The following is a 112,787-nucleotide window of genomic DNA, read 5'->3' on the forward strand; positions in this document are numbered from 1 at the left end:
ATGCGTGGCGTCGATCATAACGGTCGTTTCCTCACCGTGCTCGGCCGCCAGACCCGCCATGATCCGGGCGAAGACGCCCCGATCGCTCCACCGCTTCCACCGGTTGTAGAGTGTCTTGTGGGGGCCGTACTCCCTTGGGGCGTCGCGCCACCGCAAACCGTTGCGATTGATGAAGATAATCCCGCTCAAGACACGCCGGTCGTCGACGCGGGGCTTGCCGTGCGACTTCGGAAAGTAAGGCTCCAGACGCGCCATCTGTGCGTCGCTCAACCAGAAAAGATCAGACATGATCACCGCTCGTTTTCGAACCGTGAATCATGCCAGTCAGACCAAATCAATGGGTCCTGACCCTAGGGACCCTTTGGCTGCGAGCCTGTATTAAAGGGCGGTTCACGCCTCCTCCCGGCGCCATCTCGCATCAGGTGCGCGTGTCTTTGTGACACGCACCTGACGCGAGACGGCGCTGCCGGATTGGGTGGGTTCGTGTCGGTTTATCAACATCGACACGGAGGATCGCATGCTCGATCTCACCAACTCTACCTCGGTGGCCGCCCTGGCCCCGGGCGACATCACTCTTTTCCGCTTCCCGGTTGCCGAGGGCACCGACGATCCCAAGACGAAGGTCCGCCCCTGCCTCGTGTTTGACCGTCGCACTTTCGGCGGCGACGAGTTCATCGACCTCGCCTACGGCGCCACCAGCCGCTCGCGAGCCAATGCTGGCTATGAACTGCACGTCACGCGCCGCCACGATATCGACGCCGCAGGGCTCAACTCGGCCACGCGCTTCATCTGCGCACGCAGGGTGCTGGTCCATCCCCACCACCCTGGATTCCGCCTCCCAGAAGGGCGCGATCCCTTCGTCGGGCGCATCTCGCCGGACCTGATGCGTCGCCTTCAGGATCTGCAATGCAAGGTCAGGCAGGCGCTGATCGAAGGATGGCGTAGCCGCCCCAAGCTCACCGTCCTCGATACCCCCAGCAACCGCTGACCGCGGAACCGATCCGGCCCTTCCCAACGGGGGCCGGACACGGTGCCCCGCTCATCTCTCAGATCATCATCACAAAGGAACCCATGATGACCATTGCCCCGACCAAGCTCCGCATCTCCCACGACCGTTCCGACGAACCGCTCGAAAAAGGCATCGCGCAGGTCGCAGCGATCTTCCCGATCCTCAGGGCGGCGACGCAGCAGCTGATGACGCTGCCGCCCCAGTTGCTGGCGTCGGCCATGCCCTATTTCAGCGTCGTGACCAACTTCGTCCTGCATGAGGATGTGTCCGAGACGGAGCTCCATGAGAACATCGAGTTCCTTGCCGACGAGATCCGCTCTGCGGACATGCCCGAGGAGTATCAGGAGACGCAGGAGGGGGCCGTAGAGGCCCTGATGCGTGCCCATGCTGCCTTGGAGCAGGTGTTGGACCAGGTGCATGCGCGACGCATCGTGTTGTTGGCTCTGGCGCGCTACGAGTGAGCCATGGCGGGCCTGTTCGGATTCCCGGGCAGGCTCACATCGTCCAGCCCCGTGACGGCCGATTTCAACGGAAATCGGCTGTTCCTCTGGCTCTGGCCTGCAAATTTTTCACGCGAGTTTGAGGGGGAATGTGGCACAAAAGGTGGCGCATTTTGTGGCGCAAAACGCCGCTTTGCAAGCTAACCAGTTGAAAAACAATGGGATTATGGCGGAGAGGAAGGGATTCGAACCCTCGAGACGGTTTCCCGCCTACACACTTTCCAGGCGTGCGCCTTCGACCACTCGGCCACCTCTCCGTCGACCCGTTTAGCAAGGACTGTGCGTCGGCTGCAAGAGGCATTCGGACCTTGATTTCCTGTCCTCGGTTTTGACGGCGGATAGCGCTGTTGCGTCAGACTTGCATCTCCAAGGCCGCGCGCCGCACTCTGTGGCACGAGAGGCAAGGAGGGCAGAGATGTTTGCGCGGAAGCAGTTGAAATACGAGGCGGTGGATCTGCCCGACCGGGTTTCCATGCCGGATGAGGAGATGGTCCGGGCGGCAGCGGAGTTTCACGACCGGATGAAGCAACGGCACTCGGTGCGGGAGTTCTCTGACCGTTCGGTGCCAAAAGAGGTCATCGAGGACTGTATTCGTGCCGCCGGAACGGCGCCGTCCGGGGCCAACCACCAACCCTGGCATTTCGTGGCGATCTCGAGCCCGGGGATCAAATCGCGCATCCGAGCCGCCGCCGAGGAAGAAGAGCGCCGCTTCTATGATGGGGCGGCGGGGGATGAATGGTTGCGGGCGCTGGAGCCGATCGGCACAGGGCCGGAGAAACCGCATCTTGAGATCGCGCCGTGGCTGATCGTGGTTTTTGCGCAGCGTTATGGGCAGTTCGACGATGGTACGCGGTTCAAGAACTACTACGTTCCCGAAAGCGTCGGTATCGCCACCGGTTTTCTGCTGGCGGCGTTGCACCATGCCGGGCTGGTGTCCTTGACGCATACACCCAACCCGATGCGGTTCCTGAACGACCTTCTGGGGCGGCCCGATTCCGAAAAGCCGGTGATGATCCTCGCCACGGGCCACCCCGCGCCGGACGCCAAAGTGCCCGCCGTGGCCAAGATCAAGAAACCGCTGGACGAGATCCTGACCCTGGCCGAGTAGTCGCCAGGTGTCTTAGCTGGCGACCTGTTCGCGCAGGATCGAGGCGGTCAGCGAGATCATCAGGTAGATGCCGCCGAAGATCAGGAAGGCCAGCATCGTATTCTCGAACTTGCGGGGATAGCTGGGGTCTTCCGAGGGAACGGGCACCACGGATGTGGTCAGGTAGCGGGCCTGGCTGTCGGCGTCGCGGCGCGCCTGTTCCAGGCGTTCCAGTGCCGTCTGCAACATCAGGTCTCGGGTCGAAAGATCGGCCTCTGCCAGCTTGATCTGTACCGCCACCTCGGCCAGGGAATCCTTGCCCGTGGTCGCCGTCGTCATTTCGCGGTTCAGTCGGTCCAGCAGAGCCTCAAGCCGTCGGATGTCGCCCTGCGCGCCTTCGACCTTGGCCTGGTTCGGGCGGCTGTTGTCCAGCAAGGCCTGCAGTTGCAGTTGTTTTTCCTGCAGCTGCAGCTCGTAGGTGTTGATCTGCGAGCGCAGCGCTGCAATCCGGCCTTCGGGGTCGACGACATTGCCTTCCTGTTGCATGCGGACCAGCTTTTCCTGCGCTTCGCGGCGGGCGGATTCGGCATCTATCAAGCCTTCCTCGGCGTCCTTGACCGCGTTGGACCGCTTGCGCAGCGAGAGATTGTCCACCCGCTCCTCGGCGTAACCGATCAACGCGCTGGAGAAATTGGCGGCGATCTGTGGGTCGGCGGCCATGACCTCCATCTTGATGACGCCCTCTGTCGGATCATAGCCAATCTGGACGTGACGCTTGTAAAGCGAATAGGCCTCTTCGTTTGTCGGCTCCGGGTCCAGCCGCTGGATCGGGTCGATGAAGCCTTGGGTGAAATGCGACTTGAACCCCTCGTCCCGGTCCAGGCGCAGCATGGCATCCTTGGAGGTCAGGTAGGATTGCACTGCGATGGCATCCTGGTTGGTGGCAAATTGCGTGCCCGAGAACAGCGATCCCATCGCACCGCCCGAGCTTTCTGCCTTGAGGATCAGGAATTCCGACTTGGTCGAATACATCGGTGTCGCCACGGCATAGAAATAATACCCGGCGATAAGGGTCGGCAGCAGGACGAATGCCGCCAGCCGCACCATCAGCAGCATCATCTTCTTGCGGCGCCGCGCGGCCAGTTCGCGCTGGATCTTGAGGATTTCGGCGGCGCGTCGTTCGGCCGGGCTGACGGTTTCGGTCGAGGGCAACTGTGCCTTTTCCAGCTTCACGGTCTGGGGCAGTTGCACCTTGGGTTCGGGTTTCGATTGCGGCGGTGAAGCGGGCTTGTCACCGGGTTCGGCCTGAACCAGTTCCAGCATGTTGGTGCGCTGGAACGGGTCGATCCCGCGTTCACGCAGCAACCGCACGGCATCGAAATCCGATGTTGCCTCAAGCCCGTGCTTGTTCGCGACGCGGCGGGCCATGCGCAGCTGGCGCCCGGTCAACCCTTCGGCGCGGATCGAGTCGATATCCGTCTCTCCGGCGACCTGGCGGGGCGAGGCCACCTCTCCACTGCGGGCCTTGGACGCGGTCCCGGCGTTCGAGAACTGCGGTCGCCCCGCCGGGGGCGTTGGGGGCGGCGCCACTGCCGGGTCGGAACGCTCGGTCTCGGCACCCTCGCCGGACAGGGCGGCAGCGGCCGGTGAACGCCGAATGCGGAACTTCTTAGCCTTCGGTTTCATAGTCATAGAGCCGTTTCGCTTCTTCCAGGGTGTCGAACATATGCATCTTGCCATCCATCAGGACAGCCGCCTTTCGGGCGAATTTTTCCAGCACCTTGGGCTGGTGGCTGACGATGATGATCGTCGTCGTGCGCAGCCTTTCGGCCAGGATGTCCCCGGCGCGCTTGTTGAAGGCGGCATCGGTGGAGTTGGGCATGCCCTCGTCGATCAGGTACATGTCGAAATCCAGCGCCAGCATCAGGGCAAAGGTGAACCGGGCCCGCATGCCAGAGGAGTAGGTGCCGATGGGCTGGTCGAAATATTCCTTCAGGTCGCAAAGCCAGCGGCAGAAGGATTCGACGTAATCCGGATCGAGTCCATAGAGCTTGGCGATGAAGCGGGCGTTTTCCTTGGCCGAGATCTTGGACACGACGCCGCCCATGAAGCCCAGCGGAAAGGAGACGCGGCAATTGCGCCTGATCTCGCCCTCGTCCGGTTTTTCCAGCCCAGCCATCATCTTGATGACGGTGGATTTTCCGGTGCCGTTCGGGGCCAGGATGCCAAGGGACTCGCCAAGGTCGACACGAAAGGAAACCCGGTCAAGGATCACCTTGCGCTGGGCGCCTGTCCAAAAGGACTTGCTGACCATGTCGAACTCTAACATCTGGGTGCCCTGACTATACCCGGTTCCCTTGTAAATTGGTGTATGCGTCAAGTTGGTAGATAATTTGTTCACATTATGGCGCTGTCGCGAAACAAAAACAAACCGGGCCCCGCGGAGAGGCCCGGCAAGTCAACAATTCATCATGAATCTCAGGCGATGAGGCCCCAGGTCATGCCCGCAATCAACGATCCCAGTAGGGCGTAGCCAAGATAGGCGATGAACACCCGCGGCTTGACCAACGCCCAGACCGCGATGGCGGCGGGGATGCAACTGACACCCCCGGCAAGGACAAAGCTCATCGCCGCGCCCGGTGCCATGCCCTGCGCCAACAGCGCATCGACCAGCGGCACGGCGGCATAGCCATTCAGGTAGGCCGGCGCCCCGACCAGCGCGCCCAGCAGGACCGGCATGAACCCGGTGCCACCCAGCACACCCGCGATCATGTCGGCGGGGATGTAGTGGATCATCAGCGCCTCGATGACATAGGCCAGAGTCAGCCATTTCAGCAGGAACAGGGCGTTCTCCAGCGCCGTGTCGCGGAAGGTCGCGGTGCGCTCACTCTCTTGCCAAAAGGTCCAGACGGGTTTGCCGCTGAACGGTTTCTTGACGCCGCAGCAGCCGCCCACCTGCGGTTTCTCGCGCAGCGGATCACGGAAGACGGGGCTATTGGCCAGGGCCTTGGTCCCGAAGCCGCCCAGCAGGCCCAGCCCAACGGCGGCGACGGTCTTGGCCACGGCAAAGCCCCAGCCCAGCGTGCCCGCGGTGATGAGGAACATGGCCGGGTCCATCAGCGGCGAGGCCAGCCAGAAGGCCATGACCGCCGACAAGGGCGCGCCCACGGCCAGCAGGGCGGCGATAAAGGGGATCACCTCGCAGGAACAGAAGGGCGCCATGCCCCCCAGCAGCGCGGCCAGGAAGATCATCCGCACCTCGCGCCCCTCAAAGGCCCTGGCCAGCAGTTTTTCGGCCCCGGTGGCCTTGAGATAGGCCACCGCCAGCACGGCAAAGAGGATGAACGGAGCGGTATGACCAATGGCCCCTGCGGTGAACGTGACCGTCGGCCAGAACTGCGGCCAGTCGAACAGCGCGACAAGGGCCAGAAGCACGGCACTGGCCAGCCATGCCTTCGGAACCGGCGGCAGGCGGCGGGTTGCCGTCGTGGAGGTGTCAGCCATTCTGGATATCCTTGTGACAGATTGAGGCATCTGCGCAGCACTGGCGCAGCAAGTATTCGGACAGCGCCTCGACTTCCGAGTAATCGGCGGCGGCACAAATGATGGACCGTCCCTGCCGCGCCTGGGTGACAAGACCGGCGGCAGAGAGGATTTTCAGGTGATGGGTGAGGGTCGACCCGGTGATCCCGGTACGCTCACCCAATGCGCCGATGCTGAGTCCGTCGTGGCCGGCCCGCACCAGCGTGTGCAGGACCTGAAGGCGCTGCTCGGACCCAAGCGCGGCGAACTTCGAGGCCGCCTTTTCGACGGTCAGAGGTTGGGAATCGATCATTTTCATATTTCTAATATTGTCGAAATGAAACCCGGGAGGCAACCTTTATTTCGAAAAGTGTCGAAGTGAATTGGCGGGACGCCCGCGATGCCCCGCTTTGAGCGCGCGTTCCCCTCGCCGGAAGACCGGCCCAGGGCAGGCAACCCAACTTCCGCCCTGTCGTGTTTCTTTGGGCCGAAAATACCTCCGGGGGTGAGGCCGAAGGCCGAGGGGGCAGCGCCCCCTCCCGGCGTGACCTCGACGCACTGGCGGACTAGACTTGCGCAATGCACCAACTGCTTGCCGACATTCGCGCCTGCCGTCTCTGCGCCGACCGTTTCGCCGCCACCGAGACGGAACATGCGCCGCGCCCCGTCCTGCGGGCCCAGCCTTCGGCCCGGCTGCTCATCGCCGGGCAGGCCCCGGGAATGAAAGTGCACCATTCGGGCCTGCCCTTCACTGACCCGTCCGGAGACCGCCTGCGCGACTGGCTGGGGCTGAACAGCGAGACCTTCTATGACGAGAGCCGCGTCGCCATCGTGCCGATGGCCTTCTGCTTTCCCGGCTATCGCAAGGGATCGGACCTGCCGCCGCCGCCGATCTGCGCCCGCACCTGGCGAAGCCAGGTCATCGAGGCATTGCCCGAGGTCCGACTGACCGTGCTGGTCGGCGGCTACGCGCAGAAATGGCATCTGGGCGTCAAGACAGGCGTGACAGAGACCGTCACCCGCTGGCGCGACTTTTCGCCCGCGGCGCTGCCCTTGCCGCATCCCTCGTGGCGCAATACCGCATGGTTGAAACGCAATCCCTGGTTCGAGGCCGAGCTGCTGCCCGTCCTGCGGACCCGTGTCGCGGAGGTGCTGGCATGAGCGACGAGACCCTGACCGAACTGGACCGCGCCCATGCGGCGATGGAGGCCGCGCCCGAGGATGATGCCCTGCGCCTGCGCTATTACGACCGGCTGGCCACGACCGAGTTGTACCTGATGCTCACCGCCGAACCGCAGGGGCAGGAGATTTCTCCCGAGGTCTTCGAACTGGGCGACGCGCGTTTCGTCCTAGGGTTCGACCGCGAGGAACGGCTGGCCGGATTTGCCGGACGGGCCGTCCCCTATGCTGCGCTGTCCGGCCGGGCGCTGGCCTCGATGCTGGCGGGGCAGGGGATCGGACTGGCCCTGAATCTCGAAGTCGCGCCCTCGCAATACCTGCTGCCCCCCGAAGCGCTGGCCTGGCTGGCGGAAACGCTGGGCCACGGCCCGCAACAGGCCGAGGCGCGCCCGGCCGAGTTCCGCGCCCCTCGCGTGCCAGAGGCGCTGGTGACGGCGCTGGATGCGCGGCTGGCCATCGGTGCCGGGCTGGCGCGCAAGGCCTACCTGGCCGAGGTGATCTATGACGATGGGTCTCGCGGGCATCTGTTGGGCATCACCGGTGCCGTCGCGGGCGCCGAAGCCGCGCTGGCCGGGGCCATCAACGAGGCACTGGTCTTCTCGGGATTGGAGGCAGGGGCGCTGGACGTCACCTTCCTGTCGGACAGCGACCGCCTGACCGCCGATCTGGCCCGTGTCGCGTTGCGCTTTGACCTGCCGGAACCCCAGGCGCCTGAGCGCGTCGAACGCCTGGCCCCCGGGACCGATCCGGACAAGCCGCCGATCCTGCGCTGATCCCCGCCATAGGATGGGTCGTCGCGACCCATCGCCGCCTTACCCCAGTTCAGATCGCAAGGTCGGCAGTGTATCCCCTTGACGTGGCTCGGCTTCCCAGATTGCACGGGCGATGGCGCGGGACAGGCACAGGCTGGCTGCATGGCCGATCATGGCCACCTGCCTGCCGGGGTCATCCAGCACCCGCGCGCCTGTCGCGGCGGCAAAGACAAGGTCCCCGTCCATCGGTGAATGCGCCGGCAGGATTGCCCGCGCGATGCCGTCATGGGCCGCAACCGCGACGCGGTGGCACTGCGCCTTGGTCAGCGCGGCATCGGTTGCGACGATGGCGATCGTGGTGTTGCCCTGGGCGGCCATTGCGCCGAGCTTGCGGCTGGGGGGGAGGGCGATGCCTGGGGACGGGTCCACGCCCAGGCCGCCGAACTCCGCCCCGAGTTCGAAGGGCGCGGCCCAGAAGTGGCGGCCCGACGGGGTGGTCACGCTGCCCATCGGGTTGGCGGCGACCAGCGCGCCAACGGTGATGCCATCGTCCAGCACGAGGCTGGCCGAGCCCAGCCCGCCCTTGTGCTGTGCGGTCTGTGCGCCGGTGCCCGCGCCGGCGGTGCCAAGGGCGAAATCCGCGGTGGCCGAGGCCAGCGCCTGCCGCCCCAGCGCGGGATAGGGATTGTCGCCCCATGCCTTGTCGCCGCCGTTCAGGAGGTCGAACAGGATGGCCGCCGGAACGATTGGCACTCGGGCCGAGAAGATGCTGAAGCCCTTGCCTTTTTCATGCAATGCATCCATCACGCCCTGGGCCGCCGCAAGGCCGAAGGCACTGCCGCCGGACAGCACCAGCGCATGCACGGCCTCGACCGATTTGTCCGGCGCCAGCAGGTCGGTTTCGCGTGTTCCGGGCGCCCCGCCCATGACCGAGACCGAGGCGGTGAGCGGTTTGTCCGAGGTCAGGACAGTGGTGCCCGAATTCAGCCTGTCGTTTTGGGCATTGCCGACCAGAAGGCCGGGCACATCGGTGATCAGGTTTCGGTTTCCGGGTCGCATGGCGGGCCTTGGGATCAGGGATTTGCCCGCAGCATCCGGGGCCGCCCGGAGAATCGCAAGGGGCCTTGGCCGCAACGGATGAAGATCCGGTGCCAGTGGCGGGCGAGGGGGTTAACGTGGTGCAGATGACACAACATGGCGCAAGATGTTGTGGTCATGCCCGGCCCGGACAGGGCCGTAGACGGAGCTGCAAGGGGCCTTTCTCCGTACGTTTTGTACAAAACGTACGGCGATTTCCGCAAAACGTACAAAACCGTTCCCGCTTTGGTCCCGGTCAGGAAGGTGACGTTGCGTCGGCAAAGGTTAAGGCCCGAAAGGCGGCGGCCGAAAGGGCTATTGCCGTCCGGCCAGACCGGCGATTTGCGCCCGCATGACAGAGGCAAAATCCCCGCTGGCGGGCCGCGTCGCAAGCGGCGCAAAGATGACGGAGACAAGCCCCAGTTCGGCGGCCCGGTCCCGGGCCTCGCGGGGCGGTTCCGCCTCCCAGATCAGGACGGAGGCGCCGGTTTCCGCCATCATGTCCTTCAGGTCCTGCCATTGCGCCTCGTCCGGCATGGCGCCTGCCTCCCATTCGAGCGCGGCGATATCGAGCCCGTAGGCCCGGGCGAAATACTGGTAGCGGGGATGGGTGGCGATGATCGTCGTGCCTTGCAGCGTCGCAAGGGCCTCGCGCGCCTGGGTGTCGAGGGCGTCCAGATCGGCCAGCAGCGCGGGCATCGTTTCCGCCACCTGATCGCTCAGGTCGGGCATCCGGCGTTGCATGGCCGCTGCCAGCGCCCTGGCCTGTCCCGCAGCCAGGTCGAAATCGAGCCATGTGTAGCTGGCGGTGCCGGTGTGCGAATGGGCGCCATCCTCGCCGTGGCTGTGGGTCACGGACTGCGTCGCGATGAAGGCATCGGAGAGTTTGGCGGAGGTATCGACCAGCCGAGAGCGGGGCAGCGAGGCGCGCGTCGTCCAGGCCGCGAAACCGGCCCCGTTGAGCGCGATCAGGTCCGCCTGCTGGATCGCCGCGATGTCGGACAGGCCGGGCCGCCAGAAGGACGGGTCGCGCCCCTCCGGAACCGGGAACAGCACCTCGACCGCATCGCCGCCCAGGCGTTCCGCCATCCAGGCCAGCGGATAGTTCACGGTGGCCACCACGGGCCGGTCCTGCGCGCTGGCGGCGCCGGCCAGGAGGGCCAGCGCGAAGGCAAGAGGTTTGAGCATCAGTTCGTTCCCTGGCCGTAGGCGATGTCGTCCGGTGTCAGCATCCAGTAGTCGGAATGGCCCTCGTTGACCTCGACCTCGATCATCAGGCCGGTCTTCGCCGTGCCCTCGGGCAGGGGGAACCGTGTCTTGCCCTCGGCGCCGATGTCCAGCGTCATCAGCAGGACGTTCCCGGCATCCAGCACGCGGACCGTGCCCCCGGTCGGAACCCGACCGGACGAGAAGGTGGATTCCACCGTGACGGTCTGACCCGAGACGGAGGCAAAGACCCTGAGGTCATGCGCCGCCACGGGAAGGGCGGCGACAACCAGGGCAAAGGCAAGGGCGCGGATCATTGCGCGCCCCAGGGTTCGAAGTGGACCCAGATCACCGCGCCCAGTTCGTGGGCCTTGTCCTCGCCGTCATGCTGCATCGGCTCTGCGGCGGTGTTCAGCGCGGCGAAGCCCCACCAACCGGCGGTCGGCACGGCGTAGCTGAAGACCCCATCGGCGTCGGCCTTGATCGTCTGGGTGATCATCAGGTCCGAGGGCGCGACGGCGCTGCCGCCCTCGTTGTAGTATTCGACCTCGACCTCGGCGTAGGGCACGGGTTCGCCGTCGAGCTTGACGATGCCCTGGAACAGGTTGCCTTCCCACAGGGCAAAGGGCTTGGACAGGGGCACGATCTCTGTCTTCAGGCCAAGTTCCGCGTCCCAGCCTTCGTCGTCGCCGTAGGCGGAAACGTAGGTCTTGGTGAAATGGGTGATGAAGGCGTCTTCCTCGGGTTCCCAGTAGGGTTTGGGCGTCAGGGCAAAGACATGCGTGCCCGGGCGTTCCAGCCGGTATTCGGCGGCAAAGCCTGCGTGGTCCATGACCTGCGTGTCCTGCAGCCTGTCCAGCAGGTCGGTCGTCTTGCCGCCATGCGTCACGGTAAAGGCCTCGGGCCGTTCCAGCACCATGCCGATGCCCTCGAACGGATGCGAGAAGGAGAGCGTCAGGTCGATGCTGCGCCCGTCTTCCTGGCTGACCATGTTGTCGGAGGGGATGATCATGCCGTAGTGGGCCGTGGCCGTCGTGGCGAGGGCGGCAAGGGCCGCGGCGGTCATCAGGGTCTTCATCGGGGTGTCTCCGTTAACGGGCATTTGCAATGGTTACTCAAAGTGCAAGGATCCAGGCGACCAGGCTGTCGCCGTTCATCGTGACGACCGTGACAAGCCCGGTGGCAAGCCCTGCCGACAGGATCAACAGTAGGGCAATTTCCGCGAAGGCCAATCGCAGGATCATGAAGCGGCCCGCGCCCAGGCGCCGGGCGGTTTCGATCTCGGGGGCGCGCAGGCTCCACGCCAGGAAAAGCGACAGGCCGATGGCGCCAAGCGCCGCGATCCCGATCACCAGGGTGACCGCGTCCAGGAGCGCCGCGATCCGGAAGATCCGGTCGACCAGCCCCGCGACCACCTCTGCCGGGACGGTCATCTGCAGCGGGTTCTCCGGGTCCAGGTAGCGCCCGCGCAGGATCGTCCCCGAACGGGTGTCATAGGGGGCGACCAGAACGGCGGACAGCGGGTAGTCACTCGCCGCGCCGTGGAAATGAAAGCTGTCGATGTTCTCGGGCGTGATGCGCTGGAACTGGGTGATGGCGGCATTGGCGGTGACATTGCCCGCGTCATCCGGCGTCACCACGTCGTCATGGCCGTGCCCGATGCCGGCGATGATCCAGGTGGTCTTGACGTCGGTAAAGACGGCCTCGTCATCGGGGGTGCCGGTGGCCGCCAGCACGCCGGTGATCTTCAGTTCCAGCGGGTAGACCCCGTCGAGGTCGAAGAGGTTTTCCGGCGAGGAGACCACCGTGTCGCCGGGGCCGAGGCCCAGCCGGTCCGCCACCTGCGCGCCCAGCACCGCCTCTCCCAGGAGGGCCATCTGGCGCCCTTCGGCCACCTGAAGGCCGCGAAAGTCGAAATAGTCGAGCGAGGTGCCCACGATCCGCGCGCCATTCGTCTGGAAGGCGGTGTGCAGCGGGATCGGCAATGCCAGCCCGCTGTCCCAGACCGCGTCCTCGGCGGCGCGGGTGACGGGCTGGGCGCGGTCCTGCGAGAAATAGACCGCACTCATCACCAGGTCGAGCTGGCTGCCGCGTGCGCCCAGCACCAGCGGCGTGACCTCGGCCCGGCGGGTCAGCGCCTCTTCGGAGCCGCGCAACAGGACCTGTGTCACCAGCGGGACGGAGAGGATCAGCGCGCCGACCACGACGAGCAGGAGACTGCGCGCCCATGTCCAGCGCAGGTGGGCGAAGGCCAGGAAAAGCGCGTTCATGCGGGCTGTCTCAGGGTGGCAAAGTCGATTACCCGGTCGAAACGGGGCAAGAGGTCGTGGTCATGGGTCACCGCAAGCACGGTTGCCTGCATGTCAGAGGCCCGGTCGAAGAGCAGGTCGAGGATGGCTTCCTTGGTTTCGGGATCGAGGTTGCCGGTGGCCTCGTCCGCGAGGATCAGTTTCGGCCGTGTGACCAGCGCCCGGCAGATGGCCACGCGCTGCTGTTCGCCCCCCGACAGCGCGGCGGGATGGCTTTTCAGGCGATGCGCGATGCCGCAGGCCTCTGCCAGGGCGCGGGCCCGGTCCCTGACCTGCGCATCCAGGCGCAGCCCGAGGCCGACGCGATAGGGATAGAGGATGTTCTCGTAGGCGTTCAGGTAATCGACCAGCGCGAAGTTCTGAAAGATGAAACCCACATGCGTTGCCCGGAACCGCCGCCGCGCGGCGTCGTCCAGCGTGGCCAGGTCGCTTCCGGCGACGGTCAGCGCGCCGGCATCCGCCCGCACCATCCCGGCCACCAGGTTCAGCAAGGTCGTCTTGCCGGTGCCGCTGGGGCCGATCACGCCGACACGTTCGGACGGGGCCACGTCCAGCGCGGGCACCTTGAGGGCAAAGCCTCCGCCGGGATAGGCAAAGGACAGGTCGCGGGCCGCGATCAACTACCGTCTCCTGCGGGCGGTGCGTCGGCATTGCGTTCCAGCGTGCCCGCGTCGCTGCGGTCGACCTCTGTCAGCGAGAAGCCGGTGATTTTCCATGCCCCCTGGTCGGCGGCCATCGTGAGATCGGCGGCATAGGCATTGCCCCGCATGTGCATGTGTTCGGCATGGCCGACCACGCCCAGGACGCGCCACCTTGCGGTGATGTCGACAAGGTCGCCGTTTCGGCGCGCGCTCATGCCCAATAGCGAGACCTCGTGGATTTCCTGATCCGGGTTCAGGCCGCCCCCGGCCATCGCCCCGACCCGTTCGAGGTAGAGCTGTTCCAGCGCGGGGCCCGTGGCCACCTTTGCCAGCCGGTCGTAGATCTCTGCCTCTTCGGTTTGACTGAAAGCCTCGTAGATCGTGGCGAGGATGCCGGGCAGCAACAAGGGGCTTTCGCGTGAGAATTCCTGCGGGGACATGCCGTCCGCAGAGACCGGGCCGGTCCGGTCAGGCGCGATGAAGCTCCAGGCGCCGATCGCGATGCCGGCCGCCGCCAGCGCCGCGGCCAAGATGTTTCTGAGCATGATACGACTGCACCGCCTTCCGAACTGTCGCCAAGAGCATAGTGCAGACCGGTTTGCGTGCAAGGCGGGCCGGGATGGTTCGTCTTGCATCCGGGGCCATGTCTGAGTTTGCGGGCGCCCTCAGATACACCGCCCGCCGTCCACCTCCATGCAGACGCCGGTGATCATGTCGGCCTCGTCCGAGCAGAGGAACAGCGCGGCGTTGGCCAGGTCGCGGGGGGTGGAAAACCGGCCCAGCGGGATGGTGGAGAGGAATTTCGCCCGCATCTCGGGGGTGTCCTCGCCCATGAAGCTGGCGAGCAGGGGCGTTTCGCCCGCCACCGGGTTCAGTGCGTTGACGCGGATGCCCGCGGGCGCCAGTTCCACCGCCATTGCCCGCGTCGCGGTGTTCATCCAGCCTTTGGAGGCGTTGTACCAGTTCAGGTTCGGCCGGGGAGAGACGCCGGCGGTGGAGGCCACGTTGAGGATCGCGCCTGATCCCTGTGCCTTGAGCGCGGGGACAAGCGCGCGGGCGGTGAGGTAGACGGACTTGCAGTTGACGGCAAAGACGCGGTCGAAGTCCTCTTCGCTGACCTCTTCCATCGGCGCGGGCAGATGGGTGATGCCGGCGTTGTTCACCAGGATGTCGATGCCGCCCATGTGCTCGGTCGCCAGCGCCATGAGGGCGCGGACGCTGGACCCGTCCGAGACATCGGTGTGCAGGGGATGGGCGCCGGTCGCCTCGGCCACCTTGCGGGCGTTTTCATAGTTGATGTCGGCCACGACCACCTGCGCGCCCTCGGCGGCGAAACGGGTGACGATCCCCTCGCCAAAGCCGGAGCCGCCGCCGGTGACGATGGCGCGTTTGCCTTCCAGTCTCATGCCGGGTCTCCCTAGTAGGTGGCGCGGCCGCCGGACTGGTCGAAGACCGCCCCGGTGGTGAAGCTTGCCTCGGACGAGGCGAGCCAGCAGGCCATTGCCGCGATTTCGTCGACGGTGCCGAAGCGGCCCATCGGGATCTTGCTTTCCATGTAGGCGATGAATTCATCCGTCATCTGGTCGAAGATCGCGGTGCGCACGGCGGCGGGGGCGATGGCGTTGACGGTGATTTGGGTGTCGGCCAGTTCCTTGCCCAGCGATTTGGTCAGCCCGATGACAGCGGCCTTGGAGGCGGAATAGGCCGAGGCGTTGGGGTTGCCCTCTTTCCCTGCGACCGAGGCCATGTTGACGATCCGGCCAAAGCCCCCGGGCCGCATCAGCGCGGCGGCGGCGCGGTTGCAGTAGAACAGCCCATGCGTGTTGAGTTCGAACACCTGTTTCCAGGCCTCGGTCGGGTATTCGATGACGGTGGTGTTGGGGCCGGTGATCCCGGCAGAGCAGACCAGCGTGTCCAGCCCGCCCATCGCGGTCTGGTCCTCTGCCATCGCGCGGGTGACGGCCTGTGGATCGGTGACGTCGATGGCGCGGGTGCGGATGTTGGCCTCGCCCTCGATCGAGTCGAGATTGTCGGCGGAAATGTCCCAGACGGTGACCGTGGCGCCCTCGGCGGCAAGGCGGCGCGAAATCGCCGCGCCGATGCCCGAGGCGCCGCCGGTCACCACCGCGTGGCGGTTTTCGAAGCGCATTGATGATCCTCCCTTTTGCCCGGCATGTTGGGGTGTCGCAGGGAGAAGGTCCAGAGGCTTGCGTGTGGTCGGCGGGGCGACTCTGTTTGCGGCTGGCGCCGCAAAGACGCCCGCCCGCCGACCCTTGGGGAAACGCTGTGCGTGTCAGGTCCTTCGAGGAGCAGGCTGGGCACCGGGAGCTGCCGTCGGTCGGGCGTCAGGGGACGAGATCTGGCAGCCGCGGGGCGGCATCGAGCAGCGTTCGGGTATAGGGATGATCCGGCGCGGAGAGGATCCTGTCGGTCGGCCCAGCCTCGACGATGCGGCCCTTTTGCATGACCATGACCCGGTCGGTGATCCCCCGCACAACCGAAAGATCGTGGCTGATGAAGAGATAGGCCAGCCCGTAACTGGCGCTGAGATCCGCGATCAGGTCGAGGATCTGCGCCCGCACGCGCACGTCGAGCGCCGAGACCGCCTCGTCGAAGACGATCAGCTCGGGCCGGATGATGAGCGCGCGGGCGATGGCCAGGCGCTGGCGCTGGCCGCCGGAAAAGGCGTGGATATGTTTCTGCGCGTCATCGGGTGAGAGGCCGACAGCCGTGAGCGCCTCGGCGATGGCCTCGGCGCGCGCGGCGCCGCGCGGCGGGTCGGGCAGCAGGTGAAAGGGTTCCGAGATCAGCCGCGCGACCCGGTGGCGGGGGTTGAAGCTGCCGTAGGGGTCCTGGAAGACCACCTGGACCTTGCGCCGGACCTGCGGGTTGGGGCGGTGATGCGTGAAGACCGGCGTGCCGTCGAGCGTGATCCCCCCGGCGGCGATGGGGGTCAGGCCCAGCAGGGCGCGGGTGAGGGTGGACTTGCCGCAGCCGGATTCCCCCACGAGGCCGACGCGTTCGCCGCGACCGATGGCAAAGCTGACATCGTCAACGGCGGTGAAGCGGGGGTGGGCGGCAAAGGGATGCGGACGGGGCAGCGGGTAGGTGCAGGTCACGCCCTGCGCCTGCAGCAGGGCGCCGCTGTCGGGCCGGGGGGGCAGGTGCGGCTGGTGGCCCGAGGCCTCGAAGAGGGCGCGGGTATAGGGGTGGTCGCGTCTTGCGATGAGCTGCCCGGTGGGCGCGCTTTCGACGATGCGGCCCTTTTGCATGACGGCGATGCGATGGGCCATGCCGGCGACCACGGCGAGGTCATGGGTGATCATCATCAGCGCCATGCCCTCGGTTCGCGTGAGGTCCTGCAGCAACCCGAGGATCTGCGCCTGGGTGGTGACGTCGAGCGCGGTCGTGGGTTCGTCGGCGATCAGCAGCCGGGGGCGCAGCGCGATGGCCATCGCGATGACCACGCGCTGGCGCTGGCCGCCGGACAGCTCATGCGGGTAGCGCGAGAGCGGCAGGTCGAGGCCGCAGCGGTGCAGGGCCTCCCTTGCCCTTGCGCGCGCCTCGGCCCGCGGGGTGCGGGGGGCGTGTTGCAGGATGGTTTCCGAGACCTGCGCGCCGATGCTTTGCACCGGGTTGAGCGCGGTCATCGGTTCCTGGAAGACCATGCCGATGTCGCGGCCCCGGATGTCGCAGAGCCTGCGCTCCGGGAGCGACAGGAGATCGGTGCCGTCCAGCGTGATCCGCCCCGAGGCGACCGCGCCCTGCGGCAGGAGACCCATCGCCGCCAGCGCCGTCATGGACTTGCCGGAGCCGGATTCGCCGGTCAGGGCGAGGATTTCACCGGGGGCGATCGTCAGCGATACGGAGTCGAGGATGCGCGTGCCCTGGATTTCGACGGTGAGGGCGTCGATGTCGAGAAGAGGGGGCTCTGCCCCCGGCCTGCGGCCTCCCCCGGGGGATTTTTGCCAAGAAGAAGCCCTCATGTGCGCAGGACCTTCAGCCGCGGGTCCAGCGCGTCGCGCAGCCCGTCGCCCAGCAGGTTCAGGCCCAGCACCATGAAGACGATCGCGAGGCCCGGGATCACGGCGACATGCGGCGCCAGCGAGACCAGCGTCTGGGCATCGGCGAGCATCCGCCCCCAGGACGGCACGGGCGGCTGGGCGCCGAGGCCGACATAGCTGAGGCCGGCCTCTGCGAGGATGCCCAGGGAGAACTGGATGGTGCTTTGCACGATCAGCAGGTTGGCGATGTTGGGCAGGATGTGTTCGGCGCTGATCCGGAGCGTGGACTTGCCGGCGACGCGGGCGGCGAGGATGAACTCGCGCGTCCAGAGCGACAGCGCCGCGCCGCGTGCGAGGCGGGCGAAGACGGGGATGTTGAAGATGCCGATGGCGAGGATGGCGTTGATGGCGCCGGGGCCGAAGACGGCGGTGATCAGGATGGCGATCACGAGGCTGGGAAAGGCGAAGATGAGGTCGGAGGTACGCGAGATGAGCTCGTCCAGCCAGCCGCCGCGGTAAGCGGCGGCGGTGAGGCCAAGGGGGACGCCGAGCGTCAGGCCGATGCCAACGGCGACCAGCGCCACGGCGATGGAGGTGCGCGCGCCGACCATCAGCATGCTGAGGATGTCGCGGCCGAAGTGATCGGTCCCCAGCAGGTGATCGCTGCCCGGCGGCAGGAGGCGACCGGGGATGTTCATGGCGGTGACGTCGTCCGGCGTCCAGGCAAAGGACAGGGCCGCGGCGCCCAGGAAGAGCGCGGTGAGCAAACCGCCGAGGATCAGGCTGCGGCTCATGTCCGGCGCAGCCTGGGGTCGGCCAGCGCATAGGCGAGGTCGGTGAGGAAGTTCACGAGGATCACGGCGAAGACCAGCAGCATGACCGTGCTTTCCACCACGATCAGGTCCCGTTGCGAGATGGCCTGGAAGATCAGCCGCCCGAGGCCGGGCAGGTAGAAGACCTGTTCGATGATGATGCCCCCGGCGATGAGAAAGGAGAATTGTAGCCCGATGATTGTCAGCACCGGGATCAGCGCGTTGCGCACCCCGTGCCGCCAGAGCGTCTGGGTGCGGGTCAGCCCTTTGGCGCGGGCGGTTCGGATATAGTCCTCTCCCAGCGCGTCGATGAGCGAGGAGCGCAGGACGCGGGCGAGGATGGCGGCCTGCGGCAGGGCCAGCGCCACGGCGGGCAGGGTCAGGGCACGGAGGGCCAGTAGCGGGTCCTGCCAGCCGGGAAAGCCGCCGGAGGGGAAGATCCGCCAGGAGATGGCAAAGCCCAGCACCAGCAACATGGCGAACCAGAAGTTGGGGATCGCGACGCCCAGTTGCGAGAAGGCCATGACGCCCAGGTCCGGTGCGCGGCCTCGCGTGGCGGCGGCGATCAGCCCCGCCGGGAAGGCCAGCAGCACCGCCAGCGTCAGCGCGAAAAGCGCCAGCGGCAGCGAGATCCAGAGCCTTTCGCCGATGATCTCTGCCACCGGCGCGCGGTAGGTGTAGGAGGTGCCGAAATCGCCGGTCAGCATGCCGGTCGTCCAGGCGAGGTAGCGTTGCCATTTCGGCAGGTCGAGGCCCAGCTCCTGGCGCAGGGCGGCCAGGGTTTCGGGCTGGGCGTTGATGCCCAGCATGTAGCTGGCCGGATCGCCCGGGGCCACCTCGACCACCAGGAAGATCACCGCCGAGGCGACGGCAAGGCTGAGAACCAGCGAGATCAGGCGTCGGGTGAGATAGGCCAGCATGCGGGCACCGTATGGGCGGCCCGGGGCGGCGTCCAGAGGGTTGAGGGCCGCCTAGTCCAGCGAGGACAGGAAGGTCTGCAGCGCCTCTGTCGTCTCGGCCGGGGACTGGTCGATGAAGAAATGCCCGCCGGGGATCGTGCGGGCGGCCACGTTCTCCAGCCGGGTGGCCCATGTGGCGGGCACGTCGTAGGCCCGCGCCATTGCCCCCTCGGCGCCATAGAGCACCAGCGCCGGGCAGGTCACGCGGCGGTCGAGGTCCTCGGCGTCGTCGTGCAGGTCGATCTCGATCGCGGCACGGTAGTCGTCGTTCATGGCGCGGCGGCACTGCGGATCGGCCCAGGCGGTGCGATAGGCGTCCAGCTGGGCAGGAGCGAAATCCGACAGGTCGGCCTTGCCGAAGCCCAGCAGGCAGCGGGTGTAGAATCCTTCGGGGTCGGCGGCGATCATGGTTTCCGGAAAGGGCTCTGGCTGGGCCAGGAAGAACCAGTGGTAATAGCCCTTGGCGACCTCGTGCGTCAGTTCGGTCAGCAAATGGTGGGTGGGTACGATGTCCATGACCGTCAGCGAGCGCACCGCCCCGGGCGCGTCGAGCGCGAGGCGATGCGCGGTGCGTGCGCCGCGATCGTGCCCGACCAAGTGAAAGCTCTCATGGCCGAGGTGGCGCATCAGGGCCAGCTGGTCGCGCGCCATGTTGCGAAAGCTGTAGCTGGCGACGCCTGCGGGCTTGTCGCTTTCGCCGTAGCCGCGCAGATCGGGGCAGATGACGGTGAAATCGCAGGCGAGGGCGGGGGCGACTTCGGCCCACATGGCGCGGGTCTGGGGAAACCCGTGCAGCATCAGCAGCGGTGGTCCGCTGCCGCCGCGTTCATAGGCGATTCGCGTGCCGTCAAGCGCGGCGCTGTCTGCGGTGAAACCGGGGATGTCGTTGCGGAGCATGGCGCCTAGCCCCCGGTCACGCAGAGGATCTCTGCCCGGCCGGGGATCAGCAGGCAGGTGTTGTCGTCGCCATAGGGTTCGGCCAGCGCGCCGTCGACACGGTAGATGTCCAGCCCGTCCTCGTAGACCTGGTGCACCGCGATCTCGACCCGGGTGGGGGCGCCGCCGGGCCAGTAGAGCCGGTGCAGGCTGGTGTCGCGGTCGGGGTTGTCGACCAGGTCGACGGCCTGGGTGCAGGGTGCGTTCCGCAGCACGGCGCCCGAGGTGTCGCGCAGCGTGCAGCGGGCGCTGCGCAGGGCGTCTGCCTGCAGCCCGCTGGTGCTGATCGCCTTGATCTCGCTCACCGGGTGATAGCGGGCGTAGGGGGGCAGGGTGACAAAGATGTCATCCTCGCAGTCGCCGACGGTGATGCGATAGTTGCTGTCATAGCCGCAGACCTCGACCCGGTCCCCGTCGATGCGGACCCGGCATTCCATCGGCAGGGCGCTGTAGCGAAAGCCGTAGACGGTGTCCTGGCCATCGGCGGCGTCGTAGTCCCACAGGATGCGGTCCGTGTCCGTGTCGGGCAGCGGCGCGAGGTCGAAGACGGTTTCCGACATGACCTTGACGCTGCCGCCGCCGTGGCCGTCGTAGATTCGGCTGGGCTGGCGGAAGCCGCGCAGCAGGCCGGTTTCGCAGGCCATCTGCCGTTGCACGGCCAGTTGCGGCAGGGGGCCGTCCAGCCCTTCCAGCCCGATGTCCCAGATCAGCGCCTGTTCGATGGTGCGCAGGTGGAACAGCTCGGTTCCCGGCGTGGCCAACAGGTTGCCGATCAGGTCCGGGTGCATCATGGCGCCGGCCTCGAAGACGCGCGGGGAATTGGCCAGTTCGACAAGGCTCAGGATGCTTTCGATGCCCAGCGTGTAGGCGCGCTTGATCTGGTCCGAGCTGTATTGCCCGCCGTCGTCGATGGTGATGGAAGGGCTGTGAAAGGCCAGGTCGCCGCCGACATGCAGGATGCGGTTTTCCTCGATCGAGGTGGGGCCGGCGTGTTTGTTGCCCATCATGAAGATGATCGCGCAGATGGAATAGCAGCGCGCGCCGTCGCCGATCCGCGTCTGGACGCCCTGGTCATAGACGAACCGGGCGACTTTTATGCCCTCGGTCAGGCTGCCGCCCTCGCTGTTCAGGCAGAGCACGGGGTCGATGTCGAACCCCGCGGCGAGCCAGCTGTATTCCTCGCCGCGAAACTCCACGAGGGTTTCGTACTCGCCGCCGGTGATCTGCCCGTCGAGGGTGAAGGTGCAGGGTGTGCTGCCCACGGCGACCGTGGCGGCACGGGCGGCGGGGGACAGGGAGATGGCCAGCAGGGCAAGGGCCAAAAGGGCCGTGAGGCGGAGGAAATGGCGGGTGGCGGGCATTGGCAATGGGTCCGGATGCAGGGAAATCGGTTCAGCCTAACATGCGGCACGGCGGGCTGCGAACCAGGCTGTTGCAGATCAGTCGCGGTAGGTCGGTCCGCGATCCGGCGTGATCGTTGTGGCAAACGCGGGTTGGGCAAGCAGGAGCAGGCAGAGAAACCTGAAAATCGGCATCGGGGAAATCCATCGTCGGAAAGGCCGGAACCTTGCCGTTTCACGATGCCCCGAAGGCGCGCGCCCTGTCCACCGTCAAGGCGCGCCCCGGGGTCACTGCGTCCAGCGCACCTGCGCCAGTGGGTTGGCCTGGGTCGGCTGGTTGGTCCACAGGCCTTCGATCCGGGCATCGGCCACGGTGGGGAAGGCCAGCTGGAACAGAAAACCGTTGACGTAGTCCCGGGCGATCAGCGTCTGCGCCTCGGCCAGCATGTCTGACCGTGCCGACGGGTCGGTGGTGGCGTTCAGCGTCGTCATCAGGGCCTGGAACTCTTCGCTGTCATACTGGAAGTAATAGTCGGGCCGGGCGTAGATGCCGATGTCGAGCGGTTCGGTATGGCTGACGATGGTCAGTCCGAAGCCCTTGCCCTTGAACACTTCCTCCAGCCATTGCGCCCATTCCAGGTTGGTGATCTCGGCCTCGATCCCGACATTGCGCAGCTGCGCGGCGATGATCTCTCCGCCGCGGCGCGCGTAGGAGGGCGGCGGCAGTTTCAGCGTGGTCTTGAACCCCTCGGCATAGCCCGCGTCCACCAGCAACATGCGCGCGCGGTCGGGGTCGTGCGGCGACAGGCCGGTGAGGTCGACATAGTCGGGGTTGTGCGGCGCGAAATGCGTGCCGATGGGCGTGCCCAGGCCGAACATGGCGCCGTCAATGATCGCCTGCCGGTCGATGGCATGGGCCACCGCCTCGCGCACCTTCGGATTGTCGAAGGGCGGCTGCTTGTTGTTCATTGCCAGGATGGTTTCGCCCTCGGACGAGCCCAGCAGGACCTGGAAGCGCGGGTCGGCCTGGAACTGGGGCAGGTTCTCGGGCGCGGGGTAGCCGGAAAACACGTCGATGTCCTGCGCCATCATGGCGGCGAAGGCAGCGGTCGGGTCCGAGATGAACTTGAACGTGGCCTCTGTCAGATAGGGGGCATCCCCCCAGTAGTCGGCATTCTGGACCAGGCGCACGCTGTCGCCCTTGCGCCATTCCGCGAACTTGAACGGGCCGGTGCCGATGGGGGTTTGCTGGATGTCCTCGATGCTTTCGGGGGCCACCATGACCGCGTCGCCCCAGGCCAGGTTGAACAGCAGGTTGCCGTTGGGCGCGTTCAGCGACAGCTCGACCGTCGCCGGGTCGATCACCGTGACCTGGGCAATGTCGGAGAACAGGGCCTTTTGCGCATTGGTGCTGTCCTCGGCCCGGGCGCGGTCGAGGCTGAACTTGACGTCCTCGGCGTCAAAGGTGGTGCCGTCGTGAAAGACGACACCCTCGGCGAGGTGGAAGGTATAGGTCAGCCCGTCGTCCGAAATCTCCCATGAGCGGGCCAGCGCCGGCACGATGGCGCCATCGCCGGTGAACCGGGTCAGACCTTCGAAGACATTGGAATAGAGCACGCTGTCGATCGCCCCGGCCGCGGCAGAGGTCGGGTCAAGGTGCGGCGGTTCCAGCTGGATCGCGATGGTCAGGTCGGTCTGCTGGGCGAGCGCCGCGGTCCCGCCCAGAAGGGCGGCGGCGAGGGTGAGGCGGAAGGTCATGTCGTTTCCCCTGTTGCTTTGGACCCGAGTGTTGCGCTTTGCCGGGCGCGGTTCAAGCACGGGCTGCAAATGGCCTCTGGTTCTGCGTTGCAGCAAATGATAGGTGGGTGCGCAACTTTGTTGCGCGAGGGGCGCCGGGCCTTGCCCGGTCCTTGCGCCACGCTCAGGGAGGAGGCCCAGGCGATGAGTGCAACCGCGAAGAAGAAAGCGCCGATGGCGGAGGATATCCGCGCCCGCAAAGGCGGCGAACCGCTGGTCAGCCTGACGGCCTATACCACGCCGATGGCGCAGATGATGGACGCGCATTGCGATTTCGTGCTGGTGGGCGACAGCGTCGGCATGGTGCTGCACGGGCTGCCCTCGACCCTGGGCGTGACGATGGAGATGATGATCCTGCACGGCCAGGCGGTGGCGCGGGGCCTGTCGAGCGCCATGATGGTGATCGACATGCCCTTTGGATCCTACGAGGAAAGCCCCCAGCAGGCGTTCCGCAACGCCGCGCGGCTGATGGCCGAAACCGGCGCGGGCGCGGTCAAGCTGGAAGGCGGGGTCGAGATGGCGCCGACAATTGCCTTCCTGGTGAAACGGGGCATCCCGGTCATGGCCCACGTCGGGCTGACGCCGCAGTCGATCAACACGCTGGGCGGCTACAAGGTGCAGGGGCGCGGCACAGCGGGCGAGGCCCTGATGGCCGACGCGCGTGCGGTGGCCGAGGCGGGGGCCTTTTCGGTGGTTTTGGAAAAGGTGCCGGCCTCGCTGGCCGATGCGGTGACGCAGGCGGTGCCGATCCCGACCATCGGCATCGGTGCGGGCGCCGGCTGTGACGGGCAGATCCTCGTGGTGGACGACATGCTGGGGCTGTTCACGGCCTTCAAGGCGAAATTCGTGAAACGCTATGCGACCCTGGGCGCGGACGGCGAGGCGGCGATTGCCGACTATGCGCGCGAGGTGCGCGCGCGGAGCTTCCCCGCGCCGGAACATGTCTTTGGCGACGACGCGCCGGAGGGCAAGGCATGATCGCGCCGATCATCCGCAGCGTCGCCGAGCTGCGACAGCTGACCGACGGCTGGCATCGCGCGGGCGACACCATCGGCGCGGTGCCGACGATGGGCGCGCTGCACGACGGCCACCTGAGCCTTGTCGCGGCGGCCAAGGAACGCTGCGAACGGGTGATCGTGACGATTTTCGTCAATCCACGGCAGTTCAACAGCCGCGAGGATTACGAGAAATATCCCCGTACCGAACATGACGATGCCCGCAAGCTGGAGCGCTTTGCCGTCGATGCGATCTTTGTGCCTGACGGGGGCGAGATGTACCCGCAGGGGTTTGCGACGGGTGTTTCCGTGTCCGGCCTGACCGACGTGTTGTGCGGCGCGCACCGGCCCGGGCATTTCGACGGGGTGGCGACCGTTGTGACCAAGCTGTTGTTGCAGACCGCCGCCGACCGGGCCTTTTTCGGCGAGAAGGACTGGCAGCAATTGCAGGTGGTGCGGCGGCTGGTGGCGGACCTGAACATCCCGGCCGAGATCGTGGGTTGCCCGACGATCCGCGAGATCGACGGGCTGGCCATGTCCTCGCGCAACCTGCTGTTGTCGGACAGGGCACGGGCGCGGGCGGCGGCCCTGAACGAGGCTTTGGAAGAGATGGCCGAGGGGCTGCGTGGTGGGCGTGCGGCACAGGATCTGCGCCCGGCGGCCGAGGCGCGGCTGTCGGCGGCGGGCTTCACGGAGGTGGAATACCTGGACCTGCGGGCCAATGACGACCTGTCGCTGCTGGAGCGTCCCGAGCGGCCCGCGCGCCTGCTGGTCGCGGCCTGGTTGGCCGGGGTGCGTCTGATCGACAATATCGCGGTGTGACCGGCGGGCGGACGCTGTTTCGCGCTTTGCGCGAAAGACGCCCCGCCCACCGTCCCATTCGCGTTGCGCCTCAGGGCAACAGCAGTTTTTCCAGCGTGCGGCCCATGACCTTGGCACTGTCCAGCATATCCGTGACGCCGACCCATTCATCGGGTTTGTGCGCCAGTTCCAGCACCCCCGGCCCGTAGGCGATGCAGTTCTGCAAGCGCCCGATCCGGTCGATGTGCTTCTGGTCGTAGGACCCGGGCGAGGCGACGTAATCCGGCGCCTGCCCCAGCACGTCGGCGATGGCCTCGGCCACCGTTGTCACCACCGGCGCGTCCTGAGCCGTCATCGAGGGGTCGATGCGGTTGATGTCGCGGATCGCGTAATCAAACCGGGGGCGGCGGGCCTTGAGATCGTCCAGCAGGGCAATGACCTCGCCGCGCACCTCGTCATAGGCCTCTTCGACCAAGAACCGGCGGTCGATCACCATGCGGCAGCTGTCGGGGACGTTGGGCGCGGGCAGGCCGGTGAAATCTTCCAACTCCGGCTCGCCCCCGTGGACCGAGTTGATGTTGAGCGTCGACTGCCGCGCGGCCTCTGGCGTGACGGGCATGGCGGTTTCGCGCGTGGTCAGGGCGGGGAACAGCCGGTCCTCGAAGGCCTGCATCACCGCGCCCATGTGGCGCACGGCGCAATCGCCGAGAAAGGGCATCGAGCCATGCGCGATCTCTCCCCTGGTCTCGATCTCGGCCCACCAGGCGCCGCGATGGCCGAGGCAGATGCGGTCCTTGTTCAGCGGTTCGGGGATGATGACGTGCTGCACCCGGTCGGGCGAGAAATATCCAAGCTGGGCCAGGTGCGCGACGCCGCCGTAGCCGCCGGTTTCCTCGTCCGCGGTGCCGGAAATCTCGATGGCGCCGGCATATTCGGGATGTTCGACGATGAAGCATTCGGCGGCGATGATCGAGGCGGCCAGCCCGCCCTTCATGTCGCAGGTGCCCCGGCCATAGATCCGGTCGCCGTCCAGTTCGGCGCCAAAGGGATCGCGGGTCCAGCCGTTGCCGACCTCGACCACGTCGATATGGCTGTTGAAATGCACGCATTGGCCGGGGCGCGTTCCCTCGCGGCGGGCGATCACGTTCCAGCGCGGGTAGCGGTCGCTGTCGCCGGGCGCGCCCTCTGCCCGGATCAGCTCGCAGGTGAACCCCGATGGCGCAAGGCGTTGTTGCAAGAGCTCGCAGATCTCGCGGTAGTGCCGGCCTGGCGGGTTCAGCGTGGGCAGGCGGACAAGGGCCTGGGTCAGCGCGATCAGGTCGTCGCGTGCGGCGTCGATCCGCGCGAAAAGGGAATCTGTCATGCGCGAAGTCTCTGTCGCTTGGCGCGGCGGCGCAAGGGGGTGCGACGCGCGCTCAGGGCAGGTGCAGGCGGGGTGCCTTGCCCAAGGGGGTATCCCCCAGCGTGACCTGACCCGCGTCGAAGACCAGGGGCAGGTCGCGACGGCCTTCGCTGGCGTGCTCAAGTGTGTCCGCCAGCGTGGCGGGGATGAGGCCGGACCGGCGGACGCTGTCCACCAGGGCGGGCCACTGTGTTGCGGTGAGCGCCAGTTCGCCCTTGGCGCGTCCCTGCGCGTCGATCTCCAGCAGGCCGGTGGCGTCCAGCTGGGCCCCGCCGGTCGTATAGCTGCCCTGGCGCAGGTCGATCCTTGCCGGTTTCGGCATGGCACCGGCAAGACTGTTGAGCTGCCAATCCCGGACAAAGGTGATCTCGGCCCTCAGGGCCAGCCCGTTGTCCGCCGGCGTTCCCGCGAATCCGGCGCTCATTCCCAGGCGGTAGAGACCCGGCGTGCCCGCCACGTCCAGCAGCCCAACGCGCAGGTCGGCCAGCGAGATGTTGCCCTGCCGAAACGTGTCCGCCTCGAGGTTGGCGCGCAGGATCACGCCCTCGGCATCGTGGATCAGCGAGGCGCGCAGGCCGGTGCTTTGCACCGTGACCGGGCCGGAGGGCAGGGTCACGGTCTGGCTGTCGGGCCAGACCAGGATGCGGTGTCCGGGCCGGTAGGTCAGCCCCAGCACCTGAAAGAAGTCCCCCTGCCAGCCGATGCCGCCTGCGGTGTCCATCAGCACGACATCGTTCAGCGTGGCGTCCAGCCGGCTGGGAAAGCCGCGCACGGTCAGCGAGGAATACTCTGCCTGCCAGCCCTCGGCACGCCGTGCCTCGAACCAGTCGGCAATGTCCGCTTTCAGGGCCCGGGAGGAGGTCAGCCAGAGCCCGGACCAGGCCAGCCCCAGCGCCAAGGTCACGGCAAAGATCCAACGTGCCACGCGTGCCCCCCTTTTCCTGCCGCACCCGATCGTGTTTACAGGCCCCCAGCGGGAAGGACCAGAATGATGACGCTTTGGGTGTTCGGATACGCCTCACTTCTTTGGAACCCGGGGTTTCCGGTGGCGGAACGGGTGCAGGCGCGGCTCTATGGCTATGCGCGCAGTTTCTGCATGTATTCGATCCACCATCGCGGCACCGAGGAAAAGCCGGGGCTGGTGCTGGCCCTGGACGAGCAGGACGGCGCCAGTTGCGACGGGCTGGCCCTGCGCGCCGCACCGGGCAGCGAGGAAGAGACGCTGGCCTACCTGCGCGAACGCGAGCTTGTGTCCTCGGCCTACCTGGAAAAACGGCTGGAACTCAGCCTGACCGACGGGCGACATGTCGAGGCGGTGGCCTATGTGATCGACCCGCATCACGTCCAGTATTGCCACCTGCCGCTGGAAGAACAGGCGCGGCTGATCGCGCGGGCGCATGGCGGGCGCGGGCCGAACACGGAATACCTGTACAATACCGCCGCCCACCTGGACGAGATCGGCGTCCCGGACGCCGATCTGCACTGGCTGGTGCGCGAGGTGAAGGCGCTGTCGCGGGACAACTAGCGGAGGCAGGCGGTCACTTGGTCGGGCCGCTGTGAACGCAGCTTTGACGGCCTCGGGACAACTGTTGCGCAAAGCGCCGCTTTTCCCGGCGCGACGGCGGAATTGTTCATAACTTCTTGGCTCTGTGGCCTTAAACCCCTAGGTATAGCACGAGAGAACAAGTGTCAGGTGTCCGATGGACCAGCCCGACCGCGAGGCCGAGCCACATTTCAGCCAGCCCTTCCGCCAGGTGGTCCTCATGCTGGCGGTGTTGGGCCTGTCGGGCTTTGGCGGCTTCCTGGCCCTGCCGCGCGTTCTGCCGGTGTTCCAGTCGAACCCCTATCTCAACGGTTTCATCCTGATCGTTTTTGTGGTCGGTGTGCTGGCCTGTTTCTGGCAGGTGGCGCAGCTGATGGTCTCGGTCCAGTGGATCGAGCGGTTCACCGCGCGGGGCGACCAGGGCGTGCGGGCGACGCCGCCGCGCCTGCTGGCGCCGCTGGCCGCGCTCTTGCGGTCGCGCCGGGACAAGCGGATGCAGATCACGGCGACCTCGACCCGGTCGATCCTCGACTCCGTGGCGCAGCGGATCGACGAGGCGCGCGAGATCACGCGGTACATCGTGTCCCTGCTGATTTTCCTGGGCCTGCTGGGCACCTTCTACGGGCTGGCCACCGTGGTGCCCGCGCTGGTCGAAACCATCCAGAGCCTTGCCCCGCAGGAGGGCGAAACCGGAACCGCCGCCTTTGCCCGCCTGATGTCGGGGCTGGAGGGGCAGCTGGGTGGCATGGGCGTGGCCTTTGCCAGCTCGCTGCTGGGCCTGGCCTGTTCGCTGGTCGTCGGCCTGCTGGAGCTTTTCGCGGGCCACGGGCAGAACCGCTTTTACCGCGAGCTTGAGGAATGGCTGTCGTCGATCACCCGGCTGGGCTTTTCCCACGATGGCGAGGGGCCGGACCTTGGCCCGGCGGGGCTGGTGCTGGACCAGATGGCCGAGCAGATGGACCGCCTTCAGTACCTCTTCGCCGAGGCGGAACAGGGCCGGTCCGAAGTGGACACGCGGCTGGCGCAACTGGCCGACAGCGTCGAGCGCCTGACCGAGCGGATCGAGGCGACATCGCCTTCTGCCTCGTCGCTGGCGCGGATCGCCGAGGGGCAGGAGCTGCTGGCGCAGGCGATCCGGGAAAAGGAAAGTGACGAGGGCCTGGATGCCGAAAGCCGGATGCGGCTGAGGTCCATCGACGTGCAGATGCTGCGCATCCTCGAGGAAATCAGCGCGGGCCGGCAGGAAAGCATGGCCGAACTGCGGACGGACCTTGCGGCGCTGTCGCGGTCGCTGGGCACGACGCGCAACAGCCGGCCCCGCGGGGACGGGTGACGCATGGCCCTGTCGCGACGCACAGGTGCGCGCTTTCAGGCCTCGATCTGGCCGGGCTTCGTGGATGCGATGACCGGCCTTCTGCTAGTGCTGACCTTTGTCCTGTCGATCTTCATGGTCATGCAGTTCGTGCTGAACGAGACGATCTCGGGGCAAGAAAGCGAACTGGACACGCTCAGCGCCGAGATCACCGCCCTGTCCAAGGCGCTGGGCGTGGAACGCACCCGCGCAACGCGGCTGGAAACAGAGCTGGGCCGCATGACCTCGACGCTGAGCGACCGGGACCTGCAACTGGCCGAACAGCAGACCATCATCGACAGCCTGACCGCCACCCGCGACAGGCAGGCGGATCAGCTTGCCGCCGCCGCCGCCCGCATCGCGACCTTCGAAGAGCGCGTGGCCACCTTGTTGCTGGAGCGGGACACGGCGCGCGACGAGGTTCAGGACCTGACCGTCGCCCGCGACGCCCTGGCCGAAGAACGCGACGAACTGACCGACGAACGCAATGCGCTGACCGCCGCGCTTGCCACGGCCCGGAGCGAGATCGACGAACAGGCCGAAGCCGCCAGGCTGGCCGCCGCCCGGCGCGAGGCGATGGAGGCGCTGATCACCGATCTGCGCGCCCGCAACGCGGACCGTGACGCGCGCATCGCCGCGCTGTCCGCCGATCTCGACGAGGCCGAAAAGGCCCTGACCGAAGAGGAACAGGCCAAGCTGGCCGAGGCAGAGGCGGCCGCAGCGCTGCGCAAGCGGCTGGAAGAGGCGGATGCGGAACTGACCGCCATGACGCTGGCCCTGGAACAGGAGCGCGCCCGGGCCGAGGAGACGCTGACCCTGCTGGCGGCGGCCCGAGAGGCGGAAAAGGACCTGAACGCGCAACTGGCGGCGGCGTTGCTTGCCCGGCAACAGCAAGGTGACGACCTGCAAGCGCGCATCGACGCGCTGGAGGCGCAATTGGCCGAGGCGCGGCGGAACGAAACCCGCCTGACCGCGCAACTGGCCGACCTGCGGGATGAAAGCGCGCTGGAGGCGCAGCGGCTCAAGGCGCGGATCGACGACGCGACGGCGCGCATTGCCCGGCTGGAGGCCGACCTGGACGAGGCCGCAAAGGCCGGTGAGAAACTGACCGCCGGGCTTGGGCCCACCGAGGCACCGCCCGCAACGCTGCAGACGCAGGTGGATGCGGCGCTGGCCCGCATCACCGAGCTGGAGGCGGCCCTGTCGCGGGCACGGCAGGACGAGGCCAGGCTGAACGAGGAACTGGCCGTGGCGCTTGCCGATGGCGAGCGCGAGGCGCGCGCCCTGCAGAGCCGCATCGACGCGGCGCTGGCCCGGATCTCGGAGCTTGAGGAAACGCTGGCCGATGCACGGGCACAGGGGGCGCAGACAGACAGCCGCCTTGCGGGGCTGCGCGGCGACCTGACCGAGGCCCTGAAGGCGCAGCGCGACGCCGAACAGGCGCTGGCGCGGGAAACGGCGGCACGCACCCTGGCCGAACGTGCCCTGAAGGACGTGCAGGCCGAGGCCGCGGCGCGCGCCTCGCGGCTGACGGATCTTTCCGCGCAACTGGCCCAGGCGCTGGCCCGGCTGGCCGAGGCAGAGGCGCTCCGGACCGAGTTGGAGGCGCTGCGGGCGCGCAACGAAGCGCTGGTCTCGGACCTGTCGGCGGCCGAGGGGCAGGCTGATGATCGCGCCGCGGCGCTGGCCGAACTGCAGGCAGAACGGGACCGGCTGGAGGCCGCGCTGACGCGCGCGCGGGGGGACGTGGGCGATGCGCGCGGCGCCGTGGCCTCGTTGCAAGACCAGGTGGCCGCGCTGGAGGCGCAACTGGCCCAGGCTCAGGAACGTGTGACCGAGCGGACAGAGCTGATCGAAGGCCTGCGCGGGCAGGTGGCCCAGGTCCAGGCGCAGCTGGATTCGGCCCTGAAACGGGTCGAGGATCGCGGCGACCGGATCGACCGTCTGCAAAGCGAGAATGCCGATCTGTCGGCGCGCCTGGCCCGGCTGGGCGGTGAGGCGGCGCAGCAGGATGCCGCGGTTGCTGCGCTGCGGGCGACGAACACGCGCTTGTCGGCGGACCTCGATGCGGCCCGCGCCCGCGCGGGCGAGCGCGACGCCCAGATGGCCCGCCTGCAGCAGGAGTTGGCGCAGGCCGAGGCCCGGGCCGAGGACCGCACCGCCGAGGCCGCCGAGCTGGAGGTGCTTCGCGGTGAACTGGCGCAGCTGCGCACCCGGCTCGAGGCCTCGCAGGCGCGCGCGGCACAGGGCCTGACCCGTGTCATCTCGTTGGAAGCCGAGAACGCCGACCTTGGCCGCCGGCTGGCCGAGGCGGATGGCCGGGGGGCGGCCAAGGACGCGGAACTGGACCTGCTCAAGGCCCGGATCGACCGGATTGCCTCTGAGCTGGATGCCTTGCGGTCCCGTGATGCGCGGCGCGATGCGGTGATCGCCGAGTTGCGCCAGCAATTGGCCGAGGCCGAGGCCCGGGCCGCCGAACAGAGCGACGACACCCGCACGCTGGAGGAAAAGCTGGCCGCCGCACTGGCCGCGCGCATGGCCGCGGAGACGACGGTTGATGAAACACGCGACCGGCTTGCCGCAGCCCTTGCCGCGCAGGAGGCGGCGGAACTGAAACTGGACGCGCGGCTGGACGAGGTCGAGGAGCGGCAGATCCTGCTCAACACGGCGCGTGAAAAGCTGGCCCTGACGGAGGAACGCGCGACCAAGGCCGAACTGCAGGTCGAGGCGCTGAACCAGAACGTGGCCGAGTTGCGCCGGCAACTGAGCGAGTTGCAGGCGCTGCTGGATGATTCCAAGGCCCGCGACGCGGCGGCCGAGGTCCGGCTGCAGAACCTCGGGTCGGAACTGAACGCGGCGATCGCGCGTGTGGCGCAGGAAGAACGGCGCCGCCGCCTGGCCGAAGAGGCGCGCCGCAAGGCTGAAGAGGAAAAGCGCAAGCTTGAGGAAGAAAGGGCCAAACGGCTGGAGGCCGAGAAGAAGGACCTGGAAAGCTATCGCTCCGAGTTCTTTGGCAAGCTGCGCGCGGTCGTGGGCGACCGCGAAGGCATCCGGATCGAGGGTGACCGTTTCGTGTTCTCGTCAGAGGTGCTGTTCGAGGTGGGGTCGGCCGATCTTTCGGCGGCAGGTCGGCGCGAGATCGAGAAGGTCTCGCAGATCCTGCGCGACATTTCCGGGGACATTCCTCAGGGCATCGACTGGGTGATCCGGGTGGACGGTCATACCGACAGCCAGAAGATTCGTCCGGGGGGAGATTTTGCCGACAACTGGGAGCTCAGCCAGGCGCGGGCATTGTCCGTGGTGCGCGATATGATCGACAACTACGACATTCCGCCCAACCGGCTGTCCGCCAACGGGTTTGGCGAGTTCCAGCCGATCGACCCTGCGGACACGCCGGAGGCGCGGGCGCGGAACCGGCGCATCGAGTTGAAACTGACGGAACGCTGATCTCCGGGCGGCAAGTGCGTTGCAACGCGCTTTCGTCGCGCTCAGTTCGAGACGGTCACATGTGCGAAGCGATGGGCGATGACCTTGCCGTCGCGGGTCAGCTTGGCACGGCCCAGGTATTCCCCGGCAGGCCAGCCCGAGGAAGGGGCCTTGCGACCCAGGGCGCGCATCTGGCTGGCCTGGTCGCTGTCCAGCGTGATGGCGCGGCGAAACAGGTCGGTCCCGGCAGGGCTTTCCGCTGAAAGCGTCAGGACGTCGCCGGGCTGGGCGTAACCCAGGTGGGCATAGACGACCATCGCCTCGTCCGGGCCCAGGGTTGGACGCCGGGCAGAGCCGTCGCCCACCGCCTGCAGTGTCGGCACCGCATCCGAGAACCCGGCGGTGACGAGGCCCGTCCTTGTGTAGGCGGGCGGTTCGGTCCAGAGAGACGGGCCGGGATCGCCGCAGGTGCCCGTGGCCTCGGGGCGGAAAGGGTCGACCACCTGGCCGTTGCGCAGGAGCGTCAGGTGCACATGGGGGTGGTTTGTCTGACCCGAGAGGCCGACAAGGCCCAGCGGATCACCGGGTTGAACCAGGTCGCCAGGTGCGACCGAGACAGAGCCGAGCCGCAAGTGGCAATAGAGCGTCTGCCAGCCCCCGCCGTGATCGATCAGCACCGCGTTTCCGCAGGCATTTTCCGAGGTGACGCCCCGCATCAACCGGTCATCGGGCATCGAATCCCGGGTGCGTTTGACCACGCCGGGCGCGGCGGCCAGAACCGACACACCCTCACCGATGGCACCAAAGTCGAGCAGGGCAAAATCCGTGCCCTTGTGCCCGTCGCGGGAATTGATGCCGCAGGCGAAATCCCTGTGGCGGCCCTGCGTGGGGTCGTTGTCGACGTAATCCTCGATGAAACAGGTCTCGCCCAGGGTGCAATCCAGCGGCACCGAAAGGCGAAAATCCTCCGCCCCGGCAGGCGGGACGGAGGATATCAGGGCCAGCGCGGCCGCAAAGGCGGCGCGCGCGTGCGTCATTCCGCGGTCAGAAGCGGCGGCTTCTTGGAGCCGAGGCGCGGATTGTCCGGGCCGCTGAGGTCGAGGAACAGCTCGCCGTCGCGGACCGAGACCTTGACCACACCGCCCTTGGCCAGCTTTCCGAAGAGCAGTTCCTCGGCCAGCGGCTTCTTGATGTGTTCCTGGATCACGCGCCCCAGCGGGCGGGCGCCCATCTTGTCGTCGTAGCCCTTGTCCGCCAGCCATTCGGCGGCGGGCTTGGTCAACTCGATGGTCACGTTGCGATCCATGAGCTGCGCTTCAAGCTGCAGCACGAACTTCTCGACCACCTGCAGGATGGTCTCCTTGGGCAGCGGCGCAAAGCTGATGACCGCGTCCAGGCGGTTGCGGAACTCCGGCGTGAAGGTCCGCTCGATGGCCGCCGTGTCCTCGCCCTCGCGGCGGTCGCGGCCAAAGCCGATGGCCGACTTGGCCTGTTCGGTCGCCCCGGCGTTCGAGGTCATGATCAGGATTACGTTGCGGAAGTCCACCGTGCGACCGTTGTGATCGGTCAGCGAGCCGTGGTCCATGACCTGCAGCAGGATGTTGTAGACATCCGGGTGCGCCTTCTCGATCTCGTCCAGCAGCAGCACGCAGTGCGGGTGCTGGTCGACGCCGTCGGTCAACTGGCCGCCCTGGTCAAAGCCGACATATCCCGGAGGCGCGCCGATCAGGCGAGAGACCGCGTGTTTCTCCATGTACTCGGACATGTCGAAGCGCAGCAGTTCCACGCCAAGGCTGTCCGCCAATTGCTTGGCAACCTCGGTCTTGCCGACGCCGGTCGGGCCCGCGAACAGATAGTTGCCGATGGGCTTTTCCGGTTCGCGCAGGCCGGCCCGGGCCAGCTTGATCGCCGAGCTGAGGGCCTCGATCGCCTTGTCCTGGCCAAAGACCACGCGCTTGAGCGTGTTTTCCAGGTCCTTGAGCACCTCTGCGTCGTCCTTGGAGACGTTTTTCGGGGGGATGCGGGCGATCTTGGCCACGACCTCCTCGATCTCCTTGGTGCCGATTGACTTGCGCCGCTTGGAGGCGACCACAAGGTGCTGCGCCGCGCCGGCCTCGTCGATCACGTCGATGGCCTTGTCGGGCAGCTTGCGATCATTGATGTAGCGCGCCGAAAGCTCCACGGCGGTCTTGATGGCGTCGCCGGTGTATTTGACGCTGTGGTGCTCCTCGAAATAGGGCTTCAGGCCCTTGAGGATCTTCACGGTGTCCTCGACCGACGGCTCGTTCACGTCGATCTTCTGGAACCGGCGGGACAGGGCGCGATCCTTTTCGAAGTGCTGGCGGAATTCCTTGTAGGTGGTCGACCCCATCGTGCGCAGCTTGCCGCCCTGCAGCGCGGGCTTCAGCAGGTTGGAGGCATCCATTGCCCCGCCAGAGGTGGCCCCGGCGCCGATCACGGTGTGGATCTCGTCGATGAAGAGCACCGCGTCGGGGTGTTCCTCAAGCTCCTGCACCACGGCCTTGAGCCGCTCCTCGAAGTCGCCGCGATAGCGCGTGCCGGCCAGCAGAGCCCCCATGTCGAGCGAGTAGATGGTGGTGTTCGCCAGCACCTCGGGGGTTTCGCCAGCGACGATCTTGCGTGCCAGCCCTTCGGCGATGGCGGTCTTGCCCACGCCGGGATCACCCACCAGAAGCGGGTTGTTCTTGCGGCGGCGGCAGAGCACCTGGATGCAGCGCTCGACCTCGGCATTGCGGCCGATCAGCGGATCGACGTCGCCGTCACGCGACTTGGCGTTGAGATCGACGCAGTATTTCGCCAGTGCCGATTCCTTGTCCGAACCGGGGGCGGCGGCCTCGGCCTGCTGCGCCTCTTCCTCGGCCTCGGTTGCGCCCTGGACGGGCCGCGCCTCGCCATAGGCGGGGTTCTTGGCGACGCCATGCGCGATGAAATTCACCGCGTCGTAGCGCGTCATGTCCTGTTCCTGCAGGAAGTAGGCGGCATTCGATTCGCGTTCGGCGAAGATGGCGACCAGGACGTTTGCGCCCGTCACCTCGGTCCGGCCCGAGGACTGGACGTGGATCGCCGCGCGCTGGATCACGCGTTGGAACGCAGCGGTCGGCACCGCCTCGGACCCTTCGACATCGGTCACGAGGTTCGACAGATCGTCGTCGATGAATTCGACCAGCGTGGTGCGCAACTCCTCGGTGTCGACCGAGCAGGCTTTCATCACGCGGGAGGCATCCGGTTCGTCGATCAGCGCAAGAAGAAGGTGTTCAAGCGTGGCGAATTCATGGCTGCGAGAGTTCGCCAACGCCAGCGCCGAATGAATTGCCTGCTCAAGTGTGTTCGAGAATGAAGGCACGGGAGTGCTCCTCTTGTCTGCGCCGATCCGTGAGGATCAGCATTGCCTCATAGTATTAAAGTTTGGTCGATTGCGGCCACTCTTCAAGTTTTTTCTCAAGGTTCCTGCATCACTTTTGGACAAACTGGCGAAACCTGCCGTGTGCGTGATCAGAACCGGTCCTTGCGCGCGCGCACCTCTGCAAAGACCTCTGCATCCGTTCCGCCCGGCAGGCCGACGGCCCGTTTCACGCTGTCGGTGGTGGCTCGGAGGAAGGGATTTGTTTCAAGTTCGACCGAAAGCGGCACCTGTGCGGTGGGCCGCCCCTCGGCGCGGGCTGCGTCGATCTCCCGCTTGCGAGAGATAAGCGCTTGGTTCTCCGGTTCAATGGTCAGGGCAAATGCGGCATTCGCCGTTGTGTATTCATGTCCCGAGTATACCACGGTTTCCGGGGGCAGAGAGGCCAGCTTTTCCAGACTATCCCACATCATCTGAGGCGTGCCCTCGAAGATGCGCCCGCATCCCAGGGCCATCAGGCTGTCGGCGGTAAAGACAGCGCCGCCGCGGGGGTAGTAATACGCGATATGGCCCAGCGTATGGCCCGGAACGGCGATCACCTCGCAGAGGCCGTCCCCGGTGCCGCCGGAAAACCCCGGGTCCAGCGCCATGTCCAGTTTCGGCAGCTTGTCCACTTCGGCCTTCGGTCCCATGACAGGGCAGCCGTATTTCTCGCGCAGCTCGGCGACACCGCCGACGTGGTCGTGATGGTGGTGCGTGATCATGATGACGCCCAGCGACCAGCCACGGGCCTCCAGCGCCTCGATGATCGGCCCGGCCTCGGGGGCGTCGATCAGCGCCACGCCGTCGGGGCCGTGGACAAGGTAGGCGTAGTTGTCCGAGAGGCAGGGGACGGTCACGATCTCGAGGGGCATGGTCTTTCCTTCGCGGCTTTGTCAGGATGCGCACATCGTCAGAGTGGCGCATCGGGGCTGGGGTATCAATGCATCTGGATGTGCAGGTGTTGCGCGATTTCTACTACCGCAGTGCGCTGGGGCGCGCGGCGCAAAAGATCCTGCGCACTCAGGTTCAGCGTTTCTGGCCCGAGACGAAGGGCCAGACGGTGGTGGGCTATGGCTTTGCCGTGCCCATGCTGCGCCCCTACCTGAAAGAGGCGCGCAGGGTTGTTGCCCTGATGCCCGCGCCGCAGGGGGTCATGACCTGGCCCGCCGGTATGCCCAATGTCTCGGTGCTCAGCGAAGAAACGCTCTGGCCGCTGGAGACGGGCCATACCGACCGCTTGATTCTGATGCACGGGCTGGAAACCTCGGAACGGCCGTCGGACCTGCTGGACGAGGCGTACCGCGTGCTGGGGCCGGGGGGCAGGGCGCTGTTCATCCTGCCGAACCGGGCGGGGATCTGGGCGCGGGCGGATCACACGCCTTTCGGCTATGGGCGGCCCTATTCGCTGGGCCAGCTCGAGGCGCAACTGAAACGGCATGACTTCGTCCCCGAGGCGCATGTCTCGGTGCTGTACCAGCCGCCATCGACCCGCCGGTTCTGGATGAAGACCGGCCCGGTCTGGGAACGCATGGGCCGCGCGGTGCCCGTGACGGCGGGCGGTGTCATGATGGTCGAGGCCTCCAAGCGGCACCCGCCGTCGCGCCGCGGGGTGGGCGAGGCCGCCAAGGTTCTCAATCCGCTGGAGGTGCTCAGTCCGGCAGGCAAGGCCAAGCCGATCTGAACCCGCCCCGGAGGCGCCAAGGGACCGGATTCTGCCCTGTGCAGGCAAATTCGGGGCCAAAAGGCTCTGTGACCTGCGGCAAATGCGGTCAGAGGCGCCCGAAACTGCCCGGGAATCGTGCATTTGCAGCAAAAACTGTGGCTTTGAGGCACCTTGGCAGAGCACGAAAGGTCGCACTAAAAGGGGCGTTTTTGCCAAGCCATTGAAAACAATACATTTAGCGCAAGCGTTTATCTTTCCTAAGCATGTTGCGAGGTGGGGGAGGCTCTGCTACATCCGCCACGATTTGATTGCTTTGACGCAGGTCAAGGTATGGAAACGCTGCCAGACGCCGCCCCGGACCCGGGGCGCGCGTAACATGGCGGCTTACTATCGGAAGGGTGGACGTGTCTGACTCAGCATCGATTTCCTCCGGCATCGCAGAGCGCTATGCCACCGCCGTCTTCGAGATCGTGAAGGAGGCCGGCGAGCTTCCCACGCTCGAAGGCAACCTGGATGATCTCTCTGCCGCGCTGGATGAAAGCGCTGACCTGCGGGATCTCCTGGTGAACCCCGTCTACTCGCGCGATGCGCAGGGCGCCGCCATCAAGGCCGTCGCCTCGAAGATGGGCCTGATGCCGGCCATGACCAACGTGCTGGGGCTGATGGCCTCCAAGCGCCGCCTCTTCGTGGTCCCGCAGATGGTCACGCTCCTGCGCGAGATGATCGCAAAGGAAAAAGGCGAAGTCACCGCAGAAGTGACCTCTGCCCAGGCCCTGACCGATGCCCAGGCGGCCCAGCTGGCGGACGCGCTGAAGGCAAAGGTCGGCAAGGATGTAAAGATCAATGCGACCGTCGATGAAAGCCTCATCGGCGGTCTTGTCGTCAAGGTGGGCTCGAAGATGATCGACACGTCGATCCGTGCGAAGCTCAACTCCCTCCAGAATGCAATGAAAGAGGTCGGATAAATGGGTATCCAAGCTGCAGAGATTTCTGCGATCCTGAAGGACCAGATCAAGAACTTCGGCCAGGACGCCGAAGTTGCCGAGATCGGTCGCGTGCTCTCGGTCGGTGACGGTATCGCCCGTGTCTACGGCCTCGACAACATCCAGGCGGGTGAAATGGTCGAGTTCCCCGGCGGCATCATGGGCATGGCGCTGAACCTGGAAACCGACAACGTCGGTATCGTGATCTTCGGCTCCGACCGGGACATCAAGGAAGGCGACACCGTCAAGCGCACCAACTCCATCGTGGACGTGCCCGCCGGCGAGGCCCTGCTGGGCCGCGTTGTCGACGGTCTGGGCAACCCGCTGGACGGCAAGGGCCCGATCGAGGCCTCCGAGCGCCGCGTCGCGGACGTCAAGGCGCCGGGCATCATCCCGCGTAAATCGGTGCACGAACCGATGGCAACCGGCCTCAAGGCCGTCGACGCCATGATCCCGATCGGCCGCGGCCAGCGCGAGCTGATCATCGGCGACCGTCAGACCGGCAAGACCGCCGTCGCCCTGGATGCGATCCTGAACCAGAAGTCGTACAACGACGCGGCCAAGGACGACTCGGAAAAGCTGTACTGCGTCTACGTCGCCGTCGGGCAGAAGCGCTCGACCGTGGCCCAGCTGGTGAAGAAGCTGGAAGAGACCGGCGCTATCGACTACTCGATCGTCGTGGCCGCCACCGCCTCCGACCCGGCCCCGATGCAGTTCCTGGCGCCCTACGCCGCGACCGCGATGGCCGAGTACTTCCGCGACAACGGCAAGCACGCGCTGATCATCTACGATGACCTCTCCAAGCAGGCCGTGTCCTACCGCCAGATGTCCCTGCTGCTGCGCCGCCCGCCGGGCCGCGAAGCTTACCCGGGCGACGTTTTCTACCTCCACTCGCGCCTGCTGGAGCGTTCGGCAAAGCTGAACGAGGACAACGGTGCCGGCTCGCTGACCGCGCTGCCGATCATCGAAACCCAGGGCGGCGACGTGTCGGCCTTTATCCCGACCAACGTGATCTCGATCACCGACGGCCAGATCTTCCTGGAAACCGAGCTGTTCTACCAGGGCATCCGCCCCGCCGTGAACACCGGTCTGTCGGTCTCGCGCGTCGGCTCCTCGGCTCAGACCAACGCGATGAAATCGGTTGCCGGCCCGATCAAGCTGTCGCTCGCCCAGTACCGCGAGATGGCCGCCTTCGCGCAGTTCGGTTCCGACCTCGACGCCGCCACCCAGCAGCTGCTGAACCGTGGTTCGCGCCTGACCGAGCTGATGAAGCAGCCGCAGTACTCGCCGCTGACCAACGCCGAGATCGTCGTCGTGATCTGCGCCGGTACGCTGGGTTATCTCGACAAGGTCAAGGTCTCTGACGTGGGCCGTTTCGAGAAGGGCCTGCTGGCCCATGTCCGTGGCAAGCACCAGGATCTGCTGGATTGGATCACCAACGAAGATCCCAAGATCAAGGGTGACAACGAAGCCAAGATCAAAGCGGTTCTCGACGAATACGCCGCCGACTTCTCGTAAGGGGATCATCAGATGCCCAGCCTGAAGGACCTAAAAAACAGGATCGAGAGCGTCAAGTCGACGCGCAAGATCACCAAGGCCATGCAGATGGTCGCGGCAGCAAAACTGCGCCGCGCCCAGGACGCGGCCGAGGCGGCCCGCCCCTACGCGGAACGCTTCAATGGTGTGATGGCGTCGCTTGCGGCCTCGGTCGGTGACAGTGATGCAGCTCCCCGCCTTCTGGCGGGGACCGGCAAGTCGGACGTGCAACTGCTGGTGGTCATGACCTCCGAGCGGGGGCTCTGCGGCGGCTTCAACACCAATATCGTGAAGCTGGCAAAGACCCATGCCGAAAAGCTCCAGGCCGAAGGCAAGACGGTCAAGATCCTGACCGTCGGCAAGAAGGGCCGCGAGCAGCTGAAGCGTGACTACGGCAATCTCTTCGTGGGACACGTTGACCTCTCCGAGGTCAAGCGCATCGGCTACGGCAATGCCCAGGACATCGCCCGCGATGTGCTGGCCCGGTTCGACGGTGGCGAATTCGACGTGGCGACGATCTTCTACGCGCAGTTCCGGTCTGTCATCGCGCAGATCCCGACCGCCCAGCAGATCATCCCCGCGGCCTATGAAAGCGAAGGGTCGGACGATGTGGGCGAGAGCACGCTCTACGACTACGAGCCCGACGAAGAGGCGATCCTCGCCGACCTGCTGCCGCGTGGTGTCGCGACGCAGATCTTCGCGGCTCTGCTGGAAAACGGCGCGTCGGAACAGGGTGCACGGATGTCCGCAATGGACAACGCGACCCGCAACGCAGGCGAGATGATCGACAAGCTGACCATCGAATACAACCGCTCGCGTCAGGCCGTCATCACCAACGAACTGATCGAAATCATCTCGGGCGCCGAGGCGCTCTAAAGACACCCGGAGACGAAACATGGCAAACGCACAAGGCAAGGTCACCCAGGTGATTGGCGCCGTGGTCGACGTTCAGTTCGACGACCACCTGCCGGCAATCCTGAACGCGCTGACCACCGACAACAACGGCAAGAAGCTGGTGCTGGAAGTGGCCCAGCACCTTGGTGAAAACACCGTCCGCACCATCGCGATGGACGCAACCGAAGGTCTGGTTCGCGGCCAGATCGTGACCGACACGGACGCGCCGATCTCGGTGCCGGTCGGCAACGCAACCCTCGGCCGCATCCTGAACGTCATCGGCGAGCCGGTCGACGAAGGCGAGCCGATCAACGCCGACGAATACCGCCCGATCCACGCCGAGGCCCCGGCCTTCCAGGAACAGTCGACGGAATCGGAAATCCTCGTCACCGGCATCAAGGTCATCGACCTGCTGGCGCCCTACTCGAAGGGCGGCAAGATCGGCCTCTTCGGCGGCGCCGGCGTGGGCAAGACCGTTCTCATCATGGAACTGATCAACAACATCGCAAAGGTGCACTCGGGCTTCTCCGTGTTCGCCGGTGTTGGTGAACGGACCCGTGAGGGCAACGACCTCTACCACGAGATGATCGAATCCAACGTCATCAAGCCCGACAACCTGTCGGAATCGCAGGTGGCCCTGGTTTACGGTCAGATGAACGAGCCTCCGGGTGCCCGTGCCCGCGTCGCCCTGACCGGCCTGACGCTGGCGGAACAGTTCCGCGACCAGTCCGGGACCGACGTTCTGTTCTTCGTGGACAACATCTTCCGCTTCACGCAGGCGGGTTCCGAGGTGTCGGCTCTGCTCGGCCGTATCCCCTCGGCCGTGGGCTACCAGCCGACGCTGGCCACCGACATGGGCGCCATGCAGGAACGCATCACCTCGACCAAGTCGGGTTCGATCACCTCGATCCAGGCCGTCTACGTTCCCGCGGACGACCTCACCGACCCCGCACCTGCCACCACCTTTGCGCACCTCGACGCGACCACGGTTCTCAACCGTGCGATCTCGGAACTCGGCATCTACCCCGCCGTGGACCCGCTCGACTCGAACTCGCGCCTGATGGACCCGCAGATCGTGGGCGAAGAGCACTACCAGGTGGCGCGTGACGTTCAGGGAATCCTGCAGCGCTACAAGTCGCTCCAGGACATCATCGCCATCCTCGGGATGGACGAACTGTCCGAAGAGGACAAGCTGACCGTGGCACGTGCCCGCAAGATCCAGCGCTTCCTGTCGCAGCCCTTCGACGTGGCCAAGGTCTTTACCGGCTCGGACGGCGTGCAGGTTCCGCTGGAAGACACGATCAAGTCGTTCAAGGCGGTTGTTGCCGGTGAATACGACCACCTGCCCGAGGCGGCCTTCTACATGGTTGGCGGCATCGACGAGGTGCTCGCCAAGGCCGAGAAACTGGCCGCCGAGGCTGCCTGATCCAATCCACCGCTCGGGGGCGCCTGCCGCGCCCCCGGCCTGAACGGAGGACAACATGGCAGATACGATGCAATTCGACCTGGTGTCGCCCGAGCGCCGCCTGCTGTCGACCGAGGCGACCTCGGTTCAGATCCCGGGCGCCGACGGCGACCTGACCGCCATGCCGAACCACGCGCCGCTGATCACCACGCTGCGCCCCGGCATCCTGACGGTCGAGACCGCCAAGGGCACCGAGCAGTTCGTCGTGACCGGCGGGTTCGCCGAGATCGGCGAGAGCCTTTCGGTGCTGGCCGAAAAGGCCCTGCCGCGCGCGGACGTCGACCAGGCCACCTACGAGGCCCTGGTGGACGAGGCTCACCGCATCTACCAGCAGACCAAGGAAACCGCCGAGCATCCGGGTCTGGTGGACGACGCGGTCAAGCTGCTGCAGGACATGGTGGCTGTCGGCACGCATATCGGTCTGGACCCGAAACAGCCCTCGATCTGAGGCACCGGACAGACTATTCTGACAAGGCCCTGCCACCCGGCGGGGCCTTTCATTTTTTGTGACCCGCCGGTTTTGTGCGGCGACTCCGGGACTGACGACATGGAAACGAAACGCGGCGCCGTCTGGTTCATCCTCGCCACGATCCTGCTCGATGCCATCGGCATCGGGCTGATCTTTCCCATCATGCCGGACCTGATGGCACGCGTCGGCGCCGGAGACACGGCCACCGGGGCTTTCTGGGGCGGTGTCCTGCTGGCGACCTATGCTGGCGCGCAGTTCATCTTCTCGCCCGCAATGGGGGGCATTTCCGATGCCCTGGGGCGCAAGCCGGTGCTTCTGGTCACGCTGGCGGCGCTGGCAGTGGACTATGTCATCATGGCGCTGGCGGGGACGTTCTGGCTGTTGCTGGTGGGCCGTTTCCTGGCCGGGATCGCTGGCGCCACCTACATCACCGCCTCGGCTTACCTGGCCGATATCTCGGCGCCCAAGGACAGGGCTGCGAACTTTGGCCTGATCGGGGCGGCTTTTGGTGTCGGGTTCATCTTTGGTCCCGCCCTGGGCGGCCTGCTGGCCGGTATCCATGTCACCGCGCCCTTCTGGGCAGCGGCGGGACTGGCGGCTGCGAATTTCCTGTTTGGCCTCTTTGTCCTGCCCGAAAGCCTTGCGGTCGAGAAACGCCGCGGGTTCGACCGCAAGGATCTCAACCCCTTCGGCAGTATCCTGGCGGCCGCGCGACTGCCGGGGCTTGGCCTGCCGCTGTTCGGCCTGTTCCTCTTCGAGTTCGCCAACATGGTCTATCCGGTGCTCTGGGCCTTCTGGACGCGCGAGGCCTTTGGCTGGCCCTCGCATCTGATCGGCCTGTCGCTGGCGGCCTATGGCATAGGGGTTGTCATCACCCAGGGCGGGTTGATGCGGGTCATGATCCCCCGCATCGGCGAATGGCGCACGCTGATGGTGGCGGTGGCTGCCGGCGTCATTGCCTCTGTCGCCTACGGGTTCATCTCGGCGGCCTGGCTGGTCTGGGCCTTCCTGCCGTTTGCGTGCCTGTCCGACATGGCACCGCCGAATGCCACCGGCATCGCCTCGAACCTCGTGGACGAGGACCGGCAGGGGGTGTTGCAGGGTGTCATTGCCAGCCTCAGCGCCGTTGCGGCCATCACCGCGCCGCTGATCGTGACCCCTCTGTTCCGGACCTTTGCCACGCCGGACGCCGGGGTCTACCTGCCCGGGGCGCCTTTCCTGATGACGGCGCTCTTGCTCCTTCTCAGTGCGCTTGTCTTCTGGCCTCTGCGCCCGGGACGGCAGCAGGCGCCCGCCGCCTGACCGCCAAAAAAGGCCTGTCGCCTTGCATGAAAGGGCGCGATCTGACAGGAGGCCCATGACCGGCCCGCCTGTGGGACGGCGCGCGCGGAAATTTCTGTCATGTTGTACGACCCCAGCGCCTTGTTGCGCGAATTCATCACGTTGCTGGTGGTGATCGACCCGATCGGTTCGCTCCCGGTGTTCTATTTCGCCACGGCTGCCGTGCCGGCGGCGCTGCATTGGCGTTTCGCCCTGCGCGCGGTGCTGGTGGCCTGGATCGTCCTGATGGCCTTCCTCGTCGTCGGGCAACTCCTGCTGGAGGGCCTGGGGCTGCGGTTCGGTTCCTTCCAGATCGCGGGCGGGATCGTCCTGTTCCTTTTTGCGCTGACCATGATCTTTGGCGAATCCAAACCGGAGCGGGAGATCGAGGAGGCCGGGCGCAGTGACCTGTCCGGCGCGATCTTTCCGCTGGCGATGCCTTCCATCGCCTCGCCCGGCGCGATGCTGGCGGTTGTCGTGCTGACTGACAATCATCAGAACTCGATCCCCGATCAGATCGCCACGGCGGTCCTGTTGACGGTTGTCCTGCTCCTGACGCTGCTTTTGCTTCTGTTGGGGACGCTGCTGAAAAAGCTGCTCGGCAATTCCGGCGCGCTGGTGATTTCCCGTGTCATGGGGATCATCCTGGCGACCGTGGCGGTGGATGCCGTGCTGGGTGGCCTGGCAGAGGTTGGCGTTCTGGACCTGCAAGGTGGGACGGGTCCGCTGTAAGCGGATGATCGGCCTTCACAATTCCGCCCGATTGCAGAACTATCTTCGCAGGGATGGAGAAGGGCCGAACATGAAGAAACTGACCGGCAGCCGGGTCGGAATCGACCAGGGAGACGAGGAAGTCTTTTCCGAGTTTGCCACCGGCGGCGACATGTGGACGGGAGAGGGCAGCCGCGAGCGCCGCAAGGCCGTCAGCTTCTCGGAACCTTTCCGGACACCGCCAACGGTTCAGGTGGCCATGTCGCTCTGGGATATCGACCAGCGCGCAAACATTCGGGCCGATGTCACCGCCGAAAACGTCACGCGCAGCGGCTGCGATCTTGTCTTTCGCACCTGGGGCGATACGCGTGTCGCCCGCGTGCGCATGAGCTGGCTCGCCATCGGCGAGGTCAAGAGCGAGGACGACTGGGACCTGTGAGCGTGCGGTCCGGCGTTACTTGAGTTGCGCGCTCAGCCGGTCCAGCATCAGCGGCACCTCGTCGGGCGTCAAGCGGCCGTGCTCGACCAGAAAGCTCTCGATATCGCGGCCCGTGTAGCGGCCCACAAGGCGCCCGTCCTGTTCGATCAGTTTCAACCGCGACAGGACGACGGCGCGCTGGTGGCAGACATAGCATTTGCGCTGGAACAGGCGCCCGCCTTCGTGGATGGCGATGAACTGCGCGGCCAGCGCCTCGGCTTCCTCGGCGGTCAGCCTGCCGTGCCCTGCGGACAGCATGGCGGCGACAGGCATCCCGGTCTTCTTGCCGACCAGGCCCTCGCCGCTGGCGATCAGGCTTTCAAAGACGAAATCGCCCGCATGTGCGGAATGGCAACCGGCGCAGGCACGTTCGTAGACCGCATGTGCGTCGATCTCCTGCGCTTGTCCCGGCGCGCCCGACAGCACACCGAGAAAGGCAAACGCAGTGAGCCAGTGTTGTCTTGCCATTGCCGCCTCCTGACGGTCAGAGGATGCCTTCGTAGATCGGGCCAAGGGTTTCGGTCTCGAACAGGGACGAGACAGAAGTGCCGTTCCAGATGTTCAGAATCGACTGCGCAAACATCGGGGCGGTCGGCAGGATGCGAATGTTCGGAGCCCCGGCAACGGCGGCGGTCGGCTGGATCGAGTCGGTCAGAACCAGCGATTTCATCACCGATTTGGTGACGCGCTCGACAGCCGGGCCGGACATGACGCCGTGGCTGATATAGGCGTGGACCTCGGTCGCGCCGTGTTCCATCAGCACCTCGGCGGCCTTGCAGAGCGTTCCGGCGGTGTCGCACATGTCATCGACGATGATGCAGCGCTTGCCCGTGACGTTGCCGATCACCGTCATCTCGGCGACTTCGCCGGGTTTCTCGCGGCGCTTGTCCACGATCGACAGCGGCGCCTCGATCCGCTTGGCCAGTTCCCGCGCGCGGGCCACGCCGCCGACGTCCGGCGAGATCACCATCACGTCGCTCAGGTCGTCGAACTGTTTCTTGATGTCCAGCGCGAAGATCGGCGAGGCATAGAGGTTGTCCACCGGGATGTCGAAAAAGCCCTGGATCTGCGCGGCGTGCAGGTCCATCGTCAGCACCCGCTCGATCCCGGCCTCGGCGATCATGTTGGCCACCAGCTTGGCGGTGATCGGCGTGCGGGCCTTGGTGCGGCGGTCCTGGCGGGCATAGCCGAAATAGGGGATCACGGCGGTGATGCGTGCCGCTGACGACCGGCGCAGCGCGTCCGACATGATCAGCAGTTCCATCAGGTTGTCGTTGGCCGGGTTCGAGGTGCTCTGCAGGATGAACATGTCCTCGCCGCGGACGTTCTCGAAGACCTCGACAAAGATCTCCTGGTCGTTGAACCGCTCGACGCGGGCATCCACGAGGCCGACGGTCATGCCGCGGTACAGAGACATGCGGCGGGCGATGGCCTGTGCCAGCGGCTTGTTGGCGTTGCCGGCGATCAGTTTGGGTTCGATGACGGTGGGCATGTGATGCGTCCTCGGCGGATGACGGATTCGTGACGATGTTGCGGTCCCGTTAGCATGGGCCTACGGTCGGCGCCAGCACAGGCACCGGAAGGCGACAGCATGGCTCATATCGACTACTTCTTCTCCACGATTTCGCCCTTTTCCTATTTTGCGGGCACGCGATTGGAAGAGATCGCTGCGAAACATGGCGCCAGTATCGCCTACAAGCCCTTCGATATCATCGCCCTCTTTGGTCGCACCGGGGGCGTACCGCCGGGGCAGCGTCATCCCAACCGGCAGGCCTATCGCCTGCAGGAGATAGAGCGCGCCGCGAAGAAGACCGGCCTGCCGGTGAACATCAAGCCGGCGCATTTCCCGACCAACCCGGCGCCCTCCTCCTATGCGGTGATCGCCGCCCAGAAGGCGGGCGGCGGCGACATGGGCAGGCTGGTGCACGGGCTGCTGGCGGCCTGCTGGGCGCAGGACAAGGACATCGCCGAGGACGCGGTGATCAAGGCCTGTCTCTCCGAAGCCGGTTTCGACCCGTCTCTGGCGGACACCGGCCTGCTGGCCGGGGCCGAGACCTATCCCGCCAACCTCGAAGAGGCAGTGGAAAAGGGCGTCTTTGGCGCGCCGACCTATGTCGTCGACAGCGGTCAGGTCTTCTGGGGCAATGACCGGCTGGACGACCTGGACGCGCATCTGGCGGGCAAGCTCTGATGCGCGACGCGGGCCCCGAGACGGGGCTGCATTGGCGGGACTGGGGGCAGGGGCCGGCAGAGGTGCTGGCCCTGCACTGCGGTCTTGGACAGGGCGGCATGTGGAAAGCGGTGGCGCAGGCGCTGGAGGGCCGGTGCCATTTCCGCGCCCCGGATCTGCCAGGCCACGGACGCAGCCCGTCCTTTCCCGAGGGGGAAGACGTTCATGATGCCGCCTGCGCCGCGCTCCGCCCGCATCTGACCGACGGCATTCATCTCGCGGGCCACAGCTTTGGCGCCACGCTTGCTCTGCGGCTGGCGCTGGAGGCGCCCGCGCGCATTGCCTCGCTCCTGCTGATCGAGCCGGTTTTCTTTGCCGCGGCCCCTGACAGCGCGCTGAAGCGTGACCACAAATCCGCCGAGGATGCGCTATACGCCGACGTCGACACCGGGAATCTTCTGGAGGCCGCGCGCGGTTTCAACCGGTTGTGGGGCGGGGGTGTGCCCTGGGCCAGTTTCCCCGAAAAAGTGCAGAGGGGCATGGCCGCCCAGATGCCCTTTGTCCGCGCGACAGAGCCGGCTCTCTGGCAGGACCGCGCCGGGATGCTGGCGCCCGGCGGGCTGGAAAAGCTGAACTTTCCGGTCACGCTGTTGCGGGGGGCGGATACCGTTCCGGTCATTGCCCAGGTGCATCGCGGCCTGATGGCGCGCCTGCCGATGGCCTCGGAAATGGTGGTCGGCGGGGCCGCTCACATGGTCCTGATGTCGCATCCGCAGGCCGTGACGCAGGCGCTGTCAGAGCAGCTTGGCGCGCTGCCCTGACCTGCCGCCCGGTCAGGTGCGGATGCGCCAGCCGGTCTTGAAGATCCACCAGACCGCAGCAAGGCAGATCGCGGTGAACCCCGCGATCGCCAGCAGGCTGACGGCGATCGGCACATCGGCAAGGCCAAAGAAGGACCACCGGAACCCCGAGACCAGGTAGACCACCGGGTTGAAATAGGCGACGGTCTGCCAGGCCGGGGGCAGCATCGAGATCGAGTAGAAACTGCCGCCCAGGAAGACCAGAGGCGTCACCACCAGCAGGGGCACCAGCTGCAGCTGTTCAAAATTCCTGGCCCAGATCCCGATGATGAACCCCAAGAGTGAAAAGCTCATGCAGGTCAGCAGCAGGAAGATGACCATCGCCACCGGATGCATGATCTGCAGGTCGACGAAAAACGCCGCCGTGCCCAGGATCACCACGCCGATGAACAGCGCCTTGGTCGCCGCCGCCCCTACAAAGCCCAGCACAATTTCCAGGAAGTTCACCGGGGCGGACAGCAGCTCGTAGATGGTGCCGATGAATTTCGGGAAGTAGATGCCGAAACTGGCGTTGGAAATCGCCTGTGTCATGACTGACAGCATGATCAACCCCGGCACGATGAAGGCGCCATAGCTGACGCCCTCCACCTGGTCGATGCGTGACCCGATGGCCGCGCCGAAGACCACGAAATACAGCGAGGTCGAGATAACGGGCGAGACGAAGCTTTGCAGGATGCTGCGAAAGAAACGGGCCATCTCGAACTTGTAGATGGCCCAGATCGCGGGAAGGTTCATGCTGCGGTCTCCTCTTCCTGCCGGGCCACCAGCCCGACGAAGATATCTTCGAGCGAGTTCTGCGCCGTGTGCACGTCGCGCACCTGGCATCCTGCCTCGGCCAGAAGCCCCATCAGCCGCCCGATGCCGGTGCGGTCTGCCCCGGTGTCGTAGCGGTAGGTCAGGCTGCCGCCGTCCTCGCTCAGCCGCAGGTCGTAATCCGACAGGGCAGGGGGCACGCTGTCGACCGGGTCGGTCAACTCGATGGTCAGCTCCTTCTGGCCCATGCGGGTCATCAGGCTGGCCTTGTCCTCGACCAGCAGGATCTCGCCCTTGTTGATGACGCCCACCCGGTCGGCAATGGCCTCGGCCTCTTCGATGTAGTGGGTGGTCAGGATGATGGTCACGCCGTCGCGCTTCAGCTCGGCCACCGTGTCCCACATGTCCCGGCGCAGTTCCACGTCCACACCCGCCGTCGGCTCGTCCAGGAACAGAACGCGCGGTTCATGTGCCAGCGCCTTGGCGATCAGCACCCGGCGTTTCATGCCGCCGGACAGTTCCATCACCTTGGCGTTGCGCTTGTCCCAGAGCGACAGCCGCCGCAGGATGCGTTCGATCAGCGCCTCGTCTGGCCGCTTGCCGAACAGCCCGCGCGAAAACCGCACCCCTGCGATGACCGTCTGAAAGGGTTCCAGGTTCATTTCCTGCGGCACCAGCCCGACAAGGCTTCGCGCCGCGCGGAACTCTGTCACAACGTCATGTCCGCCGACCCGAATGCTGCCATCGGTGATGCGGGTGATCCCGCAGATCGCCGAGATCAGCGTGGTCTTGCCCGCGCCGTTGGGGCCGAGCAGGGCCAGGATTTCGCCTTCCTCGATGTCGAGCGAGACGCCCTTGAGCGCCTCGAACCCGCCATCGTACCGTTTCCGCACGTCGCGGATTTCTACCGTGGGCATGGTCCGCCCTCCTTGTTCGCACGCCTGCAACCTAAACGTCATGACGTGATGCGCAATTGAGCAGAAATGCATAGGGCACATGCATGTCGCAAACAGACTGGCACCCCCGGTCCCCGCGTTCTAAGCCCTTTGCATGACCTCCATCACGACCGCCGCGATCAACCGCCCCGCGCTGGGCATCTTCTATATCTGTCTCGGAATCCTCGCGATTTCCGTCAACGACATGCTGATCAAGGTCCTGTCGGGCGGCTATCCGCTGCACCAGATGGTCTTTACCCGCTCTGCCATCGGGTTGGTCTTTACCTTCGGGTTCGTCTTTGCCGAGGGCGGGCTGGGCCTGCTCCGGACCGCGACGCCGGGCCTGCACCTCTTGCGCGGGTTGCTCGTGGTTGCTGCGAACATGACCTATTTCTGCGCGCTGGCGGTGCTGCCGCTGGGGCAGGCGACGGCGCTGTTCTTTGTCGCGCCGCTGATGATCACGCTGCTGTCGATCCCGATCCTGGGGGAAAAGGTGGGGCCGCTGCGGATCGGCGCGGTCGTGGTGGGCTTTGCCGGGGTGATCATCATGCAGGAACCGTGGAAGGCCGACCTGTCGGTGTCACGCCTTGTCATGCTGCTGCCGGTGATCGCGGCGGGTTTCTACGCACTGATGCAGGTGCTGACCCGGCGGCTGGGGATGACGACGCGGGCCTCGGCGCTGGCGGTCTATATCCAGGGCACCTTCCTGATGGTCTCGGCGGTGTTCTACCTTGTCGCGGGCGACGGGCGCTATGCAGAGGGCGTGACAAACGAAAGCCTCATCTTCCTGTTGCGGGCCTGGGTCTGGCCCTCGCCGGACGATTGGCTGGTGTTCCTGGGGCTGGGGATCTGTTCGGGCGTGGTGGGCTATTGCCTCAGCGCGGCCTACCGGCTTGCCGACGCGGCGACCATCGCGCCCTTCGAATACATCGGCCTGCCGCTGGCGATCCTCTGGGGATGGATGATCTTCGGGGAATGGCCGGTCGCGGCAACCTGGGCCGGTTGCGTGCTGATCATCGGCGCCGGTGTCTTCGTCTTCCTGCGCGAACAGGCCAAGGCCCGACCCACGCCGGGGCGCCGCGCCCGCTGGGGGCGCCGCTGACAACCGTTCAGAGCGCCCGCAGCCGTACCGCGATGCTGGCCTGTCTCCCGGCGAGCGATCCCAGCGGATCAAGCTCGGGGTGGGTGTCCAGCACCTGTGTCATCGCCACCTGGGCGCGCTCCAGCTGGGCCTTGCCGCCCTGCCGGTCGCCCTGTGCCAGTGCCGCCAGCCCCAGTTCGTGCCGGGCCGTGGCCGCGACCGCCAGCGCCGCGGCACTGGCCGCGCCCTCGCTGCTCATGGCCATGCCCTCGGCCAGATCGGCGGCCTGGGCATAGTCTCCGGCACGCAAGAGGCTGTGCGCGTATTCCAGCTGAATCCGCGGCAGGAAGGGCCCCGCGCTGCTCATCAGCCTGGCATACTGTCGGTTGGCCTGGCCGTAGTCGCCCTCTTCAAGCGCCGAGCGCGCCACGAAATAATTCTTGCGAAAGCCCGAAGCGTTGCCCTCTGCGGTGTCACAAGCCGCCAGCGGCAACATCACGCCAAGCGCCATCAGCGCCGGCATCACCCGTCCCATCATCATCTGCTCTGTCCTCAACGTCGCCAAGGTTTGCCTTGATCGACGGTCATGATACCACCTGACCGGGGGCGGCGTCCACGAAAACCCAAGCCCGCCCGTGGGATGGATGGAAAACCGTGATGCGCTGGCTGGCCTGGCTCCTGACTCCGCTGACCCTGGCCGCCGCGATCTGGGCCGGGAACACCCTGTACAGCACGCTGCAGGACCCGCTGCCCGCGCCCCGCGCGGCGCCCTCGGCCACGCCGGACACGGGGCTGGCGCTGGACCTGCCCCAACCGCAGCCGCCGATGCGCTGGCCCTCGCTGTTTGGCAGCTACAAGCCACCGGAACCGCAGCCGCCGAAGCCGCCCTCACCGCCCGTCGTGGACGAACCGCAGCCGCCCGCGCCCCCCATCGACAGCCTCGGCTTTGCGCTGAAAGGCGTGGTCAGCAACGGCGACAGCAGCTGGGCCATCGTCTCGCATCCCACCGGAGAGCGGCTGATGCGCGTGGGCGATACCCTGGCCGACGGCATCACCGTCACCGCCATCGAGGCGGGGGGCATAAGGCTGGACAATCACGGCGCGCCCGCCTTCCTGGCCTTCACCGACTGAGCCCGCCACCCGGGGGGAGACAAGCCGCGTGTTTCGCGGTATGTTGCCCGAAATGACCGCGAAACACGCGGCAAGAACATAATCGAGAGGGCACGAAAGTGCGGGCAGGAACTTCGGTCGACAGGGCCGGCCCCGGGTGGGTCCGGTCGTGGTGCGTGGCGCTACTCCTAGCAATCCTGGTGACGGTCCCCGGGCTGACCCGCGCACAGGGCGCGCTGGACCTGCGGGATGCAGACCTGCGCAGTTTCGTGGAAATCGTGTCCGAGGCCACGAACCGGAATTTCGTCATCGACCCCGGCGTGCGCGGCACCGTGACCGTGCTGGCGCCGGAAAACGTCACCCCCGCCGCCCTGTATGAGATCTTTCTCAACGTGCTCGAGGTCAACCGCCTGACCATCGTCAAGGGTGTCGATGCAGACCGTATCGTCCCGCTGACCACCGCGCGCGAGCTGTCGCCCGGTGTCGCCGGGTCCGGTGTCTATGAAACCCGGGTGATCCGGGTCAATCACATCCCGGTGTCAGAGGTGGTGGACGTGGTGCGCCCCCTGCTACCTTCCGAGGCGGTGATTTCCACCGTGCCCGACGCGCGGTTGATCATCCTGTCCGACCGTGCTGGCAACCATCGCCGCATCCAGGCACTGATCTCGGAACTCGACCAGCCCCGCTCGGAGCCGATCGAGATGATACGGCTGCGCAATGCCGACGCGCGCGAGGTGTTGCAGGTGATCCAGTCGATGGGCATCGTCCCCGATGGCGCCAGCGTCAGCGTCGATGCGCGGTCCAACGCGCTTCTGGTGCTGGGGCCGCAATCGCTGCGCGAACAGGTGCGGGTGCTGGCCGGACGGCTGGACGCGCAGCGCAACAGCCAGCAAAGCCGGGTGGTGCAGGTCAACTATGCCCAGGCGGCCAGCTTGGCCGATGTCGTGTTGCGCAGTTTCCAGGGCGACGGCTCCGGCGGGCAGATCCGCATCGTGCCGGAACCGGGCACCAACTCTCTGCTGATTTCCGCCCCTGCCGACCGGATGCATGAAATCGTCGCGATGGTGCAGCACCTCGATCGCCGCCCGACCCAGGTGCTGGTCGAGGCGGTGATCTTTGAAATGTCGGTCGATGGCTTTGCCGACCTTTCGGTCCAGTTCGGCGCGATCCTGAACGACGCCATCGTCGGCGGCGTTCAATTCGCGCTGGAAGGCCGGCCCAGCCTGACCAGCCTCGTGTCCACGGTCCTGAACGGCGACGCGCCCAATCCGGGCAACGGCGGCGTGATCGGTGGCCGGGCCGGGGATTCCCGCACCGGCATCGCGGGACTGCTGACCGCCATCGCCGAAACCCGCAGTACGCGGCTGCTCTCCACCCCCTCGATCCTGACCCTGAACGGGCAGGAGGCCGAGATCGTGGTGGCCCAGAACGTGCCCTTTGTCACCGGCCAGTTCACCCAGGTGGGGCAGGGCGCCGTTCAGGAGCCGTTCCAGACCATCGAACGCCAGGACGTGGGCCTGACCCTGAACGTGACCCCGCAGATCAACGCCGACGGCACCGTGCGGCTGGTGATCAAGCAGGAGGTGTCGAACCTGACCAATGCTACCTCCTCGGCGGGCGGAGAGATCACAGCCAAACGCGCGCTGTCCACCACCGTCCTGGTGCGCGACGGCAACGTGATCATGCTGGGCGGGCTGTTGGAAAACGGCTTTGGCTCCAACGCGCAGCGGGTGCCGGGCGTGTCCAAGCTGCCCATCGTGGGTGGGCTGTTCCGGGGCAAGTCCGGGTCCAAGAACCAGCGTGTCCTGCTGGTCATGCTGCGGCCCCGGATCGTCAGTTCCGACCGCGAGGCGACGCGCCTGACCCGTGAACTGGCGCGCGAGGCGCAACGGGCCAGCCTGGCGATCCAGCCCGAGGACAGCACGCGCTTTCCCCAGACCCCGCTGGGCGCGCTGCCCTTTGACGGCGCCGACCTGAACCAGCCCTTCGACGAGACCTTCATCGACAAGGCAGCGCGGAGCAAGAACTATCCGCCGCTGCCCAGCCGACTGAAATTCAACGGAAAATATTAGGTTCTCTCTCGTAGGTGTGCCTCGGAAACCTGTCGCCGCTCTCAGGCGGCGGCGGGTTTCGTCAGCACCTCGATACGGCGCCCAAGCCTGACACGCAGGTGGTCGGGCAGCAGGCGGGCGGCGCTGATCCGTGGCATGGCCATCTCGGGGATGGCGCTTTCTTCACCATAAAGCGCCCGGTATTCGGCGTGGTTGTCAAAGCGGCTGCGGGCGGCGTAATCGACGAAGGTTTCCGTTGCCGCGCCATTGGCCAGGATGACGTCATGCGCCTCGGTTTCGACATGGTAGACCGTGAACTGCGCGGGCAGTTCCGCCAGGGGCACCTGGCAGATCGAATGACCGTTCACCAGGGCCGAGGCATTCACAACATATCCGTCCAGCACCATCCCGTGATCGCCGGTCACGGTCAGGTCGCTGTGTGGCAGCCCCTCGGCCAGGGCGCCCTTGCGAATTCGGATCATCCGGGCGCGGTCGCCCCTGAACCGTGTCAGGATCGTCTGGCATCCGATCCACTTGACGGGAACCTGTCGGCCGTCCGCCGTGGTGATCTTGTCCCCGATGCGCAGCGTTTCGACCGGCCGATCCCCAAGGGCGGTTGCAATCCCCGTGCCCGCGGCAAAGCAGGTCACGAAATCGCTGGTGTCCAGAGTGTCGAGATCGATACTGTCGGGCAAGGTTACATATGCAGGCGGGACCCCTTCCGGCAGGATCAACACGCGCTGGCTGCTGCTCACGGAACTGAAGTCCGCGACCATCGCCTCGACCGTGCCGCCGCCGTTCAACGGTACGGTCAAGGTTCCCAGGAAGGTGGTGACGATGGCATTGTCGTTGATGTCGTCACCGACCTCAAAGGTGTTGTCCGCCTCCGTGTCATCGTAGGTATACGGACTTGAGAAGTTCTGTTCGAGGAAATCGTAGGTCGTTCCTGAATCCAACTGGTAAATGAAGTATGTTCCCGCGTCATATGTGGCCATAATATTCCTCGTTACTGATACCTGCCGGGGGCCGCATCGCGGCGTTCTGGCTGAACGGGAGCCAGAGCCGGCATTTCACTACCGGTCCGGCATACAGTAAAACATGTATGTCCGTTAACCTTTTTCTGTCGCGTTCTCGGATATGGGCGCCAGCGGGAAAGGACGTTGCGAGGGGGACGGTCTTGAGGGCACAAAGGGACGGACCCTTGCCACGCCGAAAGAAAGGCCCGACCGGGATGCCAGAAGATCACCCGCCTTCCGTCGCTGCTGTCCCGCTGCCCTACGCCTTTGCGCGCGATCATGGCGTGGCGCTGGAGGGCGGGCGCGTGGTTGCGGGGCCGGGGGCCTCGGTGATGGGCTTGCGCGAGGCTCAGCGCCGCGCGGGACTGAACGCGCCGCTTGACCGAGAGGATGCAACGGGCTTCGAGGCGGTGCTGGCGCGGCTCTACCATTCCGGCGCCCGCGAGGGCGAGGTGCAAGGCGTGACCTTCGATCTTGTCGATACCGCCACCGATAAGCGCGGCCGCGACCTTCTGGAGGATGCCGAGGAAGCGCCTGTGATCCAGTTGGTAAACCAGCTCTTGCGGCAGGCGGTTCTGGACGGCGCTTCCGACCTGCATATCGAACCGCACGAGGGCGGGTTGCGGGCGCGGATGCGCCTGGACGGGTTCCTGAAAACCGTGATGGACCGCGCCGACGTGCCTGTGAAACGCGTGGTTTCGCGGCTCAAGGTCATGGCAGGGCTGGACATCGCCGAAACCCGCCTGCCGCAGGACGGGCGCATCCCGCTGCGCCTGGGCGGGCGGATGATCGACACGCGGGTCAGTTCACTGCCCGGCAACTACGGCGAACGCATCGTTCTGCGGATCCTCGACCGGGCGGCGGGGCTGATGCCGCTGGACCGATTAGGGCTGGACGCGGGTCAGATCGCCTTGCTGGAACGGCTGGCCGCCACGCCCAACGGGATCATCCTGGCCACCGGGCCGACGGGCGCGGGCAAGACGACAACGCTTTATTCCCTGCTGAAACTGGCCGACCGCGAGGAACGCAATATCGTCACGGTCGAGGACCCGATCGAATACGACCTGACCGGCATCAGCCAGACCCAGATCAACGCCGAAATCGGCATGAGCTTTGCCGCCGGGCTGCGCGCCACGCTGCGGCAGGACCCGGACGTGATCCTGGTGGGCGAGATCCGCGACACCGAAACCGCCAGCACGGCCGCGCAGGCGGCGCTGACCGGGCACCTGGTGTTTTCATCGCTGCACGCCAACAGTTCCGTGGCCGCCGTGGTGCGGCTGCGCGACCTGGGGCTGGAAAACTTCCTGATCGCCGCCACCCTGCGCGGGGTCATTGCGCAGCGGCTCTTGCGCCGGCTCTGCCCCGACTGCCGCAGGTCGCACGCGCCGTCCTCCAGCGAGGCGGCACAGTTCGACCGCGCGGACCTGCCCCTGCCCACGGCTTTGCACGATGCGCAGGGCTGCGACGCCTGCAACGGCACCGGCTATGCCGGGCGCCTTGGCATCTTCGAAATCCTCGAAGTGGGCGAGGACCTGCGCGAGGCGATCAATCACGGCGCGGGGGAAGGCGCACTCTGGCAACAGGCACTGCCTCCGCGTGACAGATTGATTGGTCAGGCTTTGCGGGCCGTATCCGCCGGGCAAACCAGCCTGGCAGAGGCGCTGCGCGTGGTCGGGGACGGCGTGTGAGGGCCTTTGCCTATACCGCCTACACGGCCGAGGGGCGGCGCAAGTCCGGCACGCTGGTGGCAGAGACAGAGGCTCATGCCTCAGACCAGCTCAAGGCGCAGGGGCTTTATGTTTCCGAACTGACGGCGCGGACACGCGGTGCGCGGGGGCCGTTGCTGGGCCGGGCGCGGCTGTCGCGCGACCTGCAGGCGGTGTTCACCCGCCAGATGGCGGTTCTGCTTGGGGCCGAAATGGCCGTGGACGCGGCGCTGGGCACGCTGAAAAGCGCCGGCAGCACGGCGGCGCTGGACCTGGTGGTGGCGCGCGCGCAGGCCGCCCTGCTGGAAGGAGAGCCGCTGTCGCGGGCGCTGGAGCACAGCGGCGCGGGCTTTCCCCGCTATTACCTCGCCGCCGTGCAGGCAGGTGAAAGGGCAGGGGAATTGTCCAGCGTCTTCAACAGCCTGGCCGACCACCTTGAGACCGCCCGCAGCGACCGGGCGCAGCTGGGATCGGCCCTTGTCTACCCGGCCTTCGTGGCTGTCGTCTCCGTTTTGGTGGCCGGGGTGCTTTTCGTGACCGTCGCGCCCGAGATCGTGGCGCTCTTTGAAACCTCGGGCCGCCCCTTGCCCGACCTGACGCGTGTCATGATGGGCTTTGCCCGCTGGGTCGAAGGGCAGTGGCCGCTGCTGACCGCCGTTGCGCTGGGGATTTTGGGGCTGGCGCTGATGAGTGGGCGCATCGCCGCCCTGCGAGAGAGGCGGGACAGGTTGTTGCTGCGCCTGCCGCTGGTGGGCGGGCTGATCCGGCAGGCGGCGGCGGTGCAATACCTGCGCACGCTGGCGCTGGTGTTGGAGGCACGCCACACGGTGCCCATCGCGGTGGACAGCGCCGGATCGGTCCTGACCATCACCCGGTTCCGCATCGAGGCGGACCAGGTCGCCACGGCGGTCCGTGCCGGGGAATCCCTGTCCGATGCGCTTGCGGCGCTCAGTTTCGTGCCACCCGTTGCACGCCAGCTGATCGGCGCCGGAGAGGTCTCGGCCCGGCTGGCGCGGATGGCGGGGCGTGCGGCGGCCTTGGTCGAAAACGGCCTGTCGACCCGGCGCAAGAGGATCGCGGCGCTGATGGAACCGGCGCTGATGATGGTGGTGGGGGCAATGGTGCTGGTGATCGTCCTGTCGGTTCTCCTGCCGATCTTCGATCTGCAGACCCTGGTCGCCCCGTGAGCCCGGATCCACGGTTGTTGCTGAAATGCCCTTTGGGTGATGCCTAAACTCTTCGGCACAACAGGCTGGTGTGGTTAACCTTTTGATCATCGGTTGTCGGGGCTGGGGTGGATTCGCCTCTGCTTGTGTCGCCAGAAAGTCGCACATCGCGCCTCGCTTGCCGGAATCCACCCGGTCGCCAGTACGGCAGCCTTTCCCGACGTAATCCGCTCGGCTACGCAAGTGTCAGAACAGATCGGTCAGCCGTGATCCAAGCTGCGCCCTGCTCCGGGCGCCTGGCACTGGCAAGGCCGATACGAGACGAGGGGAAACACGGTATGTCGGCGATTCAGCGGGTTCTTGGGGTTGGTCTGCTCTGGCTCATGGCGGCCCTGGCGCCAGCGGCGGCGCAGGCACAACCGACATTCGACACCGAGTTTTCGCCCTCGACCATCGGTCCCGGCGGTGTTTCGGACCTGACATTCACGATCACCAACGGCGGCGCAACGCCGGTGACCGACCTCGCCTTCACCGCCGTTCTTCCGGCCTCGGTGACGCTTGTCGGCTCTGCCTCTGACGATGGCACCTGTGCCATCGGAACTCTGAGCGCGCCGGACGGAGGCGGGACGGTCTCGCTTTCGGATACCTCCATCGGCACCTTTGCCAGCTGCACGATCACCGTCAGCGTCACGTCCAGCGTCCCGGGCGCACACACGCTTCCGGCCATCACCCTGTCCTCCTCGGTTGGCAGCTCGATGTCGCTGGCGACCGACCTGACGGTCGACAGCGCGCGCCCCGGCTTCAGCAAAAGCCTGTCGCCCAGCACGGTGGACATCGGCCAGACCACGACTGTCACCTATACGATCGACAACAGCTTGAACGCCGCCGCGCTGTCGTTCATGGCTTTCAACGAGACGCTTCCGTCGGGACTTGAGGTCGCCTACCCGGCCAATGCAACATCGACCTGCAACGCCGCCAGCCCCCCATTGGTCACGGCATCGTCGGGGAGCGGCAGCATCGCCCTGAGCACGGGCAGCGTGGGAGCGAATTCCACCTGTACCGTGACCGTAGATCTGCTGGCAACCGGCGCCGGCGAATTCGAACTGAGGTCAAGCGAACTGACCTACTCTAGCGGTTTCAGCTCCTTCAGCGCGGGTTTCAGCCACGATATCCTGACAGTGACCGCGCCTGCGGGCGTGGGTGTGGTCAAGTCCTTCGCCGTCGACCCGGTGGCCCCCGGCGGCAGCACCACCCTGGACTTCACGCTGACCAACTATGACCGCTTCGACACCGCCACCGGCATCACCTTCACCGATGACCTCGACGCGATGCTGAGCGGCGCGGTCGCCTCCGGCCTGCCCTCGGCGCCCTGTGGCGCCGGGTCTTCGTTCAGCGGCAGTGGCCTGCTGACCCTCACCGGCGGCACGCTGGCCCCCGGTGCCTCCTGCAGTTTCAGTGTCACGGTGGACGTGCCGGGCGGGGCGGCGCCGGGCACCTATGTGAACACCACCAGCGCAGCGACCGCGTCGATCGGCGGCGTCCCCAGCGTCGGCACGGCGCTCGGCGAGGACACGCTGACGGTCGAGGCGCTCCCTGCGGTGCTGCCCCCGGTCCTGACCAAGGTTTTCCAGAGCGACCCGCTGCTGCCGAATTCCACGGTCGATGTGGTCTACACCTTGACCAACCCCAACGGCGGCAGCGCGCTCAGCGGCCTGGGATTCACGGATGACAACAGCAACCTGCTGAACTCGGAGCCGGCACAGGCCATCGGCCTGGGCAACGCGGTCGGGATTCTGGGCGCCGGACTCGCGGTTCCGGGCGATTGCACCGGACAGCTCAGCTCGATCCCGAATTCGACCCTGCCTTCGCCGCCGTTTCCGGCTCTGCCCTCTGCGGGTTTCGTCTACACCGGCGGCAGCCTTGCCGCCGGGGCAAGCTGTTCCTTCACGATCACCTACAACACCGGCTCCGCGCTGAGCAATGGCACCTATTCCGCGCCGAGCATGGAGATCCTGTCGAACGAGGCAGCCGCTGGCGACCCGGCGCTGGCCTCCTTTACCTGGGGCGCGGGTGACGTGCAGCTTTCGCTCTCCAAGGTGTTCCAGGACGACACCGCCGTGACCGGCGCGGTCGTCAACATCGACTTCACCCTGACCAACGGTGAACAGACCGCCACCGACATCAGCTTTTCCGACGACCTCGACGCCTTCCTGAGCGGCACCACCCCTGCCTTGGTGGTCAGCAACGGATGCGGGTTCAGCTCGATCGCCGGCACATCCACTGTCACATTCACCGGCGGGTCCGTTGCGATCAACGACAGCTGTACCACCACCATCGCCGTGACGCTGGGGGCCGGGGCGGACGGCACCTATACCAACACCACCAGCGACCTGACCGCGAACATCGACGGCGCCGGTGCGGCCCTTCTGCTGAACACCCCGGCTTCGGACAGCATCGACGTGACCGGCGCGGACAGCCAGCTGCCGCTCTTCGAGGTCGCCTTTCCGGACGGTCCGGCCATCGCGGGTGAAACCGTCACCTTGCGGTACACGATCACCAACCCCAACGTCACCAGCCCGGCAGGCGATGTCACCTCCATCGCCTTCGGCCACAACCTTGCCGTTATCCTGCCCGGATCGCCGGACGTGACGGCCAACCTGACCCCGGTCAGCGACACCTGCGGCGGCACGCTGGCGGGATCGGCAACCGTCCTCAGCTACAGCAATGGCACCGTGGCGGCGGGCGCCACCTGCACGATCGAACTGGACGTACTGGTCCCCGCAGGCACCGCTGACGGCAGCTACAACGCCGTGACCGACAACCTGGTGTCGAGCCTCGGCGTGACCGGCATCGCAGCCACCCAGCTCGAGGTGCAGAACGAGCGGATCGGCCTTTCCAAGAGCTTTGCCGACGATCCGGTTGCACCCGGCGAACAGGTCACGCTGGAATTTACCGTGACGAACCTCGATACGACGCGCGTCGCCAGCTCGGTCGCCTTTACCGACGACCTTGGCGCGATGCTCACCGGGACGCTTTATGACAGCACGCTGTCCAACACCTGCGGCGCCACCCTGACCGGCACGGGCACCTCGCTGGTCGATGTATCGGACATTTCGCTCGCCGCCGGGTCCAGCTGCACCATCGGACTGGCGGTCACCGTGCCCGCAGCGGCCACGCCGCTGAGCACGGCGGTCAACACCACCAGCGGCGCTACGGGCACAATCGCGGGCCTGAACGTCACCGGCTCGGCGGCCACCGACACGCTGAGCATCGGTGCCGGGCTGGCGCTGGGCTTTGCCAAGTCCTTCGACGATGACACCGTTGCAGGCGGCAGCGCGGTCCTGACCTTCGACATCGTCAACAGCAGCGCGGTCGGCGCGTCCAATGTATCGTTCTCGGATGACCTCGACGCCATGCTGTCCGGCGCGACGGCGACCGGGATGTCGGCCAGCGCCGCTTGCGGCAGCGGCAGTTTCACCGGCACCTCGATCCTGACCTTCTCGGGGGGCAGCATCGACGCGGGGCAAACCTGTACTCTGACCGCCACCATCAACGTGCCCGCAGCGACCGCGCCCGGCACCTATACCAACACCTCCAGCCAGCTTTTCGTCGGCGGCATCGCCACGTCGCTGCCTGCCTCGGCAGATCTCGACGTTCAGCCCGCCCCGACCTTTGCCAAGTCCTTTGCACCGGACACGGTTTTCGTGTCGCAAGCCTCGACGCTGACCTTCACCATCGACAACAGCGCCTCGACCCTCGCGGCAAGCAGCCTCGACTTCACCGACAACCTGCCCGCCGGGCTCGTGGTGGCCGCCACGCCCAATGCCTCGACCACCTGTACCGGCGGCACGCTGACCGCCACCGGCGGCAGCGGGACGATCACCTATACCGGCGGCACCGTTTCCGCTGGCGCGACCTGTACCGTCTCTGTCGACGTCGCGCCCACGACGGCGGGCGCGCATGTCAACACCAGCGGCGACCTGACCTCTAGCAGCGGCAATTCCGGCCCCGCGTCGGACACGCTGACGGCCGAGCCGCAGCCCCTCTTTGACAAGAGCTTTGCCGCCAGCGCCATCGCGCTGAGCCAGACCACGACGATGACCCTGACCATCGACAACAGCGGCGCATCGCTGGCGGCGACCGGCCTGGACGTCACCGACAACCTCCCCGCGGGGATGCTGGTTGCCGTGCCCGCCAATGCCGCGACCACCTGTACCGGCGGCACCCTCACCGCCACGCAAGGGACGGGCACGGTCAGCTATTCCGGCGGCACCGTCGCCGGCGGGGCCACCTGTACCGTCACGGTCGACGTGCTGGCCACCGCGGTTGGTTCTGTCGCGAATGTGACCGGCGACCTGACCTCTTCGGCCGGCAATTCCGGCAACGCGGGTGCAAACCTGACCATCGTGCCGCAGCCCGGTTTCGACAAGGAATTCACCCCCGGCCTGATTGCCGACGGTTTCTCGACCACGCTGGTCTTCGAGATCGACAACAGCCAGTCGATCCTGGCCGCCACGGCGCTGGACTTCACCGACAACCTGCCCGCCGGGACCGAGGTCGCGGCGACGCCCAATGCCTCGACCACCTGTACCGGTGGCACGATTACCGCCACCGGCGGCAGCGGGACCATCTCCTATACCGGCGGCACGGTCGCCGCCTCGTCGATCTGTACGGTCCAGGTGGACGTGACCGCGACCACCACCGGCCTGCTGAACAACATCTCGGGGGATCTAACCTCCAGCCTGGGCAACTCGGGCAGTGCCTCGGACGCGCTGGCCGTTGTGCCGCCGCCCGCCTTTACCAAGGTCTTTGCTCCGGACACCCTGGGTGCGGGCCAGGTCAGCACGCTGACCTTCACCATCGACAATGACCGCCCGGCGACGCTGGACGCCACCGGCCTGACCTTCACCGACAACCTTCCGGCGGGCATGGTCGTCGCCTCCAGCCCGAATGTCGTGAACAATTGTTCTGGCACCGTGACCGCCAACGCGGGCAGCGGGTCGATTTCGCTGACCGGCGGCCAGCAGCTGGCGGGCGGTGCCTGTACCATCGCGGTCGACGTGGTTGCGGCCGCGGCCGGCAACTACACCAACACCAGCGGCGACCTGACCTCTTCGATGGGCAATTCCGGCCCGGCGACCGATGTCCTCTTCGTGATGCCGCAACCCGTCTTCGCCAAGAGCTTCGCCGACCCCGCCATCGCGCTGGGCTTTGAAACCACGCTGACCTTCACCATCGACAACAGCCCCTCGATCATCGACGCCACGGCGCTGGATTTCACCGACAACCTGCCCGCGGGCGTGCAGGTCGCGGCGACGCCGGCGGCCTCGACCACCTGTACCGGAGGCACCATCACCGCCACGGGCGGCGCGGGCACGATCAGCTACAGCGGCGGATCCATTGCCGCCGGGGCCACCTGTACCGTCGCGGTGAACGTGACCGGCACGGCAGTGGGCGCCCAGGTGAACACCAGCGGTGACCTGACCTCCTCGCTGGGCAACTCGGGCACCGCGAACGCGACCCTGACCGTCGTGCCGCAGCCCGTCTTCACCAAGGTCTTTGCCCCCGACACGATCAACCTGGGCCAGTCCTCGACCCTGACCTTCACCATCGACAACAGCGGTTCCATCCTTGACGCCAGCGGGCTCGATTTCACCGATCCGCTGCCGGCGGACCTGGTGGTGGCGGCGACGCCCAATGCCTCGACCACCTGTACCGGCGGCACGCTGACCGCGACTGCCGGGGCCTCCAGCATCAGCTACACCGGCGGCACCGTCCCGGCGCCGACCACCTGTACCGTCAGCGTCGACGTGACCCCCGCGACCGCCGGGGACTTCGTGAACACCACGGGCGACCTGACCTCGGTGCTGGGCAACTCCGGCACCGCCGCCGACACGCTGACCGTGATCACCCCCGAGATCGGGCTGAGCGGCTCCATCGGCGGCGCCGTGGCCGACGGCGGCACCCTTGACCAGGGCACGCTGGACGCGGGCACGCAGCAGAGCCTTGTCCTGACCGTCTCGAACACCGGCACCGATGCCCTTACGCTGGCTGCCGCGCCTGTGATCTCGGGCGAAACCAACGTGGTGGTGGACAGCGTCACCGGGCCGCTTGCAACCACCGTGCCGATCGGCGGCGATACCACGATCACCATTCTCTACACGCCCGCCACGGCGATCCAGACCGATCCGACCACGACGCTGCCGTTCAGCTTTGACCTCTCGCTGGGCAATGACGACGTGGACGAGGCGCCCTATGACATCACCGTCTCGGGCACCGCGCAGGACGTTACCGCACCCACCGGCTATACCGTGGCCTTCGATCAGGATCCGGTAAACATCGCCAACCAGGCGGCGGTCAGCTTTAGCTTCGCGGCGGCCGAAGTGGGGGCGGACTATGCCTATACCATCACCTCCGATGGCGGCGCCGGCAGCGTGACCGGCAGCGGCACAATCGTATCGGCGACCGACACGATCACCGGCATCGACGTCAGCAGCCTGCCGGACGGCGCGCTGACCCTGACCGTGGTCCTGACCGACGCGGCCACCAATGTCGGCCCCGATGCCACCGACACGACGACCAAGGACGCAACCGCGCCCACCGCCCTGGCCATCGACACGCCGCTGGCCGGTGACGGTGTGGTCAACGCCGCCGAGGCCGCCTCGGTGACGGTCTCCGGCGGGTCGGTCGATCTGCCGAACGGCACCGTCGTCAGCGTCGCCGTCTCCGATGGCGCCGCGGGCGTCGTCTCGGGAACCGCGACCATCACGGGCAATGCCTGGTCCCTCACGCTGGATCTTTCGGGGCTGGCGGACGGACCGTTGACCGTGACCGCGGATGCCTCCGACCCGGCAGGCAACCCGGCGCCCCAGGCCTCCATCTCGGCGAGCAAGGACACGGGCATTCCGACCGTCACCATCGACACGCCCATCGCGGGCGATGACGTCGTCAACACCGCCGAGGCAGGGGCCTTCACCGTCTCCGGCACGGCGACGGGCGTGGTCGACGGCACCATCGTGCGCCTGATCCTGCGCGATACCGGCGGCGCGGCGGTTTACTACCGCGAGGCTGCGGTCAACGGCGGCACCTACAGCCTGAGCTTCGACATCTCGGCCCTGGCCGACGGCGACTATGACCTCTCCGCCGATGTCACGGACGCGGCGGGCAACCCGGCGGTTCCTGCCGTGACCACGATCACCAAGGACGGGCTGGCCCCCTCGATCGAGATCCAGGACCCCGATCCCACCGTGGCCGACAGCCTCTATGCCAACGCGGTGAACGCCGCCGAGGCGGCGGCATTCACCGCCTCCGGCGTCGCCCTGAACGCGGCGGACGCGGTGCAGGTGGTCATCACCGCCACCGATGGCGCGGCGGGCTCCGTCTCCGTCACCACAGGCCTGACCGCCGGTCCCGGCGCCTTCCACAGCTGGTCCGGCGCGCTCGACCTTTCCGGGCTGGCGGACGGCACCATCACCCTGACCGCCGAGGTCACCGACAGCTCTGGCAACAGTTCTTCGGCGACGACCGCCTTCCTCAAGGATACGACCGCCCCGGCGGGCTATTCCGGGAGCTTTGACCAGGACCCGGTGAACATCGCCAACCAAGCCGCGATCGGCTTTACCTTTGCCGATGCAGAGGTCGGGCCGGGCGTGACAGGGACGGATGTCACCTTTGACTACACCATCACCTCCGATGGCGGCGGCACGCCGGTCACCGGGTCCGGCACGATCACCAGCGCGACCCAGCAGGTGACGGGCCTTGACCTCTCCGGCCTGGCGGACGGCACCCTGACGCTGAGCGTCACGCTGACCGACTTCAAGGGCAACACCGGCGGGGCCGCGACGGCAACCGCGACCAAGGATACCAATGCCCCGGTCCTGGCCATCGACACCCCGATCGAGGGCGATGACGTGATCAACGCCGCCGAGGCGGCAACGGTCGTGATCTCCGGCACCTCCAGCGACCTGCCCGACGGCGCCGACGTGGCCATCGCGGTCACCGATGCCGCCAGCGGCAGCGTCACCGGCACGGCCAGCGTCACCGGCGGCACATGGTCCCTCACGCTGGACCTGACCAGCCTCTCCGATGGCGCGCTCAGCGTCACCGCCGACGCCACCGACCCGGCAGGAAACCCCGCGCCGCAGGCCACCGCCAGCGCATCCAAGGACACGGTTGCGCCCTCGGGCTACACCGCCACGCTGGATGACGATCCGGTCAATGTTGCCAACGAGACCGCCACCGGCTTTACCTTCGCCGGGGCCGAGGTCGGGGCGACCTATGCCTTCACCATCACCTCGGACGGCGGCGGCGCGCCTGTCACCGGCACCGGCACCATCGCCACGGCGACGGACCAGGTCACCGGGCTGGATCTCAGCGGGCTGAGCGACGGCACCCTGACCTTGACCGTCGCCCTGACCGACCCGGCGGGCAATACCGGCCTCGACGCCACGGACGAGGCGCTCAAGGATGCCACCGCGCCCGAGCTGACCATCGACATCCCGCTGACGGCTGACGGCGTGATCAACGTGGCAGAGGCCGGCGCGGTTGTCGTCTCGGGCACCTCGACCGGGCTGGCCGATGGCGCGCCGGTTTCGGTCGCGGTCGGCGATGGCGGCACCAGCGTCACCGGCACCGCAACCATAAGTGCCGGCACCTGGACCATGACGCTGGATCTTTCCGGCCTCTCCGACGGGGGCCTGACCCTTACGGCAGATGCCTCGGACGCCGCCGGCAACCCGGCGCCGCAGGCCACGGCCACGGCCACCAAGGACGCCACCGCGCCCGCCGGCTATGCCGTGACCTTCGACCAGGACCCGGTGAACAACACCAACCAGGCGGCTGTCGGCTTTACCTTCGCCGGGGCCGAAGTGGGCGCCACCTTCACCTATGCCATCACCTCGGACGGCGGCGGTACGCCCATCACCGGCACCGGCACCATCGCCACGGCGACGGACCAGGTCGCCGGGCTGGACCTCAGCGGGCTGAACGACGGCACCCTGACCCTGACCGTCGCCCTGACCGACCCGGCGGGCAACACCGGCCTCGACGCCACGGATACCGCTGTCAAGGACGCCCAGATCCCGACCGCCACCCTGGCCGGACCGCTGGAGGCACAGGCCGATCCCTTCCCGGTGACGCTGACCTTCTCCGAGGACGTGACGGGCTTTGCCCTGACCTCGGTCCAGATCACCAACGGCACGGCGTCTCTGCTGACCGGCAGCGGTGCGGATTACGGCTTTACCGTCACGCCGGACCACGACGGCCCGGTGGAAATCTCGGTCGATGCGGGCGCCGCGGCGGATGCGGCGGGCAACCTCGCCACCGCGGCCGCGCCGATCACCGTGACCGCCGACCTGACCGGCACACCGAACCCAACCCCGCTGCCCGATGCGGATGGCGACGGCATCCCGGACCTGTTCGAAACCGGCGACCGTGACGGCGATGGCATCCCCGATGACCAGGACTTCGACCCGCAGGGCTATTTCTACTGCGAGGATGACGGCCGTATCATCCCGGGCGGCGGGTTCACCGTCACCGGGCCATCGGGGTCCAACAGCACGCTGGGCACCACGAACTTCATCAACATCACCCGGGACGGATCGACGGGCGAACTCCAGTGGTTCGCGCTGCGCCCCGGCACCTATAGCATGTCGCTGGTCTATCCGACCGCCGTCGGTATCCCCAGCACCACGCGCACCTCTTCGGGCACGCTGGACCTGACGTCGCTCTTGCCGTCGAACCCCGGGGTCATCGGCTCGTCCGAGGACGGCGCGACCGGCTTCCTGGCGGACACCTCGCTGGCGGCCAACCCGGCGTTCTACACCAGCTTCGTGATCGAACCGGGGGATCCCTATGTCATCGGCAACAACATCCCGATGACCCAATGCGCCGAAAACGCGGTCACGCTGAGCGCGGCCACCGATGGTGCAGAGGCCAATACCGGCACCCCCACCGACGTGACCTTCACCCTGACGCAGGCGCGTGTCTCGACCCAGGATACGGTGGTCAGCTACAGCGTCGGCGGAACCGCCACCTCGGGCGCGGATTTCACCGCGCTGTCGGGAACGGCGACGATCCCGGCAGGCGCCCTCTCGGTCACCATCACCGTTCCGGTGCTGGAAGACGGCGACATCGAAGGCCCGGAAACCGTTGTCCTGACGGTCAACGGCCTGGTCTCGGGGGACCTGACGACCCTGCTGGGCAGCACGCTGACCCAGACCGCGACCATCGCCGACGATGACTTTGCGGATATCGCCGTGACCAATGTCGATCTCACCACCAACGAGGGTGGCGGCGACGATGCCACCATGACCTTCGTCCTGCTGGGGGCGCCGACCGCGCCGGTCACGCTCAGCTTTGCGGGCGACAACCAGTGTACGGTCGCCCCGGCCACGATCACCTTCACCGCGGCCAACTACGCCACGCCGCAGGCGCTGACGATCCGGGCCATCGACGACGAAAAGGTCGAAGGGACGCACAGTTGTCAGCCCACGGCCACCGTGGCCTCGGTGGATACGCGCTATGACGGTGCGCCTCTGCCGCTGGCCGCCGTGACCATCACCGACGACCTTGTCGACCAGATCCGCGAACCGCTGACGGAAATCCTCGAGGATGACCTGTCAGAAACCATCGACACCCAGTCGCGGGCCTTCAGCCGCATGGCAAAAGGCGCTCTGGATCGGCTGCAGGCGGGCCGTGACCTGCCCTGTGGTACGCTTCAGGCCTTTGACGTCGACGGCAGCATCCAGATCCAGGATGCCACCGGCAACGCGCACGGCACCTTCGGCAGCGATCGCTACAACTGTGCCTCCGGCAGCCGAGAGATCCTCGACGGGACCTTCTCGCTGAACAAGACCGAGGACACGGGCGTGCAGGCTCTGCTGCAGTTCGCCTGGCAGAAGGAACGCTTCACCAGCGACACCTCCATCGCGGGCTACTTCCTGGGCGGCTATTACAGCCGGACGGATGTCCGCGGGCTGGGGGACGGCTTGATCGACGGGTTCGGTGTCAACGGCGGTGTCTACGGTGCCCGCGGCTTTGGACAGGGTCTCTTCCTGGACTACTACATGGCCGGGGCCGCCGGACGGCACAGTTTCGACATCAACTTTGACGCGGCCACCGCGCCGATCAACGCAACCGGCGACTACAGCTACCTGGCCGGTTTCGCGGGTATCGGCATCTCGGGGCAGCGCGAATTCGACGGCTTCGTGATGAAACCGCGCGTCGGCCTCGACCTGGCCTATGCACGGGCAGGGGACGCGGATGTGACGGCCCGCCAGATGGGCCTGACCCACACCGGCGCGATCCGGCTGGATGACTTCCAGGGCGCCCGCGCCACGGCGGAAATCCGCTTCGAAAGCCTGGGCGCGCCCGGCGGGGCAGAGGCCTTGGCCGACCAGATGCGCACCGCCTTCACGCCGCGCCTGTCCTGTACCCTGTCCTCCTACGAGGACGAGGCGGACTGTGGCCTGGGCCTGGCCTTGGCCGTGGAACGCCGGGATGTCGCCAACGGTCTAACCTGGGGGCTGGAGGTGGATGTCGAGCAGATCGACGAAACCCGCCGGTTCACCTTCAACATCAAGCGCGAGCGCCCGATTGCCAATGGTCTCGGCTCGGTGGTGACGCGGCTCTCGATGCCGGCGCAGCAGACACTGCAACTGGAACACGGGCTGCAGCTGGACTTCTGAGGAAGGACGGTCCGATCAGCGACCTGATCAGGAAACGGCCCGGCGGTCATCGCCGGGCCGTTTTCAGTTCTCGAAACAGGTGGCGCGGCCGTCCTGCGCGATCAGCGCGGCACCGTCCATGATCGCCTGTGCACGCCGGTTGAGCGCGGCACTGGGCCGATCCGCCGCGCGCGCCTTGGGGTTCGGCAGGACAGCGGCCAGAAGGGCCGCCTGCCGCGGGCTCAGGTCTCTTGGCGCCACGCCGAAATAGTGTCGCGCCGCCGCGTCCACGCCAAAGACCCCCTCGTCGAACTCGGCCACGTTCAGGTAGACCTCGAGGATACGCCGCTTGGGCCAGAGCGCCTCGACCAGCGGGGTCATCAGAGCCTCCAGCGCCTTGCGGAGATAACTGCGCGCCTGCCAGAGGTAGACGTTCTTGACCACCTGCTGGGATATCGTGCTGCCGCCGCGCCGCGCGCCATCCTCGATTGCAGCACGGATCGCGCCCATGTCGAACCCCCAGTGGGTGCAGAAGTTCGCGTCCTCCGCCGCCACGGCAGAGCGCAGCATCACCGGCGCGATGCCGTCCACATCGACCCAGGTGCGTTCCACCCCGCCCAGACGCCTCGCCTCGGACCAGATGGTATGGGTGACGGGCGGGTTGATGACCCGGAACAGCAGCACCACCAGCACCGCGAGCACCGTCGCGCCCAGCAACGCCCGCAAGAGCCAGCGCCGCAGAAAGGCCAGCGGGCGGGGGCGTTGCACCGCCTTGCCCTTCGTCTTGCGCTTGCGCGCCGGTTTCTTCGCCTTGGTCGCCATGCCTGATCTCTACCCCAGCGGCGCGGCGGCGCCAATCTCCGGAAAGCGGGGGCTCTGCCCCCGTCGCGCCAGGGCGCGACTCCCCCGAGGTATTTTCGAAACCAAAGAAGCCCGGGCGCACCTCCTGCCCTTCTTTGGTTTTCCAAGTACCTCGGGGGTCCGGGGGCAGCGCCCCCGGTCCGACCTTGCCAAGACGGAAAAGGGCCCGGTCGATGTGACCGGGCCCCTTCGTGACCGTTCCCCTGTCGCCTTATTCCGCCGGCACCGCGAGGTCGCCCTCGATCCCCAGCGGATGAGAGATCTTGTTCAGCATCTCCTTCGGGCAGACCTGCACGAAATGATCCTTTTCCAGGTCCCAGTTCTGCAGGATGTCCTTGCCCTTGCGGCTCGCGGTTTCCTCGACGTGGCGCTCGATAAGGCCTTTCAGCTGGTCTTCCCAGGCGGTCACGGTGACCGGGCAGGTGACGAGGCTTTCCATGTTCATCATCTGCCGCGCCGTGCCCTCGGGGTCGTAGATATAGGCCATGCCCCCGGTCATCCCGGCGCCGAAGTTGGCCCCGATGCTGCCCAGGATCACCGCGACGCCACCGGTCATGTATTCACAGCCGTTCGAGCCGCAGCCCTCGATCACCACCTTGGCGCCCGAGTTGCGCACCGCGAAACGTTCGCCCGCGCGGCCCGCCGCGAAGAGGTGCCCGTCGGTGGCGCCGTAAAGCACCGTGTTGCCGATGATCGTGTTCTCGGCCGCGTTCAGCGGCGAGACCAGCGGCGGACGCACGACGATCAGACCGCCCGACAGGCCCTTGCCGACATAGTCGTTGGCATCGCCCGAAACCTCGATCTTGAGGCCCGGCGCCGCGAAGGCGCCCAGCGACTGGCCGGCGCTGCCAGTCAGCTTGACGTGCAGGTGGTTCGGCTGCAGTGCGTTGCGCATCCCGAATTTCTGCACGATGTGGCTGCTGACGCGGGTGCCCACGGTGCGGTGCGTGTTCATCACCGCGTAGGACAGCTGCATCTTTTCGCCGTCTTCCAGGAAGCGCTGACCGTCCCGCACGATTTCCGCGTCCAGCGTGTCGCGCACCGGGTTGCGGGGCTTGTTGCGGTCGTAGACGATGTCATCCGACCCGTCGACACGGATCAGCAGCGGGTTCAGGTCCAGGTCGTCCAGGTGGTCCGACCCGCGGCTGACCTGGCTCAGCAGGTCGGCCCGGCCGATCACCTCGTCCAGCGAACGTGCGCCGATCTCGGCGAGGATTTCCCGCACTTCCTGCGCGTAGAAGGTGATCAGGTTCACCACCTTGTCGGCATTGCCGGTGAACTTGGCGCGCAGGGATTCGTCCTGGGTGCAGACGCCCACCGGGCAGGTGTTCGACTGGCACTGGCGCACCATGATACAGCCCATCGCGATCAGCGCGGCGGTGCCGATGCCGTATTCCTCGGCGCCCATCATGGCGGCCATGACGATGTCCCGGCCGGTCCGCAGGCCGCCGTCCGTGCGCAGCGTGATCCGCTCGCGCAGGTTGTTCATCGCCAAGACCTGGTGTGCCTCGGTCAGACCCATTTCCCAGGGCAGGCCGGCATATTTGATCGAGGTGGCAGGGCTGGCGCCCGTGCCGCCGTTGTGCCCCGAGATCAGGATCACGTCGGCCTCGGCCTTGGCCACGCCGGCGGCAATGGTGCCCACGCCCGACGACGCAACCAGCTTGACCGTCACCTTGCAGCGCGGGTTGATCTGCTTGAGGTCGTAGATCAACTGCGCAAGGTCCTCGATCGAGTAGATGTCGTGGTGCGGCGGCGGCGAGATCAGCGTCACGCCCTTGGTCGAATGCCGCAGCCGCGCGATCAGGTCGGTGACCTTCATGCCGGGCAGCTGGCCACCCTCACCGGGCTTGGCGCCCTGGGCCACCTTGATTTCAAGCTCTTCGCAGTGGTTCAGGTACTCGGCGGTGACGCCAAAGCGGCCCGATGCCACCTGCTTGATCTTGGCGCTGGGGTTGTCGCCGTTGGGCTCGGGCACGAAATGCGCCGGATCTTCGCCGCCTTCGCCACTGTCCGACTTGGCGCCGATGCGGTTCATGGCCACGTTGAGCGTCTTGTGCGCCTCGGGGCTCAGCGCGCCCAGAGACATGCCCGGCGTCACGAACCGCTTGCGGATCGAGGTGATGCTTTCGACCTCTTCGATCGGCAGCGCCTTGCCCAGCGGCTTGATCGCCAGCAGGTCGCGCAGGTGGATCGGCGGGTTCGACTGCATCGCGTTCGAATACTGCTTCCACATCTCGTAAGAGGCGCGGTCGCAGGCGGCCTGCATCAGGTGCATGGTCTGCGCGCCCCAGGCGTGGGTCTCGCCGGATTTCCGCGCCTTGTAGAAACCGCCGATGGGCAGCACGTCCTGGCCGCGCTCAAAGGCCAGCGCGTGGATCTGCTCCGCCTTGTGCTGGATGCCGCTGACCCCGATGCCCGAGATGCGCGAGATCATGCCGGGGAAGTATTCCGCGCACATGGCACGGCTCAGCCCCACGGCCTCGAAGTTCAGGCCGCCGCGATAGGAAGAGATGACCGAGATGCCCATCTTTGACATGATTTTCAGCAGGCCCTGGTCGATGGCTTCGCGGTAGCGGGCCACCGCCTCGGTCAGGGTCATGTCCAGAAGGCCGCGGTTGATGCGGTCCGCCAGGCTGTCCTCGGCCAGATAGGCGTTCACGATGGTGGCGCCGGCCCCGATCAGCACCGCGAAGTAATGCGGGTCGATGCATTCCGCCGAGCGCACGTTGAGCGAGCAGAAGGTCCGCAGCCCCTTGCGCGTCAGGTGGCTGTGCACCGCGCTGGTGGCCAGGATCATCGGCATCGCGACCCGGCCCGGACCGCTGTGCTCGTCGGTCAGGATCAGGTGGCCCGAGCCCGAGCGCACCGCGTCCTCGGCCTCGGCCCGGATGCGGGCCAGGCCCTCGCGCAGGGCGCCTTCACCGGCGGCAAAGGTACAGTCGATCTCTGTGCAGGGCGCGTTGAAATGGTTCTTCAGCTCGTCGAACTGCGCGTTGCCGACAAAGGGGCTGTCCAGCACCAGGATCTCGGTCTGGCTGCTGTCCTCGTCCAGCACGTTCTTGAGGTTGCCGAAGCGGGTCTTGAGGCTCATGACCCGGAATTCGCGCAAGCTGTCAATCGGCGGGTTCGTCACCTGGCTGAAGTTCTGGCGGAAGTAGTGGCTCAGCGGCCGGTACTTCTTGGACAGGACCGCCGAGGGCGTGTCATCACCCATCGAGGCCAGCGTTTCCTTGGCGTCCTCGGCCATCGGCGCCAGGATCTGTTCCAGCTCCTCGACGGTGTAACCTGCCGCGATCTGGCGGCGGCGCAATTCGGCGCCCTCGAAAAGCGGCTTTTCCGTAACGGCGGCCAGCGGCTCGTCCAGTTCGGTGATCTTGCCGACCCAGTCGCCAAAAGGCTGCGCGGCGGCCAGTTTGTCCTTGATCTCGACGTCGTGGTAGAGCTTGCCCTCTTTCATGTCGACGGCGATCAACTGGCCCGGTCCCAGCGCGCCCTTTTCGCGCGCCGTCGCCTCGTCCGTCGGCACCATGCCGATTTCCGAGCCTGCGATCAGCATCCCGTCGCCGGTCACGACATAGCGCATCGGGCGCAGACCGTTGCGGTCCAGCCCGCCACAGACCCAGCGGCCATCGGTCATCGCCAGTGCCGCGGGGCCGTCCCAGGGCTCCATCACCGAGTTGCAGTAGGAATACATGTCACGCCAGGCCTGCGGGAGTTCCACCGCCTGCTTGGACCAGCTTTCCGGCACCAGCATCGTCTTGGCCATCGGCGCGTTGCGCCCGGCGCGCACCAGCACCTCGAACACCGCGTCCAGCGCCGCCGAGTCCGACGAGCCATTGGGCACGATCGGCTTGATGTCCTCGGCCATGTCCCCGAAGGCGCCCGAGGCCATCCGGATCTCGTGGCTCTTCATCCAGTTGGTGTTGCCCTTGAGCGTGTTGATCTCGCCGTTGTGGGCCAGCATCCGGAACGGCTGCGCCAGCCACCACTGCGGGAAGGTGTTGGTCGAATAGCGCTGGTGGTAGATCGCGAAGGCCGATTCAAACCGCTCGTCCTGGAGGTCGGGATAGAATTCCGCGACCTGCTCGGCCAGCATCATGCCCTTGTAGATGATCGACCGGCAGGACAGCGAGGCGATGTACAGCTGGGTGATCCCCGCCGCTGCCGCCGCCTTCTCGATCCGGCGCCGGATCACGTAAAGCTCGCGCTCAAAGGTCTCCTCGTCCACGCCCTTGGCGTTCGAGATGATGATCTGCTCGATCTCGGGGCGGGTCGCGTTGGCCTTTTCACCCAGGCAGTCGACGTTCACCGGGACGTGGCGCCAGCCATAGATGTAGTGGCCCATGCGCAGGACCTCGGTCTCCACGATCGTCCGGCAGGCTTCCTGGGCGCCGAAGTTGGTGCGCGGCAGAAAGACCTGGCCCACGGCCATCATCTCGTCGCGGCGCGGCGTGTGGCCGGTGCGCAGCACCTGGTCGTAAAAGAAGGGAGCCGGGATCTGGACGTGGATGCCCGCGCCGTCGCCGGTCTTGCCATCGGCGTCCACGGCACCCCGGTGCCAGATCGCCTTGAGCGCGGTGATCCCCGCCTCGACGACGCGCCGCGACGGTTTCCCGTCCAGGTTCACGACAAGGCCCACGCCGCAAGAGCTGTGCTCTTCGCTCTCGTGGTACATGCCGTTTTCGCTCATCCACTTGCGCTTGGCTTCCTCGGCCCGCACCCAGTCGGCATCGTATTTGGTCATGGCTCAAGCCCTCCGTTCATGGACCGCACGTCGCGGCCCGGCATCGCTGTGATGGCCTGCGTCCCGGTGACGGGGGCGGGCCGAAAGTCTTTCAGTCCGTCTGTTCGGCAAGAACGCCGAATTTCGCGTGGCACTCGGCCCGCGTCATCAACTTGCGCCCGGCCTGGCCCTCGTAGGCAAAGCTGTCGGGTTTCACGTCGATGTAGATCTCGTTCGTCATCTCGAAACCGTCGGCCTCGTCAAAGACGCCGATGGGCAGTTCCAGGTCGCCGGAGTAGGCGGATTCCATCGTCACCCGGAAAAACATCCCCGAGCCACAGCGCGTGCAGAACCCGCGTTCCGCCCAGTCGCTGGACTGGATGCGGCCCAGGTGGGTTTCATCCTCCCAGGTCACGTTTTCCAGCGGCACGGTCACGCCGATCAGCGCCGAGCCGGTCCAGCGGCGGCACATCTCGCAGTGACAGGCCCCGGCCTGCGCCGGCACATCGCGCGCGGTGAACCGGACCGCGCCGCACATGCAGCCCCCGCTGCGCGCGCTCATGCCCGGTCCTCCGCTGTGCTGGTGCCAAGCGGGTGACCCCAACCCGGCTCAACCCCCTCCAGGCCGCTCATCAGGTCGCAGTCGTGGCGCGGATAGATGCCACGGAACCCCTGTTCGCCGGGATAGATGAACTCCACCGGGCTGCGGTCGCGTGCGTTGGCCTGGCGCTCGTCCTCCGTGACGTCGGCGGCAAAGCCCGCAAAGAACCGCTTGTGCTTGTCCGAGACGTATTCGCGCCCCCGGACATGTTCGATCACCCGCCCCGAGGCATCGCGGCGCGTCATCTCGAACTCGGTCCGGTACAGCTTTTCGCCGTCGATCTCGATTTCGCCGATGATCCGGTCGAACCCGGTGACACGGGTCGGCCCGTCGAGCGTCGACCGCTGGGTGAAATCGAAACTGTCGATGCCGTTTTCGACCAGCTCGGAGATGCTGCCGGGATCGGGGATCGGGCGCACCGTCCGGGTGCGGGTCGGATCGTCGGGCGGGCCGCTTTCGATCCACTGGCCGTCATCGTCGATGCGGCTGGTGAAATAGGGACCGGCCTCGCCGAAATCGGTGCGGAACCGGTGATCCGGGTCGATCTGCGGGCAGACATAGTGGTTGGTCACGACGCAGCTGCGGGATTGCACCGTCAGGTAGGTCTCGCAGCCCTCGGGCGGGGTGAACAGCCCGCCCTGGGCCTGGACCGCGCCGGCCCCGCCCAGCAGCGCAAGCGCCGCCAGACCGGCGCAAAGCGCGGTCGAGCCTTTACCCCTGGTCAATCTTTCGAGCCACATGAGACAGCCTTTCTGACCCATTCCGGCGCCGCCTGCGCCTTGGTTAACCAACCCTTGCCTGTTTGTACAAAATGCTGGAAACGCTGTACGTTTTGTACAAAACGTACAGACCGTCCCGGTCATTCCGCGGCGACAGCTCCCTTGGAGTTCAGGTCCTGCAACACGGCCTCGACACAGTCGCGCCCGTCGCGGATCGCCCAGACCACCAGGCTTGCGCCGCGCACGATGTCGCCGATGGCATAGACGCCGGGCAGGGCGGTGCGGCCGCTGGTGAACTCTGCCTTGATGGTGCCCCAGCGGGTCACTTCCAGCTCGGGGCAGCCCCAGAGTGTCGGCAGTTCCTCGGGCTCGAAGCCGAGCGCCTTGATGACCAGGTCTGCGGGCTCGTCGTAGTCCGATCCCTCGATCACCTCGGGGCGCTGGCGGCCGGTGGCGTCCGGTGCGCCCAGGCGCATCTTCTCGACCACCACGGCATTGACCGGCTCACCCTTGAAGCCCTTGGGCGCGGTCAGCCATTCGAAGACCACACCTTCTTCCTCGGCGTTCTGCGTCTCGCGCTGGCTCCCTGGCATGTTGGCCCGGTCGCGGCGATACAGGCATTTGACGCTGGTGGCGCCCTGGCGGATCGCGGTGCGGACACAGTCCATCGCCGTGTCGCCGCCGCCGATCACGACAACCTTCTTGCCCTTGGCGTTCAGCTCGCCGCTTTCGAATTCCGGCACGCTGTCGCCAAAGTTCGACGCGCGGTTCGAGGCGGTCAGGTAGTCGATCGCCTTGACGATGCCCTTGGCACCCGCGCCCGGGCCGCCCAGGTCACGCGACTTGTAGACGCCGGTTGCGATGATGACCGCATCATGTTGTGCGCGAATTTCCTCGAACGACAGGTCTTCGCCCACGTTGCAGTTCATCACAAAGCGCACGCCGCCCTCTTCGAGCTGCTTGTTGCGGCGCATCACAATGTCCTTTTCCAGCTTGAAGCCGGGGATGCCATAGGTCAGCAGCCCGCCCGAGCGGTCGTAGCGGTCGTAGACGGTGACCTGTACGCCGGCGCGGCGCAGCATGTCCGCCGCCGCCAGCCCGCCGGGGCCGGCGCCGATGATGCCGACGCTTTCGGAGCGTTCCTGCGCCGGGGTCACGGGCTTGACCCAGCCTTCTTCCCAGGCGGTATCGGTGATGTACTTCTCGACCGAGCCGATGGTCACCGTGCCGTGACCCGACTGTTCGATCACGCAGTTGCCTTCGCACAGGCGGTCCTGGGGGCAGATGCGGCCGCAGATCTCGGGGAAGGTGTTGGTGGCCTGGCTGACCTCATAGGCCTCCTGAAGGCGGCCCGTGGCGGTCAGGCGCAGCCAGTCGGGGATATTGTTGTGCAGCGGGCAGTGGCTCTGGCAATAGGGCACGCCGCACTGGCTGCAGCGCGCGGCCTGTTCCTTGGCCTTCGCATCGGCGTATTCCGCATAGATCTCGTCGAAATCCGTCCGGCGCTCCGCGGCCTCCCGCTTGACCGGCATCTCCCGCCCCACGGACACAAATTTCAGCATCGGCTGCTTCGCCATTCATCCACCCTTTGCAGGTAATCCCTAGATCGTCCGCGCCTCCTTACAGAAGCTTGGCTTGGAATGAAAGTCAGTTATGCTGACCTATATCCAGAATATTCCCGTTTTTGACGTCTCAAAACCACATGCGGCTGCCAAAAATAGGTCCAAATCGGACCCAAATTGCCACTTTCGGCTCTGAAACAAGGAGTTATACCAAGGCGCGTAGCTTTGATTGGACCCCGACAATGGCTTTCACGCAACTGCTGATTCTCGCCCTGATACAGGGGGTTACCGAATTCCTTCCGATCTCGTCCTCGGGCCACCTGATTCTCTTGCCGAACCTGACGGGGATGCAGGACCAGGGCCAGGTGATCGACGTGGCCGTTCACGTGGGAACCTTGCTGGCCGTCATCCTCTACTTCCGAGCCGACGTTAAGGATGCAGCCAAGGGCACGCTGCGGCTCATGACGGGGCGCATGGACACGCCGGGCGCGCGCCTCGCCTTTCTGCTGCTTGTGGCCACCATCCCGGTGATCCTCTTCGGACTGGCGCTCAAGCTCTCGGGGCTGGACGACATGCTGCGCTCGACGGCGGTGATCGGGTGGACCATGCTTGTCTTCGGTCTTGTCCTCTACTGGGCGGACATGAAAGGGGCGCAGGACAAGGCGGACAGCGACTGGAACCTGCGGGATGCCATCATCATGGGGCTGTGGCAGGCCGTGGCCTTGATCCCGGGCACCTCGCGGTCCGGCATCACCATCACCGCGGCGCGCCATCTGGGCTACAACCGGCACGACGGCGCCAAGCTGGCCATGTTGATGTCGATCCCGACGATCATGGCGTCTGCCGCGTTGCTGGGGGCCGAGGTCATCGCGACCGCCGATGCCCAGGCCGCGCGTGATGGTGCGATTGCGGCGGCGCTGGCGTTTCTGTCGGCGCTGGGGGCGCTCTGGCTGATGATGCGGCTCCTGCGCTCTGTCAGCTTTACACCCTATGTCATCTATCGGGTGATCCTGGGGCTGATCCTGCTCTGGATCGCCTACGCCTGAACGTCACACCCGGTGATAAGGCGCCCCCGCCTGGATCGAGGCGGCGCGGTATAGCTGTTCGGCCAGCATGACCCGCACCAGCATGTGTGGCCAGACCATCCGACCAAAGGACATCAGGTCCTGCGCCTCGGCCCGCAGGGCGGGGTCGATTCCGTCGGCGCCACCGATGACAAAGGCCAGGTCCTGAGCGCCACCATCTCGCCAGTCTGCCAGTTTTCCGGAAAACTCGGGCGAGGACCAGATGTGGCCGCGCTCATCCAGCGCGCAGATCCGTGCACCCGAGGGGATCGCGCGGCGCAACAGAGCGGCCTCACCCGCCATGCCGCCGCCCTTGCGGTCCTCGACCTCGATCACTTGCGCCGGGCCAAGGCCCAGCGCCCGGCCCGTGCGGTCGAAACGTGTCAGGTAATCATCGACAAGCGCCTTTTCCGGCCCCTTCCGGAGCCGGCCAACCACGCAAAGATGTACGCGCACCGTTCAGGCCTGGTTGCCTGCCACCGGAGCCCACATCTTTTCCAGCTGGTAGAACTCACGCACCTCGGGGCGGAAGAGATGGACAACCACGTCCCCCGCGTCGATGAGCACCCAGTCCCCGGTATCCTTGCCCTCCATCGTGGAGAGAACACCGAAGCGCTGCTTGAGTTCATCTGCCAGCTTTTCCGACAGCGCCGCGACCTGGCGCGACGAACGGCCGGTGGCGATGACCATGTAATCGCACACCGAGGATTTGCCGTGCAGGTCGATCTGCACGATATCCTCTGCCTTGTTGTCGGAGAGTGTTTCGAGCACTGCCGCGAGAATGCCCTCGGCGGTCGGTTCGCTCTGTGTCATGGCCGAAATGCCCCGGCCTTGATCAGCGGCATGCGCCGCAAGTGTCGTCGAAGACAGGACAATGTCCTCCTGTGTCGCTACGCGCCCCCCAAGCCCGGGCGCATGGGCATGCTTTAAAGATAGCATCGGAAATGTAAATTCTCAATGTCGCGTGGCAGAGGGGCAGGGGACAGGGGGCGTATCTGCCCGTGCCTTCAGCGTTTTCAGGTAGCGGCCAACGGGTTGTGGGCGCAACAGGGGTCGCGCCTGACCACCGTTTTCCAGGACGATATCGGCGGAAACGGGCGCATCCATGTCAGGCCCCGAGCCGTGCAGGCAAAGGCCAAAGGACATCTCCAGCGAGCCGGAGGTGCGTTCTGGCGCCTCGGTTTTCCATGTGCGGGCGCGGGCTTGTGCTGCACGCAGGCCGTCGAGGTCGGCGGGCGCGACGGCAAGAATCAGCGATCCGTCCCGTATGTCCCGGCGTTGCAGGACAAAGCTCTCGTCGAACGCGCCCTGGGCCGAAACCGCCGAGAGGGTCAGCCGCGCCGAGTCAGGGAGAAGATCCAGGCCCTCCGGCAGGTGCAGATGGATCTGGAAATCCACCGGGTCGGCGGTCAGCGGATCGACTTTGCGCAAGTCTTGCAGGGTCTGCGGTACGAGCGCCGTGCAGGCGCTCAGTAGGGCGAGGATGGGGATAAGACGAAGCACGAAGAATCTCCTCTTGTGGAATCATTTTTTATCGTTTTACATTAAGTAATGTTGGTTAAATAGCAAGCTGGACCTCGATATGACCTACCAACTTCCCCGTGCCACGCGCCGCGCCGCCCAGGTTCTGCGCGGGCTGTCCTTCATCGCGATGACGGTGCTCCTCGGGCTTGTGGCATGGGTTGCCGTCGATCCGGCGTTCCTTGTGTCCCATCGTGCCGACGCGCTTGGGCTGGACATGGGCGGGCGCACCCTCGGCTTGGCGAGCCGGATGGCGCTGGTGGCCGGAGCCTGGATTGCGTTGGGTGCCGTGTTTTACACCCTTTGGCACATGAGCCGGCTTTTTGCCTGCTACGCGGGTGACGCCGCGCTGACCCCAACGGCGGCTCACGCGCTGCGGCACATCGGTCTGGGCTTTCTCGCGCAGGCGGCAGTGGGTCTGCTGGGCCATCCGGTCGAAACACTCTTGCTGACCCTGGGGGCGCCCGCAGGGCAAAGGATGGTCTCGCTTGCCGTGTCCTCGGCTGACCTGGGTTTTGTCCTTGCGGGGGGCATGATGCTGATCGTCGGGCTGGTCACCAGCCAGGCGGTGGCGCTCCGGTCCGAGAACGAGGGATTCGTCTGATGCAGATCGTCGTGCGGCTGGACGTGATGCTGGCGCGGCGCAAGATGCGCTCGCGCGAGCTGGCCGAGCGTGTGGGCATCACCGAGCAGAACATTTCCCTGCTGAAATCCGGCAAGGTCAAGGGCATCCGTTTCGAGACGCTGGCAAAGATCTGCGAGGTTCTCGACTGTCAGCCCGGCGACCTTCTGGAGGCCCTGCCAGAAGGTGAGGCGTAGGGCGGGGTTTGCCCCGCCACACCGCTCATGCGCCGTAGGGCACCCAGACGGTCTTGACCTCGGTCGCCTGCTCGAGGAAATCGCGTGCGTCCCCGGCGTTCAGCCAGTCGCGAGCGCGCCCGTCGTTGACCCAGGTCCGTTTCAGGTTGCCCGCCGAGGCGCTCTCGATCACCTCCGACAGATCGCTGGAGGAGAAAGACCAAACCGCCTCGACGTCCAAATGCGACGCCAGCACCGGGGCCAGCTCGGCATGTGATCCGGTCAGGATGTTCACCACGCCCCCGGGCACGTCCGAGGTTTCCAGAACCTGAGTGAACTCCAATGCCGCCAGCGGGAAGGGGTCGGAGGCGACCAGCACCACCCGGTTCCCCATCGCGATGGCCGGCGCCATGACCGAGACCAGCCCCAGGAGCGGGGCCTCGTCCGCACAGAGCGCGCCGATGACCCCGCAGGGTTCGTTCATCGCAAGGGCCACGCCACGCATGGGGACACTGCGGACGCCGCCGTCGAACTTGTCCGCCCAGGCGGCAGCGGTGAACAGCCGGTTCACGCTGGCCTCGACCTCTGCCGCGCCGCCGTCGCTGCCGGTCAGCCGGTCGATCAGGGCCGCGAACTCCCCCGCCCGGGCCGAGAGGTTCTCACCGATGTAATACAAGACCTGTGCACGGTTATGGGCCGTGGCCTTGGCCCAGCCGCCCGCGCCGCGCGCGGCCTCGACGGCGTTGCGGATGTCCTTGCGGTTGGCGATCGGCGCCTGGCCGATCAGCTTGCCCGCCGCGTCGTAGATGCTGCGGGCATAGCCGCCGTCGGGACGCGCCTGCTTGCCACCGACATAGAGCTTCGCGGTGCGGTCGACCGGCTGTGGTTCGGCGCTGTCGCCGGCATAGGCCTCGACCGGGGACAAGGTCCCGGGTTCGCCCCGGGCGCGGGTATAGGCGCGCAGCCCCTCCCAGCCGCCTTCTCGGCCAAAGCCGCTTTCACGGACACCGCCGAAGCCGGCGGCGGCGTCGAACATGTTGGTTCCGTTGACCCAGACGACCCCCGCCGCCAGTTGCGGCGCCACGTCTAGCGCGGTGTTGATGTTCTCGGACCAGACGCTGGCAGCAAGGCCATAGCGCGTGTTATTGGCCAGCGCGACCGCCTCGGCAGGCGTGCGGAATGTCGAAGAGACCAGCACCGGGCCAAAGATCTCTTCCTGCATCAACGGCGAGGCGGGCGACAGCCCCGAGACCAGCGTGGGCGGGTAGTAACACCCCTCGGGCAGGGGGCAGTTGGCGCGATAAACCGTGCCCTCGGCGCCCGACACCATGCCTTCGATCCGGCGCAGCTGTTCGGGGTCGACGATGGCGCCCACGTCGATGCATTTGTCCAGCGGGTTGCCGATGCGCAGCTTGTCCATCCGGGCGCGCAGCCGGTCGTGGAAGGCGTCCGCCACGCCCTCTTGCACCAAGAGGCGCGACCCGGCGCAGCAGACCTGTCCCTGGTTGAACCAGATCGCATCCACCAGCCCCTCGATCGCGCTGTCCAGGTCGGCATCCTCGAAGACGACGTAGGGCGATTTCCCCCCCAACTCCAGCGTCAGGCCGATGCCGCGCCCCGCCGTCGCCTGGCGGATCTTGCGCCCCACTTCGGTAGAGCCGGTAAAGGCGATCTTGTCCACGTCCGCGTCGCAAATCATCTCACCCACGCGGCCGTCGCCGGTGACGATGTTGACCACGCCCTTGGGCAGGCCGGCCTGCTGGCAGATATCGGCGAACAAAAGCGCGGTCAGCGAGGTCCATTCGGCGGGTTTCAGCACCACCGTGTTGCCGGTGGCCAACGCCGGGGCGATTTTCCACGACAGCATCAGCAGCGGAAAGTTCCACGGCACGATCTGGCCGCAAACCCCCAGCGCCTGCCGGTCGGGCAACTCGCTGTCCATCAGCTGTGCCATGCCCGCGTGATAGTAGAAATGCCGCTGGGCCAGCGGAATGTCGATGTCGCGGCTTTCGCGGATGGGCTTGCCGTTGTCCAGCGTTTCCAGCACGGCGAACAGCCGCGCGTGTTTCTGCAAGAGCCGCGCCAGCGCGTAAAGATAGCGCGCGCGGCCCGGCCCCCCCAGCGCCTCCCATTCGGGTTGTGCCGCGCGGGCGGCGGCGACGGCGGCGTCCACGTCATCCTGTGTCGCCTGGGTCAGCGTCGCCAGCACCTCTCCGGTGGCCGGGTTGCGGCTGTCGAACCCCTCGCCCGCCTCGGTGAAGGCCCCATTGATGAAATGGCCGAACCGCGATCCCTGGTCGACGATCCAGGCCAGCGCATCCCCGGCGCTTTCGGGGGCGGGGCCGTAGTCCATGCTTTCGAAGATCTCTTTGATGTTCATTTCAGCCTCTCGCAGGCGGTTTGCGCCAGGTTCGGTGCCGTCGCGTCGTAACGCAGGTGCTGAAGGGTGACGCGATCCCCGAAGGCGGGCGGTTGCCCGGCGTTCAGAACCGCATCTCCGTAGACGACCAGCGCCGCATCCTCGGCAAGGAAAACCCGGCGTTTCAACGTAGCCTGCGCCATGCGTGCCGTGGTCTTCAACCCGCCCTGCTCGATGGTGATCATCCGCTGGCTGACGGTGATCGCGGCTATCGGGGCCGTGTCCGACGCCGCGCCCCAGGGCGCGCAGGCATAGCTTTGGCCCAGAGCGGGTGTCGCAAGGCCCAGCGCGGCAAGGGCGATAGGGGCGGGCTTCATTGCGTGGCCCCCATTGCCAAGTAGATGACATAGACCAGCCAGAGCAGCGCCAGCCCCCAGACCCAGTGCTGTACGCGCAGGCTGCGCCTTTGCAGGGCGGCGAAGTCTTCAAGCCCCTCTGGCGGGCTGTCGGGTAAGTCGAATTCCGGTTCCGGCCCCAGCTGGCGGAATAGCCGTGTCGGCAGGTCGCGCGCGGCGCGCTTCAGGCGCCGGCGCCGCCAGTTGCTGACCCCCATCACGAGGAAGACGGCGACCATCATCAGCGACCATTGCGGTGTCATCTGCATGGGCTCACCCCGCTGCGTGCCGCCACGAGGCCGAATAGGCCCCGGTGACATGGTGTTCCAGCTGCCGTTCGATGTCGCCCAGGAGCGACGAGGCGCCAAAGCGGAAGAGGTCGGGGCGCAGCCAGCGGTCGCCCAGTTCCTCCTTGACCAATGCCAGATAGGTCACCGCATCCTTGGCCTTGGAAATCCCGCCCGCGGGCTTGTAGCCGACACGATAGCCCGTGGCCTCGTGATAGGCGCGGATCGCCCGCATCATCACGAGGCTGACGGGCAGGGTGGCGTTGACGCTTTCCTTGCCGGTCGAGGTCTTGATGAAATCGGCCCCCGCCATCATGCAGACGAGGCTGGCGCGGGCGACATTCTGCAGCGTGCCCAGTTCGCCGGTCGCAAGGATCGCCTTGACATGCGCCTCGCCACAGGCGGCGCGGAAGGTGCGCATCTCGTCATAGAGCCCCTGCCAGTCGCCGGTCAGGACCTTGCGGCGCGAGATGACGATGTCGATCTCCTGCGCCCCGGCCTGCACGCTTTCCTCGATCTCGGCCACGCGCAGGCGAAAGGGCGACAGGCCGGCCGGAAAGCCGGTCGACACGGCGGCCACGGGGATGCCGGAGCCCTGCAGGGCCGCCAGCGCCGGGGCGATCATGTCGTGGTAGACACAGACCGCGCCCACGGTCAGCCCCTCCAACCCCAAAGCCTCCAGCAAATCGGCGCGCACCGGATGGCGGGCCTTGGCACAAAGCCGGGCGACACGGCCCGGCGTGTCATCCCCAGCCAAAGTTGTCAGGTCGATGCAGGAGATCGCGCGGGCCAGCCAGGCGGCCTGATACTCCTTCTTGACCGAGCGGCGGCCCGGCAGGGTGGCCGCGCGCCGTTCGATGGCCGAACGGTTGGCGCGGGCGGCGCGGACCCAGTCCATGTCCAGCAACATGCCGGGGTTTCGCGCATCCTGAAGCTGCGGCAGTTGCGCGGTCTTGTCGCCTTTGGCGGTGACGGGTGTCATGCGCCCTCCAAACTGGTTCGCGGTCAGCCTGCCCCCGGTAGCAGGGGTTTTCAAGCGGAACGCTGAGGCAGCTCCGCTGCGGCCAGCGCCTCCTGCAATCCCGGGTCCGGCACGGTGTCGCCGCGCACCTGCGTGCGTTTCAGCGATTTCCAGCCGTTGGTGATGTTCCGGCAGTGGTAGAACCAGGCGTTGTCAAGCTGGAAGCGCCGTGCAAAGGGCAGCCGTTCCAGTTCATGCGCGCGCCATTGATAGCCACGCAGGGGGCCGCCGGGCACCACGCACCATTTCGACGGGCACGTCTTGACCGGCTCGTCGCGGTGGCTGTGCCGGGCGTGCCAGGACCAACCCTCTGCCTCCGGCGCGGGATGCACCCAGCGCCCCGGAAAGTGGACAAACCCCGCGCGGCTTTGCACGGCGGCATCGAAGACCGTCCGGCCCGGCGTCATCACCAGTTCGTCCACGTCGCAATTCAGGACTGCGCGCGCGCCTTGCAGGAACCGGAATTGCAGCGCATTCAGGATGCCGGTCTGCAGGAACAGTTCCGCGTTGATGAAAGGGGGCAGCCCGCGCGGCCCGTATCGCAGGGACGTCGACAGGACGATGATCCGGGCAAAGCCCGCCCGTTCCAGCGCCGGACGGATCTGGTCGACGCCCCAGGTTTCCGATCCATTGTCCACGAAAAGCACAGCGTCTGCGCCGTGATGCGCGATGTGGAACCGCGCCCAGTCCTCTATCCAGTCCGGGTGGTTGTCCCTGGACAGGGTCATCAGCACGTTGCGCCCGTCCAGCGTGCTGTCGGGGCCATTGACGGGGGTTTCGCCGCGCCAGTCGCCGATCTCGACTGCGACACGCTCCGGCTGGGCGCTGGCGGGCAGGCGGATCAGGGTATGGCGGTAATAGCGTTTGAAGCGCGGGCGCACCTCTGTGTCGTCCAGGGTGAACCGGGCCCGCGCCACCGTGCGGTCCAGGTTGTTGAGCCGCGGGCAGATCAGGACAACCGCGCCATCGTGCCAGACCGCGTCCAGCCACAGCGTCGTCGCGTCGAAGCGTTCAAGGTAGTCCTCGGCCCGTTTCGCGGCCCGCACGCGCGGGTGACGGGACAGGCCGCTGCCGTCGAGGCTGAGGGTGGCGAAATCGCTCATCGGGTCTTCCAGTGCTGCGCCTCTTTGCGCTAGCGCAGCGGCGGCATGGGGTAAAGCGGTCTTCGCGCGGCGGCCATGACGTGACGTTGATCGTGACAGCGTCAGGTGCATCATGTGAGGTGACGCCAAGGACCCCGGGAGGACATGATGACAGATTATCCGCACCTGCTGCGCCCGCTCGATCTTGGTTACACCACGCTGAAGAACCGCGTGCTGATGGGGTCGATGCACACCAACCTCGAAGAGCGGGGCGACTGGAACCGGGTCGCGGAATTCTATGCCACGCGGGCGCGCGGCGGGGTCGGCCTGATGGTGACGGGGGGGATGGCGCCCAACCGCGAGGGTGGGGTCTTTCCGGGCGCGGCGGGCCTGTTCACTCCCGAGGACATCGCCAACCACCGCATGATCACCGACCGTGTGCACGCGGCGGGCGGCAAGATTGCCATGCAGATCCTGCACGCGGGGCGCTATGCCTATGGCCCCGATTGCGTCGCGCCTTCGCCGGTGAAATCGCCGATCTCTCCCTTCCCGCCACATGAGCTGGACGAGGCGGGCATCGAGAAACAAATCGCGGATATCGCGACCTCTGCTGCCCGCGCCCGCGAGGCAGGCTATGACGGGGTCGAGATCATGGGGTCCGAGGGGTATTTCCTCAACCAGTTCCTTGTCACCCATACCAACAAGCGCACCGATGGCTGGGGCGGCAGCTATGAGAACCGGATGCGCCTGCCCATCGAGGTGGTGCGCCGGGTGCGGGCGGCGGTGGGCGAGGATTTCATTCTCATCTTCCGTCTTTCGATGATCGACCTGATCCCCAATGGCTCGACCCATGACGAGGTCGTGCAACTGGCGCAGGCGGTCGAGGCAGCGGGCGCCAATATCATTAACACCGGCATCGGCTGGCACGAGGCGCGGGTGCCCACCATCGCCACCAGCGTGCCGCGCCGGGCCTTTGCCTGGGTGACGCAGAAACTCATGGGCAAGGTCGGGGTGCCGCTGATCACCTCGAACCGGATCAACACGCCCGAGGTGGCGGAACAAGTGCTGGCCGAGGGCTGCGCCGACATGGTCAGCCTCGCGCGGCCCTTCCTCGCCGATCCTGATTTCGTGGCCAAGGCGGCACGGGGGCAATCCCACCTCATCGCCCCCTGTATCGCCTGCAACCAGGCCTGCCTTGACCATACCTTCGCCGGCAAGGTCTCGACCTGCCTCGTGAACCCGAAGGCGGCGTTTGAAACGGAGCTGGTGGTTGAACCGGCCGAGGCACCGCGTCATGTCGCGGTCGTGGGGGCTGGTCCTGCCGGCCTGTCTGCTGCGATCACGGCGGCGGAGCGCGGGCACAAGGTGGTTCTGTTCGACAAGGCGGGGACCCTGGGCGGACAGCTGAACATGGCCCGCAAGATCCCCGGCAAGGAGGAGTTCGACGGCCTGGTCGACTGGTTCTCTGCCATGACCTCGGCCACGGGCGTCGAAGCGCGCCTTGGCACAGAGGCAACAGTCGACACCCTGGCAGGTTTTGACGTCGTGATCGTGGCCACCGGCGTCCTGCCGCGCGATCCGCAGATCCCGGGGCAGGACCATCCGTCGGTCAGGGGTTATGTCGACGTGTTGCGCGATGGTGCAGAGGTCGGCAAGCGGGTGGCGATCATCGGCGCGGGCGGGATCGGTTTCGACATGGCTGAATTCCTCGTGACCGGGGACAGCCCGACAGAAAGCCTGCCCGACTGGATGCGCGAATGGGGCGTGACGGACCCGGCCGAGGCGCGGTCGGGCCTGGCGCCCGAAGGGCCGCAGCCCGATGCCGCCGAACGCGCGGTCGTGCTGTTGCAGCGCAAGGCGGAACGCCCGGGCAAGCGTCTTGGCAAGACAACCGGCTGGATTCACCGGGCCGCGCTGAAGATGAAGGGCGTCGAGATGCGCAGCGGGGTGAACTATGAGCGCATCGACGACGCGGGCCTGCATGTCAGCTATGGCGAGGCGCGCGAACGGCCCGAGGTGATCGCCTGCGATACCATCGTTCTCTGTGCCGGGCAGGTCAGCGAACGGACGCTGGCCGATGCGCTGGAGGCGAAGGGCATCGAGACCCATGTGATCGGTGGCGCAGACGTGGCCGCCGAACTGGATGCCAAGCGCGCCATCGACCAGGGCACGCGGCTGGCTGCCGCACTCTGACGGCAGGGGTCTTCTTGGAACATGCGCCGGTTGCAGGCGTTCCTCCTGTAACCGAAACGCAAGCAAGGAGGTTTGTCATGGCCGATATCGGCAACGCAAAGATCCTCATCGTCACCACGCACGGCTTTGAACAGTCAGAGCTCGAAGTTCCCCGCGACCAGCTGCGTGCCAAGGGCGCGACGGTCCATGTCGCCACGCTCGACGGCGAGGCCGCGACAGGATGGCAAGGCAGCGACTGGGGGCGCCCGACGGGCGCCGACCTGCGCATCGCCGATGCCGACGCCACGCAATACGATGCGCTGGTGATCCCCGGCGGGCAGATCAACCCGGATCTGCTGCGCGTCGAGGCGCCTGTGAAGGCGCTGGTGCGGGCCTTTGCCAAGCAGGGCAAGGTGATCGCCGCGATCTGTCACGCGCCTTGGGTGCTGATCGAGGCCGATATCGTGGCGGGCCGCGAAATGACGGCCTACCCCTCGATCCGGACCGACCTGAGGAACGCGGGTGCGCGTGTCATGGATGAACCGGTGATCGCCGACAGCGGCATCGTCACCAGCCGCAATCCGGGGGACCTCGACGCTTTTGTCTCCAAGATCGTGGAAGAGGTCGAAGAGGGCCATCATAGCCGCAAGGCCGCTTGATGCGGATCTTTTGACCGGACCCTGAAAAAAGGGCGCGTCGCAGTCGCGGCGCGCCTTTCGTCCGTCCGGGGATTGGTTACTCCACCGTGATGGTGATCTGTTCCGAGACGACCGGCGGGTCGTGCGGGATATGGTTCATGTCCCCCAGCACCAGCTGCAGCGTATGCGTGCCCGGGTCCAGCCCCAGCATGACCTCGGTCTGGCCACCGCCGAAGTGGCGGTGGTTGTCGTCGCCGGGGATGCCGTAGTTGGCAAATTCGCCATCCTCGGCCCCTTCGCCAAAGGGGGCGCGGTCGATCAGGATGTGATGGTGGCCGGTGTTGTCCTTGTCGATCCCGGCGGGGGCCACGCCCATGCCGGAGAGGCCGAACCGGACCGTGACGGGGCTTTGCACCGTGTCGCCGTCGGCGATGTTGATGAAATAGACCTTGGCGCCCTCGGGCGCGGGCACTCCATCGGCCATGAGGGCCAAGGGTGCCACCGCCAGGGCGGCGGCGCAGAGCATTGAACGAAACATGGGGTGGATCCTCCCTGAAAATCAGTTCTGTCGAAGTTGCCTTCAGGGGCTCAGGCTACACTTTTGCGCGATTCCGGTCAGGCTTTTTGTGTTTCCCCGTCGCAGACAGCGCAATGCAATACCCCTCAATTGTCCCCTCCTTGCCCAAGTTGCGCCCCAGTTCAAAAGCATTGCTTGCAGAACGAAAGACCTTGGAATGGAGACCTGAATGGACCGTCTGACCGAAATGGAGGCCTTTGCCACTGTCGTGGACCAGGGCGGTTTCACCGATGCGGCCAAGAAGATGGGCATCTCCAAGTCTGCCGTGTCGAAACATGTGTCCAGCCTGGAGGCGCGGCTTGGCGCGCGCCTTTTGAACCGCACGACGCGCCGGGTCTCGCCCACCGAGATCGGCCTGGCCTACTACGACCGCGCGCGCCGGGTGTTGAACGATGCCGGAGAAGCGGATGCGCTGGTCACCTCCATGCAATCCGCGCCCTCTGGGTTGCTGCGCATTTCCGTGGCGACGGATTTCGGGGTCAATCACCTTAGTCCAGTGCTGGGCGAATTCCTGGCCGAGTTTCCCGACATCACCGTCAACATGGTCCTGAACAACCGCTACGTCGAGCTGATCTCGGAAGGCTTCGACATGGCGGTCCGGATCGGCGAGCTGGAGGATTCGACGCTGCGTGCGCGCAAGTTGACCGACACCACAAAGCGCATGATCGCCTCGCCGTCCTATTTCCAGAAGTTCGGCCGCCCGCAGCGGATCGACGATCTGAACGAACACAAGCTGTTGCACTATTCCAACCAGTCCTCCGGCAATGTCTGGAAGCTGACCGCGCCCTCGGGCGAAAAGCGCCAGGTGCGCACGGCCGGCTGGCTGACGGTCAACGATGGCCAGTCTCTGCTGAACGCCTGCATCGCGGGCCTGGGCATCGCCTACCTGCCCTCCTACCTCTATCACGAAGCGATGGAGGCCGGTCTGGTCGAGGACGCGATCCCTGATCTGCCGGTGGAAACGCAGGGCATCTACGCGGTTTATCCTCCGGGTCGGTTTACCCAGCCCAAGGTCCGCGCCTTCATCGACTTCCTGGTACATGCCTTTGCCGAAAAGGGACCGCAGGCCTGGTAGGCCCGCGCGTCACTCCGTCGAGATCAGGACCGCCTCGACCCGGCGGTTTGCCTCGCGTCCCTCGGGCGTGAGGTTCGACGCGACCGGTGCCAGGTATCCAACCCCCTCCGCGCCGATCTGCGCCGCCCGCGTGCCGTGCCGGTCGCGCAGGTAGCTCATCGCCGCCTCGGCCCTGCGCAACGACACCCGCCTGTTCGCCTCCAGCGACCCCGTCGCATCCGTGTGCCCGACGAACAGGATCTGCCGAGACGGGTTCGCCGCCAGGTAGGCGGCGATGGCATCCAGCGAGGCGATGCGCCCCTCTCCCAGCGCGGTGGACCCCGAGCGGAACAGCAAGTCCCGCAGGATCACGTGGCCGCTGCCCTCCAGCGACTGAATGATGTCCTCGCGCGGCCGCGCGGGCACGAATGGCACCGGGTCCACCGGTGCGCTGGGCCGGATTTCTCCGACGCTGCCGCCGGCGCGGATGATCTGGATGTACCCGGCGCGCGCATCGCGGCTGGTCAGGATCGAGACCGCGCCTTCCTTGTCCGAAATCGCGGAAATGAAATGATAGTCGCTCAGGTCCACGAACATTTCCGGCGCCGGCAGAACCAGCGTGGCAAAACGGAAGTCGAAGCCGCCACAGGCCCGCGCCCGGCAGTCCAGCAGGATTTCAAAGCCTTCCTCGACCAGACTGTCACGCAGCGGCTGTGCCAGTTGAAAGGGCGTCTCGTCACTGTCGGGCAGGTGCCAGGCGGCCACCTCGATCCGGCCTTCGACCCGTTCGACCGGCAGATAGCCGTTCTTCCACGGACCGGTCGGCATTGAATAGGCCCCGGGCGACTGGACGGTGCCGAAACTCTGTTGCGCACCGCGCGGCAAGGTCAGTTCGACCGCCGCCGCACTGCCCGCCACCAGCACCAGGCCCAGTGCCAGCGCCTTAGCGCGCCTGCGCGTGGTACTCGTCATTCGGACGCATGTCGGTGGCGCTGGCAACCCGGTTGGTCATGTTGAAGAACCCCGCCACATTGGCGATGTCCCAGATGTCGCGTTCCGAGAAACCGGCATCGCGCAGGGCCTCGCGATCCCATTCGGCGATCTCGGCGCTGGCCTTGGTCATCTTCTCGGCAAACCCCAGCATGGCGCGCTGGCGGTGGTTCAGGTCCGCCACCCGCCAGTTCATCACCAGCATCTCGCCCAGCTTGGGGTCGCCCGACAGCTCTCGCACGGCGGCGCCATGCGCGGTCAGGCAGTAAAAGCACTTGTTCACCGAGGAGACGACAACCGCGATCATCTCGCGTTCCAGCTTGGTCAGCCCGCTGTCCGCCAGCATCAGGTCATTGTACATGGCGGTAAAGACGTTGAGCTTGTCGATGTCGAAGGCATAGGCCTTGAGGACATTGGGCACGAGGCCCAGCTTGTCCTGGCAGACATCGAAATATTTCTGCGTGGCCTCCGGCAGGGGGTCGACCATGGGCAGGTTGAGCGCGGTGGGCAGGGCGTTGGTCACATTTCCTCGCAGTCGCCGTTCAGGATGCGGTAATGGTAGTGCCCCACGACCTCCATCTTCAAGGCTGCATAAAGCGCATTGGCGCCGGTGTTTTCCTCGGTTGCGGCCACGGCGATGCGGGTCGCCCCGTTCCGTGCCGCCCAAAGCGCGGCACAGCGCATCATCCAGCCGCCCAGCCCCTTCTGCCGGTGCTCGGGCGCGATTTCCAGGGCGTGGACCATCGCGGTGCGGTCATGGATCGCGCAAAACCCGGCGCCCGCGGGCTTGTCCGACACGCGGCCGAACAGCCCGGTCTTGGGCAGGGGCGCGCGGTCCATCACCCGCTGGCGTTCGGCGCCGATGCCGCCCGCCTCCCAGATCTCGCGCATGATGGCCAGCGGTTCCCAGATCGCAAAGGCGGTGACGCGCGGCAACCTGAGGTCGGTCAAAAGCTCGATCGGCGCCGACCACAGCTGCACCGGGTCGATCCTTTCATAGCCTCGCCCGGCCAGGGCCGCGTCCAGCGCCGCATCTTCGGGGCGGACCATGAACAGCGGGGCCTGTCCCATGAGGCGCATGGCGTCCTCTGCCGCCGAGAGGTCGTCGCCATCCCATGATCCATGCGCGGTCGCGGCGGATACGCGTTTGCCGCCGCCGCGCCCTTCGCGCAACAGCCACGGCCCGGCCTCGACCCGCGATGCCGCGGGCCAGGTGGCATCAAGTGCCTCGAAGTAATCGGAAAGGTCGTCGGTCATTGCGGCGGCCCGAAATTGAGGTTTGTCCCGTTATGGCCGCTGCCGGTTGGGCTGTCCATGCGGCGTGCGCGCCTTTCGTGCGGCGCCTAGTGGGCGACCGCCTCGGGGAACAGCGCGTTCAGCTCGGACATGGCGGCGTCGATCCGCCCGCCATCGGGGCCCCGGATCACCACGTTGGCGCCGTAGACGCCGTTGCGCTGGTAGGGGTAGGACCCGATGGAGAGGTCCGTGAACCGTTCCGCCAGGGCGCTCAGTGGCCCGGCGATGTCGCCTTCGCCACGTTCGATCCGCAGGGTCTGGGACAACAGGGGTTGTCCGCCGGTGATCTTGGGCAGCACGCTGGACACCATCGCCTGGAACACCGCCGGCACGCCCGCCATGACATGCACGTTGCCCAGCGTGAACCCCGGCGCCGCCGAAACCGGGTTTTCGATCAGGGTGGCGCCGTCGGGAATGCGGGCCATGCGCAACCGCGCTTCGTTCAGCTCCGATCCTTGCCGGTCGTAATGTTCCTGCAGGATCGCACGCGCATCGTCGCGGACGCTGATCGCCACGCCGAATGTCTCGGCCACGCAGGGTGCGGTGATGTCGTCGTGGGTCGGGCCGATCCCGCCCGAGGTCACGACATGGTCATACCCCTGCCGCAGCGCGTTCAGCGCCGCCACGATCGCGTCGCGGTCGTCAGACACGATGCGGACCTCTTTCAGGTCGATGCCGTGCTTGGCGAATTCCTGAGCCAGGTGATGCATGTTGGCATCGCGGGTGCGCCCCGACAGGATCTCGTCCCCGATGACCAGCATGGCGGCGGTGGGATTGGGCATGGGCAAGCTCCTTGGCGCGGTGTTTTCCAGAGGGTATAGGCGGCAGCCATGCGCTTTCAAACCCCCCTGGTCCCCGCGACCCTGATCCGCCGCTACAAACGCTTTCTCGCCGACTGCCTGCTGGAGGACGGGCGAGAGGTAACGGCCCATGTCGCCAACCCCGGCAGCATGCTGGGACTGAAGGACGAGGGCCAGCGCATCTGGCTGGAACCCAATGACGATCCGAAGAAGAAACTGAAATGGGCCTGGCGGCTGGTCGAACACGCCGGAGGCCATTTCACAGGCGTCGATACCGGCGCGCCCAACCGTGTGCTGAAGACCGCCCTGATGGCGGGCGAGGTCGAAGGCCTGGACGCATACGAGCTGGTCCGGCCAGAGGTAAAATACGGCGAGAACAGCCGTATCGACTTTCTGCTGAGCGGCGCGGGCCGCCCCGATTGCTATGTCGAGGTGAAATCCGTGACGCTCTCGCGCACGCCCGGCCTTGCCGAGTTTCCCGACAGCGTCACGGCGCGCGGTACGAAACACCTTGGTGAACTGGCGGCGATGGTGGGGCAGGGGCACCGCGCGGTGATGCTTTATCTCGTCCAGCGCACGGATTGCACCCGGGTCACCTTGGCGGCGGATATCGACCCGGACTATGCGGCGGCCTTTGCCGGCGCGCGGGAGGCGGGTATCGAGGTGTTGGCGCTGGGCTGCCAAATCTCGCCAGAGGGGGTCACGCTCGGCGCGCCAATGCCCTTTTCGACCCCGGCCGTTTCTTTGGGCTGAAAAATACCTTCGGGGGTATGGGGGCAGAGCCCCCACCCGAAAAAGAAGAACGGGGGCGCAGGCCCCGTCCAATATTCAGATCCGGATCGCCCGCAACGGGCGCCGATCCTCAGACCTTGAGGTTCGGGATGATCTGTTTCTTGCGGCTCATGATGCCGGGCAGGACAACGCTGTCACCCGCGACGCTGGCGCCAAAGCTCTTTTCGGCCACGCCTTTCACGCGGTCGTTGGGGACCAGCAGGGTGGCCTCTTCCTTGAGGATGTCCACGACGAAGAGCAGGACGTCATCGACGCCGTCCTCGGCGCAGACGGTCTTCATGGTCTCCATCAGGCTGGCCTTGCGGTCCAGCGGGATCTCGGGCGCGGTGGTTTCCAGCACCGAGACGCGGAATTTCACGCCGTCGACCTCGTATTCCTTGCTGTCCATGCGGATCAGCTCGGCATCGGAAAAGGCCGAGACGTCGGACTTGGCGGCGAACATCTGTGCCGCATAATCCGAGACATCGATGCCCAGGTCGGCGGCCAGCTTCTCGGCCACGGCGCGGTCATGGTCGGTGGTGGTGGGCGAGCGGAATTCCATCGTGTCCGAGAGGATGCAGGTCAGCGCCGCGCCCTTGATCTCTTTGGGCATCTTGGCGGCATCGTCGCCCATCAGGTCGACCATGATGGTGGCGGTGCAGGCCAGCGGGCGCACGGTGATGTCGATCGGCCCCTTGGTTTCCAGGCCGCCGACCAGCTTGTGGTGGTCGATGATGGCGCGAATGTCGGCCGAGTTGATCGAGGCAGGCAGTTCCGCGGGGTTGTTGGTGTCCACGATGACGACCGGCGCGTCGGCGGCGACGTCCGAGATGATCTCGGGCTTTTCGAGGTTCCAGTGGCTCAGCATGAAGGCGGCCTCGGTGTTGGGCTCGCCCAAGAGGACCGGCTTGGCGGCCTCGCCTTTGACTTCGTTGAGATACCAGGCCCAGATAATCGGGCTGCCGGTGCTATCGGTGTCGGGGGATTTGTGGCCGAAAACCTGCGTCGTCATAGGGTGTCCTCACACGGGAAATGCATCGCGCGCGCTATAACGCCACCCTGTTGCAATGTCACCCCGCAGCAATGGGGGTGCGACCTTGGTGCCGCGCGCACGAAGAACTTTCGAAGAAAGCTCTTCAGTTTCTGCAAAAAGCCTGCTGGTAGCGAGCTGCCTGCCGACCGAAGTCCTGCGCCGCTGCCTGAGTGGGGAACTCAAGCGTCAGCGCTGCAGGTGTGGCAATTGTCCCAAGGTAAAGGCGGTCTGTCTCTGTCCCGTCTCCGGCGAAGCCAAGCGCCACCGACAGGCTGGCGGGCCGGTTGATCTGCAAAACCGACTGTGCAAAGCGTTGAAAGCTCGGCGCCTCCGCATGGGGCTGACCAAGGTCGAGGCTGCCATCCGCATGTGTTTCCAGCTTGGCACCGAGGTTGAACGTCAGCGCCCCGCCGCGATCCAGAATAGCGCGTACGGTGTTTTCCAAGGCGGCATCATCTGAGAGATCCACGCCTTGCCAAACGATCTGTGGGCCGTCTTTGGTGACAATGCTAAGTTCAGGTTTCGGCTTCTCTCTAATCGACTGGGGTACCAGTGCGGCCACCCGCATGGCCTGCGCTACGATGGTATCATCGACCGTGCCAATGCGGGCGACATAACGGACCCGGCCCTCTGACTCGGGAACCAATCGCGCGCCGAGGAGGTCATAGGCTGCGAGGTCGTGTCGCAGGTGCATCCGGGTCTTTCCGTCCGTGTCCTCCCGCGTAACATCAATGGTCAGGTAACAGTCCTCAAGGAAGATGTCGGCCTGCGCCATCTCTTCCAACGCGCGGATCTTGCGGATGATCTGCGCATCCGCCGAGTTCGAATTGACCCAGTAGATGCCGCCCGCGACCGCAAGCCCCAGCGGCAGGATGAAGAGAATTGTTCTGAAGCTCACAGCGTCGAGTCCCCAACGATCTTATTCGGAATGGCCCGATGCTGCCGCTCAGCGCGGCATCGGGTTTTGCGCCTTGGTGTACGGGCGCCAGTCTTTGATATCGGGATAATACTGTGCGCGCCAGGCCCGCACCCTTGGGTTCATGATCCGGCGCCAGAGCGGCGGGATCATCGCGGCGATGGCCATGACCGGGTAGCCGTAGGGCAGTTGCGGCGCCTCGTGTTCGGGGTAGGTCTGCAGCAGGGGAAAGCGCCGGTCGGGCTTGTAGTGATGGTCGGAATGGCGCTGCAGGTTGATCATCAGCCAGTTCGTCGCCCGGTGTTCCGCGTTCCAGGAGTGGCGCGGCAGGACATGTTCGTATCTGCCCTCGCCCAGGTGTTTGCGGGTCAGGCCGTAGTGTTCGACGTAATTGACGACTTCCAGCTGCCAGATGGCCACGCCCGCCTGCACCAGGAAGAGGACCAGCCCGGTCCAGCCGCCCACACCCAGCGCCAGCGCCAGCATCGCGCCCTGAAGTGCCCAGTAGCGCCAGAAGGGGTTGGAGCGGTGATGCCAGGGCAATTTCCTGCGCGCCAGCATGGCTGTCTCGGCCCGGAAGGAGGACAGCAGGCTTTGCCGCAGGACGCGCGGATAGAAGCGGTGGAACCCCTCGTTGTAGCGCGCCGTCACCGGGTCGCGCGGCGTGCCGACGTAGCGGTGGTGCACCAGCAGGTGTTCCGAACGGAAATGCGAATAAAGCACCATCGCCAGCAGGATATCCCCCAGCCAGCGTTCCAGGCGGTTGCGCTGATGCAGCAGTTCATGTGCATAGACGATGCCCACCGTGCCCGTCATCACGCCGGTGCCGAACATCACGCCGAATTTCTCCAGCCCGTTCAGGTGAGTGGCCCTGCTGACATAGGCCACGAGGCCGAAAAGCGTCAGCGCCTGCAGCGGCACCCAGACCTGGGTCAGCAGCCGATACCAGAACAGCTGGTCCTCGGTGGTGTCCAGGTCGGCGTTTTCCGTGTTCAGGCCCACGGCGATGTCGATTGCGGAAAAGAGATACCACGCACAAAGCGGCGTCAGCGCGATCCACCAGCCGCCCAGTACGGCGCCGGTCCAGACCAGCGGGATCAGGATGAAGGACAGGCAAAAGGGCAGCGCTGCGGAGAATTTCGCGACCTGGGCGGCGGGGATCATGTCACTGCTCCGGTTTCTCTCACCGATTATGCCCGATTTGCCATGCGCGGGCGATCACTGTCCTTGCGCAAGGTCAAAGGCCTTGCGCATCACCGTTGGCAGATCGGCAGGGCTAAAATCGGGCAATTCGATGAATTCTCCGCGAAGCGGTCGGCGATCCAGCGGCACCAGGGCGGTCTTTACCGTCAGGCGCAGGTGGAAATGGGTGAAGGTGTGGCGCGCCTCGGCGTTCAGGGTCTTCCATTCGGCGCGGATCGGCGGATTGTCCTGCGGGGCCTCTTCGCCCCAGTCCGAGCCGGGCCAGCCCAGCATCCCGCCCAGCAAGCCCTTGTCCGGGCGGCGTTCCAGCAGCCAGGCGCCGTCGATCCGGCGCGCCAGGTAGGCGATGCCCAGGCGGGTGGGCTTGCGTTTCTTGGGCGTCTTCTTGGGCAGTTCGGCGGCGGTCCCCTCCGCCCAGGCGGCGCAGGACTTGCGCCAGGGGCACAGCCCGCAGGCCGGTCGTTTGGGGGTGCAGATCGTGGCGCCAAGGTCCATGACCCCCTGAGCGTAGCATCCCGGGCGTTCCCGCGGGGTCAGCCGGGCGGCGTGATCGGTCAGGATTGGTTTGGCGGCGGGCAGGGGCGTGTGCTCGTCGAAGAGCCGGGCCATGACACGTTCCACGTTGCCGTCGACCACGGTCTGCGGATCGTCAAAGGCAATCGCCGCGATGGCGGCGGCGGTATAGGGGCCGACACCGGGCAGGGTCAGCAGCGTGGCATGATCGTCGGGAAAGGTGCCGTCGTGCACATTCGTCACCACCCTGGCGCATTTCAGCAGGTTGCGTGCCCGGGCGTAATAGCCCAGCCCGGCCCAGGCGGCCATGACATCCGCATCCTGCGCCGCCGCCAGCGCCTGCACCGTCGGCCATCGCGTGGTGAAGGCGTGGAAATAATCCCGTACGGCGGCCACGGTCGTCTGTTGCAGCATGATCTCGGACAGCCAGACCCGGTAGGGGTCGGGACGCTCGCCGCGCAGGCGGGCGGCGGGGCCGACGCGCCAGGGCAGGGCGCGCGCGTGGCGGTCGTACCAGTCAAGCAGCGCCTGTGGGTCGGGTCGGGGCATGGGCTCATCACGCAAGGGTGAAACTCCGTGTGGGAAGGGGGCTGGCGCCGCCCTGCCGTGCCACTAGAATAGCGCGCGGTAAAGGGAGTCAAACGTGGCCGGACGCAAGACCACCACATACGGGTTTTCAAGCGCCTCCAAGCTTTTGCAGGGGCGCATCCGCAAGGCGGCGGAAGGGCGGGGATTCGCCCAGACCCGCGTGCTGACCCATTGGGAGGAGATTGCCGGCGCCGACCTGGCCGGAATCGCCCGCCCGGTGGAAGTCAGCTATGCCAAGGGCGGCTTCGGCGGCACGCTGACCCTGCTGACCACCGGAGCACGCGCCCCGATGGTCGAGATGCGCAAGGAGGAAATCCGCGCGCGGATCAACGCGGTCTATGGATACAACGCCATTTCGCGGGTGCGGGTGACGCAGACCGCGGCTATCGGCTTTGCCGAGGGGCAGGTCGATTTCCAGTACCGCAAGAAAGAGAGCGCGGGCGCGACGCCCTCACCCGAGGTGCAGGCCCGGGCCCGCGCGGAGGCCGAACAGGTGGGCGACGCGGATTTGCGCGCGGCGCTTGAACGTCTGGCGGCAAACGTCATATCGAGGACGGGCCGGGACTGACCTGGCCCCAGGACCGACAGGAAAGAGGCTTACGACATGAAATCCATTCTTCCCGCGGGCGCCGTGGCGCTGGCAATGATCGCCGGTGGTGCGTGGTACATGACCCAGGGGACCGGACAGACCGGGGCTGCCGACGTGCGCCTGCCCGGTGCCGCCCAGGCGCAGTCGCCGGACGTGGACACCTCGACCGTCGTCGAGATGGTCAAGGGCGATGCGGATGCGCCGATCGAGGTGATCGAATACGCCTCCTACACCTGCCCGCATTGTGCGTCGGCCCATGCCAACCTGATCCCCAAGCTGGAAGAGAACTATATCGACACCGGGAAGGTGAAATTCATCTACCGCGAAGTCTACTTCGACAAGGTCGGCGTCTGGGCTTCGCTGATCGCCCGCTGCGGCGGTGAAGAAAAGTTCTTTGGCATCACCGACCTGATCTACAAGGGCCAGCAGGACTGGGCGCGCAAGGGCTCGGAGGCCGCGGTGGTCGACGAGCTGCGCAAGATCGGGCGCCTGGCCGGCATGGAAGGCGACCAGATCGAGGCCTGTCTGAACGATACCGCCCAGATCTCGACCCTGGTGGCCTGGTACCAGAAGAACGCCTCTGAGCATGGCATCAACTCGACGCCCAGCTTCGTGATCGACGGCAAGAAGTACACGAACATGAGCTACGACGAGTTCGCCGAGATCCTGGACGACAAGCTGGGCGAATGACATCGGCACCACGCGGCCCCCTCGAAGGCGTAAGGGTCATCGAACTGGCACGCATCCTGGCCGGCCCCTGGGCCGGCCAGACGCTGGCCGATCTGGGCGCAGAGGTCATCAAGATCGAGGCGCCTCAGGGTGACGACACGCGCAACTGGGGTCCGCCCTTCATCGAGCGTGACGGCGATACCTCGGCGGCCTATTTCCATTCCTGCAACCGGGGCAAGCGGTCCGAGGTGGTCGACCTGACCAGCGCCGAGGGCCAGGCACGCATGCGCGACCTGGTCGCCGGCGCCGATATCCTGATCGAGAATTTCAAGGTCGGCGGGCTGGCGAAATACGGGATGGATTATGCCTCGTTGAGCGCCGTCAACCCGCGCCTGATCTACTGCTCGATCACCGGGTTCGGGCAGGACGGGCCTTACGCGCATCGCGCGGGCTATGACTACATCATCCAGGGCATGTCCGGCTTCATGTCGATCACCGGCGATCCGGACGGCCAGCCACAGCGCGCGGGCGTGGCGATCACCGACCTGTTCACCGGGCTCTACTCGGTGTCCGGCATCCTTGCCGCCCTGCATCAGCGTGAACGCACCGGCAAGGGCCAGCACGTCGACATGGCGCTGCTGGATTGTGCGGTTGCGGCGATGGCGAACCAGGCGCTGAACTATCTCAGCACGGGTACGCCGCCGGGCCGCACGGGCAACTATCACCCCAACCTGACGCCCTACCAGGTCTTTGACTGCGCTGATGGTCATATCATCATCGCCACCGGCAACGACGCACAGTACCGGCGGCTTTGCCGCCTGCTGGGACTGGAGGAGATGGCCGAGGCGCCGGAATTTGCCAGCAATGCCGACCGGGTCGCCAACCGCGAGGCGATGATCGACCGCCTGATGGCCGCCACGCGCCAGCGCACGCGGGACGACCTGCTGGCCGCCTGCGAGGCGCAGGGCGTGCCTGCCGGGCCGATCAACGACATGGCAGAGGTCTTTGCCGATCCGCAGGTCGTGGCACGGGGATTGCAGATCGCGCCCGAGGGCGTACCGGGCGTGCGCGCGCCCTTCCGGTTCTCGGACGCGGAGCTGGTCCTGGACCATCCGGCGCCAAAGCTGGGGGATGCGGGCAGCTAACCCGCACCGCCGCGACGGTTGAGCGCGGGGCAGGGGGCTTTGCCCCCTCTGCGCGTGCCGCGCATTCACCCCCAGAGGTATTTGGGGCCCAAAGAAACAGCGGGCCAGGCACCTTAGACGGCGCCGGAGTGTCAGGCGTTCAGTCGATGTAGCGGAAACAGACGGTCAGCACGCCGTCATTGTCCGCCAGGTCCGCGTCGTCCTCGTTGATGCGAAAGGCGATACTGTCGACGTTCATGTTGAAGGCCCCGGCCTGTTGGATGGCGCCGTGAAAGCGCGTCCACTCCATTTCCTGCGCGGCGCCGGCCACCTCGAAGCGGACCAGCAGCGCGCCGTGAGAGGCGCTGACCCGCGGGCGCGCCTCGGGACGCGCGGCCAGGGCCTTGGAGGCCAGACCGCCATGACCCTGCGTGCCCGCCGGGGTCAATCCCGGTTCCACCGACCAGAAGCCGGTGGACCGGACGTCCTGAACAAGCCCCGCCGGGAAATCGGCATCCTGCCAGCCCAGCCTGGCGTCGATGTCATGACAGACATCCCCGGCCCAGGCGGGGCCGGCAAGCAGGGCGGCGATCAGGGCAAGCCGTGTCATGCCAGGTGATCCACCACGTCCAGGTGCTGGGCCAGCGTCTGCACCGCGCCCATGTAGCGCTCGACCAGTTTCGGGTCCGAGGGCGCCGCGCTGACGCCGGCCGGAACCTCGCGGTTGAGCACCGATTCCACCGCCAGGGACACCGGGACAGAGACCAGTCGCGCCATTGCGGAACTGCGCTCGTCGCCCCAGGCATCCATGACATAGGTCTTGTGATAGACCGGCACGCCGTCCTTCGCGGCCTCCAGCGCGACGCAGAGCACCACGCGGTCGGGTTCGCCCTCGTCGTAGGCGTTTTCCTGCAGCAGCTTGTCCGCGATTTCCTGCAGGCGGTCATCCGTCGCGGTGCCGGCCTCGGCAAAGATGTCGGCCCAGGCCTCGGCCCAGCCGTTCAGGCGCAGGGTGCCGCGGACGAAATCCTTGACCTTCCAGCCTTGCTCGAAGCCGTATTCCGCCATGAAGGGCAGGCTGTCGCGGTTCGGATAGACCTCGAAGCTTTCGGGTGTGGGCAGCGGTGCATCATAGCGCGACAGCGCGTCCCAGGGCCGGTTCACGTTCAGTTCGGAGAATTGCCGGATCGAGCGCGAGGGCGAGCGCAGCGCTTTCAGGACACCCACCGGCGCCCAGCTGAACTTGTAGCGGAAGGCGTTGGGGATCTTGGGGACGCCGCCGCAGTAGGAGGTGAAGGACAGCGCGTTGTCCGGATCGAAGGCCTCCGAGGCGCGGTAGTCGGCCATCAGCCAATGCGCCATCAGGTGGTCGATGCCCGGGTCAAGGCCGACCTCGTTCACCAGCCTGGCGTCAGCCTGTTTCGCGCGTTCATCCAGGGCGCGCATCTCGGGCGCGATATAGCTGGACGAGACGAAATCGGCGCCTTTTTCCAGCGCCAGTTCCGCCAGCGGCACATGCCAGTCGCCGGGCAGCATCGACACGATCACGTCGCCCTTTTGCAGCACCGCGCCCAGGGCCGCGATGTCGAAGGCGCGGATGTCATCGGTCAGGTCGCCCACGGCCTCGCGGGCCTTGGCCTCTGTCCGGTTCCAGACGGTCACGGGGTGGCCGTTTTCGATCAGGCGGCGCAGGCCGGGCACGGCCGACAGGCCGGTGCCGCACCAATGGATGGTCATGTGCGTTCCTCCGGTTTGTGTTTCAGGTAGGTCTCATGCGCCCGTCCCCAGACGCCCGTGTCGATGGCATCCAGCGTCAGCAGGTGGGGCAGCAGTTGTTCCGCGAAATCCAGCGAGGATTCGCGCGGCAGAAGCGAGGGCAGGTTGTCGATCGCCATCACGTCCAGCGGCGGCGCCTCGCAGACGCGGGTCACGGGCGCGGCCCAGCTTGTCGCCGCGTCGTAGATCGGGATCGGGTTGAAGCGGCTGTCCGGGTCGCAGGCGATATCGCCGATCACGCGCAGGGCGCGGGGGCTGTCAACGGAATCGCGCGGGACAAAGACCGGCACGCCCTCGGTCGCCAGGATGCAGTTCAGGAATACCCCGTGATCCAGGATTTCCGGAAAGGGGCCGCCGTGGGCGGTTTCGGCCATGTCCCAGCAGGTGACGGGCACATCCATCTGCGCGCAGAGATCCCGCGCCCCGCTGCCGACGCGGCCCAGGGCGCCGATCACGATGGCCGAGCCGCAGGGCGCAATGTCCAGCGCCGCGCGCAGGTCGTCCTGCAGCATGTTCGCATCGTTCCATGTGTGGACCGGGGGGCAGGTCTTGCCATCCGCCTGCGCGGCCCAGGCCAGCAGCGACACCGCGGCGCCCGCGTAGCCGGCCCAGTATCCGAAGGCCGCAACCCGGCGGCCGTTTTCATCCACCAAGTATTCCAGATCGTAAAGCGCGCCGCCCCCGGCGGCAAAGCGTTTCAAAAGGCGCGCGCCCGCCGATTGCCCTTTGTAGGCGTGGCCGAACATGATGTGGCGGTGCACCAGCGGCGTGTCCGCCTCGGGCAGTTCCTTGAGGCCAAAGATGATCGCGTCGCGCGGGGCCTCGGGCCAGCTGCCCTCGGGCACGATGGTGGCCCCGGCCGAGGCGAAATCGTCGATCGGCAGGATGCGGGTCGGACTGTCCTCGACGGTGACGCGGATCCCCTTGTCGCGCAGGGCGGTGATGCCTGCGGGGGTGATGCCGGTGCGTTCCTCGTTGGGGCGGCTTTCCGCCCGGATCCACAGATGTGTCATGTGCGTTCCTGGTGTTTGCCGGGCAGAGAACCTGCGCGCGGGCCGGGGTGCAAGGATTTTCCTCTGCCCGCACCTTACAGGTGGCTGCGGGCGTGCTGTCGTTCTGCGCTGTCGAGATGGGGCAGGGCGTTGAACTGGGTCATGGCCAGGCCGGTGGCCAGCGGCTGGATGCGGTGCAGAGAGCTGTTCTCGATGGCCAGGCACAGATGTGCCATCGCCTTCAGCTCCAGTTGCATGATGACCCGCATGGCCATGCCGATCAGCCCGCCCGAGGTCACCACCAATGCGCGGCCCTCGCCGTCCGCGATCTCGGTCAGGGCTTCGGTCACGCGGGTCTCGAAAGCCTCCCAGCTTTCCGGAGCCCCTTCGATGGCGCCATCGCGCCAGAGCGCCAGCAGCCGGGGCATGTGGCGGATGAATTCCTCCCGGTCGCCGGGAATGGCGATGCCGTGCTGGGCCTCGATCAGTTGCGCCATGTCGAAATAGGCCAGTTCGTTCAGTCGGGCGTCCTGCACCGGCGCGGCGAGGCTCTCGGGTGAGATGCCCTCGACGGTTTCCCGATGACGGCGCAGCGTGCCCGAGTAGACGCGGGCGAATTTCTCGCCCGTCTGCTCGAAATAGCCGCCCAGCCAGCGGGCCTGCTGCCAGCCCAGTTCGCTCAGCCGGTCATAGCTGCCTTCGTCCCGGGCGCTGGAATTGGCCTGCCCGTGGCGGACCAGGGTAATGAAGGACATGGAGAAACTCCGCTCTTTTGCCCGGCTGATACGCCGCGCCGACGCGAAGCGAAAGGCCTACCCGGGCGGGGTGGGGGAAATCGTCGGGGCAGCGCAGGGACGCCCCCCGATACGGACGCCGTCAAATGCGGCTTTGACCATTGTTGGCCGCCCGTTGCACCGCGCCCCTACTGGCAAATCCCGTCTTCGCCCGTTAGATAGGGGCAAAAGCAGAGGACGCGACGTGAAAGACAAGGCTGGACATCGACTGACCCGCGACGGCATCCGCATCCATTCCCAGGCGGATTTCGAAGGAATGCGCGTGGCCGGACGGCTGGCTGCGCAGCTGCTGGACGAGGTGGCGGAACTGGTTGAGCCGGGCCAGACCACCGGCGCCATCGACGCCTACATCGAACGCCGCGTGACCGAAGAGGGCGCCACCTCGGCGACCATCGGATACAAGGGCTACCAGCACGCCACCTGCATCAGCGTCAACCACGTCGTTTGCCACGGCATCCCCGGCGACAAGAAGCTGAAAGACGGCGACATCCTGAACATCGACGTGACCGTGATCGTCGACGGCTGGTACGGCGACACCAGCCGGATGTATGTCGCGGGCAAGCTCAGCCGCAAGGCGGAACGCCTGATCCAGGTCACGCATGATTCCCTGCTGACGGGGATCGAGGCGGTCAAGCCCGGCAACACCTTCGGTGACATCGGTCATGCAATCCAGACCTTTGTCGAGGCCAACCGCATGTCCGTCGTGCGCGATTTCTGCGGTCACGGTCTGGGGCAGGTGTTCCACGCGCCGCCCAACGTGCTGCACTATGGCCGCCCCGGCACCGGCCCGGTTCTGGAAGAGGGCATGTTCTTCACCATCGAACCGATGGTGAACCTCGGCCGCCCCGAAACCAAGGTGCTGGCCGACGAATGGACCGCCGTCACCCGGGACAAGTCGCTTTCCGCCCAGTTCGAACATTCGGTGGGCGTGACCGCAGACGGGGTCGAGATCTTTACGCTCTCGCCCGCGGGCCGATTCCACCCGACCTACTGACCCGAAAATTTGCCCAATGCCGAATAGGGGCGTCGCTTTGGCGTCGTTCTTGGGCTGTCCTTTGCCTTTGGCCTTGCAGAGGCGAATGCTGACCGGGCTTTTCCCGAATTGATTGCGTGACGCTGTGTAAGGTGGTATCTCTTGCGGCACATTCAGGCATAAGTTGTTTCGTCGGAATGTCGTGGTTTTGTCTGTTGACCAACCATAATCTCAAGGGAGATCTCTGATGTCCGATTTTTGCAAGGTGGCGGTTGCCGCCCCGATGGTCTTTGCCTTTTCGCTTTTTGTTCCCGATGTTGCGCAGGCCGCCGACTCGCGCGTTTGCGTCAAGAACGATGGCGCCTTCGTCGCCCGGTTCGAGGTGGATTACGATGAGGGAGGGAGACGGGTTCACACCCATTCGGGCAATTTCACCGCAGGCACCCAGAAATGCATCCGCGTGCCGGAGGACTCGACCAACATGTTCGTGTCGGCGCAAGAGGAATGGTTCATCGCGTCGTGGAGCACGGTCTGCGAGAAGGGCTTTGACGGACCGGAGGACCTCAACCTGACCTTGTCGGGCACGACACTGAACGCGAAATGCTCGGGCATGTGACCGCTTGGGCCGATGCGTGATGCAGGCTGCCGGGGTCCCGTTCCGGACCCCGGCGTTGTTTGCTCAGACACCCTGTTTGCGGGGGGACACTCTCACCACTGCCACAGCGCCGGGACAAAGCGATAGGCGTCACCCTCGGCGGCAATGTGCCCCACGCCGGGGAAGGGGAAGTGATAACCCAGCACCGCCATCCTGTCCGTGGCCGCCATGTCCAGCAGGCGCTTGCGCGTGGCCACGGTCTGTTCACCGTCCATGTCGAAATTGCTGACCCACTCGGGGCGCACGGTGCTCATCCAGGCGTGGTTCATGCTGTCTCCCAGGGCGATCAACTGCTTGCCGCCGGATTCGACCACCACCGACATGTGCCCGATGGTGTGGCCGGGCGTGTCGATGACCCGGATGCCCGGCGCGATTTCCGCCTCGTCGTCGACCACGGTCCACTCCGCACCGTCCACGTTCAACGAATTCACCGCGCCGACGACGAATTGCTGCATCTCGGTGGGCACGCTGTTGACCAGACCGTCCTGCAACCAGAAGTCGCGCTCGGTCCCGCCGATGAAGAACTGGGCGTCCGGCAGGATTGCCTCGTCGAAATCGTCGCGGATGCCCCAGACGTGATCCGGGTGGGCGTGGGTGATGACCACATGGGTGATCTCGCTGGCGTCGATCCCCGCCGCGCCGAGGTTCTCCATCAGCTTGCCCGCCGTCGGCAGGAACCGGTTGCCCGAACCGACATCGACCAACACCTTGGCCTCGCCCAGTTCGATCACCAGGTGGTTGGTGTGCGAATAATTGGTCTCGGTCGACAGGAAATAGCTTTCGAGGAAAGCCTTTACTTGTTCGGGGTCGGCGTTCACGCCCAGACCGTTGGCGGGGATTTCAAGGTGCCCGTCCGAAACGACGGTCAGCACCGCCTCGCCCAGCTGGAACCGGAAATGCGCCGGGTTGGCCCCGGCGGGCGCGCCCAGGGTCTGCGCGCGGGCGGGCGAGGCCGCCAGCGCGGGCAGCGCCAGCGCCGGGGACAGGGCCGCGATGTTCAGCAGGTCACGGCGCGAAGGGCGAAAGATGGACATGGATACCTCCCAGTCATTCATGCATTTGAATGGGAAGATACCATCAAGACGCGAAACTTCCAGCGGCTTGGCAAGAGATGATGCCCATCCGTTCCGCTGACCCCGCGCCGGGGCTTCGGCTCACGCCTGCGCTGCCGCCCGCAACAGCGTCACATGCGTGTCGCCATAACGCCGCGTGTCCAGCAGATCAAAGCCTGCGGGCGCGGCCTGCGGCGCCTTCTCTTCCCAGACCACCAGCGCGCCCGGCGCGATCCAGCCCTGCGCCCGGGCCGAGGCCAGCGCCTTTTCCCCCAGCGCCTTGCCATAGGGCGGGTCCAGGAAGATCAGCTCGCAAGGCGCCTCTGCCGGGGGCAGGCGGGTGGCATTGTGGCCGATCAGCCGGGCGCGGTCGCCACAGCCCAGCGTTCGGATGTTCTCGCGGATCAGCTTGCCGGCCACGCGCCCGTCATCGACAAAAACCGCGCTCTCGGCTCCGCGTGACAGGGCCTCCAGCCCCAGCGCGCCGGTCCCGGCAAACAGGTCCAGCACGCGGGTCCCGTCGAAGGGATCGCCGAAACGCCCGCCGCCCAGCATGTTGAACAGCGCCTCGCGCACGCGGTCTGTGGTGGGGCGCAGATGCGCGCCGGCATCCCCCTTGCCCAGGGCGGCCAGCCGCCGCCCGCGCCAGTCACCCGCGACGATCCTCACGCCTTCAGCAATGCCTTGAGGTTCGTTTCCGGGTCGGCAACCGCTGCCGGGTCGGGGCTCTTGCCCGCCTCGATCAGCCGTTTACCGACCATGTAGGACCGGCTGTCGTTCATCGCGTCGACCGCCAGCAGCGTGTCACCGGCATAGTACCAATGCGCGCGGGCCTCGCCATCCTCGCGGACCACGATCCGGTCATAGCCGGCGTTCAGCCCGGCGATCTGCAGCTTGACGTCGTATTGATCCGACCAGAACCAGGGCTTGGCGACGTAATCGCGCCCGGCGCCCATGATGTTGTCGGCCACCAGTTCGCCCATGTCGATCGCATTGCCCACCGACTCCAGCCGCATCCGCTGGCCGTTCTGCGGGAAGGAGGCGCAATCGCCCGCCGCCCAGATCGCCGGATCGCTGGTCTGGCCATGCGCATTGACCGCGATGCCGTTGTCGATCTCCAGCCCGCAAGCCTCGGCCAGAGTGGTGGCGGGGGTGATGCCGACGCCGACAATCACGAAATCCACGTTCAGAACGGTTCCATCGGCCAGCTCGGCGCCGGTCACGCGGGTCTCTCCGATCAACCGTTTCAGGCCCACGCCCTCGCGCAGGTCCACGCCCCGCGCCTGGTGCAAGTCGCGGAACCAGGCAGAAGTTTCCGGCGCGGCGACCCGTTGCAGGATGCGGTCCGCAGCCTCGACCAGCGTCACTGTCAGCCCCAGCTTGGTGCAGACCGCCGCGGCCTCCAGCCCGATATAGCCGCCGCCGACGACCAGCACGCGCTTGCCCTCGGTGCAGTCGGGGGCCATCCTGTCCACGTCGTGCAACGTGCGGACGACATGCACGCCTTCCAGCTCGCCACCGATGGCGCCCGGCAGGCGTCGCGGTACCGATCCGGTGCAAAGCACGCAATGGTCGTAGGAAATTGACTCTCCGCCGGCGATCACGGTCTTGTCGGCCCGGTCGATGGACACCACCGTGTCAGAGGTCCGCAAGTCGATGCCGTTCTCGGCGTAAAAGGTCTCGGGCCGCAGGAACAGCCGTTCCAGCTCCATCTTGCCCAGCAGGTAATCCTTGGACAGCGGCGGGCGCTGGTAGGGCGGCACCGGCTCTTCGCCGATCAGGGTGATCTTGCCCTCGTGCCCCTTCGACCGCAGCCGCGCCACCAGAGAGGCCGCCGCCTGTCCTGCGCCGATCACCACGACATCGCTCATATTTCCACCCTCCGGTTTTCCTTTGCCCGCGACACCCTATAGTCCTGCATCAGAGAAACGCAATTCGCAGGAGCGACAGGACAATGGCAATTTCCGCAGGTGACAGCCTCCCCGAGGCAACTCTGTCCCGTATGGGCGACGAGGGCCCCGAACAGGTCAAGCTGAGCGACCTGACCAAGGGGCGCAAAGTGGCAATCGTGGGCTTTCCGGGCGCCTTCAGCGGCACCTGCGACCAGGCGCATCTGCCCAGCATCATCCGGGTCAAGGATCAGCTGGCGGCGAAAGGTGTCGAAGAGATCATCGGCGTTGCGGTGAACGATGTTTTCGTCATGGCGGCCTGGGCAAAGTCCAGCGGCGCTGAAGAGGCCGGGATCACCATGCTGGGCGATCTCGATGCCTCTTTTGCCAAGAGCATTGGCATGGATTTTTCGGTGCCCGAGATCGGGTTCTACGACCGACTGAAACGTCTCACCATGCTGGTCGAGGACGGCAAGGTGACGGTTCTGAACGTCGAGGATACGCGCGGCTGCACCAATTCCTCCGGTGAGGCGCTGGTCGAGGCGATCTGATCCCCGACCCATTGGCCCGGCGTTCCTGCCGGGCCGTCAGGTCACCTGTCACAGGCTGTCGAGCTTGCGCGCCAGCTTGGCGTCCAGCGAGGACAACCCGCCCACGTCATGCGTCGACAGGGTCACCTGCACGGTCTTGTAGACGTTGAACCATTCCGGGTGGTGGTTCCATTTTTCCGCCCAGAGCGCCGCGCGGGTCATCCAGGCAAAGGCCTCGGTGAAATCCTTGAACTGGTAGGTCTTGGCGATCGCATCGCGCCCCTCGACCATCTCCCAGCCCGACTCCAGCAGCGGTTCCAGCACGGTCTTGCGGGCGGTGTCCGACAGTTTCTCAGTCATTCGTGGTCCTCCTGTCTGTCTTTGCGGAAGGGGCCGTAAGCGGTCAGCACCTCGATGTCCTCGTCCACCGCGCGCCGCTCCGCGTCGAGGTAGCGCCCCACCGCATCGGCAAAGCCCTGGTCGGCGATCCAGTGCAGCGAATGGCACTGGCGCGGCAGGTATCCGCGCGCCAGTTTGTGTTCGCCCTGCGCCCCGGCCTCGACCGCGGCCAGCCCCAGTGCGATGGCAAGGTCGATGGCCTGATAATAGCACGCCTCGAAGTGCAGGCAGGGGTGATCTTCGACACAGCCCCAATAACGCCCGTAAAGCGCATCGCGCCCGATGAAGTTCAGCGCCCCGGCCACGGGCCGCCCGTCACGCGTGCACATGACCAGCGCGATGTCGTCGCGCAGGGTCTCATGCGCCGCCTCGAAGAAGGCCCGCGTCAGGTAGGGGGTGCCCCATTTGCGGCTGCCGGTGTCCTGGTAAAAGACCCAGAAGGCGTCCCAGTGCTCGGGGCGGATCTGGTCGCCGGTCAGCATCTCGATCTCGCCGCCGAAATCCTGCGCGCGGGCGCGTTCCTTGCGGATGTTCTTGCGCTTGCGCGAACTCAGCGAGGCCAGGAAGGCGTCGAAATCCGCGTAGCCGTGGTTCTGCCAGTGGAATTGCTGCGTGACCCGGCGCAGCAGCCCCATCTTCTCGCCCGCGATGGCCTCTGCCTCGGTGCAAAAGGTGACATGCATCGAGGACAGGCGGTTTTCGGCCCCCAGTTGCACCGCGCCCTGCACCAGCGCCGACATGCCCGCAACCTCGTGCCCGGGCTTGGTCAGGAACCGCCGCCCGGTGGCGGGGGTAAAGGGCACGGCGATCTGCAGTTTCGGATAGTACCGCCCGCCCGCGCCCTCGTAGGCATGGGCCCAGTTGAAATCGAAGATGTATTCGCCCTGGCTGTGACTTTTGCCGTACATCGGCGCCACCGCAATCGTCTCTTCCCCGTCGCGGACCACAAGGTAACGCGGGTCCCAGCCGGTGCCCGCCCCGACTGAACCGCTGTCCTCCAGCGCCTTGAGAAAGCGGTGCGTGGTGAAGGGATCGTTGGGGCGCCCGCCGTCCGCGGCCTCGGGACAGGCGCAGGCGTCCCAGGTCGCGGCGGCGATCTGGTCCAGCGAAGACAGCACTTCGACGGTCAGGGTGGGGGTCTGGCTTTGATCCGTCATAACATCGCTCAATCTGGCATCCCTTGCGCGCCGATCAAGCCATGTACCCCTCGAAGGTCACATTCTCGGCGACCTGCCGCGCCTGCGCCTCCTCTTCGGGCGATCGGATCGTCCAGCAGAGCACGTTCAGCCCGCGCGCCTTTTGCCGGGCCACCTGCGGGCTGTTCAGATCGTGGTGGTCGTGGCTGATGAACCCGGCGCCCATCTCCTCGATCCCCGGCATCTCGCGCAGCTCTGCGCGGGCCTCGGCCCCCAGTGTCGGGTGATCCTCGGGCGTGCAGGCGCAGGTGGTCAGCCCACGCGGGACATCGGGACAGAGCCGGGCCATCTCGGCCGCCGAATGCGGGTTGAAGGACATGAAGGCCAGCGGGCCTCGATAACCCTGTGCGGCCTCGGCGGCGGCACGTTCCAGCCGCCCCACGTTCGGCCCCATCCGCCCGTCCTGGTCCTTGAGTTCGACCAGCAGCGGCACGGCGCCTCCGACGATCTCCAGCACCTCGGCGAAACGCGGCACGCCCTCGTCCCCGCCCAGCAGGGTCAGCCCCGACAGGTCGGCT

103 protein-coding genes and 1 tRNA gene (1 of these 104 running past the window's edge) are annotated in these 112,787 nt (G+C 66.3%); 40 read left to right on the forward strand and 64 right to left on the reverse strand.

The genetic code is table 11. The annotated features are described in order from the left end of the window. Positions 1 to 288 (reverse strand): IS5/IS1182 family transposase (locus tag BLQ71_RS14610; protein ID WP_074622255.1); only part of this gene is annotated, 288 nt, incomplete at its 3' end. 229 nt (positions 289 to 517) lie between these two features. Between BLQ71_RS14610 and BLQ71_RS14615 the strand changes: the two genes are divergently transcribed. Then, positions 518 to 988 carry a hypothetical protein gene (locus BLQ71_RS14615; protein ID WP_074622256.1) on the forward strand — a complete coding sequence of 157 codons (471 nt, stop codon included), beginning with the start codon at positions 518 to 520 and terminating at the stop codon, positions 986 to 988. 83 nt (positions 989 to 1,071) lie between these two features. Next, entirely contained in the window at positions 1,072 to 1,470 is a 399-nt protein-coding gene (locus BLQ71_RS14620; RefSeq protein WP_074622257.1) for a hypothetical protein, read from the forward strand. 206 nt (positions 1,471 to 1,676) lie between these two features. On the opposite strand, the gene BLQ71_RS14625 is transcribed toward BLQ71_RS14620, so the two are convergent. Beyond that, positions 1,677 to 1,766: transfer RNA gene (locus BLQ71_RS14625), tRNA-Ser, on the reverse strand. Positions 1,767 to 1,924: 158 nt separating this feature from the next. On the opposite strand from BLQ71_RS14625, the gene BLQ71_RS14630 reads away from it, so the two are divergent. Next, entirely contained in the window at positions 1,925 to 2,617 is a 693-nt protein-coding gene (locus BLQ71_RS14630; RefSeq protein ID WP_074622258.1) for a nitroreductase family protein, read from the forward strand. Between the two features lie 12 nt (positions 2,618 to 2,629). Here BLQ71_RS14630 and BLQ71_RS14635 read toward each other — a convergent pair whose 3' ends face one another. The 4 genes from BLQ71_RS14635 to BLQ71_RS14650 form a co-directional block, all read right to left on the reverse strand. Then, positions 2,630 to 4,288, reverse strand: coding sequence for a KpsE/RkpR family capsule polysaccharide export protein (locus BLQ71_RS14635; RefSeq protein WP_074622259.1), 1,659 nt, complete (start codon positions 4,286 to 4,288; stop codon positions 2,630 to 2,632). After that, entirely contained in the window at positions 4,266 to 4,925 is a 660-nt protein-coding gene (locus BLQ71_RS14640) for an ABC transporter ATP-binding protein (RefSeq protein ID WP_043142558.1), read from the reverse strand. The genes BLQ71_RS14635 and BLQ71_RS14640 overlap by 23 nt, the downstream gene beginning before the upstream one ends. A gap of 149 nt (positions 4,926 to 5,074) precedes the next feature. After that, on the reverse strand, positions 5,075 to 6,100 hold the full coding sequence (locus tag BLQ71_RS14645) for a permease (protein ID WP_074622260.1): 1,026 nt from the start codon (positions 6,098 to 6,100) through the stop codon (positions 5,075 to 5,077). After that, complete coding sequence (locus BLQ71_RS14650; protein ID WP_074622261.1) at positions 6,093 to 6,437, reverse strand: ArsR/SmtB family transcription factor; 345 nt, start codon at positions 6,435 to 6,437, stop codon at positions 6,093 to 6,095. The genes BLQ71_RS14645 and BLQ71_RS14650 overlap by 8 nt, the downstream gene beginning before the upstream one ends. 260 nt (positions 6,438 to 6,697) lie before the next feature. On the opposite strand from BLQ71_RS14650, the gene BLQ71_RS14655 reads away from it, so the two are divergent. Beyond that, positions 6,698 to 7,279: a uracil-DNA glycosylase family protein gene (locus tag BLQ71_RS14655; protein ID WP_074622262.1), complete on the forward strand. Its 582-nt coding sequence runs from the start codon at positions 6,698 to 6,700 to the stop codon at positions 7,277 to 7,279. Next, positions 7,276 to 8,070: an SseB family protein gene (locus BLQ71_RS14660; RefSeq protein WP_074622263.1), complete on the forward strand. Its 795-nt coding sequence runs from the start codon at positions 7,276 to 7,278 to the stop codon at positions 8,068 to 8,070. The genes BLQ71_RS14655 and BLQ71_RS14660 overlap by 4 nt, the downstream gene beginning before the upstream one ends. A 39-nt stretch (positions 8,071 to 8,109) precedes the next feature. On the opposite strand, the gene BLQ71_RS14665 is transcribed toward BLQ71_RS14660, so the two are convergent. From BLQ71_RS14665 to BLQ71_RS14735, 15 genes are all read right to left on the reverse strand, one after another. Continuing rightward, the gene (locus BLQ71_RS14665; protein ID WP_074622264.1) at positions 8,110 to 9,108 is read right to left on the reverse strand and encodes a P1 family peptidase; all 999 of its coding nucleotides are present in this window, start codon (positions 9,106 to 9,108) and stop codon (positions 8,110 to 8,112) included. Positions 9,109 to 9,441: 333 nt separating this feature from the next. Continuing rightward, positions 9,442 to 10,314, reverse strand: coding sequence for a metal ABC transporter substrate-binding protein (locus BLQ71_RS14670; RefSeq protein ID WP_074622265.1), 873 nt, complete (start codon positions 10,312 to 10,314; stop codon positions 9,442 to 9,444). Continuing rightward, positions 10,314 to 10,649 carry a hypothetical protein gene (locus tag BLQ71_RS14675; RefSeq protein ID WP_069207907.1) on the reverse strand — a complete coding sequence of 112 codons (336 nt, stop codon included), beginning with the start codon at positions 10,647 to 10,649 and terminating at the stop codon, positions 10,314 to 10,316. Before BLQ71_RS14675 ends, BLQ71_RS14670 begins: the two co-directional genes overlap by 1 nt. Next, positions 10,646 to 11,410, reverse strand: coding sequence for a DUF4198 domain-containing protein (locus tag BLQ71_RS14680; RefSeq protein ID WP_074622266.1), 765 nt, complete (start codon positions 11,408 to 11,410; stop codon positions 10,646 to 10,648). Before BLQ71_RS14680 ends, BLQ71_RS14675 begins: the two co-directional genes overlap by 4 nt. Before the next feature lie 37 nt (positions 11,411 to 11,447). Beyond that, positions 11,448 to 12,602 (reverse strand): ABC transporter permease, encoded by a 1,155-nt coding sequence (locus BLQ71_RS14685; protein WP_074622267.1) that lies wholly within the window; start codon positions 12,600 to 12,602, stop codon positions 11,448 to 11,450. Beyond that, the gene (locus tag BLQ71_RS14690) at positions 12,599 to 13,261 is read right to left on the reverse strand and encodes an ABC transporter ATP-binding protein (protein WP_074622268.1); all 663 of its coding nucleotides are present in this window, start codon (positions 13,259 to 13,261) and stop codon (positions 12,599 to 12,601) included. Before BLQ71_RS14690 ends, BLQ71_RS14685 begins: the two co-directional genes overlap by 4 nt. Next, on the reverse strand, positions 13,258 to 13,827 hold the full coding sequence (locus BLQ71_RS14695; RefSeq protein ID WP_074622269.1) for a hypothetical protein: 570 nt from the start codon (positions 13,825 to 13,827) through the stop codon (positions 13,258 to 13,260). Before BLQ71_RS14695 ends, BLQ71_RS14690 begins: the two co-directional genes overlap by 4 nt. Positions 13,828 to 13,947: 120 nt before the next feature. Continuing rightward, positions 13,948 to 14,688, reverse strand: a complete 741-nt coding sequence (locus BLQ71_RS14700) for a glucose 1-dehydrogenase (protein WP_043142535.1) — start codon at positions 14,686 to 14,688, stop codon at positions 13,948 to 13,950. An 11-nt stretch (positions 14,689 to 14,699) separates the two neighbouring features. Next, a complete protein-coding gene (locus tag BLQ71_RS14705; RefSeq protein ID WP_074622270.1) occupies positions 14,700 to 15,431 on the reverse strand; it encodes an SDR family NAD(P)-dependent oxidoreductase in 732 nt (243 codons plus the stop codon). 196 nt (positions 15,432 to 15,627) lie between these two features. Beyond that, on the reverse strand, positions 15,628 to 17,268 hold the full coding sequence (locus BLQ71_RS14710; RefSeq protein WP_083342267.1) for an ABC transporter ATP-binding protein: 1,641 nt from the start codon (positions 17,266 to 17,268) through the stop codon (positions 15,628 to 15,630). Beyond that, positions 17,265 to 18,080, reverse strand: a complete 816-nt coding sequence (locus BLQ71_RS14715) for an ABC transporter permease (protein WP_043142530.1) — start codon at positions 18,078 to 18,080, stop codon at positions 17,265 to 17,267. The genes BLQ71_RS14710 and BLQ71_RS14715 overlap by 4 nt, the downstream gene beginning before the upstream one ends. Then, positions 18,077 to 19,018, reverse strand: coding sequence for an ABC transporter permease (locus tag BLQ71_RS14720; RefSeq protein WP_074622271.1), 942 nt, complete (start codon positions 19,016 to 19,018; stop codon positions 18,077 to 18,079). The genes BLQ71_RS14715 and BLQ71_RS14720 overlap by 4 nt, the downstream gene beginning before the upstream one ends. A 51-nt stretch (positions 19,019 to 19,069) precedes the next feature. After that, positions 19,070 to 19,954 carry an alpha/beta fold hydrolase gene (locus BLQ71_RS14725; RefSeq protein WP_074622272.1) on the reverse strand — a complete coding sequence of 295 codons (885 nt, stop codon included), beginning with the start codon at positions 19,952 to 19,954 and terminating at the stop codon, positions 19,070 to 19,072. Between the two features lie 5 nt (positions 19,955 to 19,959). Further along, positions 19,960 to 21,354 (reverse strand): hypothetical protein, encoded by a 1,395-nt coding sequence (locus BLQ71_RS14730; protein WP_074622273.1) that lies wholly within the window; start codon positions 21,352 to 21,354, stop codon positions 19,960 to 19,962. A gap of 267 nt (positions 21,355 to 21,621) precedes the next feature. Further along, on the reverse strand, positions 21,622 to 23,091 hold the full coding sequence (locus BLQ71_RS14735) for an ABC transporter substrate-binding protein (protein WP_074622274.1): 1,470 nt from the start codon (positions 23,089 to 23,091) through the stop codon (positions 21,622 to 21,624). 183 nt (positions 23,092 to 23,274) lie between these two features. On the opposite strand from BLQ71_RS14735, the gene panB reads away from it, so the two are divergent. Both panB and panC read left to right on the forward strand, forming a co-directional pair. After that, entirely contained in the window at positions 23,275 to 24,108 is an 834-nt protein-coding gene (panB, locus tag BLQ71_RS14740) for a 3-methyl-2-oxobutanoate hydroxymethyltransferase (protein WP_074622275.1), read from the forward strand. Continuing rightward, positions 24,105 to 24,947: a pantoate--beta-alanine ligase gene (gene panC / locus BLQ71_RS14745; protein ID WP_074622276.1), complete on the forward strand. Its 843-nt coding sequence runs from the start codon at positions 24,105 to 24,107 to the stop codon at positions 24,945 to 24,947. Before panB ends, panC begins: the two co-directional genes overlap by 4 nt. Before the next feature lie 70 nt (positions 24,948 to 25,017). Here the strand turns inward: panC and BLQ71_RS14750 are convergent, their stop codons facing one another. Both BLQ71_RS14750 and BLQ71_RS14755 read right to left on the reverse strand, forming a co-directional pair. Next, entirely contained in the window at positions 25,018 to 26,289 is a 1,272-nt protein-coding gene (locus tag BLQ71_RS14750; protein WP_074622277.1) for an acetylornithine deacetylase/succinyl-diaminopimelate desuccinylase family protein, read from the reverse strand. Positions 26,290 to 26,341: 52 nt separating this feature from the next. After that, positions 26,342 to 27,253 (reverse strand): DUF2125 domain-containing protein, encoded by a 912-nt coding sequence (locus BLQ71_RS14755; protein WP_074622278.1) that lies wholly within the window; start codon positions 27,251 to 27,253, stop codon positions 26,342 to 26,344. A gap of 66 nt (positions 27,254 to 27,319) precedes the next feature. On the opposite strand from BLQ71_RS14755, the gene BLQ71_RS14760 reads away from it, so the two are divergent. The 3 genes from BLQ71_RS14760 (at position 27,320) to BLQ71_RS14770 (ending at position 32,669) form a co-directional block, all read left to right on the forward strand. Then, positions 27,320 to 27,853 carry a gamma-glutamylcyclotransferase gene (locus BLQ71_RS14760; protein WP_043142651.1) on the forward strand — a complete coding sequence of 178 codons (534 nt, stop codon included), beginning with the start codon at positions 27,320 to 27,322 and terminating at the stop codon, positions 27,851 to 27,853. A 175-nt stretch (positions 27,854 to 28,028) separates the two neighbouring features. After that, complete coding sequence (locus tag BLQ71_RS14765; protein WP_043142514.1) at positions 28,029 to 29,204, forward strand: biopolymer transporter ExbB; 1,176 nt, start codon at positions 28,029 to 28,031, stop codon at positions 29,202 to 29,204. 3 nt (positions 29,205 to 29,207) lie between these two features. Then, positions 29,208 to 32,669 (forward strand): peptidoglycan -binding protein, encoded by a 3,462-nt coding sequence (locus tag BLQ71_RS14770; protein WP_074622279.1) that lies wholly within the window; start codon positions 29,208 to 29,210, stop codon positions 32,667 to 32,669. Positions 32,670 to 32,710: 41 nt separating this feature from the next. Here the strand turns inward: BLQ71_RS14770 and BLQ71_RS14775 are convergent, their stop codons facing one another. The 3 genes from BLQ71_RS14775 to gloB all read right to left on the reverse strand — a co-directional run bounded on the left by BLQ71_RS14775 (position 32,711) and on the right by gloB (position 36,923). Continuing rightward, positions 32,711 to 33,685, reverse strand: a complete 975-nt coding sequence (locus BLQ71_RS14775) for a M23 family metallopeptidase (RefSeq protein WP_074622280.1) — start codon at positions 33,683 to 33,685, stop codon at positions 32,711 to 32,713. Next, positions 33,682 to 36,012 (reverse strand): ATP-dependent Clp protease ATP-binding subunit ClpA, encoded by a 2,331-nt coding sequence (clpA, locus tag BLQ71_RS14780; protein ID WP_074622281.1) that lies wholly within the window; start codon positions 36,010 to 36,012, stop codon positions 33,682 to 33,684. Before clpA ends, BLQ71_RS14775 begins: the two co-directional genes overlap by 4 nt. Positions 36,013 to 36,161: 149 nt before the next feature. Next, the gene (gloB, locus tag BLQ71_RS14785) at positions 36,162 to 36,923 is read right to left on the reverse strand and encodes a hydroxyacylglutathione hydrolase (RefSeq protein ID WP_043142508.1); all 762 of its coding nucleotides are present in this window, start codon (positions 36,921 to 36,923) and stop codon (positions 36,162 to 36,164) included. A 68-nt stretch (positions 36,924 to 36,991) separates the two neighbouring features. On the opposite strand from gloB, the gene BLQ71_RS14790 reads away from it, so the two are divergent. The 9 genes from BLQ71_RS14790 (at position 36,992) to BLQ71_RS14830 (ending at position 45,531) form a co-directional block, all read left to right on the forward strand. Continuing rightward, positions 36,992 to 37,732 (forward strand): methyltransferase domain-containing protein, encoded by a 741-nt coding sequence (locus BLQ71_RS14790; protein ID WP_043142507.1) that lies wholly within the window; start codon positions 36,992 to 36,994, stop codon positions 37,730 to 37,732. A gap of 380 nt (positions 37,733 to 38,112) precedes the next feature. After that, positions 38,113 to 38,679 (forward strand): F0F1 ATP synthase subunit delta, encoded by a 567-nt coding sequence (locus BLQ71_RS14795; RefSeq protein WP_043142504.1) that lies wholly within the window; start codon positions 38,113 to 38,115, stop codon positions 38,677 to 38,679. Beyond that, positions 38,680 to 40,215, forward strand: coding sequence for a F0F1 ATP synthase subunit alpha (atpA, locus tag BLQ71_RS14800; RefSeq protein ID WP_074622282.1), 1,536 nt, complete (start codon positions 38,680 to 38,682; stop codon positions 40,213 to 40,215). 12 nt (positions 40,216 to 40,227) lie between these two features. Continuing rightward, positions 40,228 to 41,109, forward strand: a complete 882-nt coding sequence (locus BLQ71_RS14805) for a F0F1 ATP synthase subunit gamma (RefSeq protein ID WP_074622283.1) — start codon at positions 40,228 to 40,230, stop codon at positions 41,107 to 41,109. Positions 41,110 to 41,128: 19 nt separating this feature from the next. Then, positions 41,129 to 42,553: a F0F1 ATP synthase subunit beta gene (atpD, locus tag BLQ71_RS14810; RefSeq protein WP_043142494.1), complete on the forward strand. Its 1,425-nt coding sequence runs from the start codon at positions 41,129 to 41,131 to the stop codon at positions 42,551 to 42,553. A 55-nt stretch (positions 42,554 to 42,608) separates the two neighbouring features. Further along, entirely contained in the window at positions 42,609 to 43,040 is a 432-nt protein-coding gene (locus BLQ71_RS14815) for a F0F1 ATP synthase subunit epsilon (protein ID WP_043142492.1), read from the forward strand. Between the two features lie 99 nt (positions 43,041 to 43,139). Then, positions 43,140 to 44,363, forward strand: coding sequence for an MFS transporter (locus BLQ71_RS14820; RefSeq protein WP_074622284.1), 1,224 nt, complete (start codon positions 43,140 to 43,142; stop codon positions 44,361 to 44,363). Between the two features lie 99 nt (positions 44,364 to 44,462). Next, positions 44,463 to 45,113 carry a MarC family protein gene (locus BLQ71_RS14825; RefSeq protein WP_074622285.1) on the forward strand — a complete coding sequence of 217 codons (651 nt, stop codon included), beginning with the start codon at positions 44,463 to 44,465 and terminating at the stop codon, positions 45,111 to 45,113. 70 nt (positions 45,114 to 45,183) lie between these two features. Beyond that, entirely contained in the window at positions 45,184 to 45,531 is a 348-nt protein-coding gene (locus BLQ71_RS14830; RefSeq protein WP_043142481.1) for an H-type lectin domain-containing protein, read from the forward strand. Between the two features lie 15 nt (positions 45,532 to 45,546). On the opposite strand, the gene BLQ71_RS14835 is transcribed toward BLQ71_RS14830, so the two are convergent. After that, on the reverse strand, positions 45,547 to 46,038 hold the full coding sequence (locus BLQ71_RS14835) for a hypothetical protein (RefSeq protein ID WP_074622286.1): 492 nt from the start codon (positions 46,036 to 46,038) through the stop codon (positions 45,547 to 45,549). A gap of 16 nt (positions 46,039 to 46,054) precedes the next feature. Beyond that, positions 46,055 to 47,062 (reverse strand): ribose-phosphate pyrophosphokinase, encoded by a 1,008-nt coding sequence (locus tag BLQ71_RS14840; protein ID WP_043142475.1) that lies wholly within the window; start codon positions 47,060 to 47,062, stop codon positions 46,055 to 46,057. 99 nt (positions 47,063 to 47,161) lie between these two features. Between BLQ71_RS14840 and BLQ71_RS14845 the strand changes: the two genes are divergently transcribed. Then, on the forward strand, positions 47,162 to 47,761 hold the full coding sequence (locus tag BLQ71_RS14845) for a 2-hydroxychromene-2-carboxylate isomerase (RefSeq protein WP_069207928.1): 600 nt from the start codon (positions 47,162 to 47,164) through the stop codon (positions 47,759 to 47,761). Continuing rightward, a complete protein-coding gene (locus tag BLQ71_RS14850) occupies positions 47,761 to 48,561 on the forward strand; it encodes an alpha/beta fold hydrolase (protein ID WP_074622287.1) in 801 nt (266 codons plus the stop codon). Before BLQ71_RS14845 ends, BLQ71_RS14850 begins: the two co-directional genes overlap by 1 nt. A 12-nt stretch (positions 48,562 to 48,573) precedes the next feature. Here the strand turns inward: BLQ71_RS14850 and BLQ71_RS14855 are convergent, their stop codons facing one another. After that, entirely contained in the window at positions 48,574 to 49,335 is a 762-nt protein-coding gene (locus BLQ71_RS14855; protein ID WP_043142467.1) for an ABC transporter permease, read from the reverse strand. Continuing rightward, complete coding sequence (locus tag BLQ71_RS14860) at positions 49,332 to 50,270, reverse strand: ABC transporter ATP-binding protein (protein ID WP_074622288.1); 939 nt, start codon at positions 50,268 to 50,270, stop codon at positions 49,332 to 49,334. The genes BLQ71_RS14855 and BLQ71_RS14860 overlap by 4 nt, the downstream gene beginning before the upstream one ends. A 133-nt stretch (positions 50,271 to 50,403) precedes the next feature. Between BLQ71_RS14860 and BLQ71_RS14865 the strand changes: the two genes are divergently transcribed. Then, positions 50,404 to 51,390, forward strand: coding sequence for a DMT family transporter (locus tag BLQ71_RS14865; RefSeq protein ID WP_175459242.1), 987 nt, complete (start codon positions 50,404 to 50,406; stop codon positions 51,388 to 51,390). Positions 51,391 to 51,397: 7 nt separating this feature from the next. Here the strand turns inward: BLQ71_RS14865 and BLQ71_RS14870 are convergent, their stop codons facing one another. Continuing rightward, positions 51,398 to 51,910, reverse strand: coding sequence for an outer membrane protein assembly factor BamD (locus tag BLQ71_RS14870; protein ID WP_074622289.1), 513 nt, complete (start codon positions 51,908 to 51,910; stop codon positions 51,398 to 51,400). A gap of 116 nt (positions 51,911 to 52,026) precedes the next feature. On the opposite strand from BLQ71_RS14870, the gene BLQ71_RS14875 reads away from it, so the two are divergent. After that, complete coding sequence (locus BLQ71_RS14875) at positions 52,027 to 52,500, forward strand: type II secretion system protein N (protein WP_074622290.1); 474 nt, start codon at positions 52,027 to 52,029, stop codon at positions 52,498 to 52,500. A 155-nt stretch (positions 52,501 to 52,655) separates the two neighbouring features. Next, positions 52,656 to 54,551, forward strand: a complete 1,896-nt coding sequence (gene gspD, locus BLQ71_RS14880; protein WP_043142460.1) for a type II secretion system secretin GspD — start codon at positions 52,656 to 52,658, stop codon at positions 54,549 to 54,551. A 41-nt stretch (positions 54,552 to 54,592) separates the two neighbouring features. Here gspD and BLQ71_RS14885 read toward each other — a convergent pair whose 3' ends face one another. After that, complete coding sequence (locus BLQ71_RS14885; RefSeq protein WP_074622291.1) at positions 54,593 to 55,525, reverse strand: Hint domain-containing protein; 933 nt, start codon at positions 55,523 to 55,525, stop codon at positions 54,593 to 54,595. A 236-nt stretch (positions 55,526 to 55,761) separates the two neighbouring features. Here BLQ71_RS14885 and BLQ71_RS14890 point away from each other — a divergent pair, with 236 nt between their 5' ends. The 3 genes from BLQ71_RS14890 (at position 55,762) to BLQ71_RS14900 (ending at position 70,105) form a co-directional block, all read left to right on the forward strand. Beyond that, positions 55,762 to 57,234 carry a GspE/PulE family protein gene (locus BLQ71_RS14890; RefSeq protein WP_074622292.1) on the forward strand — a complete coding sequence of 491 codons (1,473 nt, stop codon included), beginning with the start codon at positions 55,762 to 55,764 and terminating at the stop codon, positions 57,232 to 57,234. Beyond that, a complete protein-coding gene (locus BLQ71_RS14895; protein WP_043142456.1) occupies positions 57,231 to 58,439 on the forward strand; it encodes a type II secretion system F family protein in 1,209 nt (402 codons plus the stop codon). Before BLQ71_RS14890 ends, BLQ71_RS14895 begins: the two co-directional genes overlap by 4 nt. Before the next feature lie 317 nt (positions 58,440 to 58,756). Further along, complete coding sequence (locus BLQ71_RS14900) at positions 58,757 to 70,105, forward strand: DUF7933 domain-containing protein (protein WP_074622293.1); 11,349 nt, start codon at positions 58,757 to 58,759, stop codon at positions 70,103 to 70,105. 63 nt (positions 70,106 to 70,168) lie between these two features. On the opposite strand, the gene mtgA is transcribed toward BLQ71_RS14900, so the two are convergent. The 5 genes from mtgA to BLQ71_RS14925 form a co-directional block, all read right to left on the reverse strand. Then, positions 70,169 to 70,906, reverse strand: coding sequence for a monofunctional biosynthetic peptidoglycan transglycosylase (gene mtgA, locus BLQ71_RS14905; protein ID WP_074622294.1), 738 nt, complete (start codon positions 70,904 to 70,906; stop codon positions 70,169 to 70,171). Positions 70,907 to 71,156: 250 nt separating this feature from the next. Continuing rightward, entirely contained in the window at positions 71,157 to 75,692 is a 4,536-nt protein-coding gene (gene gltB, locus BLQ71_RS14910) for a glutamate synthase large subunit (RefSeq protein WP_069207936.1), read from the reverse strand. Positions 75,693 to 75,783: 91 nt separating this feature from the next. After that, positions 75,784 to 76,233, reverse strand: a complete 450-nt coding sequence (locus tag BLQ71_RS14915; protein WP_223306213.1) for a GFA family protein — start codon at positions 76,231 to 76,233, stop codon at positions 75,784 to 75,786. Then, entirely contained in the window at positions 76,230 to 76,997 is a 768-nt protein-coding gene (locus tag BLQ71_RS14920; RefSeq protein ID WP_133066162.1) for a hypothetical protein, read from the reverse strand. Before BLQ71_RS14920 ends, BLQ71_RS14915 begins: the two co-directional genes overlap by 4 nt. A gap of 134 nt (positions 76,998 to 77,131) precedes the next feature. Beyond that, positions 77,132 to 78,568, reverse strand: coding sequence for an NAD(P)-dependent oxidoreductase (locus BLQ71_RS14925; RefSeq protein ID WP_043142446.1), 1,437 nt, complete (start codon positions 78,566 to 78,568; stop codon positions 77,132 to 77,134). A 227-nt stretch (positions 78,569 to 78,795) separates the two neighbouring features. On the opposite strand from BLQ71_RS14925, the gene BLQ71_RS14930 reads away from it, so the two are divergent. Continuing rightward, a complete protein-coding gene (locus tag BLQ71_RS14930) occupies positions 78,796 to 79,599 on the forward strand; it encodes an undecaprenyl-diphosphate phosphatase (protein WP_043142444.1) in 804 nt (267 codons plus the stop codon). A 3-nt stretch (positions 79,600 to 79,602) separates the two neighbouring features. Here BLQ71_RS14930 and rlmH read toward each other — a convergent pair whose 3' ends face one another. From rlmH to BLQ71_RS14945, 3 genes are all read right to left on the reverse strand, one after another. Continuing rightward, the gene (gene rlmH / locus BLQ71_RS14935; protein ID WP_069207939.1) at positions 79,603 to 80,073 is read right to left on the reverse strand and encodes a 23S rRNA (pseudouridine(1915)-N(3))-methyltransferase RlmH; all 471 of its coding nucleotides are present in this window, start codon (positions 80,071 to 80,073) and stop codon (positions 79,603 to 79,605) included. A 3-nt stretch (positions 80,074 to 80,076) separates the two neighbouring features. Then, positions 80,077 to 80,430 (reverse strand): ribosome silencing factor, encoded by a 354-nt coding sequence (rsfS, locus tag BLQ71_RS14940; protein ID WP_043142440.1) that lies wholly within the window; start codon positions 80,428 to 80,430, stop codon positions 80,077 to 80,079. Positions 80,431 to 80,571: 141 nt separating this feature from the next. Then, complete coding sequence (locus tag BLQ71_RS14945) at positions 80,572 to 81,120, reverse strand: hypothetical protein (RefSeq protein WP_088702349.1); 549 nt, start codon at positions 81,118 to 81,120, stop codon at positions 80,572 to 80,574. A 79-nt stretch (positions 81,121 to 81,199) separates the two neighbouring features. On the opposite strand from BLQ71_RS14945, the gene BLQ71_RS14950 reads away from it, so the two are divergent. Both BLQ71_RS14950 and BLQ71_RS14955 read left to right on the forward strand, forming a co-directional pair. Continuing rightward, positions 81,200 to 81,742 carry a DUF2975 domain-containing protein gene (locus tag BLQ71_RS14950; RefSeq protein ID WP_074622297.1) on the forward strand — a complete coding sequence of 181 codons (543 nt, stop codon included), beginning with the start codon at positions 81,200 to 81,202 and terminating at the stop codon, positions 81,740 to 81,742. Next, positions 81,742 to 81,957 carry a helix-turn-helix domain-containing protein gene (locus BLQ71_RS14955; protein ID WP_074622298.1) on the forward strand — a complete coding sequence of 72 codons (216 nt, stop codon included), beginning with the start codon at positions 81,742 to 81,744 and terminating at the stop codon, positions 81,955 to 81,957. Before BLQ71_RS14950 ends, BLQ71_RS14955 begins: the two co-directional genes overlap by 1 nt. A 25-nt stretch (positions 81,958 to 81,982) precedes the next feature. On the opposite strand, the gene BLQ71_RS14960 is transcribed toward BLQ71_RS14955, so the two are convergent. From BLQ71_RS14960 to BLQ71_RS14980, 5 genes are read right to left on the reverse strand one after another with little or no spacing between them, the layout of a single operon-like run. Continuing rightward, positions 81,983 to 84,316 carry an aldehyde dehydrogenase family protein gene (locus BLQ71_RS14960; protein ID WP_074622299.1) on the reverse strand — a complete coding sequence of 778 codons (2,334 nt, stop codon included), beginning with the start codon at positions 84,314 to 84,316 and terminating at the stop codon, positions 81,983 to 81,985. After that, positions 84,313 to 84,672: a hypothetical protein gene (locus tag BLQ71_RS14965; RefSeq protein ID WP_074622300.1), complete on the reverse strand. Its 360-nt coding sequence runs from the start codon at positions 84,670 to 84,672 to the stop codon at positions 84,313 to 84,315. The genes BLQ71_RS14960 and BLQ71_RS14965 overlap by 4 nt, the downstream gene beginning before the upstream one ends. Continuing rightward, positions 84,669 to 84,959 (reverse strand): hypothetical protein, encoded by a 291-nt coding sequence (locus BLQ71_RS14970; protein WP_069207943.1) that lies wholly within the window; start codon positions 84,957 to 84,959, stop codon positions 84,669 to 84,671. Before BLQ71_RS14970 ends, BLQ71_RS14965 begins: the two co-directional genes overlap by 4 nt. A 4-nt stretch (positions 84,960 to 84,963) precedes the next feature. Further along, a complete protein-coding gene (gene deoC / locus BLQ71_RS14975) occupies positions 84,964 to 85,959 on the reverse strand; it encodes a deoxyribose-phosphate aldolase (protein WP_074622301.1) in 996 nt (331 codons plus the stop codon). Between the two features lie 50 nt (positions 85,960 to 86,009). Then, the gene (locus BLQ71_RS14980; protein WP_074622302.1) at positions 86,010 to 87,101 is read right to left on the reverse strand and encodes a hypothetical protein; all 1,092 of its coding nucleotides are present in this window, start codon (positions 87,099 to 87,101) and stop codon (positions 86,010 to 86,012) included. A gap of 147 nt (positions 87,102 to 87,248) precedes the next feature. On the opposite strand from BLQ71_RS14980, the gene BLQ71_RS14985 reads away from it, so the two are divergent. Together BLQ71_RS14985 and BLQ71_RS14990 are read left to right on the forward strand one after the other, a co-directional pair. After that, positions 87,249 to 89,273: an NADPH-dependent 2,4-dienoyl-CoA reductase gene (locus tag BLQ71_RS14985; RefSeq protein WP_074622426.1), complete on the forward strand. Its 2,025-nt coding sequence runs from the start codon at positions 87,249 to 87,251 to the stop codon at positions 89,271 to 89,273. A 77-nt stretch (positions 89,274 to 89,350) separates the two neighbouring features. Then, the gene (locus tag BLQ71_RS14990; RefSeq protein ID WP_074622303.1) at positions 89,351 to 89,911 is read left to right on the forward strand and encodes a type 1 glutamine amidotransferase domain-containing protein; all 561 of its coding nucleotides are present in this window, start codon (positions 89,351 to 89,353) and stop codon (positions 89,909 to 89,911) included. A gap of 76 nt (positions 89,912 to 89,987) precedes the next feature. Here the strand turns inward: BLQ71_RS14990 and BLQ71_RS14995 are convergent, their stop codons facing one another. Further along, the gene (locus BLQ71_RS14995) at positions 89,988 to 90,428 is read right to left on the reverse strand and encodes a DUF4399 domain-containing protein (RefSeq protein ID WP_074622304.1); all 441 of its coding nucleotides are present in this window, start codon (positions 90,426 to 90,428) and stop codon (positions 89,988 to 89,990) included. 208 nt (positions 90,429 to 90,636) lie between these two features. Between BLQ71_RS14995 and BLQ71_RS15000 the strand changes: the two genes are divergently transcribed. Next, positions 90,637 to 91,542 (forward strand): LysR family transcriptional regulator, encoded by a 906-nt coding sequence (locus tag BLQ71_RS15000; RefSeq protein ID WP_043142413.1) that lies wholly within the window; start codon positions 90,637 to 90,639, stop codon positions 91,540 to 91,542. Positions 91,543 to 91,551: 9 nt separating this feature from the next. Here BLQ71_RS15000 and BLQ71_RS15005 read toward each other — a convergent pair whose 3' ends face one another. From BLQ71_RS15005 to BLQ71_RS15020, 4 genes are all read right to left on the reverse strand, one after another. Continuing rightward, on the reverse strand, positions 91,552 to 92,493 hold the full coding sequence (locus tag BLQ71_RS15005; protein ID WP_074622305.1) for an OmpA family protein: 942 nt from the start codon (positions 92,491 to 92,493) through the stop codon (positions 91,552 to 91,554). Further along, on the reverse strand, positions 92,465 to 93,034 hold the full coding sequence (locus BLQ71_RS15010) for a peroxidase-related enzyme (protein ID WP_043142409.1): 570 nt from the start codon (positions 93,032 to 93,034) through the stop codon (positions 92,465 to 92,467). Before BLQ71_RS15010 ends, BLQ71_RS15005 begins: the two co-directional genes overlap by 29 nt. After that, entirely contained in the window at positions 93,031 to 93,768 is a 738-nt protein-coding gene (locus BLQ71_RS15015) for a GNAT family N-acetyltransferase (protein ID WP_074622306.1), read from the reverse strand. Before BLQ71_RS15015 ends, BLQ71_RS15010 begins: the two co-directional genes overlap by 4 nt. Positions 93,769 to 93,854: 86 nt before the next feature. After that, entirely contained in the window at positions 93,855 to 94,589 is a 735-nt protein-coding gene (locus BLQ71_RS15020) for a competence/damage-inducible protein A (protein ID WP_074622307.1), read from the reverse strand. Positions 94,590 to 94,637: 48 nt separating this feature from the next. Here BLQ71_RS15020 and sfsA point away from each other — a divergent pair, with 48 nt between their 5' ends. Continuing rightward, positions 94,638 to 95,360, forward strand: a complete 723-nt coding sequence (gene sfsA / locus BLQ71_RS15025; RefSeq protein WP_074622308.1) for a DNA/RNA nuclease SfsA — start codon at positions 94,638 to 94,640, stop codon at positions 95,358 to 95,360. A 109-nt stretch (positions 95,361 to 95,469) separates the two neighbouring features. On the opposite strand, the gene BLQ71_RS15030 is transcribed toward sfsA, so the two are convergent. From BLQ71_RS15030 to mutY, 4 genes are all read right to left on the reverse strand, one after another. Continuing rightward, complete coding sequence (locus BLQ71_RS15030) at positions 95,470 to 96,390, reverse strand: manganese-dependent inorganic pyrophosphatase (protein WP_074622309.1); 921 nt, start codon at positions 96,388 to 96,390, stop codon at positions 95,470 to 95,472. Between the two features lie 124 nt (positions 96,391 to 96,514). Next, positions 96,515 to 97,309 (reverse strand): hypothetical protein, encoded by a 795-nt coding sequence (locus tag BLQ71_RS15035; protein ID WP_074622310.1) that lies wholly within the window; start codon positions 97,307 to 97,309, stop codon positions 96,515 to 96,517. Between the two features lie 48 nt (positions 97,310 to 97,357). Then, positions 97,358 to 98,491, reverse strand: coding sequence for an alkane 1-monooxygenase (locus tag BLQ71_RS15040; RefSeq protein WP_074622311.1), 1,134 nt, complete (start codon positions 98,489 to 98,491; stop codon positions 97,358 to 97,360). A gap of 54 nt (positions 98,492 to 98,545) precedes the next feature. Continuing rightward, the gene (mutY, locus tag BLQ71_RS15045; RefSeq protein ID WP_074622312.1) at positions 98,546 to 99,592 is read right to left on the reverse strand and encodes an A/G-specific adenine glycosylase; all 1,047 of its coding nucleotides are present in this window, start codon (positions 99,590 to 99,592) and stop codon (positions 98,546 to 98,548) included. A gap of 94 nt (positions 99,593 to 99,686) precedes the next feature. Here mutY and BLQ71_RS15050 point away from each other — a divergent pair, with 94 nt between their 5' ends. The 3 genes from BLQ71_RS15050 to BLQ71_RS15060 are packed head-to-tail and all read left to right on the forward strand — an operon-like array spanning position 99,687 to position 102,034. Further along, a complete protein-coding gene (locus BLQ71_RS15050) occupies positions 99,687 to 100,199 on the forward strand; it encodes a DUF721 domain-containing protein (RefSeq protein WP_074622313.1) in 513 nt (170 codons plus the stop codon). A 36-nt stretch (positions 100,200 to 100,235) separates the two neighbouring features. After that, positions 100,236 to 100,910 carry a DsbA family protein gene (locus BLQ71_RS15055; RefSeq protein WP_043142386.1) on the forward strand — a complete coding sequence of 225 codons (675 nt, stop codon included), beginning with the start codon at positions 100,236 to 100,238 and terminating at the stop codon, positions 100,908 to 100,910. Continuing rightward, the gene (locus tag BLQ71_RS15060) at positions 100,907 to 102,034 is read left to right on the forward strand and encodes a CaiB/BaiF CoA transferase family protein (protein WP_074622314.1); all 1,128 of its coding nucleotides are present in this window, start codon (positions 100,907 to 100,909) and stop codon (positions 102,032 to 102,034) included. Before BLQ71_RS15055 ends, BLQ71_RS15060 begins: the two co-directional genes overlap by 4 nt. 139 nt (positions 102,035 to 102,173) lie before the next feature. On the opposite strand, the gene BLQ71_RS15065 is transcribed toward BLQ71_RS15060, so the two are convergent. The 4 genes from BLQ71_RS15065 to BLQ71_RS15080 all read right to left on the reverse strand — a co-directional run bounded on the left by BLQ71_RS15065 (position 102,174) and on the right by BLQ71_RS15080 (position 105,536). Continuing rightward, positions 102,174 to 102,623, reverse strand: a complete 450-nt coding sequence (locus tag BLQ71_RS15065; protein WP_074622315.1) for a hypothetical protein — start codon at positions 102,621 to 102,623, stop codon at positions 102,174 to 102,176. Next, positions 102,620 to 103,750 (reverse strand): saccharopine dehydrogenase family protein, encoded by a 1,131-nt coding sequence (locus BLQ71_RS15070; RefSeq protein ID WP_074622316.1) that lies wholly within the window; start codon positions 103,748 to 103,750, stop codon positions 102,620 to 102,622. Before BLQ71_RS15070 ends, BLQ71_RS15065 begins: the two co-directional genes overlap by 4 nt. Then, entirely contained in the window at positions 103,747 to 104,802 is a 1,056-nt protein-coding gene (locus BLQ71_RS15075; protein WP_074622317.1) for a saccharopine dehydrogenase, read from the reverse strand. Before BLQ71_RS15075 ends, BLQ71_RS15070 begins: the two co-directional genes overlap by 4 nt. A gap of 74 nt (positions 104,803 to 104,876) precedes the next feature. Beyond that, positions 104,877 to 105,536, reverse strand: coding sequence for a histidine phosphatase family protein (locus BLQ71_RS15080; RefSeq protein ID WP_043142372.1), 660 nt, complete (start codon positions 105,534 to 105,536; stop codon positions 104,877 to 104,879). A 223-nt stretch (positions 105,537 to 105,759) separates the two neighbouring features. Here BLQ71_RS15080 and map point away from each other — a divergent pair, with 223 nt between their 5' ends. Both map and BLQ71_RS15090 read left to right on the forward strand, forming a co-directional pair. Then, positions 105,760 to 106,569, forward strand: a complete 810-nt coding sequence (gene map / locus BLQ71_RS15085; protein WP_074622318.1) for a type I methionyl aminopeptidase — start codon at positions 105,760 to 105,762, stop codon at positions 106,567 to 106,569. A gap of 226 nt (positions 106,570 to 106,795) precedes the next feature. After that, entirely contained in the window at positions 106,796 to 107,164 is a 369-nt protein-coding gene (locus BLQ71_RS15090; RefSeq protein WP_074622319.1) for a thiol-activated cytolysin C-terminal domain-containing protein, read from the forward strand. 92 nt (positions 107,165 to 107,256) lie between these two features. On the opposite strand, the gene BLQ71_RS15095 is transcribed toward BLQ71_RS15090, so the two are convergent. The 3 genes from BLQ71_RS15095 to BLQ71_RS15105 form a co-directional block, all read right to left on the reverse strand. Beyond that, positions 107,257 to 108,237: an MBL fold metallo-hydrolase gene (locus tag BLQ71_RS15095; protein WP_074622320.1), complete on the reverse strand. Its 981-nt coding sequence runs from the start codon at positions 108,235 to 108,237 to the stop codon at positions 107,257 to 107,259. A 120-nt stretch (positions 108,238 to 108,357) separates the two neighbouring features. Next, entirely contained in the window at positions 108,358 to 108,924 is a 567-nt protein-coding gene (gene rsmD, locus BLQ71_RS15100) for a 16S rRNA (guanine(966)-N(2))-methyltransferase RsmD (protein WP_074622321.1), read from the reverse strand. Beyond that, positions 108,921 to 110,126, reverse strand: a complete 1,206-nt coding sequence (locus BLQ71_RS15105) for an NAD(P)/FAD-dependent oxidoreductase (protein ID WP_074622322.1) — start codon at positions 110,124 to 110,126, stop codon at positions 108,921 to 108,923. The genes rsmD and BLQ71_RS15105 overlap by 4 nt, the downstream gene beginning before the upstream one ends. A gap of 83 nt (positions 110,127 to 110,209) precedes the next feature. On the opposite strand from BLQ71_RS15105, the gene BLQ71_RS15110 reads away from it, so the two are divergent. Next, positions 110,210 to 110,695, forward strand: a complete 486-nt coding sequence (locus BLQ71_RS15110) for a peroxiredoxin (protein WP_043142356.1) — start codon at positions 110,210 to 110,212, stop codon at positions 110,693 to 110,695. Positions 110,696 to 110,743: 48 nt separating this feature from the next. Here BLQ71_RS15110 and BLQ71_RS15115 read toward each other — a convergent pair whose 3' ends face one another. The 3 genes in view from BLQ71_RS15115 to BLQ71_RS15125 are tightly spaced (at most 34 nt apart) and all read right to left on the reverse strand, a layout consistent with a single transcriptional unit that may run on beyond the window. Further along, the gene (locus BLQ71_RS15115) at positions 110,744 to 111,034 is read right to left on the reverse strand and encodes a 4a-hydroxytetrahydrobiopterin dehydratase (protein ID WP_043142353.1); all 291 of its coding nucleotides are present in this window, start codon (positions 111,032 to 111,034) and stop codon (positions 110,744 to 110,746) included. Further along, positions 111,031 to 112,230: a GNAT family N-acetyltransferase gene (locus tag BLQ71_RS15120; protein WP_074622323.1), complete on the reverse strand. Its 1,200-nt coding sequence runs from the start codon at positions 112,228 to 112,230 to the stop codon at positions 111,031 to 111,033. Before BLQ71_RS15120 ends, BLQ71_RS15115 begins: the two co-directional genes overlap by 4 nt. Positions 112,231 to 112,264: 34 nt before the next feature. Further along, positions 112,265 to 112,787, reverse strand: the 3' portion of a protein-coding gene (locus tag BLQ71_RS15125; RefSeq protein ID WP_074622324.1) for a glycerophosphodiester phosphodiesterase family protein. 227 nt of this gene lie beyond the right edge of the window; 523 of the gene's 750 nt are visible here — the last part of the coding sequence; its start codon lies off the right edge, out of view — the gene reads right to left on this strand; the stop codon is at positions 112,265 to 112,267.

The sequence above is a fragment of the Antarctobacter albus genome (genome assembly GCF_900101505.1).
In the GTDB taxonomy this organism is placed as follows: Bacteria; Pseudomonadota; Alphaproteobacteria; order Rhodobacterales; family Rhodobacteraceae; genus Antarctobacter; species Antarctobacter albus.

Coding starts and splice junctions, on each gene's coding strand:
- gltB (WP_069207936.1), bottom strand. CDS start 75,692: ATGACCAAATACGATGCCGACTGGGTGCGGGCCGAGGAAGCCAAGCGC.
- panC (WP_074622276.1), top strand. CDS start 24,105: ATGATCGCGCCGATCATCCGCAGCGTCGCCGAGCTGCGACAGCTGACC.
- BLQ71_RS14725 (WP_074622272.1), bottom strand. CDS start 19,954: ATGCTCCGCAACGACATCCCCGGTTTCACCGCAGACAGCGCCGCGCTT.
- mtgA (WP_074622294.1), bottom strand. CDS start 70,906: ATGGCGACCAAGGCGAAGAAACCGGCGCGCAAGCGCAAGACGAAGGGC.
- BLQ71_RS14985 (WP_074622426.1), top strand. CDS start 87,249: ATGACAGATTATCCGCACCTGCTGCGCCCGCTCGATCTTGGTTACACC.
- deoC (WP_074622301.1), bottom strand. CDS start 85,959: ATGACACCCGTCACCGCCAAAGGCGACAAGACCGCGCAACTGCCGCAG.
- BLQ71_RS14885 (WP_074622291.1), bottom strand. CDS start 55,525: ATGGCCACATATGACGCGGGAACATACTTCATTTACCAGTTGGATTCA.
- BLQ71_RS14685 (WP_074622267.1), bottom strand. CDS start 12,602: ATGAACGCGCTTTTCCTGGCCTTCGCCCACCTGCGCTGGACATGGGCG.
- panB (WP_074622275.1), top strand. CDS start 23,275: ATGAGTGCAACCGCGAAGAAGAAAGCGCCGATGGCGGAGGATATCCGC.
- BLQ71_RS14835 (WP_074622286.1), bottom strand. CDS start 46,038: ATGGCAAGACAACACTGGCTCACTGCGTTTGCCTTTCTCGGTGTGCTG.
- BLQ71_RS15095 (WP_074622320.1), bottom strand. CDS start 108,237: ATGTCCATCTTTCGCCCTTCGCGCCGTGACCTGCTGAACATCGCGGCC.
- BLQ71_RS14675 (WP_069207907.1), bottom strand. CDS start 10,649: ATGATCCGCGCCCTTGCCTTTGCCCTGGTTGTCGCCGCCCTTCCCGTG.
- BLQ71_RS14645 (WP_074622260.1), bottom strand. CDS start 6,100: ATGGCTGACACCTCCACGACGGCAACCCGCCGCCTGCCGCCGGTTCCG.
- BLQ71_RS14640 (WP_043142558.1), bottom strand. CDS start 4,925: ATGTTAGAGTTCGACATGGTCAGCAAGTCCTTTTGGACAGGCGCCCAG.
- BLQ71_RS15080 (WP_043142372.1), bottom strand. CDS start 105,536: ATGTCCTTCATTACCCTGGTCCGCCACGGGCAGGCCAATTCCAGCGCC.
- BLQ71_RS14805 (WP_074622283.1), top strand. CDS start 40,228: ATGCCCAGCCTGAAGGACCTAAAAAACAGGATCGAGAGCGTCAAGTCG.
- atpD (WP_043142494.1), top strand. CDS start 41,129: ATGGCAAACGCACAAGGCAAGGTCACCCAGGTGATTGGCGCCGTGGTC.
- BLQ71_RS14815 (WP_043142492.1), top strand. CDS start 42,609: ATGGCAGATACGATGCAATTCGACCTGGTGTCGCCCGAGCGCCGCCTG.
- BLQ71_RS14635 (WP_074622259.1), bottom strand. CDS start 4,288: ATGACTATGAAACCGAAGGCTAAGAAGTTCCGCATTCGGCGTTCACCG.
- BLQ71_RS14775 (WP_074622280.1), bottom strand. CDS start 33,685: ATGACGCACGCGCGCGCCGCCTTTGCGGCCGCGCTGGCCCTGATATCC.
- BLQ71_RS14875 (WP_074622290.1), top strand. CDS start 52,027: ATGCGCTGGCTGGCCTGGCTCCTGACTCCGCTGACCCTGGCCGCCGCG.
- BLQ71_RS14850 (WP_074622287.1), top strand. CDS start 47,761: ATGCGCGACGCGGGCCCCGAGACGGGGCTGCATTGGCGGGACTGGGGG.
- BLQ71_RS14830 (WP_043142481.1), top strand. CDS start 45,184: ATGAAGAAACTGACCGGCAGCCGGGTCGGAATCGACCAGGGAGACGAG.
- BLQ71_RS15070 (WP_074622316.1), bottom strand. CDS start 103,750: ATGACCATCCATTGGTGCGGCACCGGCCTGTCGGCCGTGCCCGGCCTG.
- BLQ71_RS14615 (WP_074622256.1), top strand. CDS start 518: ATGCTCGATCTCACCAACTCTACCTCGGTGGCCGCCCTGGCCCCGGGC.
- BLQ71_RS14705 (WP_074622270.1), bottom strand. CDS start 15,431: ATGCGCTTCGAAAACCGCCACGCGGTGGTGACCGGCGGCGCCTCGGGC.
- BLQ71_RS14890 (WP_074622292.1), top strand. CDS start 55,762: ATGCCAGAAGATCACCCGCCTTCCGTCGCTGCTGTCCCGCTGCCCTAC.
- BLQ71_RS14990 (WP_074622303.1), top strand. CDS start 89,351: ATGGCCGATATCGGCAACGCAAAGATCCTCATCGTCACCACGCACGGC.
- BLQ71_RS15090 (WP_074622319.1), top strand. CDS start 106,796: ATGTCCGATTTTTGCAAGGTGGCGGTTGCCGCCCCGATGGTCTTTGCC.
- BLQ71_RS14735 (WP_074622274.1), bottom strand. CDS start 23,091: ATGACCTTCCGCCTCACCCTCGCCGCCGCCCTTCTGGGCGGGACCGCG.
- BLQ71_RS15115 (WP_043142353.1), bottom strand. CDS start 111,034: ATGACTGAGAAACTGTCGGACACCGCCCGCAAGACCGTGCTGGAACCG.
- BLQ71_RS14960 (WP_074622299.1), bottom strand. CDS start 84,316: ATGAACATCAAAGAGATCTTCGAAAGCATGGACTACGGCCCCGCCCCC.
- BLQ71_RS14765 (WP_043142514.1), top strand. CDS start 28,029: ATGGACCAGCCCGACCGCGAGGCCGAGCCACATTTCAGCCAGCCCTTC.
- BLQ71_RS14660 (WP_074622263.1), top strand. CDS start 7,276: ATGAGCGACGAGACCCTGACCGAACTGGACCGCGCCCATGCGGCGATG.
- BLQ71_RS14790 (WP_043142507.1), top strand. CDS start 36,992: ATGCATCTGGATGTGCAGGTGTTGCGCGATTTCTACTACCGCAGTGCG.
- BLQ71_RS14840 (WP_043142475.1), bottom strand. CDS start 47,062: ATGCCCACCGTCATCGAACCCAAACTGATCGCCGGCAACGCCAACAAG.
- rsfS (WP_043142440.1), bottom strand. CDS start 80,430: ATGACACAGAGCGAACCGACCGCCGAGGGCATTCTCGCGGCAGTGCTC.
- BLQ71_RS15105 (WP_074622322.1), bottom strand. CDS start 110,126: ATGAGCGATGTCGTGGTGATCGGCGCAGGACAGGCGGCGGCCTCTCTG.
- BLQ71_RS15040 (WP_074622311.1), bottom strand. CDS start 98,491: ATGATCCCCGCCGCCCAGGTCGCGAAATTCTCCGCAGCGCTGCCCTTT.
- gloB (WP_043142508.1), bottom strand. CDS start 36,923: ATGCCCCTCGAGATCGTGACCGTCCCCTGCCTCTCGGACAACTACGCC.
- BLQ71_RS14870 (WP_074622289.1), bottom strand. CDS start 51,910: ATGATGATGGGACGGGTGATGCCGGCGCTGATGGCGCTTGGCGTGATG.
- BLQ71_RS14680 (WP_074622266.1), bottom strand. CDS start 11,410: ATGAAGACCCTGATGACCGCCGCGGCCCTTGCCGCCCTCGCCACGACG.
- sfsA (WP_074622308.1), top strand. CDS start 94,638: ATGCGCTTTCAAACCCCCCTGGTCCCCGCGACCCTGATCCGCCGCTAC.
- BLQ71_RS14855 (WP_043142467.1), bottom strand. CDS start 49,335: ATGAACCTTCCCGCGATCTGGGCCATCTACAAGTTCGAGATGGCCCGT.
- BLQ71_RS14950 (WP_074622297.1), top strand. CDS start 81,200: ATGACCTACCAACTTCCCCGTGCCACGCGCCGCGCCGCCCAGGTTCTG.
- BLQ71_RS14770 (WP_074622279.1), top strand. CDS start 29,208: ATGGCCCTGTCGCGACGCACAGGTGCGCGCTTTCAGGCCTCGATCTGG.
- BLQ71_RS14715 (WP_043142530.1), bottom strand. CDS start 18,080: ATGAGCCGCAGCCTGATCCTCGGCGGTTTGCTCACCGCGCTCTTCCTG.
- BLQ71_RS14860 (WP_074622288.1), bottom strand. CDS start 50,270: ATGCCCACGGTAGAAATCCGCGACGTGCGGAAACGGTACGATGGCGGG.
- BLQ71_RS14955 (WP_074622298.1), top strand. CDS start 81,742: ATGCAGATCGTCGTGCGGCTGGACGTGATGCTGGCGCGGCGCAAGATG.
- BLQ71_RS15110 (WP_043142356.1), top strand. CDS start 110,210: ATGGCAATTTCCGCAGGTGACAGCCTCCCCGAGGCAACTCTGTCCCGT.
- BLQ71_RS15000 (WP_043142413.1), top strand. CDS start 90,637: ATGGACCGTCTGACCGAAATGGAGGCCTTTGCCACTGTCGTGGACCAG.
- BLQ71_RS14915 (WP_223306213.1), bottom strand. CDS start 76,233: ATGAGCGCGCGCAGCGGGGGCTGCATGTGCGGCGCGGTCCGGTTCACC.
- BLQ71_RS14655 (WP_074622262.1), top strand. CDS start 6,698: ATGCACCAACTGCTTGCCGACATTCGCGCCTGCCGTCTCTGCGCCGAC.
- BLQ71_RS14710 (WP_083342267.1), bottom strand. CDS start 17,268: ATGAGGGCTTCTTCTTGGCAAAAATCCCCCGGGGGAGGCCGCAGGCCG.
- BLQ71_RS15015 (WP_074622306.1), bottom strand. CDS start 93,768: ATGACCGACGACCTTTCCGATTACTTCGAGGCACTTGATGCCACCTGG.
- BLQ71_RS15060 (WP_074622314.1), top strand. CDS start 100,907: ATGACATCGGCACCACGCGGCCCCCTCGAAGGCGTAAGGGTCATCGAA.
- BLQ71_RS14930 (WP_043142444.1), top strand. CDS start 78,796: ATGGCTTTCACGCAACTGCTGATTCTCGCCCTGATACAGGGGGTTACC.
- BLQ71_RS15005 (WP_074622305.1), bottom strand. CDS start 92,493: ATGACGAGTACCACGCGCAGGCGCGCTAAGGCGCTGGCACTGGGCCTG.
- BLQ71_RS14620 (WP_074622257.1), top strand. CDS start 1,072: ATGATGACCATTGCCCCGACCAAGCTCCGCATCTCCCACGACCGTTCC.
- BLQ71_RS14670 (WP_074622265.1), bottom strand. CDS start 10,314: ATGCTCAAACCTCTTGCCTTCGCGCTGGCCCTCCTGGCCGGCGCCGCC.
- BLQ71_RS14865 (WP_175459242.1), top strand. CDS start 50,404: ATGACCTCCATCACGACCGCCGCGATCAACCGCCCCGCGCTGGGCATC.
- BLQ71_RS14730 (WP_074622273.1), bottom strand. CDS start 21,354: ATGCCCGCCACCCGCCATTTCCTCCGCCTCACGGCCCTTTTGGCCCTT.
- BLQ71_RS14995 (WP_074622304.1), bottom strand. CDS start 90,428: ATGTTTCGTTCAATGCTCTGCGCCGCCGCCCTGGCGGTGGCACCCTTG.
- BLQ71_RS14720 (WP_074622271.1), bottom strand. CDS start 19,018: ATGCTGGCCTATCTCACCCGACGCCTGATCTCGCTGGTTCTCAGCCTT.
- BLQ71_RS15120 (WP_074622323.1), bottom strand. CDS start 112,230: ATGACGGATCAAAGCCAGACCCCCACCCTGACCGTCGAAGTGCTGTCT.
- BLQ71_RS15065 (WP_074622315.1), bottom strand. CDS start 102,623: ATGACACGGCTTGCCCTGATCGCCGCCCTGCTTGCCGGCCCCGCCTGG.
- BLQ71_RS14650 (WP_074622261.1), bottom strand. CDS start 6,437: ATGAAAATGATCGATTCCCAACCTCTGACCGTCGAAAAGGCGGCCTCG.
- BLQ71_RS14980 (WP_074622302.1), bottom strand. CDS start 87,101: ATGAGCGATTTCGCCACCCTCAGCCTCGACGGCAGCGGCCTGTCCCGT.
- BLQ71_RS15020 (WP_074622307.1), bottom strand. CDS start 94,589: ATGCCCAATCCCACCGCCGCCATGCTGGTCATCGGGGACGAGATCCTG.
- BLQ71_RS14845 (WP_069207928.1), top strand. CDS start 47,162: ATGGCTCATATCGACTACTTCTTCTCCACGATTTCGCCCTTTTCCTAT.
- BLQ71_RS15055 (WP_043142386.1), top strand. CDS start 100,236: ATGAAATCCATTCTTCCCGCGGGCGCCGTGGCGCTGGCAATGATCGCC.
- BLQ71_RS15075 (WP_074622317.1), bottom strand. CDS start 104,802: ATGACACATCTGTGGATCCGGGCGGAAAGCCGCCCCAACGAGGAACGC.
- BLQ71_RS14630 (WP_074622258.1), top strand. CDS start 1,925: ATGTTTGCGCGGAAGCAGTTGAAATACGAGGCGGTGGATCTGCCCGAC.
- BLQ71_RS14965 (WP_074622300.1), bottom strand. CDS start 84,672: ATGAAGCCCGCCCCTATCGCCCTTGCCGCGCTGGGCCTTGCGACACCC.
- BLQ71_RS14970 (WP_069207943.1), bottom strand. CDS start 84,959: ATGCAGATGACACCGCAATGGTCGCTGATGATGGTCGCCGTCTTCCTC.
- BLQ71_RS14700 (WP_043142535.1), bottom strand. CDS start 14,688: ATGAGACTGGAAGGCAAACGCGCCATCGTCACCGGCGGCGGCTCCGGC.
- BLQ71_RS14760 (WP_043142651.1), top strand. CDS start 27,320: ATGACGCTTTGGGTGTTCGGATACGCCTCACTTCTTTGGAACCCGGGG.
- BLQ71_RS14820 (WP_074622284.1), top strand. CDS start 43,140: ATGGAAACGAAACGCGGCGCCGTCTGGTTCATCCTCGCCACGATCCTG.
- mutY (WP_074622312.1), bottom strand. CDS start 99,592: ATGCCCCGACCCGACCCACAGGCGCTGCTTGACTGGTACGACCGCCAC.
- BLQ71_RS14925 (WP_043142446.1), bottom strand. CDS start 78,568: ATGGCGAAGCAGCCGATGCTGAAATTTGTGTCCGTGGGGCGGGAGATG.
- BLQ71_RS14665 (WP_074622264.1), bottom strand. CDS start 9,108: ATGCGACCCGGAAACCGAAACCTGATCACCGATGTGCCCGGCCTTCTG.
- BLQ71_RS14695 (WP_074622269.1), bottom strand. CDS start 13,827: ATGCTCAGAAACATCTTGGCCGCGGCGCTGGCGGCGGCCGGCATCGCG.
- atpA (WP_074622282.1), top strand. CDS start 38,680: ATGGGTATCCAAGCTGCAGAGATTTCTGCGATCCTGAAGGACCAGATC.
- BLQ71_RS14750 (WP_074622277.1), bottom strand. CDS start 26,289: ATGACAGATTCCCTTTTCGCGCGGATCGACGCCGCACGCGACGACCTG.
- BLQ71_RS15030 (WP_074622309.1), bottom strand. CDS start 96,390: ATGACGACGCAGGTTTTCGGCCACAAATCCCCCGACACCGATAGCACC.
- BLQ71_RS14900 (WP_074622293.1), top strand. CDS start 58,757: ATGTCGGCGATTCAGCGGGTTCTTGGGGTTGGTCTGCTCTGGCTCATG.
- BLQ71_RS14825 (WP_074622285.1), top strand. CDS start 44,463: ATGTTGTACGACCCCAGCGCCTTGTTGCGCGAATTCATCACGTTGCTG.